We start from the raw sequence: 115343 nt of genomic DNA, 5'->3' as shown, positions 1-115343 counted from the left end.
ATCCGAAATTAGGAGGGAAATCATATGCCACGTGTAAAAGGCGGTACAGTTACTCGCAAACGTCGTAAAAAAGTTCTTAAATTAGCTAAAGGTTATTTCGGTTCAAAACATACATTATACAAAGTTGCTAACCAACAAGTAATGAAATCATTAATGTATGCTTACCGCGATCGTCGTCAGAAAAAGCGCGACTTCCGCAAACTTTGGGTTACTCGTATTAACGCAGCAGCACGCATGAACGGTCTTTCTTACAGCCGTTTAATGCATGGTTTAAAGCTTGCTGGCATCGAAGTAAACCGCAAAATGCTTTCTGAATTAGCAATTGCTGACGAAAAGGCATTTGCTGAATTAGCATCTGTTGCAAAACAAAACTTAAGCAAGTAATAAGAATAGCGGTAGGTGCTTAACTAATGAGGAACGCAGATAATAATGCAGCCTCAAGTCGTTGGTACCTGGAGCTAGATATAAATGAAAAGCCATTCTCAAAAGTTTTGAGGATGGCTTTTCATTTAGGAACAATTTAATAAAAATGGACCACTTATTTAACCATTTTAATAGTAGAATTTTATCGCAGATTAACGGGCAGTAAGACCCCCACTTCAAGGATTCGCGTATGCAAAGAAGAGTAAGTGGGGGATCAACTGCCCGTAAATGCCCGTAAAATGAACACAGACTAAAAGCGCCACATCGTGTGGCAACGTCTGCGTGACCCACTTCCTGTGGGCCGCAACTAACCATCAGTGGGGGACGAAGGCCGACTAAGAACGCCACGTCCTGTGGCAACGTCGGCACTAGCACGTCCTGTGCGTCGAAAAACCCCCACTAATGGAAGTTTCACTTTATAGAGTGATAGAATATTTTCACAGAGGTGACATGGTGCTAAAATTAATTATTTCCAGTTTTATTATAATGAATCTCGTTGGACTTTATATAATGAAAGTAGATAAGAAAAAGGCTAAATTGAACCAATATCGTATAAGTGAAGGGACTCTATGGCTTGTTGCTTTCTTATTTGGAGCGGTCGGAATGACGCTTGGAATGAAATTATTTAGGCATAAAACAAAGCATTTCCAGTTTAAATATGGACTTCCATTCTTATCAATTGTAGAAATAGGTCTCTTCCTATATCTCATCAATCTTTTGTCATAACGATCTTGTCCTCTAAATAAGCTGTAAGAGACAACATGGAAATCAGCAAATAGAGGGTGAGAAAATGAATGATCAGTTATCATTATTGTTTGTGATGGTTGAAACAGCTGGCATTTTAGCTCCGATCGCCTTTATATTATTTCATATCCTTAGACAGTTTTTATTTATTCCAGTGCCACTTGTTTGTCTTACAGGGGGAATATTGTTTGGGAGTATTTTTGGAAGTATATTTTCCATTATTGGCTTAATGTTGAGCAGTATCCTCTTTTATTTTCTCATTAGCCGAATGCCAAAAACTCATGCGAAACTTACGAAATTGAAAAAACGGTGGTTTGGTGAGTATCGTAATTTGAGCGTAGGCCAGGTTGCGGTCTTAAGGCTTATTCCATTTATTCATTACCACTTATTAAACTTCTGTTTAATTGAGCGAAATAGAAGCTTCCATGTTTATCTGAAAAATTCGTGGTTAACAAATTTTCCATTAGCCATTTTCTATACAGTGTTTGGTGAATTTATTAGTCGCTTTACTCCATCTATGATTCTCCTTATTTTATTTTCTTTAGGAATTCTTGTATTTATATTAAGAGAAAAAGTCACCATCATTAAGTGGAAAGAATTTTTTAAAACAGCATAAGTTAAAAGTTAAGGGGCATCTCTTAAGTCGACTTTTCGGCTTAGAGACACCCCTTCTTGCGTTTTAGCAGTTTATTCTATTTGATTAGGCTATGTTAAACTTCTCTGTTGATTTCCGCTACAGGCACTCGCTTTCCGCGGGCGGTCCGGAAGCCTCCTCGTAGCTATCGCTCCTGCGGGGTCTCCCTTTGACTCGCATCTCCCGCAGGAGTCTCGCGCCTTCCGCTCCAATCAACAACAAAATTGCTTTTTCAACACTGAGCTTTAATACAGCCTTTGACTAATGACTCTCAATTATGTTCACTAAAAGGTGTTTCAGGCTTCTTACTCTTTTCCATGAACTCTTTAATCGGGCTTTTCCAGTCAATTTTAGCATTTGGATAATTTTCAACTATTTTTCTTTCTATAAATTGTAAATCTTCGCGTACCATCCCTTTTAAAGCAGCAACTCTATGAGGCCAAATAAATATTGAAATCACTTCGAAAGCGTTTTCGGTTGTTCCTAAATATTTTTCCCCTTCAAATAGGACGCCTTTATAGGTGATCAGAAAATTTTTACGTACATTGTCTTGATCATCTAAAAAAAAGTACCGTTTTTGCTCATGCGCAAGTTCTAGCTTGCGTTTCGGGTTTAAAATGTATTTAATGATGCTATATATAAGAAAAATAATGAGTGCAAATAGCAGGAGACGTATCAGCCACACCATAACAAGACCCTCCAAAGTATTTTCTAATCATTACGAATAACTCAACAAAAAGTTTCAACTTTTTTTCTTTTTGATATAATTTTTTATGGCGAGTAGAAAAATTTAAGTTAATAACTGGACTAAAGTGGTGTGAAGTTAATAAAAATTAGGATGGTGTTTTAATGGATTATCAAAAATTATTTGCTATGCAAAAGGGCCTAGACGAGCATATAGAAGCGAAGCATCAATTACATAATGAAGATCTATTTGAACGAAAAGTGCTTGCTTTACTAGTAGAATTAGGGGAATTGGCGAATGAAACCAGGTGTTTTAAATTTTGGAGCTTAAAGCCTTCTTCCCCACAGGAAATAATATTAGAGGAATTTGTTGATGGTATTCATTTTATTCTTTCCATTGGGCTAGTGTGCGGCTTTGACAAAGAGGATAATTTTAAGGGGGAAGTAGCAGGAAAAGGTAGCATAAATGATCAGTTTTTATTTGTATATGATCTTATTAGTGTATTCAAACATAGCAAATCATTGGAAGATTATAAAAAACTTTTTCAAGCATATATTCATTTGGGTGATCTACTAGGAATTAATGCAGAAGCAATGGAAAAGGCATATATTGATAAAAATGAAGTTAATTATGAGAGGCAGAAGCAAGGATATTAAAACTGTACTTTAAAATAGATTGAACCTCCTTCGGGTTTTTATTGAAAAAGAAGTAGAATTGTTTCTTTCTAAAAAATATAAAATTATTCTCTACCACAGTTATTGTTAGCTGTGGTAGTTTTTGTATTGGCTATTATATTATTTTTAAAATCATCTGCCCTATTAATAAACAAAGAATTGTAATTAATAAGGTTTTTGCTATTTTCAAAGATAATTTTGGCAAAACAATTAGACCGATTTGAGAACCAATAATAGAGCCGAAAGCCATTGCGATGGCATAGGGCCATTGTAAAAAGCCTGTTTGGTAATAGATGATAAAACCTCCTGTACAACTTCCGAAAATTAAAACTCTTGTCAATTGAACAGCTTTTATATAAGTGTGGTGTTTTTTTATATAATATAGTATTCCAAATGTTGATGACCCAGGACCAAACCCTCCATCATAGCAAGCAATAAAAAAGGGTAAAAGTAATTGCCAAATTTTATTAGACGGCACTTTTTCCTTTGTTTGTAAGGTTTCTAGCCACTTTTTATTTTTAACCGTAACAACCAATGCAATAAAAAGAAAAATGAATGCAATGATATTCATATTTTGTTCGGATATATTTGCTGTAAATAATGCTCCTGCTGTTCCTCCTATACATGCTACAAATAAGTTTTTCATGATATCTATTGCACTAAGGTGCTTATTAAATACGAGATAGAATACACTTGAAAATGCAGCAATCCCTGACGAAAATTTATTTGTGGCTATGCTTGTTTGAATTGGAATACCAACAAACATCATTGCAGGCAGCGTAATGAGACCTCCTCCACCAGCTAGAGTACCTACAAAGGATGATACGATTCCAATTAATATTAAAATCAGCAAATGATATTTTAAGAACTCTATCTTTGGAAAAAAACTAACATAACTTAGAAATATTCCAACTGAAAGAAGGAATAAAATAATCGATTTCTTTTTCATAAAATAGCTCCTTTTTAATTGTTAATAAAAGGATATATAATGATTATTGATAAATCTAATATATGTTTTTGTTCGAAACATAAAAATAATTTATGAATGAGGTGGTATTTTGAATCTCCATGCATTACGAATTTTTACAAAAGTAGCCTCTATGAAAAGTGTTACAAAGGCAGCTGAAGCCATTTCAATAAGCCAGCCTGCTGTAACGATTCAAATAAAAAACTTAGAAAAGGAAATAGGGTTAAAACTAATGAAAACAGAAGGGAGAGGGATAAAGCTAACTAATGAAGGAGAGTATCTACTTGGGAGAGCAGAACAATTATTTGAGATGGAAAAATATATCGAAAAGAAGCTTGTTCATCTTAGAAATGGAGAATTAGCAGAATTAAAAATCTCCTCTACGAATGTCCCAGCAAATTTTTTATTACCAACTTGGTTAGGTAGATTCAAAAAAGAGTTTCCATTAATAAACGTAAATCTGTTTAGTGGTAATTCAGATTCAGTAATAGAACAGCTGCTTCACTATAGGGCAGATATTGCCTTCGTTGTGAAGGAGGAGTGGATCGAACCAGAAGTAAACAAATTCCATCTATTGGACATAGATTATTGGTTTATTGTCCCTCATGGGCATAAATATGATGGGAAAGAGGTACTATTAAAGGATTTAATGGCAGAACCGTTTATATTTAGAGAAGAAGGAAGTTCTACAAGAGAATTGCTATTCTCTTTATGCAGGGTTCATCGAGTACCTGTTCCTAATATCGGATTACAATTTCATGGTTTGAATGAATCGCTGCGTTCCGTTATGGCCGGATATGGAGTAATGATTGCTCCTTCATTAGGGGTTGAAGAATATGTAAAACGTAAGGAAGTCGGCAGAGTTAAGGTAAAAGGAGTTGAAATAAGCCGGCCTGTATTTCTTTGCAGCAGAAAAAGTGATGCTAGTATTTCAAATAATGTTAAGAAATTTACTGAGTTTGTGAAAAATATTTATCTATTAGAAGGAAGCCAGTTTTAATCAGCTAATAATTGCTCTTTTATAAGTACAAAATAAAAAAGCAAATTTTCAACTTGAAATTTTTTTTTGAATAAATAGGAAATTTAAGTTTAAGACTTATGTATAATATCGCATAAGAAAAGCTCAGTTTTTCTAATAATTCTTTATATTCATGATTGTCTTTTGTATAATAAAATTGAAAATATATTAAGGGAGTCGAAATAATGACAAAACTAGATGCAACATTAACGATGCTTAAGGAATTAACCGATGCAAAAGGGATTCCTGGCAATGAGCGCGAACCGCGTGAAGTGATGAAAAAATACATAAGTGAATATGCTGATGAAGTAACAACAGATGGTCTTGGAAGTTTAATCGCGAAAAAGGTTGGGAAGGAAGGCGGCCCGAAAATTATGGTTGCCGGTCACTTAGACGAAGTTGGCTTCATGGTTACAAATATTGATGAAAAAGGTTTTCTTCGTTTTCAAACGGTTGGTGGCTGGTGGTCTCAAGTAATGCTTGCCCAACGTGTAACGATTGTGACAAGTAAAGGGGATATCACAGGAGTTATCGGATCAAAGCCCCCTCATATTCTTTCACCAGAAGCGCGTAAAAAGCCCGTTGAAATTAAGGAAATGTTCATTGATATCGGTGCTTCTAGCCGTGAAGAAGCGCAAGGCTGGGGAGTAAAACCAGGTGATATGGTTGTTCCATACTTCGAATTTACAGTAATGAATAATGAAAAGATGCTGCTGGCAAAAGCATGGGATAACCGTATAGGCTGTGCGATCGCCATTGATGTATTAAAGGCTTTAAAAGGCACTGACCATCCGAATGTTGTTTATGGAGTTGGAACAGTGCAAGAGGAAGTCGGACTACGTGGTGCTCGTACATCTGCTCAAAAAATAGAGCCAGATATTGCATTTGGTGTTGATGTAGGAATTGCTGGAGATACACCAGGAGTTACGGAAAAAGAAGCACTAAGTAAAATGGGAAAAGGTCCACAAATTATTCTCTATGATGCATCAATGGTTTCTCATAAAGGTTTGCGCGACTTTGTAACAGAAACGGCAGATGAATTAAATATACCTTATCAATTTGATGCGGTTCCTGGTGGTGGTACAGATTCAGGTGCAATTCATTTAACACATAACGGTGTACCTGCGCTGTCTATCACAATCGCAACTCGTTATATTCATTCTCATGCTGCCATGCTTCATCGAGATGATTATGAGAATGCAGTTAAGCTTATTGCGGAAGTTATCAAGCGTTTGGATAGAGAAACAGTTAATAAGCTTACATTTCATTGATCATATTATTTAAGAAAGTTCATTTTCAAATTTTAATATAAAAATGCTAGTAAATGTAAAACTTAATAAAAAATACCGCTTGTTTATGAATAGCAAGCGGTATTTTTTATTAATGGGAATGTTTAATTATTAGCGCACTAAATAGCTGTAAAATTTCGATGAGCTTTTGCTTAAAAAATGGTTAAAAGCCTTTCGCTATTTTAATCCGCTCTCCAACGTTTGCAGCATTTCCTGCTGATCCTGTTCAGAGGAATTTTTCCAGATTACTTCAAACAATACCCCTAAACCAGGTAGCATTTTTTCTTCCCCGTTTTGAATAGCATCAACAATTGTATCCTTCAGTTCATCCTTTGTATTGCCGGAAACATTGTGTATAATTGCATTTCGTAAGTTTAAGTTCATTTCTTGCCCTCCTTAAAATGATTCAATTCGTTATTATGTTTTCTATTTTTGGATTTATTATGTATTTGAAATGGGCTATAATAAGAAAATTGATATAAAAGCTGAAGGGATTTGTCAGTCGTGGGGCAGGGTCCAGCGTGCAGACAATTCTCTACCATAAAATTTACATTTACATTTTATTATAAATAGAAGGAGTGAGAGTGTGAAATATATTCACTCTGCTAGTAACCCACAAGTGAAGCAATGGAGAAAACTTTTAACAAAAAAGGAACGCGACAAGACAGGTACCTATTTAGTTGAAGGATTTCATCTTGTCGAAGAGGCATTATCAAGTGAGCAAATGATCGAAATCATTGTAGGAGAAAATACTGGCCTTCCCCCTTCCTGGGATTATGGGGATATACCAGTTACAATGGTAACGAACGAAATTATTCAAAGCCTATCAGATACAGAAACTCCCCAAGGGGTTATTGGTGTATGCCGCCAACAGACATTTGATGCTGCTAATGTAGAAGGACATCGTTTCTTGCTGATCGATGCAGTACAGGACCCTGGCAACTTAGGTACAATGATTCGGACTGCAGACGCAGCTGGAGTTGATGCAGTCATAGTCGGGGAAGGAAGCGTTGATATTTTCAATCCAAAGGTGCTCCGCTCTGCCCAAGGCAGCCATTTTCACCTTCCTATTATTAGAGGGGAATTGGCTGAATGGATTCAAAAGCTTAAAGAAAAGAATATCCCTGTGTATGGCACTGCTTTAGAAAACGCAAAAGTATATACGGAGATACAAAGCTCAGAAACATTTGCTTTAATTGTTGGCAATGAAGGAAGCGGTGTAAGGAAGTCTGTATTAGCGGAAACAACAGAAAATCTGTACATCCCCATTTACGGAAAAAGTGAATCATTGAATGTCGCGATTGCGACTGGAATTTTGCTATATTCCTTAAGAAAGTAAAAATGGGCGATTATTTTTGTGAAACCGTTTGAAACAATGTGAAGAATATACTATAATTAACAGCAAAATTATATGTAATAAAACAATGACGGAGAAAAGTAGCTTGCAAGGAACTTTTCAGGGAGAGAATGCCTTAGACTGAGAGCATTTTCATGGGATTGCAAATGAACATTCACCTCCAGAGTTGACATCGGGACCATTGATTTGCTTATTTTAGTTAGATATTATCTAGGCTTATCATTGTAAAGATGTACCGGCTTAAGCCGTTATCTTAATGAAGCGAATACATAAAGCTGTCTATATATGCTTTTTGTGTTAAAAAGGGTGGTACCGCGAATCCAAAACCTCGTCCCTTTATAGGGATTAGGTTTTTTATTTTGCAAAAAAACAGGAATTGAAGGAGGATTTTTAAGATGCAAGAGCGTTTAAAAGAATTGCAAATTGAAGCGTTGGAAAAAATTAACCAAGCATCTGATCTAAAAGAATTGAACGATATTCGTGTATCGTACTTAGGGAAAAAAGGACCGATTACGGAAGTTTTAAAAGGGATGGGTAAATTATCTGCTGAGGAGCGCCCAAAAATGGGAGCACTTGCAAATGAAGTTAGAGATGCTATTGCTGCAGGCATTGAAGAGAAACAAAAGCATTTAGAAGAAGCCGCTGTTCAAGCAAAACTTGCGCTTGAGAAAATCGATATTACTTTACCAGGGCGTTCAGTTAAAACTGGAAATCATCACCCGTTAACACGTATCGTCGAGGAAATTGAAGATCTATTCATTGGTATGGGCTATACAGTAGCTGAAGGTCCAGAAGTGGAAAAGGACTATTATAACTTTGAGGCATTAAATTTACCGAAAGATCACCCAGCTCGTGATATGCAGGATTCATTCTATATTACTGATGAGATTCTTCTTCGTACTCAAACCTCTCCTGTACAAGCGAGAACAATGGAGAAGCATAAAGGGAAAGGGCCAGTTAAAATTATTTGCCCTGGTAAAGTATTCCGTCGTGATAATGATGATGCAACCCATTCACATCAGTTTATGCAAATTGAGGGACTTGTAGTAGATGAAAACATTCGTATGAGTGATCTAAAAGGAACATTAGAAGTGTTTGCCAAGAAATTATTTGGGGAAGATCGAGAAATTCGTTTGCGCCCAAGCTTTTTTCCATTCACTGAACCCTCAGTTGAGGTCGATGTATCCTGCTTTAAATGTGGTGGAAAAGGCTGTAATATATGCAAAAAAACTGGCTGGATCGAAATTCTAGGAGCAGGAATGGTTCATCCAAATGTATTAGAAATGTCAGGCTTCGATTCAAAGAAATACTCAGGCTTTGCTTTCGGAATGGGAGTTGAACGGATTGCCATGCTGAAATACGGTATAGATGATATTCGTCACTTCTATACAAATGATGTACGTTTCTTAAAACAATTTTCTATTCAAGAATAAGAAGCTAGACAAAAGAACAAAAAGGAGGACTATAAATGTTTGTATCATATAAATGGCTGCAGGATTATGTAGATTTATCAGGCATTACTCCCACTGAGCTTGCAGAAAAAATTACGAAGAGCGGGATTGAAGTTGAAGGCGTAGAAGTACTAAATGAAGGTATTCGTGGTGTTGTTGTTGGGCATGTCCTGGAAAGAGAACAACATCCGAATGCGGATAAATTAAATAAATGCTTAGTGGATATCGGCGAGGGTGAACCTGTTCAAATTATTTGTGGTGCCGCGAATGTTGATAAAGGTCAAAAAGTTGCAGTTGCTACTGTAGGAGCGGTTCTTCCAGGTAACTTCAAGATCAAAAAGGCGAAGCTGCGCGGAGAAGAATCAAATGGCATGATTTGCTCTCTTCAAGAGCTTGGAATAGAAAGCAAGCTTATAGCTAAGGAGTATTCTGAAGGAATTTATGTTTTCCATCAAGATGCTGAAGTAGGGACAGATGCGATCGATCTTTTACATCGCGATGACCAAGTTTTAGAATTAGGCTTAACACCTAATCGTTCTGATTGCTTAAGTATGCTTGGAGTTGCTTATGAAGTCGCTGCTGTTTTAGGAAGAGAAGTTAAGCTTCCAGAAACAGAGTTTGCTGAGTCTAATGAAAAAGCTTCTGATTACATTCGTGTTGATATAGAAGCAACAGAAGATAACCCTTTATACATTGCAAAAATGATTAAAAATGTAAAAATTATGCCATCACCTTTATGGATGCAAGGCCGTTTAATGGCATCAGGCATTCGTCCGCATAATAATGTGGTGGATATTACGAACTATATTTTGCTCGAATACGGTCAGCCGCTTCATGCATTTGACTATGACCGTCTAGGTTCAAAGCAAATTCTTGTTCGCCGTGCAAAAGATGGAGAAATCATCCAAACATTAGATGAAGCGAAAAGGGAATTAACTTCAGATCATCTTCTCATAACAAATGGCCAAGAACCAGTTGCACTTGCTGGTGTAATGGGAGGTTTGGATTCTGAGGTACAATCTGATACCAAAACAGTTCTTCTAGAATCAGCTTATTTTAAAGGTGCAACAGTTAGAAAAGCGTCTAAAGATCATAATCTACGCAGTGAGGCAAGTGCGCGTTTTGAAAAAGGAGTAGATCCAAATAGAGTAAGAGCGGCAGCTGAAAGGGCTGCGCATCTATTGGCAAAATATGCTGATGGAGAAGTATTAGCAGGCTCTGTTGAAGCAAATACGCTTAAAGTAGAACCTACTGTTGTCTCTGTTACATTAGAGAAAATTAATCGCGTGCTTGGATTAGAATTAGAAATCAAGGAAGTTGTTGATATTTTTTCACGCCTTCAATTTGAAACAAGTACAGATAACAATACAATTATTGTCACTGTGCCTACCCGCCGTGGCGATATTACAATTGAAGAGGATTTAATCGAAGAAGTAGCAAGGCTTTTTGGCTATGATAATTTAAAATCAACTCTGCCAATTGGTTCAGCAACTCCAGGACATCTGACTGCTTATCAAAATAAGCGCCGCATTGTCCGCAGATTCCTTGAAGGAGCAGGATTAAATCAAGCGATTACGTATTCCCTTACAAGCGGATTAAAAGCAACTCAATTTGCATTAGAAAATCGTGAACCAATTCGCTTAGCTATGCCAATGAGTGAGGACCATAGCACACTTAGATTAAGTATTGTTCCCCAGCTTTTAAGTGTCTTAAAATATAATTCTGCCCGCCAAAATGAAAATTTAGCCATGTATGAAATTGGGGATGTATTCCTTTCACAAGGAACAGATGAATTACCTGAACAACACGAGCATCTTGGAGGTGCTATTACAGGCTTATGGCACAGCCAACCTTGGCAGGGTGAGAAGAAACCTGTTGATTTCTTTGTAGTTAAAGGAATCCTTGAAGGTTTATTTGCTAAGCTAGGTCTAGAAAAAGCAATTGAATTCCGTCAAGCTGAAAAAGAGGGCATGCATCCTGGAAGAACAGCTGAAATTTATTTATCAGGTTCATCTATAGGTTTTGTTGGTCAAACACACCCAACAGTTGAAAAGGAATATGATTTAAAAGAAACATATGTGTTTGAACTTTCATTGAAAGCTATTTTAGAAGCTGAAGTTGAACCACTTCATTATCAATCTATACCACGCTACCCTTCAATTACTCGTGACATTGCACTTGTTGTTGATAAGGATAAAGCAGCAGGGGAGTTAGAAAGCATCATTATTGATGCAGGCGGGGCATTATTAAAAGAAGTTCATGTCTTTGATCTTTACGAAGGTGATCGTATGGAAGCAGGCAAGAAGTCAATCGCCTTCTCTCTTAAATATTTCGATCCAGAACGAACTTTAACGGATGAAGAAGTTGTGAAAGCTCATGATAAAGTTTTACATGCAGTAAAGGTAAAAGCAGGAGCGGTATTAAGAGGATAAAAATAAACTGTCTCTCAGTTAATCTTTGACTGAGAGACAGTTTATTTTATATATGAGACAAACGGTAATGATCAACCCGAATGACTCCAGTACCATCCTGTTTTAGAGTAACAGGAATCATTTACTATCTGAGGATACCTCTTGTGAAAAAGTATCATTTAATGTTGGATATTAAATCTTTTTCTCTTCAAGCTCTTTTTTTCCTTCAGAATCGTCAATGTCATCCATTATACCCTTAGTAGAGTTTTTGAACTCTTTCAATGATTGCCCCATTGCACGCCCGATTTCAGGAAGCTTTTTAGGACCAAAAATAATAAGCGCAAGAACGAGTATGATGATTAAACCTGGTATTCCAATGTTTGAAAACATGAATATCACATCCTATTTCTTAAGATAATATTGCACCAAATTCTTCCTTCTTTTTACACTTAACACATTTTTCACTTTGATCTACTAGTGTTTGATAATTATTATTACATATCTTGCATGTTTTTATTAGAAGAGAATGAGCCACTTCAGTTGCAGACATAATTCTTTCTTGAATCGTTATAGCTTTTTCAGGACATATATCTTGGCAAAGCATACAGCCTGAACACTTTTGAGCTGAAATTGTAAAACTTGTATCGTTTATTTGAAAACAATTTTTTTTGCAGAGCTTTTGGCATGCTTTACAAAGAGTGCATTTACTCAAATTTACTGACACTTCTATAAATTGATGTTTTGGGTATAATTTTGCTATATCTAGCTCTTCATGATTAAAACGCCATTTAGCAGGTGTCATTTGCTTCAAAGTTGATTGAGCTTCATTTTTCCAAAATGAAAATATTTCTCTCCGTGTAAAGGACTCTTCTTTTAGTTCTATTTTTTTCAAGTGAATAGAGAAGGGAGCTTCGTTAAGCTTTTCTAGCATCTCATTTGTTTTTGATATCGTTTGTTGCCAATTTTCATCGAGTTTCTCTTGTTCACCAATAATCGCCGTAATTCCTTTTTTATAATATCCAAGCAGTTCTCTTAAAGCAGGAGGATGTTCGTCTGTCACAACTAATTGATTTTGAAAAACCGTTCTTTTTGGAAAAAATCCTTCAATTGCTTGAACAGGGCACTCAGCTATACAATATCCACATTCCGTACATTTTTCATTATCAATATACGGATTCCCATCAATGAAAGTAATTGCCTCATCGGAACAGACATCCAAACATCTAGAACAGGAGGAGTAAGGACTTTGATGGCGTGTACATGATTGTAAAATTTTGAATTCATAATCTAGACTTTCCATCCATTTGTTTAATAATCCCATCAAAGCCACTCCTTTTTAATTGAAGGCTATGTTAAACTTCCCTGTTGATTTCCGCTGCAGGCACTTAGCGATCGCGGGCGGTCGGAAGCCTCCTCGTCGAAGAGAGCTCCTGCGGGGTCTCCCTTTGACTCGCTTCTCCCGCAGGACGTTGAATAATCATCCCCGAATAAACTCCGCACGAAGGAAATGCGAATGCATTTTCAAGGATCTCGCGCCTTCCGCTCCAATCAACAACAAAATAGCATTATCAACACTGAGCTTTAACATAGCCTGAATAAAATATTAGCATGTAGTCTTTTCTATGAACCTAGTACATAAAATACATATCTGCTTAAGCCTTCTGCGAATCCAATTACGATTAATGCGACAAACGCAACTGTAATTGTAGTTTTCTTAACTGGTGATAGAGCCATATAACCTAATAAAACGATTCCAATGACTTCGATCACCCACCTGATTGCGATTGTTCCTTGATAAGGTTCAAGGGAAGATGTAGCTGCTGTAGCAGCCATTATATTTACATCTGTCATAGCAGCAGGGAATAGTGCAACACCTAAAAGCTGGATGGCAATTCCAAATAAAGCAGTAAAAAAAGATAGTTTTAAAAGAGTCTTTGCATTGTCATCCATATTTTTTGCCCGAAGAGCAGGTACTGTAAAGCTAGCAATAAGTACTGCTCCTAAAACAAGGGCTGTTCCATAAAAGGAAGTGAATGTGTTGATGGAGTTCCAGCCACTTATTAGAGAATTTGAATAAATTGAAGCCATGCAGTAAATATCAACAAATCCAATAATGGCCGTTACAAGCAACAATATCGGGTTTATTTTTTTTTGTAGGATAGCCAAGCCAGCGGTTATACAAGCAGCTGCAATAAATAAACCTGTTACAACAATTTCACGGCTCATCCATGAAGAGCCGATATTTCTAATTGTGTTGAATGCATTACTTGGTGCACCTAGGTGCCAAAATGAAGCACCAAGACCAATTAATGAAAGGACTGCAATAATGATGAGAGGAGTTTTCAAAATCGTAAATGTAGTCTCATCACCACTTTTGCTAATATTTCGCTGATACAACCATAGCATGAACATACCGCCAATTGCAGTCTGTACACAAATTGAAAAGATTAATAATGCCCACTCATGCATGGGATTTCCCTCCTTATTAAAATTGACTAATTTTCTTGCATGTGGGGGAGGAGTCCCCCACATAATATTGATTACATATGAATGACAATGTTCGGCTGTGTTATGGAAGCACTTGGCATTCCTTTCACCTCGTTGATCGTTCCATATTTAGCTCGGAGTTCGTCAATTGGACCAAATTCAATTGCTCTCATAATACAAGAGCTTACACATACAGGATCCTCACCTTTTTCACGTAAATCAAGACAAGTATCACATTTCGTCATTTTTCCAAGTTCTTCAGAAAACTGTGGTGCGCCATATGGGCAATTCCATTCACAATATTTACACCCGACACATTTATCGTGATCAATGACCACTACACCATCTTCTGCACGTTTATGAATGGCAGTAGTTGGACAGTTTTTTACACATTTCGGATCTTTACAATGGTTACAAGAGATTGATAGATGGTAAATAGATGGTTTTGGAAAACTGCCTTCTTCAAAATCATAGACCCTTCTAAAATTTCTTCCTACTTCTAAATCATTTTTGTCTTTGCATGCAATTGTACATGTTTTACAGCCAATACATTTGGCAACATCTATATAAAAACCCATTTGAACCATAATCTACGCCCTCCTTTTATTTAAATTTAATTATGCGTTGTTCCCAATTCACATCTTCTTCGAGTGGTTCACCGTTCCATTTTTCTACATTACAACGTGCAGTATTGTAGCCAGAAGTACCGAGACCAGTTGGGATATAACCAACAAGCATATTATCAGCACCGGCTTTATCGACTCCAGTCTTTTCATCAATATCTACCCATGCTCCATGAGGAAGGCCAATCGTTCCTGGCATAATTGTTTCAACAACTTTAGCAGGGCGTAATGCCTTTCCATGTTCATTCGACATTAACACTGTATCGCCATCTTTAATTCCTAGTTCCTTTGCATCTTTCCCGCTTATAAATACAGGATTAGGCCACGCTTCACGTAATTGAGGTACATTATCAAATGTACTATGGGAGCGTCTTAAATAATGTGGATTAAAGACTTGGAATGGGTATTTTCCTTTTTTCTTTGTATTCCAGTCTTCGAAAGTAGACTCATAGCCTTCTGCTTTTGGAACATATTTTGGAATTGGCGGTATTTCAGTAAACGCAGTTTTTGATGCTTCATTCAGTGCCTTACAATAAATTTCGAATTTCCCACTTTCACTTGATACCGGATTTGCTTCTGGATTATCGATAAAATCTTTATAAGCAATGAAGCTGAAATTATCGCCTTTCTTTCTAGGCACTTGATAAATTCCTTTATCGACAAATTCTTTAAGAGGAATTCGTCCTTGTTGTGGAGTTCCTTCAACACCCCATTCCTCAATATCTTTTGCTGTAATTGTACATAAAGGTTCATAATCAACCCCATTTTCTTTTACAACCGTACTGCCAGCCAATTTATTAAAATACTGCTGTTTCTCAGAAATCGGGTAATACTTTTCAGGGTCTTCACCAAGCTTCTTCAATAGTTCTTTCCCAATTTGCTGGTCTGATTTTGATTCGTATAAAGGTTCAACAATTTTTGACCAATTAATTAATATTTCTCTGTTTCCACCCTTAACTGATCCTTCAGTTTCCCACTGAGTAGCAACAGGGAGTACGATATCGGAGTATTTCGCATTTGTCGTTAAAGCGTAAGCATTTGTCACGACAAATTCTACTTTACGGTGAGCTTCAATCCCTCTTGGGATATTACTCCGAGTTTGGAGATGAGCACTATAGTTATGATAAATGAATTGAATATTCACCTTTCTTTCTCCTTCACCCTTTTGGAGAAACTTTCCATTCAAAATGGCGTCCCAAATTTCATTTTCATTAATGACGTTCGTCACAGGATTTTCTATTGAAGGGAGTCCACTGCCGCCACCTTTTAATAGCTTTGGACCCATGTTCCCTGCATATTCCCAACAGCTCACACCTGTCATATTGCCAGAGCTTCCCATATGACCTGTCATCATTCCAAGCGTAGAGAATGCTTGAACCCAGCCTTCACCGTGATTAATACGAGCAGGAGCCCAGCCGGTTAATAGTGCTACTCTTTCTGTACCACCGATTTCGCGTGCAAGAGATCGGATTTTGCTCGGTTCTATACCACAAATTTCCGAAGCCCATTCTGGTGTTTTAGGCTGTCCATCATACGTACCTAATAAGTAATCTTTAAAGTTATCTTTTGGATCTGCACCTTCAGGCATATGATCTTTATCAAAGCCAATCGTATATTTATTTAAGAAATCCCATTTTACTAATGGGTTTGTAACTGGGTTGTCTTCATCGAGCAGTGTATACATGATTCCTAAAGCAAGCGCATCGTCTGTGCCAGGACGAATAGGCACCCAATCAGCATCAAATACGCTAGCTGAATCAGTATAAAGTGGGTCAATCGTAATAAAGCGAGCTCCAGCTTTTTTTGCTTGTAAATAGTTATAAGTGACACTGCCCATTGTGCTCCATGCAGGATTCGCTCCCCAAAGAACGATTAATTGTGAGTTTCTTAAATCTAAGCGGTCATTAATTCCGTTTACATATAAGCCCTCGCCAACACCAAGCATGTCATATGTGTAAAGCCATGCACCCCAAGAAATCGTTCCATCACTTGTGGTGTAGCCACCTTGAGTCGCCATGACCGTTCTGATATCATCACTGTCATCACTTGATACATAAATGGATTCATTTCCGTATTTGTTTTTAATTCTCTTCGTTTCTGAAGCAATATGATCGAGTGCCTCATCCCATGAAATACGAACCCATTCATCTTTCCCACGTAGCTCTTTGTTTCCTCCACCAGGCTCCCAATGCTTTCTTTTCATTGGATATTTCAAACGGTCAGCATTAAAAACTTGATGACGTTGGGAACGTCCTCGTAAGCAACCGCGCTGTTGAGGAAAGTCAGGGCTGTCTTCATGTGTATCATCTGTTTTTTGACGAATGACAACACCGTCTTTAACAAGTACTTTATTAAGACAGCGGCTTCCACAGTTATGCCAGCAAGCTGCCGTTTTCCAAATGCCTTCACCACCTGCTGCTTCTGTTCCAATATTGGTTTCGGCTTTAGCAATTAGTCCACGTCCAACTGGAATCGCAGTTGTTGCCGCTATGGCAGATGTCCATCCAATAAATGATCTACGAGATATTTTAAAGTCGTTTATTTTCTTTATTAAATCAAACATTCTACTTGCCCCCTCTTTATAAATTCTATATTTAATAGTTTTTTGAGTACCATTGAATCAATAAGTAAGTAGTGATGAAGAAGCTTAGCTAAACCGGAAAAGAACTGTGTATTTGCATCTTTTTTAACTGATTTGCAAAATTCCGGTGTGAACTTAAGTAAATGATCGTTCAAAAAAGCTTGCTGATCCTGCAGTAATTGTTTTAAGAGCTTAAAATCGTTTTGCTCTATTCCTTCTATTTCTTGAATACATAGTTCATTAAGTTTAAATATAAAATCGAGCTCTATTCCTATATGGTCATCTGCTTCAATATTAAAATCTGAAACTGCCATTCCGTATTTATCGTAAAATCTTCGAACATTCATCGTTGTTCCTTGAAATAGAAGCTTGTCTTTTCTCACATAAGACGATTCCCATGGTGGTGATTTTAGTGTAAATGGACCGATGAACATTCTTGTGTAGTCCCAATGTAATTCATCAAAATGATGTCCAATATGAACGACATCGTGAGTAGCTAGATAGGCTTTGATGTCTTCAATTCCTTCTTGGATCCCAGCAGAATCCTCTTTAAATGGAAAAAAATCAATCATGTTTTTCTGAACAAATTGCTTTAAATATTCCTTTGAAGGCTCTTCTATAAAAAATCTTCGGAGAATGTCGTAAGCATATTGTCTGGCATAAAATAGGTGACCTAATTCAGATAAAGTCAATTTCTCAATCATGAATATCCCTCCTTTTAATTAACTAACATCTTCTAACTGAAATAATGCTGGTGTAGTCCAATCAATACTCACTTCCTTAATCAATCTTTCCATGTTCTCAAATTCAACAATGCAAGATACAACAGCAATTTCGACATTCATATCGTGTAATAGATTAATAGCTTCTACTGGAAATTGAATGAAATCATATTGTTGATTTATTTCGTATGGAATGTTGTTTTCCTCAAGTTTGAAAAGGGCTTTTCGCTTTTCCTTTCCAAAAATTTTGGCAGTTTTAAAGAAATAATCTCGATTAGAAAAAGAGTATGTTTTCTCCAGTTTCTGGTCATAGTTTTGTTGATAGATCTGGCCTGTGAACTTATTTTCTAGTGAGCAGTAATGAACACCAAGCTTTAAGTTTTGCTCGATAGCAAACTCTATTAGCTTCAGGCAATCCTCCTCACTTTTAGCGATGGCTAAACCGCCAGCGTACCAATAGTTGTAATACATTTCATAAGGTGGATTTTTTAGTTCAAATCCCCGTTCAATAAAGGGTTTGGGATTTTTTAATGGAAAACAGAATTCCAATAAATTAATCCCGAAAATATCTAATTTATCTAACTCAATGAGAAGTTCTTTCATTTCCTCTAATGTCCCAGGAATGACTGGCATTTCTACAAGAACATTTGGAATATAGCTTTTTGCTAGTTTAATTTTTCTTAAAATGTGCTTACGTTTTTGTGAAGAATCATCCATCTTTATACTGAATCGAATTTCCTTTAATCCAGCCTCCATCAATTTTTTCAGAATATCATCAGTTAAAAGATCACCAGCAGTATATAAACGAGTGAACGATTCTGGTGAATTTTTTTTAGCAAATTGGAAGAAGTGTATCGTCTCATCTGGAAATAAAAGAGGTTCACCACCAGTTAAGGCAATATGCTTTAGCTTGTACCCGTTATTGATTAATGAGGCTAGTTCTTCCGTTGCTTCTCTTTGATTCTCTAAATAATGCGTAAAGTTATCTTGATTTTCATTGAAGCAAAAATAGCAATTTCGATGGCATTTCATTGAGAGAAAGGTCGTATAGCTTTCTGAACCTGTTTGACATGCTTCACAAGCACTTGAAAAACGATTTATATAGATGCTTTTATTGTTATTACGAAAATGAGCTCCGCTATTCTTTAATTTAGTCAGCAGCTTTGTTTTTTCAATGCTGTTTTGTGCATGCTCTAAGGGAAGCCCAAATGCCTTAATATTTACTAATGTGTTGCTCTCAATATTTGTGAATAACTGAGCATATCTTAAAAAAAATTGATTCCTAATAACGTATAAACTATCCTTTGTGATTTTCTTTATCATTTCCTCACTTCCTTTTGAAAAATAATAGTTGTTGAAAACTATTCCTTATGAAGTTACAACTTATTTTAGAAGGATGAACAAGCGCATTGAAATGAAGACAGCGCACTTTTTTTGTGAAGTAATTCACAAAATGTTGCTATCTTTATTATAGAAAAACTATTTTAAAGATGATATATTCCTGATGTACAAAAATGATCGTCTATTTTTGTACAGAAGAACAACGAGTTTTTTACGGTCTTGTGACATCCGTTGAAGCTAGTAAGAGAATAATATAGTATTTAATAGGAAGTTATTTTTTTACGAAGGTAAAGAAAGGAATGGAGATTAGTGGAGAGAAGCCTCTTTGTCCCAGATTATCTACATCATTTGCTTGAGGGGTTGGAAAATGGACTGCAAGGAATTTGTGATAAATTAGCTAATTTACTATCATTCCCTGTCATTGCGATTGATCCATTATATATTCTTCTATCATCTTCACATCCTGAAAATAATATATTAGTTGAGTACTTAGATGATATAGAGATAGAGGAAGCTAATATATACAAATGCCAATTGACATTTAACAACGATACGTTACTAGGAATAGGTTCCGCAATAATAGTGGATGGAAAATTAAAAGGTTACTTAATTATTTCTTGCGGTGAAATAGCAGATGATGAGTTATTACAATTAAACTCAATTATTTCATATGCTTCATTACTATGCTCATTAGAGATTCGAAAGAAATTCCAAATAAAACAAGAGCGCCAGCATTTTAAAGAAGCATTTATATATGATCTGCTATATGGAAATATAAAGAAGAAAGATGAAATTATCTCTTACGGTCAGTTTTGGGGCTGGGATTTTAACCTCCCGCATACCGTGATTGTCTTTTCGTTGAGGGATTTTGAGTACTATTCTGAGGATCAGCATTTTATTGGAATTATATTTTATGCAATTGAAAAATTGTTGATTGAAAGAAATTTGAAGCCGATAGCAATGAAAAAGCGCGGTGAAGTAATTGTGGTTTATCCGTTACATGAAAGTGAGCAAGTAAAGAAGCGAGCAGAAATAAATACATTTGTTCAACATATAATAAATCAAGTTGAGAAAGCTAATTTATCATCAAGAATTATTACTGGTGTTGGCAGGGCATGTGCAAATCCAGAAATGATTTTTCGAAGCTATCAAGAAGCTAAGGTAGCATTTGAGCTTGGCCAATTATTAGATATCACTACTCCATATTTTAATGATTTAGGTCTTGAACGCATTTTATATAAACATGATCTCCAAGATCTGAAAGAATATTATTTTCATATTCTCGGTGATATTGAAGAGAACGACTCCCTTCATGGCGGGGAGCTCATGCGTACACTGGAAAAATTTTCTGCAAATCAATATGACTTAACAAAAACATCTGATGCCATGTTTCTTCATCGTAATACTTTACGCTATCGTATAAAAAAAATTGAAGAGATATTAGATAAAAAGCTAGATGATATGAATGTAAAACTAAACATCACTGCAGCATTAAAGATTAGACAACTTAGAAAGTTTTAAGGACTTATTTACTACTTATGCAAATGTAGGTGTTAGAAATGGAAATCTATCGTAATGCATGTCCCCGAAATTGCTTCGCATCATGCAGCATGCTTTCATATGTAAATAATGGGGAGATTATTAAAGTTTCTGGAGATCCGAAGCATGGGTTTAATCAGGGGAGATTATGTGCAAAAGGCTATGCATTTACCCAATATGTATATAATCCATATCGTTTAAAATATCCTATTATGCAGTCACCGAGAGGATCTGGAAATTGGAAAAGGATTACTTGGGATAAGGCATATTCAATCATAATCGATAAAATTTTAGAATTGAATGTAAGATACGGTTCCAACCTTGCTTGTGGCTATAATAAATTTTCTGGGAATCTCGGACTTCTTCATTATGCCGTCGAAGGAATGTTTAATAGTTTTGGACCTCATACGAAACCCGTTGGGAATCCTTGTTTAATCTCTGGAGAGCAAGCTATAAAATCTTCATTCGGACAAACTGTTAGCTTAATGCCAGAAAAAATGGTAGATGCAAATTTAATTGTTATTTGGGGAGCAAATCCAGCTGTAACGAATGTTCATCAAATGAAGTTTATATTCAAAGCTCGGCAAAAAGGTGCAAAGCTAGTCGTTATTGATCCAATTTTTACGCAAACTGCCGCTAAAGCAGATATTTATATTCAAGTAAACCCAGGCACAGATGGTCTGCTCGCACATGCGATCGCTAAAATATTAATAGATTCATCTTTATATGATCAGGAATTTATAGATAATCAAACGACAAACTGGATTGAATATCGTCAATACGTAAGTACCGAAGTGAATATTACTGAAGTTAGTCAAGAAACTGGCGTATCCATTGAAGGAATAAATGAGCTTGCTCATTTATATTCATTATCCAAACCCTGTGCTACATGGATTGGCTTTGGTATTCAACGGAATAAAAATGGCAGGGAAAATATTAGTGCTATAAACACATTGGCAGCATTAGCAGGTACGCTTCAAAAGGGAAAAGGAGGCGTATATTATGCACATAATGGTTTAGAGGATTTTCCTGCTAACTTATTGAATCATCAAGGTCCAAAACATTCTAATATAAACACTTCAAGGGAAATTAATATAAATAAATTTGCTGAAGAAGCAATAAAACTATCTGAGCCACCACTTAAGTTTTTATGGATTGCTTCAAGAAATCCACTTTCACAGGATCATGATTTTAAAAAATGGGAATTACTTTTCCATGAGCTTGAATTAATTGTGACGGTTGATTTGTTTATGACGAGGACCGCAGAATTATCTGATATAGTTTTACCAGCAACGACCCATTTTGAAGACCCAGATTTAATTATTAGCTATTGGCATCAGTGGCTTTCTTATAATGAACAAGCAATTCCTGCATATTTTGAATCGAAGAGTGATTTGCAAATTGCGAGGGATTTAACAAAAAAATTAAATGAGTGTTCGCCGAATTTTTCAAATTTCCCTCATGAATTGGAGCCAATTGATTGGATTGAACGAGAGATAACTCCATCAATAAAGGAGCTTTATTCTTTAAAAAGCTATAAACAGCTTCTTGATGGACCGCATTTAAGAAATGAGGAGAAGCATAGCGAAGGATCATCTTCAATGAATTTTCATTTTGTTATTCCAAATAAAATTGCTTCGAGCTCTGAAGCTTCTACTAATGTGATTGAAGATCAGGATAGTAATCCTTTCAAGTTAATAACACCACAGTCATTATTAAGAATTCATTCACAATATGGAACATTATCGTGGCTATCATCAGAAAAAGATGAAGCGATTGTAGAACTGTCTGAGTATGCTGCAGAAAAATATTGGATATCAGAAGGGGAAAAGGTTGAGGTTTATAATCAAAATGGAAGAATAGCTGCTACAGCGAAAATAAACCGGTATCTACCGAAAAAGGTTATTTTAGTTAATCAAGTTGGAAAAAATCCAATCAATCAGGTTATTGTGCATGAAGAGAATTCAAATATTGGAAAATCAAGTGCAAATTTTTATGATAGTAGCGTAAATATTCGGAAATGGCGTGACTGAAATGGTTAAACAGATGGGCTTTGTTTTTAATATTGATCTTTGCATTGGATGTAAAGCTTGTGAAATCGCTTGTAGAAATGAAAATCAAACTGTCAGTGCAGTAAAATGGCGCAAAGTTTCAAAGTTAACAGATGACACTTATCTTTCCATTTCGTGTAATCATTGCAGCAGTCCTGAATGCTTTCGGGTTTGTCCAGAGAATGCATTTACGAAAAGAGGAGATGGGATTGTACAAATAAATTCCAACTTATGTACAGGCTGTGGTTTATGTATTTCGGCTTGTCCATTTGGTGTACCACAGTACGATCCAGAATTGCACAAGGTTAGCAAATGTCAAATGTGTTATCCTCGTCAAGATAAAGGCTTCCTTCCTGCTTGTATAGAGGCATGTTCAACAGGCGCGATAGGTATGGAAAATTTAGATAACTTCTGCAGCAGAGAAGCAGTAAGTACTATACCTGGTTTTCCAGATTCCCGATTAACAAACCCTTCAATTGTCTTTTATCCTGCAAAAAAGAGAAAAAGATATTTCTTGAATTAAAAAATGCGACTATTTGTCGCATTTTTTTTGAACAGTTTTATTTTAGATATTTTTTCATATATATTTGTTTTGCCTTTTCTGTATTAGCAAAATGCAGCTTCGTAAATGCAGGAAGAACATCTATTCCTTTTTCATATATGAGACGGGCTGCATTTTCATCGACTTTTGGCCCTGCCCCTTTCGTAATGGTAAATCCGACTTCCTTGCTTAATTGATCAAAATGGCGAACGAAGGCATATCTTGCAAGAATGGAGGCTGCTGCAACAGCTAGGTGAATGCCTTCAGCTTTTGTACTGAAAAAAACATTCTTTTTATGTACAATTTTTTCATTTTTTAAATATTGATAATAAACTTCCTCTTTTGCAAATTGATCAATTAATATCGCTTCTGGGAGCTCTGGAGCAATTTTATTCAGTACATGCCCAATGGCTTTATTGTGTAGCAGAGATTTCATCTTACCCTGAGACATCCCTGATTTTTGCAGCAAATTATATTTCTCATTATGTAATGTTAATAGGCTATAAGGGACAATATCCTTAATTTGTTTGGCAATACTTATGATTTTTTCATCATTTAAATCTTTCGAATCTTTAACACCTAATTCCTTTAATAATGGGATTTGTTCCTTTTTTACATAAGCTGCAACAACTGTGATTGGACCGAAATAGTCGCCAGTACCTACTTCATCTGACCCAATAACAGATCGAGAAGAAATATGTTCTGGTAAATGTCCAAGGTTTTTCTTTTCCTTTTTTGAGGAGGAAACATGGCTATTTTCACCCCATTTGGCGGATTCCTCTATGCTGCCACTTCCCTGAAATAAGACTTTTCCAGACTTATAAGCGGTAATGGAACAGCAGGGGGTTTTAGCTGCAAAAATTCCGCCAGGGGGGACTTTATCTGTGAGATAGGATTGATAATATACTTTCATCTCATTTATTTCATTTATTTTCTTAATAATTACAACATTACTCATAGAATCTTCTCCTTATCGTGAAATGATCACATATTCTGTGCGTTTCTGACATGCTCCTACTTTCCACGATTTTATATTTCGTGTTATGATATGGATTAGGATTCAAAAGGATGGAGGCATTCATATTGTCAGATTTACAGAAAAGCCGTACAAGTGTAGATATATATGGACAGCAATATATTATTATTGGTACTGAGAGCAGTAGTCATATACGATTTGTAGCCTCTATGGTTGATGATAAAATGCGAGAAATCAGTTCTAAGAATCCTTATCTAGACAGCAGTAAGTTAGCCGTATTAACTGCAGTCAATGCCGTTAATGACTATATTAAGATGAAAGACCGATTAGAGCAGCTTGAAAATGAATTAAAAAGGGAAAAGGACTGAATAAGTCATGCTAGATCTTGCAATAGTCATCATTTTAATTATAGGTTTTATCGTTGGTTTAAAAAGAGGCTTTATTCTTCAATTAATCCATTTAACCGGCTTCATCATTGCATTTATTGTTGCGAATATGTATTATGAAAAGCTTGCCCCTAAGCTAACATTATGGGTACCTTACCCAAGCTTTGGCGACGATTCAACAATTCAAATGTTCTTTGATCATGCCAATTTGGAAGATGCCTATTATCGCGCCATTGCTTTTGTCGTGATTTTTTTTGCTGTCAAAATCGTTCTGCATCTAATTGGAAGCATGCTTGATTTTGTTTCGAGTCTGCCAATTTTAAGGACGTTGAATATTTGGGCAGGTGGAATATTAGGATTTGTAGAAATATATCTTATCATGTTTATTTTATTATACATAGCTGCCCTAGTGCCAGTGGATTCCATTCAAAATGCCTTGAATGATTCTTTTATGGCAAAAGGTATTGTGAAAAATACTCCAATATTCTCACAGCAAATAAAAGAGATGTGGATCGAATATATGGCATCGTAACTTCTCTAAGTTAGAGAAGTTTTCTTTTTAATAGGAAGCAGTGAAGAAAAATATAATTTAGGATATACCCTTAACATCCAAAAGATATTATTTAACTTTAAAGGAAACAATAAATAGATCAATTAACTTGACCAAAAAAAGCAGGTGTTCAGATGTCTGTAAATAAAAAAGATGTGGTTCGGCTACTAGAAACGATTGCAATCTATATGGAGCTAAAAGGGGAAAACACCTTTAAAATAGCAGCATTTCGAAAAGCGGCAGCAGCCCTTGAATCGATTGATCTTAGCATAACAGAAATAGATGATTTCACTAAGCTTCCTGGTATTGGAAAGGGAACCTCAAGCGTCATTGAGGAGTATATAAAGGAAAGCAGTTCAACAGTATTAAATGAACTGAAAGCAGAAGTCCCGAAAGGATTAATCCCTCTTCTACAATTACCTGGCCTTGGCGGCAAAAAAATTGCCAAGCTTTATAAAGAGCTTAGGATTGAAAATGCTGCTGATTTAGAAGAATCCTGTCTAAATGGTAAAGTTCAATCACTTCCTGGATTCGGAAAAAAAACAGAAGAAAAAATCCTAGACGCACTAAAAAATGCAGGTTCAAGACCAGAACGTCTTCCACTTGCTTATATGCTGCCTATTGCTGAAAGTATTGAATCTTATTTAGGCAAGATCATTGAAATCAACAGGTTTTCAAGAGCTGGAAGCTTAAGAAGGGTGCGCGAAACAATTAAGGATTTAGATTTTATCATTGCGACGGAAGAGCTTTCTTTAGTAAAAGAAAAACTACTAGCATTCCCAGGAATAAAGGAGATCATAGCTGCTGGTGACACAAAAGTTTCCGTTATTCTTGAATACAGCTATGATTTATCCGTCGATTTTCGTCTTGTAAAACCCCATGAATTTGCAACTACTCTACACCATTTTACTGGATCGAAGGATCATAATGTAAGAATGCGCCAGCTTGCTAAAGAACGCGGGGAAAAAATTAGTGAATATGGAGTCGAAAATAACGAAACGGGTGAGATTACCACTTTTACGAGTGAAGAAGAATTTTATGCTTATTTTGGACTTCCGTTGTTCCCGCCGGAAATAAGGGAGGATGGGAAGGAAGTAGATGAATATACAACTGATATGGAGCTAATCTCTCTTGCAGATATTAAGGGAGATTTACATATGCATACTTCATGGAGCGATGGGGCCTTCTCAATAGAAGAAATGGTTGAAGCCTGTCGTGAACGCGGTTATAAATATTTAGCCATAACCGACCACTCCCAATATTTGAAAGTAGCGAATGGTCTTACCCCTGAAAGATTAAGGCAGCAAAAAGAAGAAATAAAGCGTTTAAATGAACGATACTCAGATATTATAATACTCTCAGGAGTTGAAATGGATATACTTCCAGATGGTACATTAGATTATGATGATGAATTGCTTGCTGAAATGGACATTGTCATTGCCTCAATTCATTCATCATTTACACAGCCAAAAGAAAAGATCATGCAGCGGTTGAAAACAGCCTTGAAAAATCCTCATGTTGACATTATCGCTCATCCGACGGGTAGACTAATTGGTCGTAGGGATGGGTATGAAGTAGACATGGATATGTTAATTGAGCTGGCAAAAGAAACGAACACTGTCCTTGAGCTTAATGCAAATCCGAATCGACTTGATCTAGCTCCACAGTATATTCGCCAAGCACAGGACGCAGGTGTGAAAATTGTCATTAACACAGATGCTCATAAAATTGATACACTTAATCATATGTCTATTGGTGTTTCAACAGCCAGAAAAGGATGGATAAAGAAAAGTACTGTCCTTAATGCTTTAAATACAGATGAACTGATTACATTTTTGTCCAATAAGCAAAAATGATCAGAATTGGAGGTCATACCCTCATGCAGGAACGAATACTAAAAGTATTAGAATTTAATAAAGTGAAAGAGCAATTACTCGAGCATGTTTCTTCTACCTTAGGAAAAAGGAAAGCGGAAAATTTAATGCCATCTGTGAATGTTGAAGAGGTTTTACAGTGGCAGGAGGAAACGGATGAAGCGGTTAAAGTTCTTAGAATAAAAGGGAATGTTCCACTTGGCGGCATCTATGATATTCGTCCACATGTTAAAAGATCAGTCATTGGTGGAACGCTAAGCCCTCAGGAGCTAATTCAAGTAGCAAGCACAATCCATGCGAGTAGACAAATCAAAAGATTCATCGAGGAATTTGTAGAAGAGAGAGATGAATTACCTAGTTTAATAAGCTATGTAGATCGGATTATTGTTTTAGCAGATTTAGAATCGTCTATTAAAAATGCGATTGATGATAATGGAGAAGTCCTTGATAGTGCAAGCGACACGCTCCGATCACTTAGAAATCAATTGCGGACAAAAGAGGCACGGGTTAGAGAACGACTCGAAAGCATGATTCGTTCATCAAATGCCCAGAAAATGCTGTCAGATGCCATTATTACCATTCGAAATGATCGCTTCGTTATCCCTGTAAAACAAGAATATAAAGGGCATTACGGCGGAATTATTCATGATCAAAGCTCTTCAGGTCAAACATTATTTATTGAACCTCAATCGATTGTCCAATTAAATAATGAGCTCCAAGAAATTCGTGTGAAAGAAATACAGGAAGTAGAACGAATCTTGATCGAGCTTACAAGTAAAGTTGCTGAGGAATATGAAGAGCTAGAAGTAATAGTCGAAGTACTTGCAGAAATTGATTTTATGTTTGCTAAAGCACGTTATAGTAAGAGAATTAAGGCTTCGAAGCCAGAAGTGAATAATGAAGGAAGAATCGCTTTATTTAAGGCACGCCATCCGCTTATCAATGAGGATATTGTGGTAGCCAATGATATTACGTTAGGAAAAGACTATTCTACGATTGTCATTACGGGTCCTAATACTGGAGGGAAAACCGTAACATTAAAAACGGTAGGTTTATGTACATTAATGGCTCAGGCTGGGCTGCAAATCCCAGCATTGGATGGATCAGAAATTGCTGTTTTTGGAGCTGTTTATGCTGATATCGGTGATGAGCAATCGATTGAACAAAGTCTTAGTACTTTTTCATCACATATGGTGAATATTGTAGATATTTTAAACAAAGTTAATTTCGATAGCCTTGTTCTTTTTGATGAGCTAGGTGCAGGAACAGATCCCCAAGAAGGCGCTGCACTTGCGATTTCGATTTTAGATGAAGTTTATAAACGCGGAGCAAGAGTCATTGCTACTACTCATTATCCAGAACTAAAAGCGTATGGGTATAATCGAGAAGGAGTCATTAATGCAAGTGTAGAATTTAATATTGATACATTAAGTCCTACTTATAAACTTCTCATAGGTGTTCCAGGACGAAGCAATGCATTTGAGATATCAAAGAGGCTTGGTCTGCAAGATGATGTTATCAATACTGCCCGGTCCTATATTAGTGCTGACAGTAATCAAGTTGAGAATATGATTGCCTCATTGGAAGAGAGTAAAAGATTGGCAGAGGCTGAACGGGAAGAAGCAAATGAATTATTAAAAGGTGCTGAAAAACTTCATAAAGATTTGCAAAAGCAAATGGTTGAATTTTACGAGCAAAAAGATGCGCTTCATGAAAAAGCTGCAGAAAAGGCAGAAGCGATTGTTGAGCAAGCTAAGGCAGATGCGGAAAAAATCATACGTGATTTAAGACAAATGCGAATAGAAAAAGCAGCAGAAATAAAAGAGCATGAATTAATTGAAGCGAAAAAGCGTTTAGATGAAGCTGCCCCAAAAATTAAAAAGTCAAAGAAACCAATCACCAGGAAGGAAGAGCGTGTATTAAAACCTGGTGATGAAGTAAAAGTATTAAGCTTTGATCAAAAGGGTCATCTGATCGAAAAAACCTCTGATAATGAATGGCATGTTCAAATAGGTATCTTGAAGATGAAAGTATCGGAAAAGGATCTGGAATTTATTAAAAGCCCCAAGCCTGTTGAAACAAGACCGATGGCAACTGTGAAAGGTAAGGACTTCCATGTGAATCTAGAATTGGATCTACGCGGAGAAAGATATGAAAATGCCTTGCTTCGCGTTGAAAAATACATCGATGATGCACTACTTGCAGCATATCCGCGTGTATCAATTATTCACGGTAAAGGAACTGGTGCATTAAGACAAGGGGTTCAGGAATATTTACGTAATCATCGGTCCGTGAAAAAAATCCGTTTTGGAGAAGCGGGTGAAGGTGGATCAGGTGTTACAATCGTTGAGTTTAAATAACGTGCGGGGAGAAATGACATGAATCAATTTTGGGAAAATGAATTTGTAAGAACTGCTGGGTATTACAGTGTAGTAATCCTTTGTATGATTGTTTTTCTAGCCGTTTTTGAGCTTGTCACGAAATATAGGAACTGGGATGAAATCAAAAAAGGAAATGTAGCGGTAGCTATGGCAACTGGGGGAAAGATTTTCGGGATTGCCAATATTTTCAGACATTCCATTATGCATAATGATACATTGTTAACGATGATAAGCTGGGGCGTTTTTGGCTTCATCCTATTACTTATTGGCTATTTTATTTTTGAATTTCTTACGCCAAAATTCAAAATAGATGAGGAAATTGAAAATAATAATAAAGCAGTTGGATTGATATCCATGATTATTTCTATTGGTTTGTCATTTGTTATCGGGGCAGGGCTATCTTAAGGAGCGAAAAAAAGTGGATAAATTAGCAAAAATATTATTTGTTCTCTGTGGTTTATTTATCTTAATAGGCAGCATATATCTATTATTCATTGTTTAATGTTTTATCAATATAATTTCGAAAAAAATCGCCATGACACAATGGCGATTTTTTTTGGCTAATAAGAAAGTTTAAGTTTATTAACGTACTAAAGTAAAGTGTGAGTTCAATTAAATATCTGCTAATAAGATCGCATAAGAAAAACTAAGGCGTTCGCCAAAAAGGACTTGCGAACGCCAAGTTTTTCTAAGCTAACAGGAAAATTTAAGTTATTAACCTACTAAAGTTAAGTGTGTTTTCAATTAAATATCTGCTAATAAGATCGCATAAGAAAAACTAAGGCATTCGCAAAAATGACTTTGCGAACGCCAAGTTTTTCTAATTAAGTGTGAAAAGTCTTATTCTAATTGTCACGTAAACTTCATTATATTATAATAGGAATGAACAGTTTGAATGTTCTAAAAACTTAATTTTTAGAAGGAGGGAATAAAAATTGAATAATAAGCCTTGGCTTCAAACATATCCGGATGAAATCCCCTCAACTTTGACATATACAAGCCAGCCGGTACAAGATTACCTGAGGATGGCAGCAAAAGAAAATCCTAATCGAATTTCTATTCATTTTATGGGTAAGGAATTTACCTATCAACATATTTATGAATCATCAATCAAACTGGCAGGATATCTTCAGGAATTAGGAATAAAAAAAGGTGACAGAGTTGCCATTATGCTGCCTAACATCCCTCAGGCTGTTATTAGTTATTATGGGATTTTAATGGCGGGAGGGATCGTTGTACAAACAAATCCATTGTATATGGAACGAGAACTTGAATACCAGATGAAGGATTCTGGAGCAAGAGCGATCATTACGATGGATATATTATTCCCAAGAGTAACAAAGGTGATGCCAAAGACGGATTTACAGAATGTAATTGTAACCGCTATCAAAGACTTTCTTCCTTTTCCGAAAAATCTCGTATACCCTTTTATTCAAAAGAAGCAATATGGAATTGTTGTCAATGTAAAGCATGAAGGCAACAACCATTTGCTGACTGAAATATTAAAGCTGCCAACTCGAGCGTTAAAGGAATATGAAATCGATTTTGAAGAAGATTTAGCATTATTGCAGTATACAGGCGGAACAACAGGCTTCCCGAAAGGGGTTATGTTAACACATCGAAACCTCGTTGCAAATGCGTCCATGTGCAAGGCATGGTTATATAAATGTAAGCCAGGTCAAGAGGTTGTACTAGGCATATTGCCATTCTTCCATGTATATGGAATGACAACTGTATTAATTTTAGCAGTTATGGAAGCACATAAAATGGTACTTCTGCCAAAGTTCGATGTAGAAACAACACTTAAGACCATTCAAAAACAAAAACCAACATTATTCCCGGGAGCTCCAACAATTTATATAGGATTATTAAACCATCCGGATTTAAAGAAATACGACCTCTCTTCTATTGATTCATGTATAAGTGGCTCTGCAGCACTTCCTGTCGAAGTTCAGCAAAAGTTCGAGGAAGTAACAGGTGGAAAACTTGTGGAAGGATATGGATTAACAGAATCATCACCTGTGACACATGCGAACTTCCTATGGGATCGTCCACGTGTAAAAGGAAGTATTGGTGTACCATGGCCAGATACCGATTCAGCAATTCTTTCATTGGAAACTGGTGAGCATCTTCCACCTGGTGAGGTTGGAGAAATTGCTGTAAAGGGTCCACAAGTGATGAAGGGATATTGGAATCGTCCTGAGGAAACGGCTGAAACATTAAAAGATGGCTGGCTATTAACAGGCGATCTTGGCTATATGGATGAAAATGGCTACTTCTATGTTGTCGATCGGAAGAAGGATATGATTATTGCAGGGGGATATAATATTTACCCACGTGAAATTGAAGAAGTGCTTTATGAACATCCAAATGTACAGGAAGTTGTAGCAGCTGGAATTCCTGATCCGTATCGCGGTGAAACAGTTAAAGCCTATATCGTATTAAAAGAGGGTACAACAACAAGTCAAGAAGAATTAAATGAATTTGCACGGAAGCATCTAGCTGCCTACAAAGTTCCAAGACTTTATGAATTCCGTGATGAACTTCCGAAGACAGCTGTAGGTAAGATTTTGAGAAGAGCTTTAATAGATGAAGAAAAAAAGAAAGCGAATGATCATATAGAAAAGCAGGCTTAATTAAAGACCGAGCTCATTCGGTTCTTTATTTTTGAATATTTAAGCTTGTCTATTCTTTTCGGAAATGTCATAATTAAGCAAACAAAAGACAAGCATTTTGTTGACACAGAAAAATTGTAATTCTATTATAAAAATATGAATGATTATTCATTCATTATTTAGGTTCAAAAAAATATTTGACATTCATAAAAGTATAAAGCTTTAAAAAAATAGCAGGAATTTCTTGAGAGGAGGTAAAGCTTGAAAAAGAACAGACCTAAATACCGTCAAATTATTGATGCTGCCGTTATTGCCATTGCAGAAAATGGCTACCACCATGCGCAAGTTGCAAAAATTGCAAAGCATGCAGGAGTAGCTGATGGCACTATTTATTTATATTTTAAGAATAAAGAAGATATACTTATCTCTCTCTTTCAAGAAAAAATGGGTAGTTTTGTTGAAAAAATAGAAGAAAAAATTGAAGGAAAAGAAACAGCAGCGGAGAAATTATTAATGATGATTGAAACGCATTTTAATATGCTTTCAGAAGATAGGCATCTAGCCATTGTAACGCAGTTAGAGTTAAGACAGTCAAATAAAGATCTTCGCCATAAAATTAATGAAGTTCTAAAGGGATATTTATCATTAGTGGAAAAGATTTTAAAGGACGGAAAAGAAAGTGGAGAGTTTTCACCTACTCTCGATATTCGATTGGCGAGACAAATGATTTTTGGTACGATGGATGAGACAGTTACTACATGGGTTATGAACGATCAAAAATATGATTTAACCGCATTAGCAGAATCTGTACATCAATTACTTCTTAATGGTTGTACAGCACGATCATAATCTGTTAGAAAAGGGGATGGAGTATGGAATTATTAAAATGGTCATTCCAAGATATGGTGGCTACCATTACGATTGAGCGTCCACCGGCAAATGCTCTTTCATCAGGATTATTAAAGGAACTATCTTTGGTATTAGATGAAATTCAATCAAATGATGAAATAAGAGTCATCTTAATTCATGGGGAAGGCAGATTTTTTTCAGCAGGTGCCGACATAAAAGAATTCACTACAATAGATAATGGAGAAGACTTTACTAAACTAGCAACTTTTGGACAAGAGCTTTTTGAAAGAATGGAGACTTTCCCTAAGCCAATCATTGCTGCCATTCATGGGGCTGCACTTGGTGGGGGCTTAGAGCTTGCGATGGGATGTCATATTAGATTAGTAGCTGAAAATGCTAAGCTTGGTTTACCTGAGCTTCAGCTTGGATTAATTCCTGGGTTTGCCGGAACACAGCGTCTTCCTCGTTTTGTAGGTTCGGCGAAAGCAGCTGAAATGTTATTTACAAGTGATCCGATAACAGGATTGGAAGCCGTTCAATTTGGGCTTGCAAACAAGGCATATCCAGAGAATGAGCTAATGGAAAATGCTTACCGAATGGCAAAGAAAATAGCAAAGAAGAGTCCAGTTTCTATTAAAGCTGCTATCGAGCTATTGAACTATGCAAAAACCGACAAGTATTACGATGGGGTTAAAAGGGAAGCAAAGCTATTCGGTGATGTGTTTGTTTCTGAAGATGGTAAAGAAGGAATTACGGCATTTATTGAAAAGAGAGAGCCAAATTTTACAGGAAAGTAGAAATTTCATTATTTTTAGATAACAATTAGACTAGCAATCAATTATAATAGAATTATACGAGGCAGCTCTTTAGCATCGTATAACAAAAATTATCTTAATCTTTCGAAGTGATAAAATGTTTTGTTTGTAATTACGCTTTTATTATCTAGCTACAGTGCCTAGGGACTCGAGGTCATAAGCCAATCCGACAAGAAGGTTAAAGAGCAACCTTCTCGCCGGCTCGTCTTATGCTTGGCGCCCCTGAGCGAGGCACTTACGCTTTTATTATTAGGAGGGAAATCATGAACATCTATGTTTTAATGAAAAGAACCTTTGATACTGAAGAAAAAATTACTATTTCTAGTGGCCAAATAAACGAAGATGGGGCAGAATTTATCATTAATCCTTATGATGAATATGCGATAGAAGAAGCAATCCAAGTTCGTGATGAAAATGGCGGAGAGGTTGTTGTTATCTCTGTCGGAAATGAAGAAACTGAAAAACAGTTGCGTACGGCTCTAGCTATGGGAGCAGATAAAGCTGTTTTGATCAATACTGAAGATGATCTAGACTATGGGGACCAATTTACAACAGCAAAAATATTATCTGAATATTTAAAGGATAAGGAAGCAGATTTGATTATTGCAGGAAATGTTGCTATTGATGGCGGCTCAGGTCAAGTTGGACCACGTGTTGCGGAATTGCTTAATATTCCATATGTAACAACGATTACTAAGCTTGAAATTGCAGGAAGCAATGTAACAGTTGTTCGTGACGTTGAAGGAGATTCTGAAGTAATTGAAACATCCCTTCCTCTTTTAGTAACTGCACAGCAAGGATTGAACGAGCCTCGTTACCCTTCATTACCAGGAATCATGAAGGCAAAGAAAAAACCTCTTGATGAGCTTGAGCTAGATGATCTTGATCTGGATGAAGACGATGTAGAGGCTAAAACAAAAACGATTGAAATTTACCTTCCTCCTAAAAAGGAAGCGGGTAAAGTTCTTGAAGGTGATTTATCAGATCAAGTAAAAGAACTTGTAAATCTACTGCACACTGAAGCAAAAGTAGTCTGAATAAAAATTTAAATATAAAAATTAGTACTAAAACAATAATTTAGATTAGGTAGGGCTATTGTTGGAATAGGTAATTTTGTTATTCTCTATTACTTTTAATTCAACTTTTGGCGTCTAACCTCTCGAAAAACGCAGGAGGTAAATCATAATGACTAGAAAAGTGTTAGTGTTAGGTGAAGTCCGTGATGGATCATTGCGTAATGTTTCCTTCGAAGCAATTGCTGCAGCAAAAACAACTGCTGAAGGCGGAGAAGTTGTCGGAGTTTTAATCGGTAATTCTGTAAACGCTTTAAGTGGAGAATTGATCCAATTTGGTGCTGACCGTGTAGTTACAATAGAGGATGAAAAATTAAAACAATATACTCCAGATGGTTACTCTCAAGCAATTATGGCTGTAATTGATGCTGAAAAACCAGAAGGTCTTATCTTTGGTCATACAGCATTAGGAAAGGACCTTGCCCCTAAAATTGCAGCAAAATTAAACTCTGGATTAATTTCAGATGTGACTGCTTTAGAAGTAGCAGGAGGAAACTTAGTTTTCACACGTCCTATTTATTCTGGAAAAGCATTCGAAAAGAAAATTGTTACCGATGGTTTAATTTTTGCAACTATTCGTCCGAATAATATTAGTCCTTTAGAAAAGGGTGAATCAAGAACTGGTGAGGTATCTTCTTTATCAGTTGATATTAAAGATCTTCGTACAATCATTAAAGAGGTAGTTCGCAAGGCAAGTGAGGGTGTGGATCTATCTGAAGCGAAGGTTATAGTAGCTGGAGGACGCGGGGTTAAGAGTGAAGAAGGCTTTTCTCCATTACAGGAACTTGCAAAAGTTCTTAACGGAGCTGTTGGAGCTTCCCGCGGCGCTTGTGATGCAGACTATTGTGATTACTCATTACAAATCGGTCAGACAGGGAAGGTAGTTACTCCTGATCTATATATTGCTTGCGGTATTTCAGGTGCAATTCAACACCTTGCAGGCATGTCAAACTCCAAAGTAATTGTTGCTATTAACAAGGATCCTGAAGCAAATATCTTTAAAGTGGCAGATTACGGAATCGTTGGAGACTTGTTTGAAGTTGTCCCAATGCTTACTGAAGAGTTTAGAAAATTATTAGTTAATGCATAGAAAAGCGGAAGCGCCTTGAAAGGGGAACATCAACTAAATACCGCCACGTCCTGTCGCATTGTCGACACTAGTACATCCTGTACGTCGGGGGTAGGCGCTCCTCCTAAAAGCTCCACTTTTAGTCGTGCGATGCATATGCTGCCGAAGCATTCCTTGTGGAGCTAGGCATTCCTCTAACTCGCGAAAAGATTTTTATATTGTGAAATGACGGGCGGTATTGATTCCGCTCGTTTTTATGTCATACAGTCTTTTCTACATATACGAATAGTAATACTGAATAAGGGAAAATTACGTATCGAAGCAAAATGTTAGCATCAGTAAATAATCAATGTTATACTGTCGGTAGTATATAAGTTGAATATTAGGAGGCATTTATTATGGCAATTACAAACGTTACAGATCAAAGCTTCGCTACTGAAACTGGTTCAGGAGTCGTTCTTGCAGACTTTTGGGCTCCATGGTGCGGACCGTGTAAAATGATCGCTCCAGTTTTAGAAGAGCTTGACTCTGAAATAGGAGATAAAGTAAAAATCGTAAAGATTGATGTAGATGAAAACCAAGAAACAGCAGGTAAGTTTGGTGTTATGAGTATCCCGACTTTACTCGTTTTTAAAGACGGTGAAGTTGTAGATAAAGTTGTCGGCTTCCAACCGAAAGAAGCTCTTGCAGAACTTCTTTCTAAACATGCATAATAAATAAGATTAAATGTAAATTAAACCCCCGGCTTCTCCATTGAAGTCCGGGGGTTTTGCTAAGGAAAGAGCATTTCTAATTTGGAAGTGAAAATATGAATGAAATGATTAAAAACAAACTAATGCTTTTACCTGATCAGCCTGGCTGTTATTTAATGAAGGATCGCCAAGGAACAATTATCTATGTAGGGAAAGCAAAAATATTAAAAAATCGTGTTAGATCGTATTTTACTGGCTCGCATGACGGGAAAACCCAAAGGCTTGTAAATGAGATCGAAGACTTTGAATATATTGTAACATCCTCTAATATGGAAGCATTAATCCTTGAGATGAACTTAATCAAAAAGTATGATCCGAAATATAATGTAATGCTCAAGGATGATAAGACCTATCCGTTTATTAAATTAACTGCTGAGAAACACCCCCGCCTCATTACAACTAGAAAGGTAAAAAAAGATAAGGGGAAATATTTTGGTCCATATCCAAACGTATCAGCTGCTAATGAAACAAAAAAACTCCTGGATAAAATTTATCCATTAAGAAAATGTACAACACTTCCCGATCGTGTTTGCCTTTATTATCATCTAGGACAATGTCTTGCACCATGTGTAAAGGAAGTCGGCGAGCAAGAATATAAGAAAATGACAGATGAAATTACCCGTTTTTTAAATGGCGGCTATAAAGAAATAAAAAAGGATCTCACAGAGAAAATGATAGCTGCAGCTGACGAGCTAGACTTTGAAAGGGCAAAGGAGTTCCGAGACAAAATCGTTCATATTGAGGCCACAATGGAAAAACAAAAAATAACGACGACAGACTTAACTGATCGTGATGTATTTGGTTTCGCAGTGGACAAAGGCTGGATGTGTGTACAGGTATTCTTTATTAGACAAGGAAAGTTAATCGAACGAGATGTTTCGATGTTTCCACTTTATCAAGAGCCTGAAGAAGAAATATTAACTTATCTGGGGCAATTTTATTTAAAAGCAAATCACTTTAAACCGAATGAAATATTGCTTCCTGATTCAGTGAATGCTGAAATGGCTGAAGAGCTCATAGGAGTTAAAGTTTTTAAACCACAGCGTGGACAGAAAAAAGATTTAGTTAAACTTGCATGCAAAAATGCGAAAATTGCCCTTCAAGAAAAATTCTCTCTCATTGAAAGAGACGAGGAAAGAACCATTAAAGCCGTTGAAAATTTAGGTGATCAGCTAGGGATTTATACCCCTCACCGAATCGAGGCTTTCGACAACTCCAATATTCAAGGAACAGATCCGGTTTCTGCAATGGTTGTCTTTATTGATGGGAAGCCAGAGAAGAGAGAGTACCGTAAGTATAAAATAAAATCTGTTCAAGGCCCGGATGATTATGATTCAATGCGGGAGGTTGTTCGCCGAAGATATTCTCGGGTTTTGAAGGAAAATCTTCCTCTGCCAGACTTAATTATCATTGATGGAGGAAAAGGTCATGTAGAAACGGTTAGAGATGTACTGGAAAATGAGCTCGGCCTTGATATACCTATTTCCGGTCTTGTAAAGGATGATAAACATAGAACTTCACAGCTTTTGTATGGAAATCCATTAGAAATTGTACAACTTGGAAGAAATAGCCAAGAGTTTTATTTGCTACAAAGAATTCAAGATGAGGTTCACCGTTTTGCGATTACATTTCATAGACAGCTAAGAGGAAAAAATGCCTTTCAATCTGTGCTTGATGATATCCAAGGAATAGGTGAAAAACGAAAGAAGCAGTTGTTAAAAACCTTTGGATCCATAAAGAAAATGAAAGCTGCATCACTAGAAGAATTAAGAGAAATTGGTCTTCCAGCGAATGTAGCGGAGGATTTAATTAAAAAATTACAGGAATAATATTGTTTGAAAAAAATGAATGTGCTATAATAACTGAAAATTAAATATTACTTTATCACATTAAAGCGAATTCAAAAAGAGAGTTAATTCTTAATTTTTGAAATGTCTCTTATAGTGAAGATAGAGGTGCGAACTTCAATAGTAAATGCTTGGAGAAGAATGGGCTTCAATGAAAAGCTTTGAAAGGGAATGTTTGCCGAAGTGGAGAAAGTCTCATCACTTTCTTTGCTGGTTTTGTATTGAATAAATGCAAGATTGTCAAGACAAATTCGTCTTGGAGAGCTATCACACTGTGAATAATCGTATTTTTTATACGCTTATAATCACAGCAATGGGATAGAATCTCATTGCTTTTTTTTATGCCATTATCCAAAACAAATCAAGGACGTAGGCATATTTTCTAAAGCAATTGTAGTCAAGACGGTCAAAACAAACTACTCGAATTAATAGAAAGAGGGGTAACCGTGGGACTAATTGTATTGAAGTTTGGTGGGACATCTGTTGCGAATGTGGAGAGAATAAGAAATGTAGCTAATAGAATAATTGAAGAAAAGAACAGAGGAAATGATTGTATAGTTGTTGTTTCTGCTATGGGGAAATCAACTGATGAGCTAGTCAGCTTAGCAAAGGAAATTTCCCCCAACCCAAATAAAAGAGAAATGGACATGCTCTTAACTACTGGAGAACAGATAACGATTGCATTATTAGCTATGGCTCTATCTGAACAGGGTTATCCAGCGGTTTCTTTAACAGGTTGGCAAGCAGGAATAAAAACTGAATCAGTTCATGGAAATGCCAGAATTATTGATATTGATACAGAAAGGTTAGAAAGTGAACTAAGCCAAGGCTTGATTGTCATTGTCGCTGGTTTTCAAGGGCTTACGAAGGAAGGGGCAATTTCTACATTAGGACGTGGAGGATCTGATACAACAGCTGTGGCCCTAGCTGCAGTTCTGAGAGCAGATAAATGTGATATTTATACAGATGTAACAGGAGTATTTACAACAGATCCTCGCTATATAACAGATGCTAGGAAGCTTTTAGACGTATCATACGATGAAATGCTGGAGCTTGCACATTTAGGTGCAAGTGTTTTGCATCCAAGAGCGGTTGAGTTTGCAAAAAACTATAATATCCCATTAGAGGTCCGTTCTAGCAGTGAGAGGGAAGCAGGAACGATCATCGAGGAGGAAGTCAATATGGAGCAAAATTTAGTTGTACGTGGAATCGCATTTGAAAGTGAAATAACGAGAGTAACCGTTTTAGGTTTGTCTAATTCCTTGTCATCACTATCTGTTATTTTCTCTGAATTAGCCAAGAATCATATTAATGTCGATATTATTATTCAAAGTACGATAGCTGATCAATCAACAAATCTTTCATTTTCGATTAAAAATGAAGATCTGAATGAGACGCTTCAGGTATTAGAAAATTGTAAACAAAGAATAAACTATCATCAAATTGAATCTGAGCAGGGCCTAGCGAAAGTTTCTATTGTTGGTTCAGGGATGATCTCCAACCCAGGGGTGGCAGCAAAAATGTTTGAAGTACTATCGACAGGCAATATTCCAATTAAAATGGTTAGTACTTCAGAAATAAAGGTTTCAACTGTCATTGAGCAAGAAAAAATGCTTCAGTCTGTTCAGTTGCTGCACAACGCTTTCAATTTATCTGGTATACCTGTAGAATCCTAATTTAAAAAGAAAAAGGCTTTCTACAGAAAGCCTTTTTCCAGTATTTTCATGATCGATTCAGAGTGTCTTTTTTATCCCATTTTACCGTGAAGTGCACTTTTCCCTTTTTTTTGTGGGGTTGTTCATATGCTTCACAAATTACTTCTTTCTGCATTTCTATTTGTTGTGCTATAAACCCAGCTTCCAGCTGAAATGTGCACTGATCATTTTTTTGCAGTCTGTCATTTATTAAGGAACTGAATAGCATAAATTCCATTTCGTTTTTTGATTCTTTTATTATACTAAGGTTTCCCCAGGCGGCCTGTTGAAAAAATTCGATCATTTGGGATATAGATTCCATGGGGTATTGGCGAGCAAGTCTTTTTCCTGCCCAATACAAAATGTCAGGTGCATCATTACCTAATATTTCGTTTAGTAGAACTTCTCGAATAAGTTCATAACCGAATACAGGAATGGTTTCAGATTTTTTTTCGTCATGTCTTAATTCTGCAGCTGTTTCACTCAAGCTAGATTCCTCTCTTTCTATTATTCTTCTATTATATACAATGTGGAACTAATTTAGACATGTAAACTTGAAAAAAGGCTATTTTTGTGACTAGAAAAAAATACTATTTCGAAATAAATAGAGATTTGTATTAATTATAGAAAAAACAAGGTCATCCATGCCATTTTTATAATATCAATATATTTCAAAAATTTTTTCATTTGAACAATTTATGTAATCGTTTCCTTGACGCTCTAAGATGTTGAGAGTAAAATGGACATGTCACATAATTGTAAGAAAATGATATGCCATTTTCGAGTTGATGTTTAAGGAAAAACACGACTTTTATACATAATGTTTAAAAGTGAAACCTTGAGCATCTTGTAAAAATTTAGGGGGGTAAATCATGGCGGGTAATCGAGAATTTTTTTATCGCAGATTGCATTCATTACTTGGTGTAATACCTGTAGGTTTGTTTATAGTACAGCACCTTGTAATCAATCATTTTGCAACAGGGGGAGAGGAGTCGTTTAATAAGGCTGCAGGTTTTATGGAAAATCTGCCATTCAGAACTTTCTTGGAAGTTTTTATTATATTCTTGCCTTTATTATTTCATGCCATCTATGGACTTTATATTGCCTTTACTGCTAAAAACAATGTAAGTAGATTTGGATTTTTCCGAAATTGGATGTTTATGCTCCAACGTATTACTGGTGTTATTACGCTTATATTTGTTTCATGGCATGTATGGCAAACTCGAATACAAGCTGCACTCGGTGAGGAAGTTAACTTCGACATGATGGCGAGCATTCTTTCAAATCCGTTTATGTTCTGGTTTTATATAGCTGGTGTTATTTCTACCATTTTCCACTTCTCTAACGGTTTATGGTCTTTCTGTGTCAGCTGGGGAATCACACTCTCACCTCGTTCACAGGTAATATCAACATATGTAACGATTGCTATCTTTATTGCGCTATCTATTGTAGGTATTCGTGCAATTACAGCATTTATTTAATATTATATTAAAAATTTGTTCGGGTTTAAAAGTTGTACTTTAGGTTTACTAAGTATTAGGGAGTGAATCACAATGGCTAAAGGTAAGGTAATTATTGTCGGCGGTGGTTTAGCCGGCTTAATGGCAACAATTAAAGTTGCAGAATCAGGGACTCCGGTTGAGTTATTCTCTTTAGTTCCGGTTAAACGTTCTCACTCTGTTTGTGCTCAAGGTGGTATTAACGGAGCTGTAAATACAAAAGGAGAAGGGGATTCTCCATATATCCATTTCGACGATACCATTTATGGTGGAGACTTTTTAGCAAACCAGCCTCCTGTTAAAGCAATGGCTGAGGCTGCACCAGGGATCATTCATTTATTAGACCGTATGGGCGTTATGTTTAATCGTACACCTGAAGGATTGTTAGATTTCCGACGCTTTGGAGGAACTCAGCATCATAGAACAGCATTTGCTGGTGCAACTACTGGTCAGCAGCTTCTTTATGCTTTGGATGAGCAGGTTCGTCGTTTCGAGGTTGCTGGTTTAGTGACGAAGTATGAAGGATGGGAATTTTTAGGTGCTGTCATTGATGATGAGGGGATTTGTCGTGGTGTAGTAACGCAAAACTTAACCTCTTCTGAAATTAAATCCTTCTCTGCTGATGCAGTTATTATGGCAACTGGCGGACCTGGAATTATTTTTGGAAAATCAACAAACTCTGTTATTAATACTGGTTCAGCAGCTTCCATTGTTTATCAGCAAGGTGCATATTATGCAAATGGAGAATTTATCCAAATTCACCCGACAGCTATTCCAGGGGATGATAAGCTTCGTCTTATGAGTGAATCAGCACGTGGTGAAGGTGGTCGTGTTTGGACATATAAAGATGGTAAGCCTTGGTATTTCTTAGAGGAGAAATATCCTGCATATGGAAATCTTGTTCCAAGGGATATTGCTACTCGAGAAATTTTTGATGTGTGTGTAAATCAAAAATTAGGAATTAACGGAGAAAACATGGTATACCTTGATCTTTCTCATAAAGATCCTCATGAGCTAGATGTTAAGCTTGGTGGAATCATTGAAATATATGAGAAGTTCATGGGTGATGATCCACGTAAAGTTCCTATGAAAATCTTCCCTGCTGTTCACTATTCAATGGGCGGACTTTGGGTTGATTATGATCAAATGACTAATATTCCAGGCTTATTTGCAGCAGGAGAGTGTGATTATTCTCAGCATGGTGCAAATCGCCTTGGTGCTAACTCATTATTATCTGCCATTTATGGCGGGATGGTTGCAGGTCCTAAGGTTCTTGAATATATTGAGGGTCTTAAAAAGCGTTCGGATGATGTATCTTCTTCCATATTTGAAGGCTATGTGAAGCAAGAAGAAGAAAAATGGAAGAACATCATGTCTTTGGATGGTACGGAGAATGCATATGTCATCCATAAAGAGCTTGGCGAATGGATGACAGATAATGTAACAGTTGTTCGACATAATGACAGACTATTAAAGACAGATGAAAAAATTGTTGAACTTTTAGAACGCTATAAAAACATTAATATTAATGACACGGCAAAATGGAGCAACCAGGGTGCGACATTTACTCGTCAATTACAAAATATGCTTCAATTAGCACGTGTTATCACAATTGGTGCATACAACCGTAATGAAAGCCGTGGTGCACACTACAAGCCGGAATTCCCAGATCGTAATGACGAGGAATTCTTAAAAACAACAATGGCTAAGTTTGTGGATTCCAATTCAGCGCCAGAATTCCATTATGAAGATGTCGATGTATCATTAATTAAACCACGTAAACGTGACTATACAAAAAAACACTAATAGAAAGGGAGAGTAAATGATGAGTGACAAAAAATCAGTTCGCTTTATAATAACTCGTCAAGACAATCCTGATTCTGCCCCTTATCAGGAAGAGTTCGAGATTGCTTATCGTCCGAACATGAATGTGATCTCGGCATTAATGGAAATTCGCCGTAACCCAGTGAATGCTAAAGGTGAAAAAACAACTCCAGTTGCGTGGGATATGAACTGTCTTGAGGAAGTTTGTGGTGCATGCTCAATGATTATTAATGGCAAGCCAAGACAGTCTTGTTCGGCGCTTGTTGATCAGCTAGAGCAGCCAATTCGCTTGGATGCTATGCGTACTTTCCCTGTAGTACGCGACTTACAGGTTGATAGAAGTCGTATGTTTGATTCCTTGAAAAAGGTAAAAGCTTGGATTCCAATTGATGGGACGTATGATCTTGGACCAGGACCACGTATGCCTGAACCAAAGCGTCAATGGGCTTATGAATTGTCAAAATGTATGACATGTGGTGTTTGCTTAGAAGCATGTCCAAATGTAAATAGCAAAACGAACTTTATGGGACCAGCTGTCTTTAACCAAGTGCGATTATTTAATGCGCATCCTACTGGTGAAATGAATAAAGCTGAGCGCTTAAATGCCTTTATGGAGGATGGTGGAATGACAGGCTGTGGTAACTCACAAAACTGTGTTCAATCATGTCCGAAAGGAATTCCGATTACAACTTCAATTGCTGCAGTAAACCGTGCAGCTACATTACAGTCCTTTAAAAACTTCTTTGGAAGTGACAACGTATAATCTTAAACCCCTTTTTCCTTATTTGGAAGAAGGGGTTTTTTAATATAAAAAGTGAATATCTTTTCAAACTATTCGAAATAAATTAGAATAAAAAGAGTGAATGTTCATTCATTTTTACAATAATTTAGTGGAGGTAGGAAAATGTCGAAAATTAATTATATTCCAGATATTGAAGCATGGGAAAGAGAATTTCATTTTTACTATTCTATTAAGGTGCGTTTTTCCGAAACAGATATGTTTGGACATGTAAATAATACTGTCCCTTTCACATATTTTGAGTTAGCTAGAATTAAGTATTTTAAGCATAAAGGATTTATGCAGGACTGGATAAAACCAGAAAATGAAACTATTCCTGTTGTTGCCGATCTCCAATGCGATTTTTTGCAGCAAGTTTTTTTTGATGAAAATATTACTGTTTATGTGAAAGCCAATTCAATTGGGAGATCGTCTGTTGATTTACACTATATGGGAAAAAAAGAAGATGGAACGATATGTTTTACAGGTAGAGGAGCGATAGTTCAAATTTCTAAAAAAACGGGGAAAGGGGTACCTTGGTCTGATGAAATGAAAGCTCTCCTTCAAAATGATGAAAATGCTTGTACTAAATGATAAGTGAATCCAATCGAATAATAAAAATAATGTTCTCCTTGATGGAAATGCTGTCACTTCAAGTGTTGAGTTTACATATTATATGGTGACTAAATTTATACCCATCCCGCGGTTCATAGCTGGCGAAAGGCAAGGAGGGTTACAATACTTGAAGGAGAACGAATTTACTCACAAGCCGTTACTCACCAAACGAGAAAGAGAAGTATTCGAACTGTTAGTACAAGATAAAACAACAAGAGAAATCGCTGGTGAATTGTTTATAAGCGAAAAAACGGTTCGGAATCATATTTCGAATGCCATGCAAAAGCTTGGTGTTAAGGGGCGATCACAAGCTGTTGTAGAGCTCCTTCGAATGGGAGAGCTAGAACTGTAATTAAGACCGGCCATCCATTTTTGGATGCCGGTTTAAATTATTTTAGGATAATACGAAAAGCAATGAATATTAGTGTATCTTATGTTTAATTTAGCACAAATAAAGCCAAGATCCTGCCCTACATAATTCTATCTTGAAATTTAGTCGAAAAAAGGTGAAAATAAATGCAATAGGGATGATACATAATATCTGCAAAAAAGTAATATAGGAGTTGTCTTAAATGGATCTTGATGAAGTGAAAATAAATGAAGATATCGACTATGTAGCAGTTATAGAAAAAGAATTGCGTTATATTTCAGGCATTATTAAGCAAAAGGGTCGTGAGATATTAAGCAATTACAAGATTACTCCTCCACAATTCATTGCCCTTCAATGGCTATTTGAAGAAGGGGATATGACAATCGGGGAATTGTCCAATAAAATGTATCTTGCCTTTAGTACTACGACCGATCTAGTTGATCGAATGGAGAAAAATAATCTTGTTAAACGGGTGAAGGATCCAAATGATCGTAGGGTTGTTCGTATCCATCTTTTAGAAGAAGGAGAGCGAATAATTGAGGAGTGCATTAAAAAGCGGCAATTATATTTAAAAGAAGTACTCATTCATTTTTCAGATGAGGATGTTGAGTTACTCAAAAATAATTTGACAAGATTGCATCAAGATATGCGTAAAGAATGAGGCGGTATGTTTGGATAGACCAATTGGTATTATTGATTCTGGTGTAGGTGGTTTGACTGTAGTAAAAGAAGTAATGCGTCAACTGCCAAATGAAGAAATCATTTATTTAGGAGACACAGCACGGTGTCCATATGGCCCAAGGCCAGGAGATGAGGTAAAAGAATTTACCTGGGAAATATCTAATTTTCTATTAACCAAGGAAATAAAAATGCTCATTATTGCTTGCAATACTGCTACAGCTGTTGCTTTGGATGAAATCCGAGGCCATCTCCCTATTCCAGTTCTTGGAGTAATCACACCTGGTGCTAGAGCAGCGATTAAAAAAACAAATAATCATACAATCGGTGTTATCGGAACAATAGGGACGATAAAAAGTGGAGCCTATGAGAAGGCCCTTAAGCAAATTAATAGCCGTGTCAAAGTCCATAGTCTTGCTTGTCCCAGATTTGTCCCACTTGTTGAAAGCGGAGAGTATGAGGGATCATTAGCTGCAAGAATTGTAAAAGAAACATTAAACCCTTTCAAAAATAATGGGATGGATACACTTATTTTAGGCTGTACGCATTATCCTCTTTTAGAGCCTCTCGTCAAAAAGGTAGTAGGTGATCGGGTAAACATCATAAGCTCTGGAGATGAAACTGCACGGGAGGCAAGTACTATTCTCTATCATCAGGGTATGTTAAATAGTAGCCATTCGATACCAAACCATCAATTTTTTACTACTGGATCAAAGGATATTTTTTCAACTATCGCTACCAAGTGGCTAAATATCCCAATTAATAATGTAAAGAAAATAACGATTTAAAAGCCTTCGGATTTCGAAGGTTTTTTTAGCTAATAGGAAAGATTAAGTTTATTAACGTACTAAAGTAAAGTGTGTGTTCAATTTAATATCTGCTAATAAGATCGCATAAGATAAACTAAGGCATTCACCAAAAAGGACTTGGTGAACGCCATGTTTTTCTTATAAGAAAAAACTTTTTCTAGTTCATTGCATCCATGTTAAAATAAAGGAAACTTTATTGAATTAGGTGATGTAATTTGTTATTAGAAGCAGAAAAAATTTTAAAGCAATATTTTGGTTACTCTTCATTTCGTTCTGGCCAAAAGGAAATCATCCAAAATCTATTAAAAAATAAAAATACTCTTGGCATCCTTCCAACCGGAGGCGGAAAATCCCTCTGTTTTCAGATTCCTGCACTAATGCTCCCTGGAACAACAATCATAATATCCCCTTTAATTTCTCTCATGAAAGATCAAGTTGATGCTTTACTAACTGCCGACATACCAGCCACTTATATTAACAGTTCCCTTAATCAAAAAGAATATAAGGAAAGGATGTTGGGAATTCGCTCTGGTAAATTCAAACTTGTTTATGCTGCTCCTGAACGCTTTGAATCAGAAGGCTTTTTAGAAATGTTGAATTCTTTATCGATAGCTATGATCGTGTTCGATGAAGCCCATTGTATATCTCAATGGGGCCATGATTTCAGACCAAGCTATCGTTCAATTATTCAAAAACTTAGTAAGATACATTCTAGCCCAACAATAGCCGCACTAACTGCAACAGCTACAAAGGATGTCGCAGATGATATAAGAAACCTCTTAAGTATTCAATATTCAGATTGCTTTATTACCGGTTTTGCAAGAGAGAATCTTGCTTTTCATGTGATGAAGGGTGTGAATAAAAGAGACTTTATTATGCAATATATTAAAAATCACCCACAAGAATCAGGGATTATTTATACATCAAGTAGGAAAGAAGCAGACCAGCTATACAATTATTTAATTGAGAATCAGCAATCTGTTGCTAAATATCATGCTGGTATGGGTGAAGAAGCAAGGAAAAATGCTCAAAATCAATTTGTTTATGATGAAGCAGATATTATGATTGCAACAAATGCATTTGGTATGGGGATTGATAAGTCGAATGTCCGCTTTGTCATTCATTACAATCTTCCACGCAATATTGAAGCATATTATCAAGAGGCAGGCCGTGCAGGCAGAGATGGGGAGGAAAGCTCATGCTATTTATTATTTTCCCCACAGGATATCCAGCTTCAAAAATTTTTAATTGAGGAATCGAATCTCGATTTTCAAAAGAGGGAGCAAGAATACAATAAATTAAAGCAAATGATTCACTATTGCCATACTGAAAAATGTCTGCAATCGTATATCATTGAATATTTTGATGCTAACGGTGTACAGGATGACTGTGGAAAATGCAGTAATTGCTTGGACAAGCGTGAGCAAATCGAGATAACAGAAGAGGCACTTATGATTTTTTCTTGTATAAAAAGAATGGGAGAAAGATTTGGTATCACGTTAACTGCACAGGTATTAAAAGGATCTCAAAATAAAAGGATACGTGAATTTAAATTTGAAAAGCTGTCAACGTACGGTTTGCTTAAACGATATAAAGAAAAAGAGATTATAGATATCATTAATTATTTGCTTGCAGAAGGATTTCTATCATTAACGGATAGTAAATATCCAATTGTTAAACTGACTGAAAATGCTTTACCAGTCTTAAAGAAACAAGAGCAAATTTATATGAAAATGACCATACATTCATCTGCTATTGAAAGGGAAGAAAATAGCGATCTATTTACTATTCTTCGATCACTAAGAAAAAAATTAGCAGATAAAGATAAAGTACCACCATATGTTGTCTTTGCTGATACAGCATTGAAAGAAATGAGCAGGTATTATCCCGTTGATCAAGCATCAATGCTAAGAATTAAAGGAGTGGGTCAAGTAAAATATGATAAATACGGTGAACTTTTTATTGAAGAAATAAAGAAGTTTATTAGCGATCATAATATCCAAATAGAATCAGTGCCGGAAATAGAAGAACCGGAAGAGAATGAAAAAACAAATGATATTCCAAGCTATTTAATAACCTATAATCATTATATTAACGGTCAATCATTGAAGGAAATTGCAAAAGAGCGCAATTTTTCACCTGTTACCATTCAGGATCATATTATCCGTGCTGTTAAAGAAGGAAATAAAATTCATTGGGAAGAAATTTTTGATGAGCAAACAGAAAAGATCATTTTAGAAGCTGTAAACAGAGTGGGGAACGAAAAGTTGAAGCCTATTAAGGATGAAATCGATCCTGAGATAGATTATTTCACGATCAAAGCAGTGCTAGCAAAAAATGAGCTCGTTTAGAAGAAGGCTCAAAAGCAATGGTATTAGCCATATTTTTAGGTAAGCTAGCCTAATAAAAAAACTAATTTTTTTTTCTCCGAGACGGTCTAAATTACAAACATGCTCGTATACATGTAGTACAAACTGTCTTGGAGGGATTATATGTCTATAAATAAGAAAACAACCATAGTGTCTGCCGTCCTTGTTTCATCAGTACTATTATCTGGATGTGGATTGTTTGGCCCTGGCGGAAAGGAAAAAATCGATCCGCCTCAAACAGTATCCTATACAGAAGATGAAAAATCTGTTAACGAGGAATCAACAGAAACGGAAACGACTGGTCAGGAGGAAGCGGAGGTTACTGATACGGTTCAAACAGAGCTTTATTTAGTTAGTAAAGATGGGTTAGTAGTTCCTCAAACATTAGCTCTTCCGAAAACAGAATCAGTTGCCAAGCAAGCGCTAGAATATCTTGTTAAGGATGGTCCTGTCACAGGAATGCTGCCAAATGATTTTGAGGCTGTCCTACCAGCAGATACGACATTATCTGTGGATATTAAAGACAAAGTTGCAATGGTGAATTTTTCCAAGGAATTTAAGGATTACCAAGCAGAAGAGGAAATGAGGATTCTACAATCTGTGACTTGGACATTAACACAATTTGATTCGGTAGATAAAGTGAAATTTCAAATGAACGGTCATGATCTTAAGGAAATGCCTGTTAAGGGATCGCCTATTGGGGAAGGCTATAGCAGGGCGAATGGAATAAACCTTGATACAACAGACGTGGTTGATATTCTTAATACGAAACCAGTAACGGTCTACTATATTGGTGGCAATGAAGATGACTATTACTATGTTCCTGTGACAAAACGTGTTTCTAATAAAGAGTCTAATAACTTGCAGGCAGCAGTTAACGAGCTTGTGAAGGGGCCAAGTTATGATACAAATCTAGATAGCGATTTCCTAGCGGATGTTAGGCTCTTAGAAGATCCAAAGGTCGATGAAAATGGCAAAGTTACTTTAAATTTTAATGAAGCGATTTATAGCAGCAGCTCCGAAGAGAAGATTATTTCTAAACATCTATTAAATGCTCTTGTACTCTCACTTACTGAGCAAAAAGGAATTGAAAGTGTCGCTATAACAGTCGTTGGCAAGGCAGAGCTTGTAGACGAAACAGGTAGAAATCTGTCGGAACCAGTTACACGACCTGAAAAAGTAAACACAGGTAGTTTTTAAAAAAAGTTTTTTGATATACTATATAGTGACAATGGAAAGAGGAGGCAAATCATGCCGCCTCTTTCCGTTGTCATTGGCTTTTTAAAGTATAAGTATAGCTTTTTTTGAGTTAGAGATATGTCTAGCTCCAGCGCCTACGCCTACCCCCGACGTACAGGATGTACTAGTGTCGACAATGCGACAGGACAAGGAAAGCTTCGTCAGCAACACATCGCACGACCAAAAGAGAAGCTTTTGGGAGGACGTCGCGGTATTGTCGACCTCGAGGTCATAAGCCAGTCCGCCAAGAAGGTTAAAGAACAACCTTCTCGACGGCCCGTCTTATGCTTGTCGGACTTGCACAGGACGTGCTGACGTCGATGTTCGCCACAGGACGTGGCGGTCTTTAGTCGACGTCCCTTTGCAAAGGCGCTTACGCTTTTCTATGAAGATAGGAGGAATCTTTTTATGCGTGTTGACGGAAGAGAGCAATTACAATTAAGACCTATACATATTGAAACCAATTATTTAAAGCATCCTGAAGGCTCCGTATTAATAAGTGTTGGAGATACAAAGGTGATTTGTACTGCGAGCATAGATGAACGAGTGCCACCTTTTATGCGAGGAGAAGGGAAGGGATGGATTACTGCTGAATATTCCATGCTGCCTAGAGCAACAGAGCAAAGAAATATTCGAGAAGCAGCCAAAGGAAAGATATCAGGAAGGACGATGGAAATTCAGCGTTTAATTGGCCGTGCTCTACGTGCAGTCGTTGATCTTGAAGCAATTGGTGAAAGGACAATCTGGCTTGATTGTGATGTTATCCAAGCTGACGGGGGCACTAGAACAGCGTCAATAACAGGTGCATTTGTTGCTATGGCAATTGCATTAGATAAGATCAGCAAAAGTAAAAAGCTAGCAAGCTATCCCATCAAGGATTTTTTAGCAGCAACAAGTGTTGGGATTTTAGAAAATAAGGAAGTAGTTGTTGATTTAAATTATGTTGAAGATTCTAAAGCATTAGTAGACATGAATGTTGTTATGATAGGCGATGGGGAATTTGTCGAATTACAGGGAACAGGGGAAGAAGCTACTTTTTCCTACAATGAGCTTCAAGAATTATTAAGATCTGCACAAGAGGGACTTGCGGCCATATTCGAAATGCAAAAAGAAGCTCTTGGCGAAGAGATCACAAACAAAATAAATACTAGGAAAAAATAAGCGGAGAGGAAGGCTTAGAATGCAGGAAGTAATCATTGCCACAAAAAATGCTGGGAAAGCAAAAGAGTTTGAGGACATGTTCCGACCATTAGGCTATAAGGTCAAAACATTATTAGATTTCCCTGAATTGCATGATGTTGATGAAACAGGGAATACGTTTGAGGAAAATGCCATTTTAAAAGCAGAAACGATCTCGAAGGCTTTGGATAAAATCGTCATTGCCGATGATTCTGGACTAGCAATCGATGCGCTTAATGGACGGCCAGGTATTTTTTCAGCAAGGTATGCAGGAGAAGAAAAAAGTGACGAAGCCAATATGGTTAAGGTGCTGGGAGAATTGCAAAATGTTGCTGATGACGATCGCCAAGCAAGATTTTACTGTGCATTAGCGGTTGCAGCGCCTGGTCTTGAAACCTTCACTGTCACTGGGACATGTGAAGGGATGATTTTACGGGAAAAAAGAGGAACATTTGGTTTCGGCTACGATCCTATTTTTTATGTTATCGAAAAAGATAAAGCGATGGCAGAGCTAATTCCTGAAGAAAAAGCACATATTAGTCACCGCGCTCATGCTCTACGAAAGTTAGAAAGTCAGCTTCCAATCCTCTTTTCAGAGGGAAAATAAGTATGAAAATCTTAATTGTAAGCGACAGTCATAGACTAAGCGGGGATTTAACTTCGATTAAGGAAAAGCATGCTATGGAAGTTGATCTTATGATTCATTGTGGGGATTCAGAGCTAGCAGCTAATGATCCGTGCTTAAATGGATTTGCAGTTGTTCGTGGAAATTGTGATTTTGATAAAAATTTTCCAGAGGATCATGTAGAAAATATTGGAGATTATAGAGTGTTAGTTACTCATGGTCACCTCTATTCCGTGAAATCGACATTAATGAACTTAAGCTATCGGGCAAAGGAACTCGATGCCAGTATTGTTTGTTTCGGCCATTCACATTATCTTGGTGCAGAAATGATCGATAACATATTATTCATCAATCCTGGGAGCATTAAACAGCCAAGAGGGAGAACAGAAAAGACATATGTTATTTTGGAAATAGAAAGTGCTGAGGTCAATCTCCGTGTATTTGAATTAGAGAAAGGAGAAATTAGTGAATTAACTCAGAAATTTTCACTTCCAAAAAAAGAGTAAACGGCATATACTTATTGAGGGAAGCAATAAAGCTTCCCTCAGAAAATATTTTATATTTTATGTTGACTTTTGATTATTAGTCTAATATAATAAAACTTGTCCTTGAAAGTGACATCACAGTTTTTAAAGCATTTAAAATTTAAAAATTTATTAATGTCCCAGTAGCTCAGCTGGATAGAGCAACGGCCTTCTAAGCCGTCGGTCGGGAGTTCGAATCTCTCCTGGGACGCCATTAACACATCAAATTGTTACATATCTACCAACATCTACTCACCTTTATGGTGAGTTTTTTTATTTTCAAGGCTTTGTTCATGATTATTGTTTAACATGGCTATTCCCCAAAATTACACTTTAACTGTAGAATTTGATTCAAAATTTCCTATGTTCACAAAAAAATATAAAAAAATATTAAAGGCTTCAGATCTTTAATATATCAACAATGAAAGCGGATACAATAAATCTGATTTGTTGAAATTATCAAATAATTCACAAATAAGGTGTTGACGGTTTAATAAAATGGGCGTAAGATAGTCCTCAATATAAGAAAACAAAAAATTCAAAAATATAATAAACAGTTCCTTTTGGTTAGCGAACTCTTATAATAAGTAGTTTTTTTTAACCTAAAAATTCAGTCGTTTAAAGCGGTAATAAAATAAGGAATATTGAAAAAGCAAAGAAGAGGATAAGTAGCTTATGCATAGGAATTTACAGAGAGCCGGCGGCTGCTGAAAGCCGGTAATTCCTTCATAAAGTGAACTCACCTCAGAGCATCAGCTTGAAAGATTCTTTTAGTAGAGTTGGTCGGGTGTTACCACCCGTTATCAAAACGAACAGCATTTCAGCTGTTCATAAGTGCACGTTAATAGCGTGAATTTAGGGTGGTACCGTGGAACAGGTTTTAAAGCCTTTTCATCCCTTTACCTAGTATAAGTAGGTGTATGAGGGATGAAAGGGCTTTTTATTTTGAATTAAAAAAAGGAACAAAGAGGAGGTTAAATTAGAATGTTGCAGGAAGCTGCCTTTACAGAAACAAAGGCTGAGACAGAAATGGTCACAGGTGCTGATCTGTTATTAGAAGCATTGGAGAAGGAAAAGGTTGAAGTGATTTTTGGATATCCAGGAGGAGCAGTCTTACCGATTTATGACAAATTATATCATTCAAAAATTCTCCACGTTTTACCTAGACATGAACAGGGGGGAATTCACGCAGCTGAGGGGTATGCAAGGATTTCAGGAAAGCCGGGAGTTGTCATCGCTACATCAGGTCCTGGAGCTACTAACATTGTCACAGGACTTACAGATGCCATGATGGACTCGTTACCGCTTGTCGTTTTCACTGGTCAGGTGGCAACTAGTGTAATTGGATCAGATGCTTTTCAAGAAGCAGATATTCTTGGGATTACAACCCCTATAACAAAATATAACTATCAAGTTCGTAACATTGAAGATATTCCAAGGATTGTTAAAGAGGCATTTTATATAGCATCAAGCGGAAGACCTGGACCAGTCCTGATCGATATACCAAAAGACATTGCAGCTTCTGTATCAAAACCTCCAATAGAGCAAGAAATAAACTTACCTGGATATCAGCCGACACTTCATCCTAACTATTTACAAATTCGTAAATTAACAGAAGCGGTTAGCGGGGCTAAAAAGCCAGTAATACTGGCTGGAGCAGGCGTCCTACATGCAAAAGCATCAGATGAATTAAAGAAATATGCAGAGCAACAACAAATTCCAGTTATTCATACATTGCTAGGATTAGGTGGATTTCCAGCAAATCACAAACTATTTGTTGGGTTAGCAGGAATGCATGGCTGTTACGCATCAAATATGGGATTAAGTGAATGTGATTTATTAATCAATATTGGGGCACGATTTGATGATCGACTGACAGGAAATTTACAGCATTTCGCTCCAAATGCAACAGTTGCCCATATTGATATTGATCCAGCAGAAATTGGAAAAAATGTACCAACAGCCATTCCAATTGTAGCGGATGCAAAAGAAGCATTAAAGCAGTTAGTTCAGCAAAATGGCAAGCCGCCTGCCGATAAAGAATGGCATGAACAAATTCAAAAATGGCAGGAGGAATACCCCTATTATTATGGCGAGTCAAGCGAAGGTTCTATAAAACCTCAAAAGACAATGGAAATGCTTTTCAAGAAAACGGAAGGTAAAGCTATTGTGGTAACAGATGTTGGTCAGCACCAAATGTGGGCTGCACAATATTATCGTTTCAATCAAGCAGATAGATGGGTGACTTCAGGAGGATTAGGAACGATGGGATTTGGCCTCCCAGCCAGTATCGGAGCTCAGTTTGCTGATCCAGATGCATGTGTGGTTGCCGTTCTAGGAGATGCTGGCTTCCAAATGTCGACTCAAGAGCTTGCAGTTATTAGGGAGTTTAACCTCCCGATTAAGATTTGCATTTTTAATAATCACTCTTTAGGAATGGTCCGCCAGTGGCAAGAGATTTTTTATGAATCACGTTTTTCTCATAGTAAAATCTCCGTGCAGCCTTCCTTTGTGAAACTAGCTGAAGCCTATGAAATAAAAGGTTATGTCATCAGTTCAGTGGAACAGGCAGAGGAAATATTAAACGAGGTTCTAAATAATCGTGAGCCAGTTCTGCTAGATTTTAGAATTGATCCAAATGAAAATGTATATCCAATGATCGCACCAGGAAAAGGATTGCATGAAATGGTAGGTGCTAAGCCTTGAAAAGAACGATTAGTATGACAGTATTAAATCGCCCTGGGGTATTAAATAGAATTACTAATTTATTTTCCAAGCGAAATTATAATATTGAAAGTATTTCTGTTGGGCTAACTGAACATGAAGGGGTATCTAGAATTACATGTGTGATACATGTAGATAGTGATCGAGAAACAGAACAAATTACAAAACAGCTAAATAAGCAAATTGATGTCTTAAAAGTAATAGATATTACTGACCAAGCAATTGTTGCAAGAGAACTAGCTTTAATTAAAGTTCTTTCAACCCCACAAATAAGAAATGAAATTTATTCTTTAATTGAACCATTTCGAGCAAATGTCATTGATGTGGGGAAGGAAAGCCTTGTTATTCAAATAACTGGAGAATCAGAAAAAATCGAGGCATTCATTGAGCTTATCAAGCCATACGGAATAAAAGAACTCGCCAGAACAGGAACGACTGCTTTCCCACGAGGAACCCAGCCTTCATTAAGCCAAACTAAAGCATATTCAATTGTTTGACCAAGCAAAAACGTCGATATAGTTATTAAAAATAAAAAAACTATTTAGCAAAGAAAGGGAGAAGAAAAATGGCAAAAATGTATTATAACGGAGATGCAAACGCAGCGTATTTAAACGGAAAGAAAGTAGCGGTAATCGGCTATGGATCACAAGGTCATGCACACGCACTAAATATGAGGGATAGCGGTGTCGATGTTATCATTGGTCTCAGGAAAGGTAAATCATGGGATAAGGCAGTAGAAGACGGATTCCAAGTATACTCTGTAGGAGAAGCGACAGCTCAAGCTGATGTCGTGATGATTCTCTTGCCAGATGAGCTTCAGACAAAGGTTTATAAAGAAGAAATTGAACCGAATTTAACGAATCAAGCGCTTATGTTTGCTCACGGTTTTAATGTTCACTTTAACCAAATTGTACCTCTAAAGGAAAGTGATGTGCTTCTTGTTGCTCCAAAAGGGCCAGGTCACCTTGTTAGAAGAACTTATGAGCAGGATGCTGGTGTTCCAGCATTATTCGCCATCTATCAGGATGTAACAGGTGAGGCGAAAGAGCTTGCTTTAGCTTATGCAAAAGCAATTGGTGCACTTAGAGCAGGTGCGTTAGAAACTACATTTAAAGAGGAAACAGAAACAGATTTATTTGGAGAGCAAGCTGTTCTATGTGGAGGCTTAACATCTCTTGTCAAAGCTGGATTTGAAACACTAGTCGAGGCGGGTTATCAGCCGGAACTAGCCTATTTCGAAACATTGCATGAATTAAAGCTGATTGTGGATTTAATGTATGAAGGCGGAATGGAAGGCATGCGCTATTCGATTTCTGATACTGCTCAGTGGGGAGACTTTGTCAGCGGCCCACGAGTAGTTGATGAAAGAGTAAAAGAAGAAATGAAAGCCATTCTAAAAGATATTCAGGAAGGAAAATTTGCCAAGGGATGGATCTTAGAGAATCAAGCCAATCGCCCGGTCTTTAATGCTATTAATGCTCGCGAAAAGGAACATCTTATCGAGCAGGTAGGAAGAGAATTAAGAAAAATGATGCCATTTGTCAATAAAGATAAAAAGAAAGAAGTTGTTGCAAGTGCCAAACATTAAAATATTCGATACAACCTTGAGAGATGGAGAGCAATCAGCCGGTGTCAATCTTAATCTTTCAGAAAAAATAGAAATCGCAAGACAGCTGGAAAGATTGAATGTGGATATCATTGAAGCGGGATTTCCAGCAGCATCTAAAGGAGACTTTATATCGGTTCAAAAAATTGCACAAATGGTTAAAAATTGCTCAGTTACTGGCCTTGCCCGCGGTGTAATTTCCGATATTAATGCCGCATGGGAAGCACTTAAAAACGGAGAAGAACCTAGGCTCCATACGTTCATTGCTACATCACCGATACACCGTCAATATAAATTGAAAATGTCGAAAGAGGAAGTAATTGAAACCGCTGTTCAAACTGTAAAATACGCAGCAAGTAAATTTCCGATTGTTCAATGGTCCGCAGAGGATGCATCAAGAACAGAGCTTCCTTATTTAGCTGAAATAGTAGAGAAAGTGATTCAAGCAGGAGCTAGAGTCATTAATATACCGGATACAGTAGGATACGGAACACCAGAAGAATACGGAAAGATTTTTAAGTATTTAAGAGAACATGTTTCTTCTATAGATATGGTGTCATTATCTACACATTGTCATGATGATCTAGGTATGGCGATTGCCAATTCATTAGCAGCAGTGGAGAATGGGGCTACTCAAGTGGAGGGAACAATAAATGGAATTGGCGAGAGAGCAGGGAATGCCGCTCTTGAGGAAATTGCTGTTGCCTTGCATATAAGAAAAGATTTTTATACGGCTTCAACTCGTCTAAATCTGAAAGAAGTTAGCCGAACAAGCAGTCTTGTCAGCAAGCTTACAGGAATGATCGTCCCAGCCAATAAAGCCGTTGTTGGGAGAAATGCCTATGCACATGAATCTGGTATCCATCAGGACGGTGTTTTAAAGGAGAAAACAACCTATGAAATTATTTCTCCAGAATTAGTAGGATTCCAGTCAAATTCTTTAGTATTAGGTAAACATTCGGGAAGACATGCATTTAAAAATCGCTTAAATGAACTTGGGCTGAATGTGCCCGATGATGATATTAAGGAGTTATTTACAGCTTTTAAAGATTTAGCTGATCGTAAAAAAGAAATGACAGATGATGATTTAGTAGCACTCGTATTAGAAGAAAAGCTATCAAAAGAAGAGCGTTTCTATGAATTAATTCAAATTCAAATTCAATACGGAACGAAACAAGTACCAACTGCTACAGTCACATTGTCTGGTGCACAAAAAGAGGTTATCCAAGAAGCGGGAACTGGTGCAGGAAGTATTGAGGCGCTATATAATACGCTTGAAAAGTGCATGGCTGGTCCAATTAATCTATTAGATTATCGAATTCAGTCAGTAGGTGCTGGCAGGGACGCACTTGCGCAGGTTTATGTAAAACTTAAGTATTTGGATTTTGAAACGAGTGGACGCGGCTTGGCGCAAGATGTGCTGGAGGCGTCAGCGAAAGCATATTTAAATGCAGTGAATAGAGTTATTTATATGAAGGGTAAAAGTCCAGAGTTAAGTGTAACTCAGTAAAACTTAACAGTCATTATCAAACAACGGGGGGATAAAAATGAAAAAGCGTATCGCAGTATTACCAGGAGATGGGATCGGCAAAGAGGTTGTAAAAGGAGCGATTGAAATTTTACAGGCTGTTGCAGAGCGTTTCGGTCACCAGTTTTATTTTCAATACGGAAAAATCGGTGGAGAAGCAATTGATGCGGTTGGAACCCCACTGCCCGATGAAACTGTTGAGCTATGTAAACAAAGCGATGCGGTTTTACTAGGTGCAGTTGGCGGATATAAATGGGAGCGTCAGCCTGTCCACCTTCGTCCTGAGCGTGGCTTATTAAAAATTCGTAAAGATTTAAATCTCTTTGCTAACTTGAGGCCAACAAATTACTATCCAAGTTTGGCTGAATCTTCACCGCTTAGAAATGAAGTAATTGAAGGTGTAGATATGGTAATGGTTAGGGAATTGACAGGTGGCTTATACTTCGGAAAACCAAGTGAACGAACAAAGAAAAATGGTGAAGATGCAGTTGTAGATACTTTATTTTATCAAAGAAAGGAAATGCAAAGAGTTATTAAGCTTGCGTTTGAGCTTGCAAAAACAAGAAAAGGAAAAGTAACTTCTGTTGATAAAGCCAATGTTTTAGAATCTAGTCGAATGTGGAGAGAAGTGGCAGAAGAAGTAGGGAAGGAATATCCTGAAGTCGTTCTAGAGCATATGTTAGTGGATAATGCTGCGATGCAAATGATTAAAAAACCGAAACAATTCGATGTTGTTGTAACAGAAAATATGTTTGGAGATATTTTAAGTGATGAGGCTTCTGTACTAACAGGATCATTAGGAATGCTGCCTTCAGCAAGCCTTTCACAAAATGGGCCATATTTATACGAGCCAATTCATGGCTCTGCTCCAGACATCGAAGGCAAAAATATTGCAAATCCTATTGCGATGATGCTTTCTGCAGCAATGATGCTTCGTCTATCTTTTGGAATGAACGAAGAAGCTGAAGCGGTTGAACAGGCTGTTAATCAGGTTCTAGATGCAGGATATCGGACACCGGACATTATGTCATTTGCAAAGAAAAAAGTCTCAACCACTGAAATGGTAGAAGAAGTTAAAGCCACACTACTTGACAATGCAGCAATTTTGAACATCATGAGTGCTTATGCATAGAAAAGCGTAAGCGCCTTGGTCAGGGGCGACAAGCATAAGGCGAGCCAGCGAGAAGGTTGTTCTTTAACCTTCTTGATGGATTGACTTATGACCTCGAGCCCCTAGGCGCTGGAGCTAGACAAATAGAAAAGCGTAAGCGCCTTCGGAACAATCAAAGAGCCGATTGTTCCTGCGAAGATGATTCTAAGGAGCCTTCCTTAGTGCTCAGGGGCGACAAGCATAAGGCGGGATGACGAGAAGGTTGTTCTTTAACCTTCTTGGCAGACTGGCTTATGACCTCGAGCCTCTAGGCGCTAGCCGACTGAACCGCCACGTCATGTGGCAAAGTAGGCACTAGTACGTCGTGTACGTCGAAGCTAGACAAATAGAAAAGCATAAGTGCCTGGGGGCTTAAAAATAGAAAATGGAAAGTGACACGGCCAGCTTTGGTCGTGTTTCTTTTAAAAGGAGAAGGAATAGTATGGGAAAATCTATTATTGATAAAATATGGGAAAAGCATGTCGTTCATCAGGAGGAAGGGAAACCTGATTTATTGTATATTGATCTTCATTTAGTCCATGAGGTTACTTCTCCACAAGCATTTTCAGGCTTAAGAATGAAAAATAGAAAGGTAAGAAAACCAGATAAAACTTTTGCTACTGTCGACCATAATATCCCAACAGATAATCGATATGAGATTAATGATGCTGTCGCATTAAATCAAATGACAACTTTAGAAAAGAATTGCTCAGAGTTTGGTATTCAATTAGCTGGTATTGATAGCCCAGATCAAGGAATTGTCCATGTCATTGGACCTGAGCAAGGCTTGACACAGCCAGGCATGACGATTGTTTGTGGAGATAGCCATACTTCTACCCATGGTGCTTTTGGATCTATAGCTTTTGGCATTGGGACAAGCGAAGTTGAACATGTATTAGCAACCCAGACCATATGGAGAGTAAAGCCTAAAACATTAAAGCTTGAAATTAATGGCAGCCTTAGAAAAGGTGTAACAGCAAAAGATGTCATTCTTTATATACTAGCAAAATATGGGATAGATTTTGGTACAGGTCATGTCATTGAATACTGTGGTGATACTATTAGAAGGATGTCAATGGAAGAACGAATGACGATCTGCAATATGTCTATTGAAGGAGGGGCCCGTGCAGGCCTTGTTAGTCCAGATGAAACAACTTTCTCCTATATAAAAGGAAGAAGATATGCTCCCAAGGATGAGGGTTTCTATGTGGCAGTAAAAAAATGGCAAGAGCTTGTATCAGATGATGATGCTTCCTATGATAGGGTAATTACTATTGATGCCAATAATATTGCCCCAATGGTAAGCTGGGGAACAAATCCATCAATGACGGGAAAAATAAATGAAAGAATTCCAACAATCAATGATTGCACTTCGGAATTAGAAAAAAAATCCCTTGAAAGGGCTTTAGCCTATATGGGATTGCAGGAAGGGCAAAAAATTGAGGATATTAAGATTCAGCATGTTTTTATTGGATCATGTACAAATTCTAGAATTGAAGATTTGCGACAGGCTGCAAGTATTGCAAGAGGAAATAAAGTTCATCCAACTGTAAGGGCGCTAGTTGTACCTGGCTCACAAGCCGTGAAGAAACTCGCAGAATCAGAAGGGTTGGATGTCATTTTTAAGCAGGCAGGCTTTGAATGGCGCGATTCAGGCTGCAGTATGTGCTTAAGTATGAACAATGATATTGTCCCAAGTGGAGAACATTGTGCATCAACTTCTAACCGTAATTTTGAAGGCCGCCAAGGGTCTGGTGCAAGAACACACTTAGTTAGTCCAGCCATGGCTGCAGCAGCAGCAGTTTATGGCCGGTTTGTAGATGTTGGGGCCATGAGTGCTGCTGAAACAGTTTAAGAAAAGAAGAAAATGCGATATTGTTGCTAATCGAAATAGGAGGAATTGTATATGAGTGGCTTTAAAGTTTTAGAGGGGAAAGCAGTAGCTATTGACAGGGCAAACATAGATACTGATCAGATTATTCCTAAGCAATTTTTAAAAAGAATAGAAAAAACAGGCTTTGGTCAATTCTTATTCTATGATTGGCGTTTTATGAAAAATGGAGAACCTAATCCTGACTTTGAGTTGAATCAGGTTCAGAATCAAAAAGCCTCCATATTAATTGCCAATGAGAATTTTGGATGCGGTTCTTCAAGGGAACATGCGCCATGGGCTTTGTTGGATTATGGATTTAAAGTGGTAATAGCACCTTCTTTTGCAGATATTTTTCATCAAAACTGTCTAAAGAACGGCATGCTCCCAATTAAATTACAAACTGAAGAGGTAAATTATTTATTAGCAAAAGCAAAAGATCAACCATATCAATTAAAAGTGGATTTAGAAAATGAAACAATTGCAGATAATAATGGCTTCTCAACGACTTTTCCAATTAATAGTTATTGGAAGAAAATGCTTTTAAATGGTTGGGATGAAATTGAGATTACTCTTCAATTAGAAGAGAAAATTTCGGAGTTTGAAAAATTAGGAGATGTAGTTTCATAAATTATAAAAACTTGGCGATGGCCAAGTCCTTTCGGCGAATGCTTAGTTATTCTGATGAGATCTTTTTTGCAGATACTATATTAAAATACAAATTCACTTTTGTACGTAAAAAAATTTAATCATATCAATTAGCCAAAAAGATTTGCAGATTGCACTGTGAATCTTTTTGTTTTTTCGAAAATCCCGTGCTAAACTACATAAAAAAGTATTTTAACTTAATCAGTAAAAAGGTTTGCAAGATAAGCTCAAAAATACATTAGAGGCGTGACAATTATGAAAAAACGTGATCGGAAAAAACTAAATGATAAAATTATTCTTTTTCCCGATCTAGAAAAAAGGCTTATGGAAAAAGGGTTAGAATGTCTTCAACAAAAAAAATTTCGGGAAGCTATTGAATATCTTGAAGGAGCTATGGCATTAGAGCATAACGATAATGAAATCCATATTGGTCTTGTTCTTGCTTATTTTGAAGCCGGCCGTCTTTCAGAAGCAAAAGAGTTAGCAAATAGCATGCTCCAAAAGGGGCTAGGAGACTATATTCAAATTATTGATCTATATTTAATGATTCTTGTACAATTACATCAATATGATGAAATTGTTGCTACGATTGAAATATTAATAGAAGAAAAAGAAATACCGCATGACAAGCTTGAACAATTTACACGATTGCTTGAATTCAGCAAAAGGATGATAGATTCAAATCAAGAGATAGGATTAACTGAAGGTCCTGCTGATGAACATGAACCTAATCATCAGGAGCTAAACCTTATATCAATTAATGATCAACAAGAGCAGATCATGCTCGCAGCCCAGCTTGCTGAACGAAATATAAGGCCTTTTATAGATGAAATTAAATCATATCTTCAATTAAAAGAAGGGCAACCATTCTTCAAAACCATGCTTTTAAATGTTTTAACTGAACATGAATATGAAAAGGAAGTTATTGTAGAAAAGCTTGACAGGAAACAAGCATTTAAACCGGCCAATCTGCTTGGAGTTCATGAGCAGACACAGATGAAAAGATTGTTTCATGTCGTAGCAAATCAACTTGAACATGAAGACCCGATCCTTTATGAACATATCAAAAGTTTAATAGCTCGACATAATCTCATTATTTACCCATTTCAGCTAGAACCTTTTATGGATGAAGTTTGGGGGGCAGCCTACCATTCTCTTGCGGCAGAGTATCTTGGTTTATCGCAATCACTGGAAGAGCTCTCACAGCTCTATCATGTCAAGGAAGAAGAATTGATAAGAGCAGGATTAATTTTAATGAAAATAGAAGAAATTTCATCCGCCAATTTATAGGTTCTTTGTTGAAAGCTCGGGTTCGTATGTTATAATATAATGGTTGTATATGTAAATGGTATTTATTGTGTAAAAAAAAGGTAACGCTTGGAAATCAAGCTGTATCAATACCAATTCGTTACGAATGAAATGCTAATAGATTTGTTGGAGGGAAATAATCATATGTCTGCAAAATTTGAAAAGCTTGAAGGGAACCTTGGAGTTCTTACAATTGAAGTAGATGCAGAGAAAGTAACTGAAGGATTAGACGCTGCATTTAAAAAAGTAGTAAAACAAATTAATGTACCTGGATTCCGTAAAGGAAAAATGCCTCGTGGAATGTTTGAAAAACGTTTCGGCGTAGAGTCACTTTACCAAGATGCAGTTGATTTCCTGCTTCCTAACGCATACGCAGATGCAATTGAAGAAACTGGAATTGAGCCAGTAGATCGCCCTGAAATCGATGTAGAGCAAATTGAAAAGGGCAAAAGCTTTATTTTCACTGCAAAAGTTACTTTAAAGCCTGAAGTAAAACTTGGCGATTACAAAGGTATTGAAGTGGAAAAATTCAATACAGAAGTAACTGAGGAAGATGTTAATAATGAATTAAAGTCTATGCAAGAAAAACAGGCTGAGCTTGTTGTAAAAGAAGAAGGAAAAGCTGAAAATGGCGATACTGTTGTAATCGACTTTGAAGGATTTGTTGACGGTGAAGCTTTTGAAGGCGGCAAAGCTGAAAACTTCTCTCTTGAACTTGGTTCTGGACAATTCATTCCGGGATTTGAAGATCAATTGGTAGGTACAGCTTCTGGCGAATCTAAAGATGTGGAAGTTACATTCCCTGAAGAATATCATGCTGCTGAATTAGCTGGTAAGCCTGCTGTATTCAAAGTGACTGTACATGAAATCAAAACAAAGGAACTTCCTGAACTAAATGACGAGTTTGCAAAAGATGTAGACGAGGAAGTTGAATCTTTAGAAGCACTTAAAGAAAAAGTAAAAACACGCCTAGCTGACAGCAAAAAGCATGAGGCTGAGCATGTTGTACAAGATACAGTTGTAGAACAAGCTACAAAAAATGCAGAAATTGATCTACCATCAGTCATGATTGATTCAGAAGTTGATCGTATGGTAAAAGAATTTGAACAGCGTCTTCAAATGCAAGGAATGAACCTTGATCTATACTTCCAATTCTCAGGTCAAGATCAAAATGCATTACGTGAGCAAATGAAAGAAGAAGCTGAAAAACGCGTTCGTGTAAACTTAACATTAGAAGCAATTGCAAAAGCTGAAAAGATTGAAGCAACTGATGAGGATGTAAATGCTGAGCTTACAAAAATGTCTGAAATGTATAACATGACAGTTGAAAGCATTCAAAAAGCACTTGGCAGCTTAGAAGGTGTTAAAGCAGACCTTCAAATTAAAAAAGCAGTTGATTTCCTTGTAGAAAACAGCAAAACTGTTGAAAAATAATTGAAATACTGACAAAATACACCAAGTTAGACAATAAGAAAACATAATGAACAAGGCGCGATATGATCGTGCCTTGTTTTATACAATATACATACATAAATTCAAGTTTTAGGCTATGTTAAAGCATGCTATTGTGTTGTTGATTGGAGCGGAAAGCGAGTGCCTGCTGCGGAAATCAACAGGGAAGATTAACGAAGCCAAGATTTAATTAACAAGGAATACATATTTAGAATTTTCATTTGATTAGGAATTAATTTTAATCTCTAATTTCCAAATATCACCGAAATTTAATAAATAAAATACATATGAAGTTTTTGGATAAATTAATTCGACTTAATTTGAATAATAATGGTTAAGCTTAGCTTATTGGGAAAATTTTTAGCTGCGTATTAATTGTGAATCCACAATGTAAACAGGTATTACATAATGATCATGTTTATAAGAGTTTTTATTTCCTGTCCATAGTATAAATGTGTTACAATGCAATACATAACAAATAAGAAGACATGAGATAGACATTTTTCTAATATGAGAAATGTATAATTTTCTTGACCATAATAAAGCTAAAAAACCAATTGAGTTTGCATATGATTCACAGTATATATTTAATGATTTGAAGTTTTTCAAGGGGTGAAGGAATTGTTTAAATTTAATGATGAAAAAGGGCAATTAAAGTGTTCTTTCTGTGGGAAAACACAGGATCAAGTGCGCAAACTAGTTGCTGGTCCTGGCGTATATATATGTGATGAATGTATTGAATTATGCACTGAAATTGTAGAAGAGGAGCTGGGCACGGAAGAAGAAGTTGAGTTCAAAGATGTGCCGAAGCCTTCCGAAATTCGTGATATTCTCGATGAATACGTTATCGGCCAAGAACAGGCTAAAAAATCTTTATCTGTAGCTGTTTACAATCATTACAAGCGTATTAATTCTAATAGTAAAATCGACGATGTCGAGCTATCCAAAAGTAATATCGCCATGATTGGACCTACAGGAAGCGGAAAAACATTACTTGCACAAACACTTGCACGTATTTTAAATGTACCGTTTGCCATTGCAGATGCAACTTCATTAACTGAAGCTGGATATGTTGGTGAGGATGTTGAGAATATACTTTTAAAGCTTATTCAGTCTGCTGATTATGATGTAGAAAAAGCGGAAAAAGGCATTATCTATATTGATGAAATCGATAAAGTTGCACGCAAATCAGAAAATCCTTCTATCACAAGAGATGTGTCTGGTGAAGGGGTTCAGCAAGCTTTGTTAAAAATTTTAGAGGGCACAGTTGCCAGCGTCCCACCTCAAGGTGGACGTAAGCACCCACACCAAGAATTTATTCAAATTGATACAACCAATATCTTATTTATTTGTGGTGGTGCATTTGATGGCATTGAGCAAATAATTAAACGCCGTCTTGGTCAAAAAGTAATTGGCTTTGGCTCTGATCCGAAACAAAATGAAGTGGAGCAAAAAGATCTATTATCAAAGGTCCTTCCTGAGGATTTATTAAAATTTGGATTAATACCTGAATTCATCGGGCGTTTGCCGGTTATTTCCAGTCTGACTCCGCTTGATGAGGAAGCATTGATTGAAATTCTTACAAAACCTAAAAATGCGTTAGTTAAACAATATCAAAAGATGCTTGAACTTGATGATGTTGAGCTTGAATTTGACGAAGCTGCATTAGTAGAAATTGCGAAAAGAGCAATTGAACGTAAAACAGGAGCGCGTGGCTTACGTTCAATTATTGAAGGAATCATGCTTGACGTAATGTTTGAGCTCCCATCTCGTGATGATATTAAAAAATGTATCATTACAAAAGAAACAGTCATTGATAATTCGTCTCCTAAGCTAATTCTAGAGGATGGGACAATCGTTGACGAAGAACGAAAAACATCAGCATAAATAACAAAGCCAAACCAATTTCGGTTTGGCTTTTGTTATACGTAAAGAAAGTATAAATTGCCAGCGCAGAAGATGATCCGAAGTAGTTGCTAATTTTAGGAATAAAGTACAACGAACAGGACAAGGAAGGCTTCGATAGCGATTAACATCGCACGAAGGAAAAGCGATAGCTTTTACGAGGGTGTCCTAGTCGGGCGAATGCCACAGGATAAGGAAAGCTTCGTCAGAGATACATCGCACGACCAAAAGAGAAGCTTTTGGGAGGACGTAGCATGTATGCGATAAGTGCAACTACGCCTCTGTCTTCGCCTTTCCAAGGCTCGCCAATCGGTGAGTTTTCTTTATGTGGACGTTGCCACAGGTCGTGGCGTTCTTTATCCGCGTTCCTTCTCGAGCCAGGTGCTTCCGTTTCTCCATCTTTTTACATTAAAAACTTGTTTATTCCAACTCAGTGAGGGAGATACTAGCATATATCAGCGAGAACTATTATGCAGGAGGGAAACGTATGAGTTGGACGGGGATCGCCTTATTTATTCAACTGTTTTTTGGAATTGTGATTGGTCTATATTTCTGGAATTTGCTTAAAAATCAGAGAACACAAAAAGTGTCTATCGATCGAGAATCGAAAAAAGAAATGGACCAATTGAAAAAAATGAGATCCATCTCTTTAACTGAGCCTTTAGCAGAAAAAGTTCGTCCATCTAGCTTTGCAGACATAGTCGGTCAAGAAGATGGAATTAAATCGTTAAAAGCTGCTTTATGCAGTCCAAATCCTCAGCATGTTATCATTTATGGTCCACCAGGGGTTGGAAAAACTGCTGCTGCAAGACTTGTTTTAGAAGAAGCGAAAAAAACGGCAAAATCTCCATTTAAGCCTTCATCGGTGTTTATCGAATTGGATGCAACAACTGCCCGCTTTGATGAAAGAGGAATTGCCGACCCTTTAATAGGCTCAGTCCATGATCCAATATACCAGGGTGCTGGAGCTATGGGACAAGCGGGAATCCCTCAGCCTAAACAAGGGGCTGTAACAAACGCTCATGGTGGTGTTTTGTTTATTGATGAGATTGGAGAGCTGCATCCAATCCAAATGAACAAATTATTAAAAGTATTAGAAGATCGAAAAGTATTTCTTGAAAGTGCTTATTACAATGAGGAAAATACCCAAATTCCTAGTCATATACATGATATTTTTAAAAATGGCCTCCCGGCTGATTTTAGACTAATAGGGGCAACGACAAGAACACCGAATGAAATTCCGCCTGCTATTCGCTCGAGATGCATGGAAGTTTTTTTTAGAGAATTGACGGAAGAAGAAATAGTGGAAGTCGGAAGAAAAGCGGCAGAAAAGGTTAATCTCTCAATTAGTGATAATGGATTAATCATATTGTCTTCCTATGCACGAAATGGCCGTGAAGCGGTTAATATGATTCAAATTGCTGCAGGATTAGCTATTACAGAGGATAGAAGTTACATAAAAGATGAAGAGATAGAATGGGTTATTCAATCTAGCCAGCTTACACCAAGAATGGAAAGAAAAATTAATTCAAAATCAGAGGTTGGGTTAGTGAATGGTCTAGCTGTTTACGGTCCAAATACAGGTGCTCTCCTTGATATAGAGGTAACCGTTATTCCAGCAAGAGAAAAGGGCAGCATTAATATTACCGGAATTGTAGAAGAAGAAAGTATTGGAGGCCAAGGTAAATCGATACGTAGAAAGAGCATGGCAAGAGGATCAATTGAAAATGTCATTACAGTCCTTCGTTCAATGGGAGTTCCAGCAGATGACTATGATATTCATGTGAATTTTCCAGGAGGGATTCCGATAGATGGACCTTCTGCAGGGATAGCAATGGCAAGTGGTATATACTCAGCCATCTATAAATACCCAATTGATCATACAGTTGCAATGACTGGAGAAATTAGTATCCATGGGTATGTAAAACCAGTTGGAGGAATCTATCCTAAAGTGAAGGCAGCGAAAAAAGCTGGAGCAAAAACCGTCATAATTCCAAAAGAAAATATGCAATCTATACTGAAAGATATAACTGGAATTAACATAATCCCTGTAAGCCATTTAAATGAAGTTTTTGACATTGCATTAATTAAGAACTTCCATCGGGAACAATCCATCACGGCTTCAATCGAATTGGCAAAAAAAGAAAGCATTTAGGGTGGCTTAACTTCGGCTTATAGATTTGTATTCTAAGCCGGAGTTTTATTTATGTACAATAAGGCTTTCGCTTTTCTTATTGTCTAGCTCCGGCGTCTAGCACCTCGAGGTCATAAGTCAGTCCATCAAGAAGGTTAAACAGCAACCTTCTCGCTGGTCTGTCTTATGCTTGTCGGTGCTGATCAAGACGCCTCCGCTTTTCGTATTAGACAGTGTCACATAAATAAGTTAGAATTGTACAAAGAAAATATTAGCAAAATTATCACAGGAAGTGGCGTTCTGAATGTGATAAGTTCAACTTACAAAAAGTGTTGGATTTGGACCCCTCACTGATTGATGTTTTACATTATGCTAATAATGATATGTAATATGGAGGTGCTTTTGGTTTGGCGAAAAAGAAAGAAATCATCGTCCCCCTCCTGCCGCTTCGGGGTTTACTTGTTTATCCGACAATGGTTCTTCACTTAGATGTGGGCCGAGAAAAGTCGGTAGAGGCTCTCGAAAAAGCGATGGTAGATGACCATTTAATTTTCCTAACTACGCAAAAAGAAATATCTATAGATGAACCAGCAGAAGAGGATCTATACAAAATAGGAACATTAACGCGTGTTAAACAAATGCTCAAGCTACCGAATGGGACAATTCGGGTATTAGTAGAGGGGCTAAAAAGAGCGCAAATTATTGATTTTAAAGATGAAGCAAGCCACTTTGCTGTAAGTATAGAAGTATTTGATGAAAAGCTAACAAAGGATGTCGAGGATCAAGCATTAATGCGCACGATGCTAGAGTACTTTGAACAATACATAAAGGTGTCAAAAAAAGTATCAGCAGAAACATATTCAGCTGTTGCAGATATTGAAGAACCTGGCCGAATGGCAGATATTATTTCATCTCATTTACCTTTGAAGCTTAAGGAAAAGCAGGATATTTTAGAAACATTTCATGTAAAAGACCGTATGAATCGTGTTATTGAAATCATTCATAACGAAAGAGAAGTATTAAATTTAGAAAAGAAAATTGGCCAGCGTGTTAAGAAATCGATGGAGCGTACGCAAAAGGAATATTATTTGCGCGAACAAATGAAAGCCATTCAGAAAGAACTTGGAGAGAAGGAAGGCAAAACAGGTGAAATCGCTGACCTTACCGAAAAGATTGAAAAGGCTGGTATGCCTGAACATGTCCAATTGACTGCATTGAAGGAACTTGAAAGATACGAAAAAATCCCTTCAAGCTCAGCAGAAAGCGGGGTCATTCGTAATTATATTGAGTGGCTCATTTCCTTACCATGGAATAAGGCGACAGAAGATGATATAGACATTCATAAAGCAGATCGCATTTTAAACAATGATCATTATGGTCTTGAAAACGTAAAAGAGCGTGTTCTTGAATATTTAGCAGTTCAGAAGCTAACCAATTCTCTAAAAGGACCGATTCTCTGTCTAGCAGGACCACCAGGCGTAGGAAAAACAAGCTTAGCTCGTTCTATTGCTACATCACTTAACAGAAATTTCGTCCGTATTTCCCTAGGTGGAGTTCGTGATGAATCGGAAATTCGCGGTCACAGAAGAACGTATGTGGGTGCAATGCCTGGCCGAATTATTCAAGGAATGAAGAAAGCTGGAACAATAAATCCAGTGTTTTTGCTAGATGAAATTGATAAGATGTCGAGTGATTTTCGCGGCGACCCATCTTCAGCGATGCTAGAAGTCTTGGACCCTGAACAAAATCATAACTTTAGCGATCATTATATTGAAGAAACCTATGATCTTTCTAAAGTAATGTTTATTGCAACAGCAAATGACTTATCAACGATCCCAGGACCGCTTCGTGACCGGATGGAGATTATTACAATCGCAGGCTATACAGAGCTAGAAAAGGTTCATATCGCTAAGGACCACCTATTACCAAAGCAAATTAAAGAGCATGGTTTGACGAAATCTCAGCTTCAAATTCGTGATGAGGCATTTCAAAAGGTTGTTCGATTTTATACAAGGGAAGCTGGAGTTCGTGGTCTAGAACGCCAACTAGCAACCATTTGCCGTAAAACAGCGAAAATAATTGTTGCTGGCGACAAGAAAAAAGTCATCATTTCCGAGAAGAATATTGAGGATTTTTTAGGCAAGCCGAAGTTTCGTTATGGGCAAGCTGAGCTTGAAGATCAAATTGGTGTTGCAACTGGTCTTGCTTACACGACAGTTGGTGGGGATACACTTCAAATTGAAGTTTCCCTTTCACCAGGAAAAGGAAAGCTTGTGCTCACAGGGAAGCTTGGTGATGTCATGAAAGAATCTGCTCAAGCTGCATTTAGCTATGTCAGGTCAAAAGCAGTTGAACTCGGAATTGAAGAAGGTTTCCATGAAAAATATGATATTCATATTCATGTGCCAGAAGGAGCAGTACCTAAAGATGGTCCGTCGGCAGGTATTACGATGGCAACTGCACTTGTATCAGCACTTTCAGGAAATCCGATTCGGAAAGAGGTTGGAATGACAGGAGAAATTACATTACGAGGACGAGTTCTGCCAATTGGTGGGGTGAAAGAAAAAACATTAAGTGCCCATCGAGCAGGATTAACAAAAATTATTCTTCCAAAGGATAATGAGAAGGACATTGATGATATTCCTGAAAGTGTACGAGACGATCTTGATTTTGTCCTAGTCTCTCATGTAGATGAAGTATTAAAGCATGCATTGTCAGGCGGTGTCCAAGAGTGAAAGTGAATTCAGCGGAAATCGTTATTAGTGCGGTAAAGCCTGATCAATATCCTGATCAGACTTTGCCTGAGTTTGCATTAGCAGGAAGATCCAATGTTGGAAAATCCTCTTTTATCAACAAAATGTTAAATCGAAAAAGCTTAGCAAGAACATCATCGAAACCAGGAAAAACGCAAACATTGAACTTTTTCATCATTAATGAAATTTTACATTTTGTCGATGTTCCCGGCTATGGCTATGCAAAAGTTTCAAAAAAGGAACGTGAAGCATGGGGCAAAATGATCGAAACGTATTTAACGTCTAGAGAGCAGCTAAAGGCTGTCGTTTTAATCGTTGATTTGCGGCATCCCCCAACACAGGATGATACAATGATGTATGGTTTTTTAAAGCATTATGAAATTCCGTGCATCATCATCGCGACGAAGGCTGATAAAATTCCTAAGTCGAAGTGGCAAAAGCATATTAAAATCACAAAAGAAACACTAGATCTTGATCCGAATGATCATCTCATTCTTTTTTCATCTGAAACAGGGCATGGAAAAGATGAGGCATGGTCTGTGATTGAAAGCTATATGTAGGTAATTAAAGATTCAGTTTATGAATAGAAAAGACAGGGAAAGATAATAATCCCTGTCTTTTCTATTTCTTTTTAATAAAGAGAAAATAGGCTCCAGCAAGTATGAATATTGCAGGCCAAAATTTCCAAGCGTTTGAAACGCCGCTTTCTAATAAGCCTAACCAGATTGCGATACGATCGTAAAACAATAGTAAGGATGCAAGGATCAAAAAAAGAATGCCTTGAAATAATCCTGTTCTTGTCTTTTGATACTGGAGTAAAAAGCCAAGAGCGATGATTAAAATAAAAATACCTATATTATCAGGCCATATTTCCAGTCGATTAACAATATGAAAATGCAAACCAAAGCCAGTTAAGATGACCCCAGGAAGAATGGCATGATAATCCTTTGCGCCATAGCCTTGAAATAAAAAGGCAATACCAATAATGATTAAAAGGCTTGGCCAAGTGAAATAAGGCTGCAAAACAGTAATATTTGACTGTTGAAGAAAGAAATATGCTCCAAAGCCAATAAGGATAATTCCTGGAAAAATTCGCTGATTTTTCATATTTACACACCGCTTCCAATAAGGTTCACTTGAATCTATTAGTTATTTTTGGTACTGTACATAAGGGAGTATTTTGTCGAAAATAAAAAGGGTACAAAACTTATAGCAATTGAACACAATGAATATTTTATCATATGAGTTCGATTTCTGTTCACATTTTCGCATAAAATAGAAAGTTAAAAGTGCTACAATTAGAATAGGATTGTGCCATTTATTTGGGGGTGTCAATTTAAATGCATATATTGGTTGTCGGTCTAAATTATAAAACAGCCCCTGTCGAAATTCGAGAACGATTGACGTTTAACCCTTCTCAACTCACAGATGCTATAAATACATTAAAGAATAAAAAAAGCATTTTAGAGAATGTTATTCTGTCTACATGTAATCGTACTGAAATTTATGCGGTTGTTGATCAGCTTCATACAGGCCGTTACTATATAAAAGAATTTTTGTCAGAGTGGTTTCAAATAGAAAAAGATGAGTTTTCTCCTTATTTGTTTATTTATGAGCAAGATGGGGCAATTGATCATTTATTTAATGTTGTTTGTGGTTTAAATTCCATGATTCTTGGTGAAACCCAGATTTTAGGACAAGTTCGTTCAGGCTTTCTGCAAGCACAGGCTGAACATACAACTGGAACCGTTTTCAATCATTTATTTAAGCAAGCCATTACACTGGCTAAAAGAGCCCATTCAGAAACTGAAATAGGTGCTAATGCTGTTTCTGTAAGCTATGCAGCAGTAGAGTTAGCCAAAAAGATATTTGGTTCCATAGAGAATAAACATGTTCTTATTTTAGGTGCTGGAAAAATGGGAGAGCTTGCTATTCAAAATCTTCATGCAAATGGTGCTAGCAAAGTAACCGTCATTAATCGTACTTATGAAAAAGCACATGATTTAGCAGAGCGATACGCTGGAAGCGCAAAGACTCTTCAAGAGCTTCAATGCTCGCTAATCGAGGCTGACATTCTTATTAGTTCAACAGGAGCTAAAGAATTTGTTATTACGAAAGATATGATGGTAAATGTTGAAAAAATGAGAAAAGGAAAGCCGCTATTCATGGTAGACATCGCTGTACCACGGGACTTAGATCCGATGCTCGCAGATTTAGATAGTGTTTTCCTATATGATATTGATGATTTAGAAGGAATTGTTGAAGCAAACTTGCAGGAACGCAAAAAGGCTGCAGAAGTGATCGAGCTAATGATTGAAAAGGAAATTGTTGATTTTAAACAATGGCTGAATATGCTTGGTGTCGTTCCAGTAATATCTGCTTTACGTGAAAAAGCACTTGCCATTCAGATTGAAACGATGACAAGTATAGAAAGAAAACTTCCAAATTTAACGGAACGTGATAAAAAAGTGCTTAATAAGCACACAAAAAGTATTATTAATCAGCTGTTAAAGGATCCTATTCTACAGGCAAAAGAAATGGCCGGAGGAAAAGACGCTGATGAGGCATTAGAATTATTTATAAAAATCTTTAATATAGAAGAACTTGTTTCTGAGCGAAAGAATGCTGTAGCTGCTGATTCACAACGAATTGTCGCTCAAATGTCACAGGCTTCCCTTCAACCATAAGAGGAGTTCTGACTATGTTTGACATCTATATGACACGACTGCATGAAGTTACAGTTGTTCTGTATGCCTTAAGTGTCCTATTATATTTTATTGATTTTCTAACGTCTAACCGGAAGGCAAACCGAATTGCCTTCTGGTTACTTGCATTTGTATGGGTTTTACAAACAATGTTTCTTGTTCTTTATATGGTAAAAACAGGGAGATTTCCTGTGCTTACAATATTTGAAGGGTTATATTTTTATGCATGGGTGCTTATTACTTTATCATTAGTGATAAACCGTGTGCTTCGGGTAGATTTTATTGTCTTTTTTACAAATGTGCTTGGCTTCATTATTATGGCGATCCATACCTTCGCACCTATTCAGTATGAGTCCCATGTTATGGCACAAAAGCTCATTTCAGAACTGCTGCTTATACATATTACAGTAGCCATTCTATCTTACGGGGCTTTTTCTCTATCATTTGTAGTTTCAGTATTATATTTAATCCAATATGACTTATTAAAAAGGAAAAAATGGGGAACTCGTTTATTGCGTCTTTCTGATTTATCTAAGCTAGAAAACATTTCTTATGTTCTAAATGTAATAGGTGTTCCCTTGCTAATTATTAGCTTAATCCTTGGTACACAATGGGCTTATATAAAGGTTCCAAATATGATTTGGTACGATCCAAAGGTTCTAGGCTCTTTCGTTGTTCTTGTTGTATACGGCATTTTCCTCTATTTAAAAATAGGAAAAGGTTTAGCAGGTAAACGATTAGCTTTATGGAATATTGCATCCTTTTTAATTGTCTTAATTAATTTCTTTCTTTTTGGAAAACTATCATCTTTCCACTTTTGGTATTCTTAAAGCAGCAATTGTATTTTGAATGTGATTGTAGAAAAGGGTGCTAGAACCCACTGATTGATGATTTTATATCTGTCACTGTCGCCAAGATCATGGCTTATGTGAAAAATTAGGAGGCTATCATGAGAAAAATTATTGTTGGTTCGCGCAGAAGTAAACTTGCATTAACACAAACAAATTGGGTTATTGATCAATTAAAAGCTATAGATCCTTCCTTTGATTTCGAGGTAAAGGAAATCGTTACAAAAGGTGATCAGATATTGGATGTTACGCTATCTAAGGTTGGTGGAAAGGGATTGTTTGTAAAGGAAATCGAACAGGCAATGCTTGATAAAGAAATTGATATGGCTGTCCATAGTATGAAGGACATGCCGGCTATGCTTCCAGAAGGACTAGTTATCGGCTGTATTCCTGAAAGAGAAGACCATAGAGATGCACTCATTTCTAAAGGGCATATTCGTTTTTCAGAGCTTAAGCCTGGATCTGTTATTGGAACAAGCAGCTTACGAAGAGCGGCTCAAATATTAGCACGCCGTCCAGACTTAGAGATTAAATGGATTAGAGGAAATATTGATACAAGACTAGCGAAACTAGAAACCGATGAATATGATGCAATCATTTTAGCTGCCGCTGGTTTAAAAAGATTGGGTTGGGCTACAGATGTAGTAACAGAGTTTTTAGATCCAGATATTTGCTTACCTGCAATTGGTCAAGGGGCACTATCAATCGAGTGCCGAGGAAATGACGGAGAGCTTCTAGAATTATTAAATAAATTCTCATGCAAACAAACAGATGCTACTGTAAGGGCTGAACGGTCATTCCTTCATGAAATGGAAGGAGGCTGCCAAGTACCTATTGCAGGGTTTGCAGAGATCAATAAGCAAGATGAAATTGTTTTAACATGCTTAGTCGGATCCCCTGATGGCAAAATTATTTATTCAGAACAAGTAAAAGGTAGCAATCCTGAAGAGCTTGGAAAAGAAGCTGCTAATTTGTTAATTCAGCAAGGTGCAAAAAAATTAATTGATCAAGTAAAAAAGGAGCTTGATGGCGAATGACCCGTCAGACCCTCCCTCTACAAGGAAAAACAGTATTAGTACCGAGAGGGAAGGAACAGGCAAAATCCTTTTCTGATCTTGTTAATAGCTATGGCGGAATACCAGTTGAAATCCCACTCATAGCCTTCAAACCTTTAAAGGAAACAAAGGAAATTGTTGAGAGATTAAACCAGTTGCATTTGTATGATTGGATTATTTTTACAAGTGATATAACTGTAGAAACATTCCTTGAGTTTAGTGATCATATTCGAAAAAGCAAGCTGCCGAGAATTGCAGCGATTGGCAGGAAGACGGCAGGCTGCTTAACGCAAGCAGGTTTTAACGTAGATTTTATACCAAACGAATATGTTGCTGAAGGCTTCGTTAAAGAGTTTTTGTCACTTATTGAACCAGGAATAAAGATATTGATCCCTAAAGGGAATCTAGCTCGAGATTATATATGTACTACTTTAACGGAAAAGGGCGCTTTTGTTGATGAAATAATCATATATGAGACTTTTTTTCCTGAGGAAAGCAGAGAGCAATTAATTGAAAGAATTTCAGCTAATAATCTGGATATCTTGCCATTTACAAGTCCATCAACAGTTGATCATTTTATGAAGGTTATTAGGGAAAATAACCTTGTACAAAAGCTTGATGAATGTATTATTAGCTGTATTGGTCCAGTAACAAAAGCAAGAATTGAATCGTATGGGTTCAAAATTCATTGTGAACCACGAATTTATACGGTCGATCATATGATAAAAAGCATTATTGAGTATTTAATAGTGGAAGATAAATAACCAAAGGAGTGAATCCAATATGAATATCCAATTTACGCGTCATAGAAGACTTCGTCAAAGTGAGAACATGAGAGCATTAGTCCGTGAAAATCATTTAAGCATAGATGATTTCATTTACCCAATTTTTGTTGCTGAGGGCCATAATATTAAAAGAGAAATATCCTCTATGCCTGGAATCTATAATTTATCATTGGATCATCTTGAAGAGGAAATGGATGAGGTTGTTTCATTAGGCATTAAATCTGTGCTTCTTTTCGGAATTCCACTTGAAAAGGACGAATGTGGACAGCAAGCTTATCATGACCATGGAATTGTACAGGAAGCTACGCGCCTTATTAAAGATAAGTATCCTGAAATAATTGTTATTGCTGATACTTGTCTCTGTGAATACACAAGTCATGGCCATTGTGGTTTAATCGAAAATGGACAGGTGTTAAATGATCCTTCCCTTAAATTATTGGTACAGACTGCTGTTAGCCAAGCAAAAGCAGGTGCAGATATTATTGCTCCTTCTAATATGATGGATGGATTCGTTGCCGCCATTCGTGCAGGACTTGATGAGGCGGGCTTTGAAAATGTACCGATTATGTCCTATGCGGTGAAATATTCTTCAGCCTTCTATGGTCCATTCCGGGATGCTGCTGATAGTACTCCGCAATTTGGAGATAGAAAAGCTTATCAAATGGATCCTGCAAACCGGATGGAAGCATTACGGGAAGCAGAGTCTGATTTAATAGAGGGTGCAGACTTTATCATTGTTAAGCCTGGAATGCCTTATCTTGATATCGTTCGCGATGTGAAAAATAATATAAATCTGCCGCTTGTTATTTATAATGTGAGTGGAGAATATTCAATGGTAAAAGCAGCTGCAGAGAACGGTTGGATCGATGAAGAAAGAATTGTAATGGAAATGTTGACTGGAATGAAACGAGCAGGCTGTGACTTAATCATTACATATCATGCAAAAGATGCAGCTAGATGGATAAAAAAGTAAAATAAAAGGAAAAGAGGGATGAAGATGCGCTCATATGAGAAATCTATTCAAGCTTTTAAAGAAGCTGGTACGTTAATGCCTGGAGGAGTGAACTCACCAGTTCGAGCATTTAAATCGGTAAAAATGAATCCAATTTTTATGGAAAGAGGAAAAGGCTCGAAAATTTACGATATTGATGGAAATGAATATATTGATTATGTTTTGTCATGGGGCCCATTAATCTTGGGACATTCCAATGATCGTGTTGTTGAGTCCATCAAGAAGGTTGCTGAAATGGGGACTAGCTTCGGCGCCCCAACTGTAACAGAAAATGAATTGGCTAAGCTTGTAATAGAAAGAGTCCCATCCATTGAAATCATTCGTATGGTGTCATCTGGAACAGAAGCAACAATGAGTGCTTTACGACTTGCCCGCGGTTATACTGGAAGGAATAAAATTTTGAAATTTGAAGGCTGTTATCACGGTCATGGCGATTCTCTGCTTATTAAGGCAGGATCAGGTGTTGCGACTCTCGGACTTCCAGATAGCCCTGGAGTGCCAGAAAGTGTAGCTAAAAATACGATTACAGTTCCTTATAATGATCTTGAAAGTGTTAAATATGCCTTTGAGCACTTTGGAGAAGATATTGCATGTATTATTGCAGAGCCAGTTGCAGGTAACATGGGTGTTGTCCCACCACAGCCAGGTTTCTTAGAAGGTTTGAGAGAGATTACAACTCAATATGGAGCGCTGTTAATTTTTGATGAAGTAATGACAGGCTTCCGTGTTGGATATCATTGTGCACAAGGGTATTTTAATGTCACACCAGATATTACTTGTTTAGGAAAAGTAATAGGCGGGGGACTTCCGGTTGGAGCATACGGCGGTAAAGCTGAAATTATGGAACAAATTGCACCGAGCGGGCCAATTTATCAGGCAGGAACGCTATCAGGGAATCCATTAGCGATGACTGCAGGCTATGAAACATTAAGCCAATTAACACCAGATTCATATAAGGAATTCCAGCGTAAAGGGGATATGTTAGAGGTAGGTATTACTGCAGCTGCCAAAAAGTATGATATTCCTCTTACATTTAACCGTGCTGGGTCTATGATTGGATTCTTCTTCACAAATGAAGATGTTATTAATTTTGAAACAGCTAAGACGTCAAACTTAGATTATTTTGCTTCTTATTATCGTGAAATGGCAAATCAAGGTGTATTTCTTCCACCTTCTCAATTTGAAGGCCTATTCCTATCAACTGCTCATAGTGATGAGGATATTGAAAAAACACTACAAGCAGTAGATATTGCTTTTTCAAAGCTTAAAGGATAATGAACAGACACTCATCTTTTTAGATGGGTGTTTTTTTTTATGGCGTGCTTGCTTTTTCAATCATAAAAAAATAATCCTTCTCATAAAGTGTAAATGACATAGTGATTTAACGTGAAGGTTACGAAAGGAGGAGTCGCTTTGTCTCAAGGAAACCAATCGTGTTTACGATTTTCTTTAGAAGAGTCCGTCTGGTTTCAAAAAGGACAGGAAGTAGATGATTTAATTACGATTTCCCTAGACCCAGATATTCTCATACAGGAAAATGATCAATATGTAACGATCCAAGGTGCTCTCCAGCTATCAGGCGAGTATAAGCGGTATTACACTGGGGCAGTTGAAAATGAGGAAATATTTAAAGCCCCAAAATTTATCCAATACGTTGAAGAAAGAGAAGAGGGAGTTTGCGAATTTACACATTACTTCCCAGTGGATATTACGATTCCGAATAATAGGATCCAAAACATTCAAGAAATTGATGTTATTGTTGAATCATTTGATTATGTATTTCCTGAGAGAAGCTGCATGAAATTAACAGCCAATTTAACTATTTCTGGCCTTTATGGTGATCAGCAGAGTTCCCCATCATTTGAAAAGGAAGAAGAATTTGAGACGATAAATCGATCTTCTGTCGCTGTTTCAGAAGTAGATCCAGGAACTATGGAAAGACCTTCTAAAGAAATAGTAGAAGAGGAGCTGCCTGAAGAAAAAGAAGATATTTATATTCCATTTGAAGCTGAAGCTAGAAAGCAACCAGAATTAGTCGAGAAAGAGAAAAGGGATTTAAGTGAGATAAAAGTAGAGATTTTAGATGAGATACGAGAAGAGATAATAGAAGAGGTAAAAGTGAGAGTAGAGCCAGAGGTCTCCTTCACTGCCCAAAGAAGTAAAAAATCAACACCAACTGCTGAAGAAATTTATAAAATGCCAGAAACTGAGGACATTCCTGAACAGGAAGTAGAGGCATTAGAGGATGCAGCTGAACAAGATGAAGAATGGGTAGAAGAAGAATTTTTTGAGCAAGAGGAACAAATGGCAGCAGCAGAAAAAGAAGAGGCAGCCCCGAAAAAAAAGAAAATGTTCTCCAAAAAGAAAAGCATGACATTAACGGAGTTTTTTGCGCGGAAGACGGAAGATAATATCGCAAAGTTAAAAGTATGTATCGTTCAGAATGGAGATACAGTCGATACGATTGCCGAAAGATACGATATTACTGTTCAAAGACTACTTAGTGTGAATCATATAGAAATAAATCAAGATATATATGAAGGGCAAGTTCTCTATATTCCAGTTACCGTAGCCCATCAAAAATGATAAAGTGAAACTTCCATCAGTGGGGGTTTTTTCATCCCCCACTGATGGTTAGTTGCGGCCCACAGGAAGTGGGTCACGCAGACGTTGCCACACGATGTGGCGCTTTTAGTCTGTGTTCATTTTATCGGCCTTTACGGGCAGTTGATCCCCCACTTAGGTTTCTTTGATTCTCTCGCAACCTTGTGGGGGTCTTACTGCTCGTTAATCTGCGATAAAAACAGGCTGGGCAGGGAAACATTAACCTGTCCGGCCATTTTGTTTCTACTTTTTGAAATGTCTAGCCTGACCAAGGTGCTTCCGCTTTTCTATGAAAGTGAGTGATTCTTATGTATGAAAAGAATCGATTAAATAGGGTATATCCGATTTTAAAACAATATGCCCTTGAACCACATTTTGTTGAAGAATATGGCTTAGTTCAAAAAATCTATACAAATAAAGGTATATTTGCCATGAAAAAAATCAACCCCAAGCATGGCGGTGATTTTATTCGGCATGTTCAAGATTTATATCAAAAAGGCTATAACCGTATCGTGCCGATTTTCCCAACTGTTGATGGTCGATATGCTGTTTTGCATGAAAATGAAATGTATTACCTCATGCCATGGCTAGCAAATGAAGAAAAAGAAAACCGATATGAGCGCCACCATCAGCTCTTTCGTGAGTTAGCCAGACTTCATTCCTTATCTTCAAAGGAAATAACAATCAAAAAAGAAGAGAGAACGGAGCATTATGAAAAAACATTGCAGGAATGGGAAAAGGAACTGGAATTTTTAGAAGGATTTTTGGAGACCTGTGAGCAAAGGGAATATATGTCTCCCTTTGAATTATCGTATATACTTTCTTATCATGATATCTATCAGGCTTTAAATTTCTCGATAAAAAAATTAAAAGATTGGTATGAGAAGACGAAGGACAGTGAAAAGGCGCGTATTGTAACGGTTCACGGAAAAATCTCAACTGAACATTTTTTATATAATGAAAAGGGTTATGGTTATTTCTCAAATTTTGAACGAGCCAAACAAGGCTCGCCGATTCATGATATATTACCATTCCTTTCACGAACATTGAAATCCTATCCAAAAAGATCAGAAGAATGTATTGAATGGATTTATACGTATCTGAAATTTTCCCCATTTAAAGAGGATGAATTCCTCCTATTTCAAAGCTATTTTGCCCATCCAGGAGCTGTTATGCGTTCTGCAGAAAGGTATTTTAAAAACCGTTATGGGAATGGAGAAAGGAAATCGACGTTACATTTTCAGAAGCAATATTGGCTCCTTAAAAATACTGAATACGTTTTGATGCGAATGGAAGAAATAGAGCGGCAAAAAGCAGAAGCAAAGGCAGCTGCCCAACCAAAAGAAGAAGTCCAACCAAAAGAAGAAGCCCAAAATTAAATAGAATTTTGGGCTTTTATAGCCATTCAAAACGAAAGGCTACCGCAATTAATATCAGAATAGCAAGAAACAAAACATCAAATGTTGTTGGAAAAATAATCACTCTTATTCCTTGAAAACAGCAAAATGGAATAATAAATTGCGAGCATCCCCCCCTAATTGTTCTTAGCCACGGTGGCAAACCATAAGGATTATACTTTCTTCTCATTGGAACATGCCCTCTTTCGAAATTTTTCTCAAATTATTCTATGTAGGACAACCTTTATTAGTGCCTACCATACAATATATAATCCAAATTACATTGTAAATTTACTGATAGCTCTTTGAATAAAATTAAATAAAATATGGAACACTGCTAATTATCGTTGTATAAAATGAAAATAAAAAAGGAATAATGATTGACGACAGTCCTAATTTATAGGTAATATATTGATAATAAAAATAATCAGCGAGGATAGGGAATAGTACAATGGCTATTTGCTTTTAGAGAGGAAAACCATTAGCTGAAAGGTTTTCTAAGTAGAACCGTTGGAAGGTCGCCCTTGAGCTTCTTTCGCGAAAGATTGCAAAATCGTGTAGTGAAAGACGGGAAATCCGTTATCTATTTAAGAGTCAAACAGGAATGACGTTTTTTAGAGCTAGACAACTGTCTAGATTCTGCTCTTCTTTCTGTTTGAAAAAAAGGTGGTACCGCGAAGCATACTCCATTCGTCCTTTTATGGCGAATGGAGTTTTTTATTTGTAAAGGGGATGAAATGTGATGGAAACGAAGGAAATAACAATGCCTACAAAGTATGATCCACAATCAATTGAACAAGGACGTTATGAATGGTGGCTAAAGGGTAAGTTTTTTGAGGCGAAGGATGATCAGAATAAACAGCCTTATACAATCGTTATCCCACCGCCGAATGTTACGGGAAGGCTTCATCTTGGTCATGCATGGGATACAACCCTACAGGATATTTTAACGCGTATGAAGCGTATGCAAGGCTATGATGTACTATGGCTGCCAGGAATGGACCATGCTGGAATTGCTACCCAAGCAAAGGTAGAGGAAAAGCTCCGCAGTGAAGGAAAATCGCGCTATGATTTAGGCCGTGAGAAATTTGTTGAGGAAACTTGGAAATGGAAAGAGGAATATGCAAGTCATATTCGTGAGCAATGGTCTAAGATTGGACTTGGTCTTGATTATAGCCGTGAGCGCTTTACGCTAGATGAAGGATTATCAAAAGCTGTTCGCGAAGTATTTGTTTCTCTTTACAAGAAGGGTCTAATTTACCGAGGCGAATATATTATTAACTGGGATCCGTCTACGAAGACAGCTCTTTCTGATATTGAGGTTATTCATAAAGATGTACAGGGTGCATTTTATCATATGAAATATCCTCTTACAGATGGCTCCGGACATATTGAAATTGCAACAACTCGCCCAGAAACAATGCTTGGAGATACTGCTGTAGCTGTTCATCCGGAAGATGACCGCTATAAGCACTTAATTGGAAAAACAGTTACTCTTCCAATTGTGGGCCGCGAGATTCCAATTGTCGGCGATGATTATGTTGATATGGAATTCGGTTCAGGTGCGGTAAAAATTACGCCAGCACATGACCCAAATGACTTTGAAATTGGTAATCGTCATAATCTTGAACGTGTTCTTGTCATGAACGAAGACGGTACCATGAATAATAAAGCTGATAAATACACTGGATTAGATCGCTTCGAATGCCGTAAGCAAATCGTTAAGGATTTACAAGATCAAGGTATTTTATTCAAAATTGAAGAGCATATGCATTCAGTTGGACATTCTGAGAGAAGCGGAGCAGTGGTAGAGCCGTATCTTTCAACACAATGGTTCGTTAAAATGCAGCCGCTTGCTGATAAAGCGATTGAGCTCCAATCAAAAGAAGAAAAAGTAAACTTTGTTCCAGAACGATTTGAAAATACTTACATGCGTTGGATGGAAAATATTCGTGATTGGTGTATTTCACGCCAGCTTTGGTGGGGACATCGTATTCCAGCTTGGTATCATAAAGAGACTGGAGAGGTATATGTAGCTCATGAAGCACCAGAAGATATCGAGAACTGGGAACAGGACAAAGACGTTTTAGATACATGGTTTAGTTCTGCGTTATGGCCGTTCTCAACAATGGGCTGGCCAGATACTGAATCTGCGGACTTTAAACGATATTACCCAACAGATTGCCTCGTAACAGGCTATGATATCATTTTCTTCTGGGTATCTCGTATGATTTTCCAAGGTTTAGAATTTACGGATCAAAGACCATTTAAAGATGTTTTAATTCACGGTCTTGTTCGTGATGCTGAGGGCAGAAAGATGAGTAAATCCCTTGGCAACGGTGTTGATCCAATGGATGTAGTAGATAAGTACGGTGCAGACTCACTGCGCTACTTCCTATCAACAGGAAGCTCACCAGGGCATGACTTGCGTTTTAGCATCGACAAAGTGGAGGCAACATGGAACTTTGCGAACAAAATTTGGAATGCTTCTCGTTTCGCATTAATGAATATGGATGGATTAACATTCGAAGAGATCGACTTAACAGGCGAAAAATCTGTTGCGGATAAATGGATCTTAACTCGTTTAAATGAAACCATTGAAACAGTTACAAGATTATCCGACCGATACGAATTCGGAGAAGTTGGCCGTGTACTATATAATTTTATTTGGGATGATTTCTGTGATTGGTATATCGAAATGGCGAAGCTTCCATTATATGGAGATGATGAAGCGGCTAAGAAAACAACCCGTTCAATTCTGGCTTACGTATTAGACAATACGATGCGATTATTGCATCCATTCATGCCATTTATTACAGAGGAGATTTGGCAAAACCTTCCTCATTCTGGCGAGTCTATTACCATTGCCGAATGGCCGAAAGCTCAAGCAGAATTTACTGATCAGCAAGCCTCCAATGAGATGAAGCTCTTAGTTGAAATCATTCGCTCAGTACGTAATAGCCGAGCAGAAGTAAATACTCCGATGAGCAAGAAAATAAAGATGATCTTGAAGGCAAAAGATCAGGATGTTTTATCAACATTAGAGAAAAACCTTAAGTTTATTGAACGCTTCTGTAACCCAGAAGAATTAACGGCTGCGCTGGATCCGGAAACACCTGAAAAAGCAATGACATCCATTGTTACAGGTGTGGAGATCATCCTTCCATTAGAAGGGCTCATCAATATAGAAGAAGAGGTTGCCCGTCTGCAGAAGGAATGGGAAAAGCTTAATAATGAAGTTGAACGGGTTCAAAAGAAGCTGAGCAATGAAGGCTTTATTAAGAAAGCTCCTGAAAAAGTGATTGAGGAAGAGAAGGAAAAAGAAAAAGATTACAGCGAGAAGAGAGCGGCTGTTGAAGCTCGGATTAAAGAATTAAAAGGTGAATAAGCACTTTGAAAAAGTTAGAAGACGAATCCAGTTCTTTGGATTCGTCTTCCTCATGCTTTAAAAGAATCATTATTAGTAGCTGATAAATGGCGTAAACTGACCGATATATTGTAAATAGGCGACTGATATAATCGAATACTGAGCGAAATGACGATAATACCGTTCATATTTTTGCTTTAAACAGTATCAAAAGTAAAAAAATACATATTCATGTTTTTTTCGATAGGGGGCAGTTATTGTGTTTACTACATATGAAGAGGCTGTTTCATGGATTCACTCAAGGTTAAGGCTTGGAGTAAAACCAGGACTTAAAAGAATGGAATGGATGATGGAAAAGCTAGATCATCCAGAAAGAAGGATTAAATCTATTCATATTGGTGGTACAAATGGGAAGGGCTCAACAGTTACATATCTACGCTCGATTCTTCAGGAGGCTGGTTATGTAGTGGGGACGTTCACATCCCCATATTTTGAACAGTTTAATGAAAGAATATCCTTAAATGGAATGCCAATTAGCGACGAGGAGATTGTTCGATTAGCTAACGACATCTACCCACTATCTTTAGAATTGGAAGAAAGCGAATTCGGAGGACCGACCGAATTTGAAATTATTACGGCAATGGCTCTTCAATATTTTGGGCGCGTGAACCCTGTTGACATTGCCCTTTTTGAAGTGGGACTTGGCGGCAGATTTGATTCAACGAATATTATATTACCGATATTATCTATCATTACTAGCATTGGCCTAGACCATACAGGCATCTTAGGAGAAACCCATACTGACATTGCTTTTGAAAAAGCGGGGATCATTAAGCCGGGTGTTAGTATCGTTACAGCTGTTAAACAAGGGGATGCACTACAAATTATAAAAAATATAGCAATTGAAAAGAAAGCGACTATGTATTCCCTTGGCAGCCAATTCTTGATTAATGAACATGTATCAAGAGATACGGGTGAGGGATTTACGCAGCAAACCCCTTTTAGGAAATGGGAGAATCTCGAAATTTCAATGTTTGGAAAGCATCAGACTGAAAATGCATCATTATCCGTTATGGCTATTGAGATTTTAAACAAGTACTATTCTTTTTTAATAGAGGACGAGCATGTATATTCAGGTCTTAAAAAGGCATATTGGCCTGGCAGATTTGAAGTCGTGTCAAATACCCCTTTAGTCATAATTGATGGTGCCCATAATGAGGAAGGAATAGAGGCATTAGTCAGTGAGCTTGAAAAACGCTATCCTGATAATAAAAAGAACATTATTTTTACAGCTTTATCGGACAAAAAATTAGATAATATGATCAATAAATTAGATGCTATAGCTGATAAAATAACTTTTGTTGAATTTAATTATCCGAGAGCAGCACGAGCTGAGAATCTATTTGATCTGAGTAGGAATAAAAATAAGCAATATAATAAAAATTGGGCAATGACACTTGAAGAAAACATTCGTACCGTAAAGGCTGATGAAGTTCTAATCGTGACTGGATCCCTATACTTTTTATCTGAAGTTAAACCTTATATATCGAAATATTTAGAAAAATGATATGTGACATTAAATAGAAAATTTGATAAGATGTTAATGTTACTAATGACCTAGAAAGATCATTGGAGGGGGGAGAATAAATGGTTAGCTCTAATAAGAAAAAATTAATTTGGGCTTTATGGCTATTAGTTTTCCCAACTGGTTTATGGCTAACTTATCGGATGTATCCTCCTCAAATCTCTTTTGATATTGTAGACATTCTATTATTTTTATGTCTAGCATTCTTTGTAGCGGCAACTCCAATGGTCATTAATGGTGCTCCGATCTTTTTGTTACAATGGGTTTCTTGGGCCGTTTTTTTAACTTTTGGCTTGTTTATAGAGCTTGTAATTGCTCAATTGACGTTAGCTGTGCTCTTTATAAGAATACGACTATCAAAGGAACAATTTTATAGGATTCCTCTCAACTCCATTATGTTTTTTCTCGTATCTTTACTGAGTGGTGGGATCTTTTATTATATTGTAGGGGATACCGGTGCTAGTTTTTACGAAGAAGGACTATCACTTTGGCTATATGTCATTTATCCCGTTCTCTCTTATTTTTTTAATCATTTATTCATAGCGGTGATTAACTATAGTATATATAAAGGAAAAAGAGAAGTTTTTGGTAAAGACTTTGTTTGGGAGACAATCACAACTTTTATGTCATTACCGATTGGTTTAGTCCTTTATATTCTACATAAGGAAGTTGGATTTTTAGCAGTCATCTTTGTTAGTGTCCCATTTGCTAGTCTGTCTATCACACTAAATCTTTATTCTGCTAGTAAAAATATTAATGAGCTTCTACAAAAAGCAACAGATATCGGTCATCAACTTGCTGAAAGACTTAATATGGATGAAGTATTAGATTTATTTATTCAGAAGTTGACTGAAATGCTCCCTGTTGATTATGCATATATTCTTGACATTGTTGATAATGAAGAGCTTCATCTCATTCGCCAAGTTGAAAAAGGAGAAAGAAAATCCTTCAACATACAGCCGCTCAAAAAGAGTGAAGGTATCAGCGGTCAAGTATGGGAGCAGAAAAAATCAGCATTATACAGCTCAGAAAAAGAATGGAAACATATTGTGAAAGGGTATATGCCTGAGAATGTGGAAAGCGTATTAAGTGTCCCTATTGTTCGCAATAGCCAAGTAACAGGAGTTCTTTTGCTTGCTTCAACTCAAAAAAGATCATATAAAAAATCTCAGCTAATGATTGTCGATATTCTTTGCTCTCACTTTGCTATTGCGATCGAGAATGCAAGAAATTACGAAAAAACAAAAGCCTTGAGTGAACGCTGCGCGCTAACGAGCCTTTACAATTATCGTTATTTCGAAAATGTATTATTCAGCGAATTTGAGAGCTTGAAAAATCAAGAAAAAGAATCATTATCATTAATAATTCTTGATATTGACCATTTCAAATCCATTAATGACACCTATGGTCATCAAAGCGGAAATGAAATCCTTCGTCAACTTGCAACTGAACTAATGAGTATAATAGATCATACTGGAACGGTTGCTCGTTACGGCGGTGAAGAATTTGTCATCCTTCTTCCGAATATTGAAAAGGAAGAAGCCCTTACAACCGCCGAATTAATAAGAAGATTAATTGCTAACCACCTATTCACTCTCGACCAGCATATTGGGCCGAAGGAACTAACTCGGCAAGTTCAAATCACTGTATCTATCGGCGTAGCCACAGCTCTGCAGGATGCAGACAATCCTCTTACACTCATACGTCATGCTGACAGGGCTTTATATGTTGGTGCGAAAAGAGCAGGAAGGAATCGAGTGGCGGAGTATGTGAAATAAAAAAGCAGCAGAACTTTAGTTCTAGCTGCTTTTTTAATAGCTATTAATTATACTCAACATCAATATTGAGTGAGTCAGGATCCCATTTGTCGTTGTTTGATGAACAAGAATTTCCAGGAAGAGGATAAGGTATCAACGTTGAGTCTTGTATTTTGAAAGTTTGCCCAGTTACACAAATATTTCCTGAACTTCCATTCTTTCTTACGTCGAGAAAATAGGCATTTCCGTTAATCTTTAAAGTAACATTTCCATTAAGAACCAAACCTTTAGCAAAATAAGCATCACCGTTGATGACTAATTCTTTACTATTTCCGTTCATGTCAATTCTCTCTTTAAAATAAACTGAACCATCGTAATACTTATTATATATTTTGTTATTAACTATGTATTTGAAATGATTAGAATCAGGAGGATGAGAAGGAGCTGGATCGTTTATCTCATTACCTTTATTCATTGTAATAGTACCAGTTAATTCCTTTTTTTGTTTTTCAAACTCTCCTATACTCGTGAATGTAAATTCCAATGTATTTAAGGTCTTAGCACATGCTGTTTCAGACGGTGAATTAGTAACGTATAATTGATACTTTTCATTTTCAATCGGAAAGATAGATTCATAATTAATTTTAACTTCTTGGTAATTTAAAAGATTGCTACAAAATTGCTCATTAAAATAGTCTATTATTTCCTGTTGTGTAGGCTCATCCTTACTTTTATTGTTTTTTGAATATTTTTTTACCCAGTCTATAGTTTCTGTGTCTGCGTCAGAATAGGCCTCTTTTGCTAGTTTTTTAAACAAAGTATAATAATGGGTTATCCCCATTTCTGCAATATCCGTTGAAACATTTGTTTTTTCAGTACTATTAAATTGTAAGCGAGAGTTTACAGTAGAACTCATAATAACAAGAGAAAATACTGAAATTAAAGTAATGATTAGTAATACTACTATTAAGGATGACCCTTTCTCATTCTTCATAAATTCACTCCTAATACTTATTAATCATTGTATCAATGTTATATTTCTGACCTTTTTTATTTGAGAGTGTTATTTTTAGATAAAGTGGTTCCCATGTTGTGATATTTTCGTATTTATCCTCATCTTCACATTTTTTCTTGTTCATGCCCGTTATCTCTTCTTTACAAGCTAAAAATTCTTCTATTTTAATATTTTGATCTGTTAGAGCGATAAGTGGTTCACTATCATTTTTACCAATAAAAACTGTTTCTTTATCTTCATTGTATTTTAATATAAATTCAGAGTTTGCTAGATAGTATTTTTTTATAGTAGTAATAATTATATTTGCTTCCTGACTTAAATTGTTTTTTTCGGTTAAACCAGTATAATTTTTGTTTACACTAATAAAAACACCATATATAGACCCAAAAATAATGAATGAAATTGTCAAAGTCGCTAGTACTTCGATTAAGGTTAACCCTTTTTCAGAAAAAATTTTCACATCTTTCACCTGCTTATATATGTATAGGTTTTAGCTTCATTTTTATTATTTTTGGGGTCACTTACCATTATTTTGACTTGTATTAATTTTTCATATCCTTCTTTAAATTCTAGACTTATCTTAAAACTAGACTGTATATCTTGATTTAATAATGTGCTAAATTCATCCATTTCATTAGTAATAATACTTGATTTACCACTATTAACGTCCTCTAAAACACTTTGTGGTAAATAAAGTGTGTTTTTTTTCTCATTTTCTTGCAATATATTTAATACCATTTGAGCAGTATTTACAGCAGATAATTTATCATCATTTTTTTTTATGAATACTGCTGATTGGGAGAAGAAACTAAAAAAAGAGACTAATATGATGGAGAGTATTAACATTGATAGCAGCACTTCTAATAACGTAATCCCTTTTTGGTTCATCTTCTTTTCCTCCATACTGAAGTTTAAACAAACAATCTTCTCAATCGCTTTTATTTATTATACAATATGAATCAATCAATATAAGTCATAATAGGACTTTTTTAGTAGTTTTTGAAAAATTGTAACAAATTTCCTGCGGTTTTTATAGTAGATTCGGATTATACTTTCATGAGGGGGGATAGAGTGGTAGCCTTTATTTTGGCAATAGCCTCATTGATTATTCTTATTCCAATAATGTTTTTGTTACCGATTGGGTATTCAATTAAAGAGAAATTAGGTTTAATTGGTATTGCATTTCTTTTTGCCAATGTAGGGCTTATGGCCAATACTCAATTCCAACTTTTTCAATCAGTGCTGATTATAATATTGCTGATCATTTTAACTACATTTATTTTAGAGAAGAAATTTGCGAAGAGTTTGTCTTCCCAGTCAAATATCAGATTAAAAGAAAAGAAACCAAACATCCAAGAACATGAAAATTTATATATGGAAAAAGTGGATTCAAAGCCACAATTAGAACTAGAATCGATTACATCTGCCAATGATTTAAATGCAACAGAACAAATAGAAAACCCTCTTGAAGAAGATCATATTCTCAAAAACGTAGACGATGAATCTGAAAAGCAAAAGGACATTCAGATTCTGGAAGATAATTTTAAGAAATTTGAAACAGAATTAAGTCATTATGAAAAAAAAGATGATTTACTAGATATGGAAGAAGATATCTCATTCCTAACGAATCGAGCGATTAAATTCGATAACCATGACTCTATCGATGTAAAATTTGAATATGATGAGAATGAGTTTGCAACCGTTAATATGTCTGAAATTGAAAAATTAATAGAAACAAATGACATTGACTTTAAAGAAAATCTTGAACTTGTTCAACATCGAATTGATGTCGAAATGGAAGAAATAGAGGAAATTGAACTTACTCGAGCAAGTAATACTGAACAAAAAGAGAATAGAGAATCTATTTCAAATGATGAGATTGAAATTGAAGAACTAGTTTTTCATAAATAAAGTTTCATGTAAGTATAAAGGAGAGTCCGCATGTGAGAAATATGCTAGGAGTTAAACTATTTATCATTCTATTTCTATGCACTTTTTTTATCTTTTCCTTCTCACATTTTGGTGCCTCAGCATTTCATTCGATTTTGAATAATACAAACACCTTTGCCGAAGGAACGACGGCTGGTATTGTAGATGTTTCAGGGAAAACTGAAACAGAAGCGATGCAACTAGTGGACGAACAATTGACCCGTTGGTTAGAAGAAATGAATATACATATTAGATATAAAGAGAAAAAAATATTACTAAATAATTCTCATTTTCGGTTTAACATTGTTGATTCAGTGAAGTCTGTAAATAATGGACAGAAAAATATGCTGCTTGTTGATTTTGAAAATAATACATTAGAGAATGAAATCCTTGATTCATTCCCATCATTAAATAGTGATATGATTGACTTTGATAAGCTAATGTCAGACTTATTAAAGAGTGCCAAGATATTAGAATCCGAAAATTTAGAATTTAGTCTAGAGAACTATTTAATGGGTGCAAACAAAAATCAGAATGCTGTTATTAATGAATCTAGTATAGAATTCAAGGATACAGACGCTGACATGAGGCGGATAATAGAAAAGCTATCAACTATCGAAATTCAACCAAATTCTCAATTTTCTCTTTTAAAATTCCTTGAAGAGAATGGATTGGAAAAGGAATCTCCAATTGCTATTAATAAATTAGCTACGGCAATTTATCAATTAATTTTACCAACTAATTTTCCAATAATTGAAAGATATATTAGCAATGATAAACCTGAATATGCACAATTAGGATTTGAAGCAAAGGTTGATGCCGAAAAAAGCATGGATTTGATTTTTGCTAATCCAAATGATAATGGTTATGTCATTGACCTTCTGTTGCGTGAGAATACATTAACTTTATCGCTAAAAGGGACGACCTTTTTGAATAAATATGTTATTACGAAACAGGATGAACAGACCTTTAAACCGAAAACAATCAAGCATTATAGCCCACTATTGAACCCGAATGAAAAAAAAGTTAAAACCGAAGGAAAAGAAGGGTTAATAATTAAAGTTTTCCGTGAAGTTTATGATGAAAACGGTGCGTTTTTAAGTAGAGAAGAAATCTCAGAGGATTATTATCCGCCAATTCATCGTATTGAAGTGTACGGGCTAATTAATAAAGAAAAAAATAATAATGAATTACAAGAAGAGTCTCCTTCGGAAGAAAATGTTAACACTACCGAGAGTCAAAATGATGATGTAAAATCTGCATCTCCAGAAAACACTGATGATTCATCTGGAACGATCGAAAATACAAATGATCTTTGGGGGAAACCAAAGGAACAAATGAAATAATCACCAATAAAGCAGGGATGATGTATGAAACAAATCCGAAAACGGCTTGGGGATCTACTTATTGATGCTGGTCTATTAACTGAAGATCAGCTACACACTACATTAAAGGAAAAAAGTGAAGGACAAAGACTCGGTGATGCTTTACTGCAAAGGGGATATATTACAGAGCAACAGCTTATTGAAGTACTTGAATTTCAGCTTGGAATTCCTCATATTAGTTTATATCGATATCCATTTGACACAAAACTATTTAGTATTATTTCAAAGGAAACAGCAAAACGGCAGCTTTTAATTCCTCTAAAAAAAGAAGGGGACAAGCTTTATGTCGCTATGGCAGACCCGATGGACTTCTTTTCTATCGATGATTTGCGATTATCAACAGGTTTCCAAATTGAGACGGCGATTGCAACGAAAGATGATATTTTAAGAGCAATTAATAAATACTATGACATTGATGAAGGCTTTGAAGAATTAATAAGTGATAATCCTCAAACTGAAAGTCACCAAGAAGAAAAAATTACGGATCAAGACTCTCCTATTGTGCGATTAGTAAATCAAATAATTTCAAATGCAGTTTCGATGAAAGCAAGTGATATTCATATCGATCATCAAGAAACGAAGGTAATTGTTCGATACCGAATAGATGGAGTATTAAGAGTAGAACGAGTTCTTCCAAAGCATATGCAGGGTGTTTTAACAGCAAGAATAAAAATAATGGCCAATTTAGATATTACAGAACACCGTATTCCTCAGGATGGCAGAATAAAGGTAAATCTCGATTTCCATCCAGTAGATTTACGTGTATCTACTTTGCCGACAGTTTTTGGTGAAAAAATAGTTTTGCGGATCCTTGATTTAGGCAGTTCATTAAATGATATAAATAAACTTGGCTTTAATAAATTAAATTTAAAACGGTTCATAGAAATGATTGAAAAGCCAACTGGGATTGTTCTGATAACAGGTCCTACTGGCTCAGGAAAATCCTCTACTTTATATGCAGCATTAAATAAATTGAATAGTGAAGAGGTTAATATTATTACAATTGAAGACCCTGTTGAGTACCAATTGGAAGGAATCAATCAAATTCAAGTAAACACGAATATTGGTATGACTTTCGCTACAGGTCTTCGTTCCATTCTCCGCCAAGATCCGAATATTATTATGGTCGGAGAAATTAGGGATAAGGAAACAGTTGAAGTTGCGATTCGTGCTTCGTTAACAGGACATCTTGTACTTAGTACTTTGCATACAAATGATTCGATTGGGACGATTACTAGATTAATGGATATGGGAGTAGAGCCATTTTTAGTTGCCTCATCACTAAGCGGAATTATTGCCCAGAGGCTTGTAAGAAGGGTATGCCGAGATTGTGCAGAGGAGCATGTACCTTCTAAACGGGAAATTGAAATTTTTGCAAGAAGAGGTATGAATATAGAAAAAGTAATTCGTGGACGGGGATGTTCCTCTTGTAGTATGACAGGCTATAAAGGACGAATTGCTATACATGAAGTGCTAGTAATAAATGATGAAATAAGACGCACGATTATGAATGGAGAATCTATTGCAAGATTAAGAGAATTAGCTATTAAACATAAAACGATTTTTCTTGTAGATGATGGCTTATTAAAAGTAAAACAAGGTTTAACAACGACAGAAGAAGTATTGAGAGTAGCAACACTCGAATAGGGGTGCAAATAGTGAAAGATAAAATAGAATATTTATTACGCGCCGCATTTGAATTAAAAGCTTCAGATCTTCATTTAACGGTAGGCGTTCAACCTATTATGCGGATCAATGGCGAATTGAAAAAATATGGAAAAGAGATCCTGAAGCCCGATGAGACAGAAGGAATGGCAAAAGCGGTTATACCGGATCGTATGTGGACTCATTTTAAGGATAAGGGAGAATTAGATTTTTCATATGGCATCCCAGGTGTTTCTCGGTTTCGTGTAAATACATATCATCAACGTTCTTGTATTTCTCTGGCGATAAGGGTGGTTCCTACGAAAATTCCATCCATTGATGAGTTGGAATTGCCCAATGTATTACGGAAGATTTCAGAAAAACCACAGGGCCTTGTCCTTGTGACAGGCCCAACTGGAAGCGGCAAATCAACAACCCTTGCTTCTATGATTCAGTACATGAATAATACGATGCGAAAACATATTATTACCCTTGAAGATCCAATTGAGTATCTCCATAAACATGGGAATTCAATTATTGATCAGCGAGAAGTAGGATTTGATACGATGAATTTTGCCAATGGCCTAAGAGCGGCATTACGGCAGGACCCTGACATAATCCTTGTCGGGGAAATGCGAGATTTGGAAACGATACAAACAGCGATTACGGCAGCTGAGACGGGGCATTTAGTGTTAGGAACCCTGCATACATCAAGTGCTCCAGCAACGATTAATCGAATAATTGATGTCTTTCCACCGTCCCAGCAGCCTCAAATTAGAATTCAACTGGCTTCTGTTTTAGTAGCGGTCATATCCCAACGGCTTTTTCGCCGAGAAGATAAGCAAGGGCGGAAAGCAGCAACTGAAATATTAATGAATAATGCGGCGGTTGGCAATCTTATTCGCAATGAAAAGATCCATCAAATCATAAGCATTATGCAAACGTCTCGTGCTCAAGGAATGCATACACTTGAGAGTAGTATTAATGATCTCGTCCATGCAGGCATTATTTCCAAAGAAGCTGCAGAACCCTTTTTACAGGAGATTATCATTTAATATGGCACGATTTAAATACTCAGGAAGAGACCGTAAAGGAAAAAAAGAGGGTGTCATTCAAGCTAATTCAAAAAGGGAGGCAATGCTTAAGCTGAAGGAGGAAGATATTCGGGTACTTGAAATTGCCCAAATTCCTGAATCCTTCTTGACAAAAGATATTTCAATTGGCAATCCTGTTAAACTTCAGCATTTTGTTATTTTCCTAAGACAGTTTTCAACTTTATTAAAAGCGGGTGTATCTGTAGTTAATTCTACGAGAATACTTGCTGAACAAACGGAGAGTAAACCATTAAAGAAAGTTCTGCTTGATATCGAACAAGACCTGCGTGAGGGGATTCCGTTATCAGATTCTGCCGCAAAAAATAATAAAATATTCACACCCATATTTATCAACATGGTTAGAGCAGGTGAAGCGGGTGGGAATATGGATGAAACACTGGAAAGGCTTGCTGATCATTTTGAAAAGCAGCATAACACGAAGCAAAAAATTATTTCAGCACTTGCCTATCCAGTTGTTGTTGGTATCATAGCAATTGCGGTTGTTATTTTCTTATTAGTAGCAGTTGTTCCAACATTTGTGGCCATGTTTGAAGATTTTGGCGGTGAACTGCCTGCCATTACCCGTTTTGTTTTAAGCTCAAGCGAATTTATGCAGGCCTATTGGTGGTTAATTCTAATGATGATTCTTGCATTTGGTATGACAATTGCTATCCTAAGAAAGAACCTGCGTACGAAATACTATTTGGACTTACTCATTCTACGCATTCCTGTGTTTGGAAAGATGCTGCAAAAGGCTGTATTAGCGAGGATGACAAGGACCATGAGCTCATTATTTACTAGCTCAGTCCCTATTTTACAAGCAATGTCGATCGTTGAAAAAATCGTCGAAAATGAAGTGATGGCACGAGTCATTCGCCAATCAAGAAATTCACTTGAAAAAGGGCAATCATTGACAGAACCAATGAAAAAGCATTGGGCCTTTCCACCGCTAGTGACACAAATGATCGCGATTGGTGAGGAAACAGGTGTGCTCGACGCTATGCTCGGCAAAGTAGCTGATTTCTATGAAAAAGAAGTTGAAAACAGTACAGATAGAATCAAATCTCTAATCGAACCACTTATGATTGTCGTACTTGCAGGCATAGTTGGAACAATTGTCACGTCGATTATGGTCCCGATGTTTGAAATATTTAATCAAGTAGGATAATCATTTGCAAAATATTAACAAAATTTACTAGTTTTATAGTAATTTGATAGTATAATTATAAATAGGACTTATATCACAGAAAATGAGAGGAAGGTTAGTATGTTAAAGAAAATTGGACAAAGATTAAAAGATCAAAGAGGGTTGACACTTATTGAATTACTAGCGGTTGTAGTTATTTTAGGGATTATTGCGGCGATTGCAGTACCTAGTATAGGAAATATAATTGCAAAGTCGAAATATGATGCTGCAAAAGCTGATGCCCTTCAAGTGTTAAATGCGGCTAAATTATACTCGGCTTCCTATGAGGTCGATGGTAATACCTCACTTGATGAAGATAATGAAAAATTCAAAGAATTTATAAATGAGGTAGAAAATCTAGTATCTTATACTGTAGAGTTTGAAAATGGTACACCAAGTATTGATGCAACAGCAAAAGAAGGTATTACTGCTAAAGGTCAAACTTCCCCTGCAAAATTTGAAGGAACAATTTCTGAAGTAAATAGTTATGATTATAGTGATAAAAACGAATAATTAAAGATTTCATAAACGTATATTTATTGGAGTGTTAGCCTATGTATTTTATACTAATCTATATATTGATAATTGGTCTAATACTCGGCTCCTTCTACAACGTTGTTGGCCTGCGAGTACCACAAAAAAAGTCAATCGTCACACCGCGCTCAGCCTGTCCAAGTTGCCAGCATAAGCTTACAGCATTCGAGCTGATTCCAGTATTTTCATTCGTGATTCAGGGAGGGAAATGCCGCCAGTGTAAGGCGCGCATTTCTCCTCTTTATCCAATTGTTGAACTTATGACAGGGCTTTTGTTTGCAGCAGCTCCACTTATAATAGGTTGGACTAGTGAGCTATTTGTCGCGTGGACGCTAATCTCATTATTTATGATTATTTTCGTTTCTGATGTCACTTATATGATTATCCCTGATAAAGTGCTGGTTTTTTTTATGGGGATTTTTTTGTTGGAACGAATCTTCATTCCACTTGAACCATGGTGGGATTCCCTTTTAGGAGCAGCTGCTGGATTTCTACTTCTTCTGCTTATTGCGATCATTAGCAAAGGAGGAATGGGGGGCGGAGATATTAAGCTGTTTGCTGTTCTTGGATTTGTCCTAGGGTTTAAACTAGTTCTGCTATCTTTTTTTATCGCAACCTTATATGGTTCTCTTTTTGGTGTTATTGGATTAATAACAGGAAAACTAAAAAGGAAAAACCCGATTCCCTTTGGTCCTTTTATTGCTGCAGGAACTTTGACAGCTTATTTTTACGGTGATTTGATCATCCAATTTTATTTAGTGCTTTATTAGCAACAGGATTTTAACTAAGGAGTTTTTCATATGGCTCTTTCCCTTTTTTCGCGTAAAAACCGTACGGTAAATATTATTATCAATGACTATTCCATTCGTTTTGTCGAATTGAAGCAAGCAAAGCCGCCTACTATTCTTCGATGGGGAGAGCGGTTTATTCCGTTAGGCATCATTAGAGACGGGAAGATTATTGAACATGAAACTTTAGCAATGATTCTAGAAGAATGTATTGTAGATTGGAAGATTCAAAAGCGATTTGTTCGTTTTATTGTGCCAGATTCTTATGTCATCATTCGAAAAGTCGAGATTCCAGCAGATGTGAAGGATGACGAAATCAATGGCTATTTATATTTAGAACTTGGTACAAGAATCCATCTTCCATTCGATGAGCCTGTCTTTGATACGTATACAGTTTCAAAAGGGAAAGAAAAGAGTGAAGTTCTCGTTTTTGCCAGCAATGAAGAAAATGTTTTAGAATACTCCAATTTGCTGTCTGGTGTTAAACTCATACCTGATGCGGCAGATATTTCTTCGCTTTCACTTTATCGGCTTTACCATCAATTAGGCTTACAGGATAAGGCTGAAAGATTACTAATGGTTCAATTTGATACGAACGTAGTAAACATCTGTATCTTTGAAAATCATCTTCCTTTTTTTATGCACCATTTATTAATAGATTTTGATGAAGATAAGTGGAATGTTAATATGAATAAGGCTGGAAAGCAGAACCTCCAATATAGCGGGGAAACAAATGATCTGCTGTTACAATTGGAGGATATTTATAAGGAAATAAGAAAATTCATGGATTTCTATCGTTATTCAATTAATCAAGGAAATCAGCAAGTCTCAAAAATATTACTAAATGGGGATCATCCGCTTCTTGACCTAATAAAAAAAGAAATGGAGAAGAGATTTGATGTCCCCCTTCAAACTTTAAATATAAATTCAATAACTTCAGCAACAGAAGATAGTCTTCCGAGGACGCATTATCTAGCTCTGGGGCTTGCATTAAAAGAGGTGTAATTATGCTCGTTGAGATTAACCTATTACCGAAAAAGGAATCGAGAAATACAGCTCTTTTTGTGCTAGTCGGAGTTTTAATATTTTTCTTTTTAGTAGGCATATTCATTACAATGTGGGTAGGCCAATCATATAAAGCAAAAATAAAAACAGTTGAACAGCAAATCTCAACAACTCAGCAATTAATTGAGATTGATGAGAAAAAGATGACTGATGCGGAATCAGCAAATTCGCTAGAAGAACTAGAAAAGGCAGTGGAATGGGCCAAGGAGTACCCGATTAAGACAGTTCCTTTGTTAAGGAAATTTACAGAGTTGTTGCCTGAACGAGGTTTTATTCAATCTATTCAATATGAAGAAACAGGCAATATTCAGTTGCTTGTTCAGTTTGACACAAAACGTGAAGCATCCTACTATTTAAAATCTATGCTTGATACAGATTGGATCGAGGATGTAAGGTTAATTACTTTAACTGCGAATGAACCAACTGAAGAAGAGACAGAACAAACGGCGAGAACGGACCATGAGGAACAGTATATTCCACGTTATCTTGCGGATTATGAAATAATTCTAAATAGATCCGTGATAAAAGCAGATGTGCAAGCGGAAAATCAAGGAAGGAATGAATCATGACCCTTCAATTTCCAAAAAAAGAGAAGCAAATTGGTATCTTAGTAGTAATTGTATTAATCATGTTTTTTACTGGAGTCTACTTTTTCTATATTCAGCCATTGAAAACAGCATTATCTACGAAAGAAAGTGAATTGCGTTCTACTGAGAAGCTGTTTGAAGCTGTTGAAAGCCATATACCTGATGATCCACAGTCTGATACTTTTACAAGCACAGAATCGCTGCAAAAACAGATTCCCGTTAAGCCTTTAGTCGAACAATTATTACTTGATATAGAAAAAGCAGAGGTTGTTTCAGATAGTTTAGTACTGGAGATGGAGTTTTCTGATGGAGATATTATTGAATCAGAAAATACAAATACAGCTAATGAAGAAATAAATACTGATAAAACGGAGGCTGAACAAGTAGACGATAAAAAATCAAATATTCCAATGCCTTCGGGAATGAAGAAAACAACTGCTGTATTAACTGTTCAATCTCCGAGCTATTTTGAACTTGAAAAATTTATCGAAACACTTGAATCTCAGGAGCGTATCATTCTAGTCGAAAAATTAGAAATTACCGGACTTGAAGAGGTTATTTCTACGGATCAAGATAAAGAATTGATTACTTCTCAAATCACGATTGCAACATTTTATATGCCAAATCTAGCTGATTTAATTGATCAACTTCCAAAAATGGAAGTTCCGAAGCCAAGCGGCAAAAAAAATCCGTTTAGTATTTCGGAAGATATTTCAAATGAATTTGAGAAAGAAAAAGATGATTCTCTTGAAAAATTTGACGAAAATCCAAGGTAACAAGACGACAAAAGTCTTGTTATTTTTTTTTGTTGATATGATAGGATGAAACAAAATTAGCCATTTACATGGAGGGAGGACGAATGGTGAACAGGCCGGATAAAGAGAGAACAATTACGATAAAAATTAATGGAAATCAGCGTTCATATGAAGAAAATAAGATTCCGGAGAATAAATTAAATCAAGAGGATTTAGAGAATGATAGATTGATAGTAGACGAAGATCAAAAGGTTAATTTCGATTATTTTTCTTCAAATGAAGCAGCAGCAACTAAAGAAACAACTGACGATGACAATTTTGATTGGATCCTACCTGAAGATACATTTGAACAACCGGACTTAGTAGAATATAAAATAGCAACGCAATCGAAAAAGTCTAATAAGAAAGGTTTAAGTGCTTTCGGAAGTAGTCTGAAAAAGAATAACCGCAATGGTTTACTTACTTCTGTTTTTATTACTGTTTTTTTTGCCATTCTGTTAGGTACAAGCTTCGGCATTATTATGTTGAAATTAGTCAAAACTGAAAACACGACGGAAACCGAACTTCCAGTTATTGCTGAACCGGCCCCAGAAGAAAAAGAAGAAGGCTCAGAGACCGTATTCATTAAACCACTTTCGACATTTGTCATTCAAGGAGGCGTGTTCTCTACTGTAGAATCAGCAAAACAAGTTCAAGAGGATTATATTCAAAAAGGAATTCCTTCTCAGATCATTGAGATGAATGAGCAAGCCGTTCTTTATTTAAGTGTGGCTAATAGTATCGAGGACGCTAAAGAGTTGGGTCAACAATTAAAGGGAAAGGACATTGAGGTTTTTGCTAAACCAGTTACATTCGAAGAGAAGTCAATAAATGGTCTTCTTCCTGAAGAAAAAAAGTTTATAGAAGCTGCACCGTTCATTTTTGAGATAATGACAGCAGGAGCGACTGAAGCTGCAGTAGACAATAGTATATCAGAAGAAACTTTAAATAATATCGAAAAGCAAGCTGCGATTTTAAAAGCTATTAAAACGGATCAATTCAAGGACGAAGGAATCATTTCACTAAAAAGTGAATTGGACCTTGCCTATGCACAGTTAAAAGCTTATAGTGAGTCAAATGACTCTAATGTGTTAACAAAACTCCAACAGCATTTATTAAGAGTTCTTTCCACCTTCCAGTCTATCTCATAAATCTGCATAACTCATTCTAAATATTGACATTATCCACTCTAAATCGAATATTTTCTAGGAAATAATGCATATTATTGGAGTCTGTTGCAATTATTTTTCGACAGGCTCCTTTATATGCATTATTTCTTAAAACTTTTTCAAAAGGAAAAAGTAAAATTTACGATATTTGTCGGGTTAAAAATTGTTTGTCCAATTGATTTTTGGTACGATGATAATGTATCTCCCAAATTGATACGAATATAAGGTCAGGTGATAATATGCAAAACCTCATTTTAGCCTCTTCTTCTCCACGACGAAAAGAACTTCTTGAAAATCTTCATATAACATTTGAAGTATCCAGCAGTGATGTTGATGAAAACTTTGATCCCGAATTAACCCCGGGAGAAATTGTCATGGAGCTTAGCAGCAGAAAAGCAAAAGCGGTAAGTATGCAACACCCTAATTCATTTGTAATTGGTGCTGATACAATCGTTGTTTTAGATGAGATTGTTTTAGGAAAACCAAAGGACAGAGCAGATGCATATTCAATGATTAAAAATTTGTCTGGGAAAGAGCATTCTGTTTATACGGGGGTTACGATAGTTGCTCCTGAAAATGAAATAAAATTCTATGTAAAATCAGACGTGGTGTTTTGGGAGCTTTCGGATGAAGAAATAAATGCTTACATTGACACCGGTGAACCGTTTGATAAAGCGGGGGCATATGGGATTCAAGGCTTCGGCAGCATGCTAGTCAAAAAAATTGACGGTGACTATTTCTCTGTTATGGGCCTCCCTATTTCAAAAACAGTTCGAGAATTAAGAAATGCAGGGTATGTGATGCCATTTTCTAAATAAATATTTTTTCATCTAAACTCCCTTACATCTGTATAATAAGGGAGGAATTATTACATGCAAACTCAATCCTTATTAATTAAGGATTTTCCACAGGATGAACGTCCAAGGGAGCGATTTATTCAAAATGGACCACAAAGTTTATCTACTCATGAACTTGTAGCCATTCTACTTCGAACAGGGACAAAGGATGAATCAGTTCTTCAATTGTCTAATCGGCTTTTAACGCATTTTGAAGGGTTAAGATTATTAAAGGATGCATCATTAGATGAAATCACATCCATAAAAGGCATTGGAACCGCAAAAGCCATTCAGCTGTTAGCTGCAGTAGAAATTGGCAGAAGAATATCAAATTTATCATTTGACGATCGATATACGATTCGCTCTCCAGAGGATGGAGCGAAATATGTGATGAATGATATGAGATTTCTGTCGCAGGAGCATTTTGTATGCCTTTATCTTAATACAAAAAATCAAGTACTGCACAAGCAGACTATCTTTATCGGCAGCTTAAATGCCTCAATTGTACACCCAAGAGAGGTGTTTAAAGAAGCTTTCAGGCGTTCGGCTGCTTCTATCATTTGTGCACATAATCATCCGAGCGGTGACCCAACTCCGAGCAGAGAGGATATCGAGGTGACAAAGCGTCTATCTGAATGTGGAAAAATAATTGGAATTGACGTGCTCGATCATCTTATTATTGGGGAAAATAAATTTGTGAGTTTAAAGGAAAAAGGGTATTTATAACACTATGTTTTTAGTTGACGATAAGCTATAATATTATTTATGCTTTTTTACGTCAATATGAAATTTATCACGATTTGACCATAGTTTTATTACAAAACAAAGCATTTGAAATTTGTATAAATTTTTTGAAGCTAGAGAATGCTTTAGCTCCAATTTATTTTTTGCATTTCGTATCAGAAAGGGAGATACAACCATGTTAGGAACAAAGGATCTTGGAATTGATTTAGGAACTGCTAATACACTTGTTTATGTAAAAGGGAAAGGAATCGTTGTTAGAGAGCCTTCAGTTGTTGCATTACAAACAGACACAAAAAACATAGTAGCTGTTGGGAATGATGCAAAAAATATGATCGGCCGAACACCTGGAAATATTGTTGCCCTGCGTCCTATGAAGGATGGGGTTATTGCCGATTATGAGACAACAGCTGTGATGATGAAATATTATATTAAGCAAGCAGTTAAGAACAAAGGTTTATTCTCAGGAAAGCCTTATGTGATGGTGTGTGTTCCTTCAGGCATTACGGCTGTGGAACAACGTGCGGTAATTGATGCTACTCGCCAAGCAGGAGCGAGAGATGCTTACCCGATTGAAGAGCCATTTGCAGCTGCAATTGGAGCAAATCTGCCTGTATGGGAGCCGACGGGAAGTATGGTTGTTGACATTGGCGGCGGAACAACAGAAGTGGCGATTATTTCACTTGGAGGTATCGTTACAAGCCAATCAGTACGAGTTGCAGGAAATAACATGGATGACGCCATTATCAATTTTATTCGTAAAAGCTATAATCTTTTAATTGGGGATCGTACAGCTGAAACAATTAAGGTTGAAATAGGCTCAGCTGGTGATCCAGAGGGAATTGAAAACTTTGAAATTCGCGGAAGGGATCTTTTGACAGGACTTCCCAAGACAATTGAAATTACTGCTGAAGAAATTTGTAAAGCATTGCATGATACAGTTTATGCCATTGTTGATGCTGTGAAGGTAACGCTTGAAAAAACGCCGCCTGAGCTTGCAGCAGATATTATGGATCGTGGAATTGTGTTGACGGGTGGAGGCGCTTTACTTCGGAATTTGGACAAGGTTATTAGTGAAGAAACGAAAATGCCAGTTCTAATTGCTGAAAATCCACTAGATTGTGTTGCGATCGGTACAGGAAAAGCGCTCGATCATATCGATTTATTTAAAAATAAATCGAAGGATTTTCGTTAATATTAATCAGAATAAAATCTTTTATATTATTTAAGCCCACTCACAACTTAATAATGTGATTGGGCTCCACCTATGTATTGACTTTTAATATAGAGGTTATGTTTTGGGAATGAGGTTATTATAAATGAAAATGGCATATTCGCCACTTACCTCGTCATCAAACTTCTCACCTCTAATCTCTAGAAATGAGGTGTAAGGAATGCCACAGTTTTTTCTGAATAAACGCCTGATTATTTTGCTTGTTAGCATCATTATTCTCGTGGCATTGATTGGGTTTTCTTTAAAGGATCGTGATAAGTTAACCTGGCCAGAACAATTTGTTAAAGATACGATTGGCTTGGTGCAAACGGCAGTTTCAAGACCAACCCATTATGTTGCTGGTTTTTTTGACAATTTGAAAGACTTGCAGAATACATATACTGAAAATAAAGAGTTGAAAAAAAGAATAGATGAACTTGCTCGTCTCGAATCGGAAGTACAAATGCTGAAAAAGGACAATGCTGAGCTTCGTGAAATTCTTGATAAAAAAGAATCATTAAGTGATTTTGACCCTATACAAGCAACAGTAGTAGGAAGGAATCCAGATAAATGGAATGAACTGCTTACCATAAATAAGGGCTCAAAAGATGGAATCGAACAAGATATGCCTGTTTTAACGGCAAATGGCTTAATTGGAAAAATAAAGAACACCGAGCCTTTTACTTCTACTGTACAGCTATTGAGTTCAATGGATCCGACAAATCGTATTTCAGCTGAAGTTCAAGCTGATGGAGAAAGTTACTTTGGCTTAATTGAAGGATACGACAAAGAAAAGGGAGTTCTATTATTAAAAGGAATCCCATATGATGCGAAGATTAAGAAAGGTCAAAATGTTATCAGTTCTGGAATGGGTGGGGTGTTCCCGAAAAACCTTCCAATCGGAAAGGTCGTAGATGTTACACCAGCAGAGTATGGACTTACACAAACTGCATTCGTCAAGCCAGGTGCAAATTTTTATGATATTGAACATGTTATGGTTGTAAAAAGAAGTATGGTAAAGCCGGAACTAAAAAATATGATAGATGATGAGGAGGAGGAACTGTGAGAAAATTCCTTCTTCCTCTCTTATTATTATTCATCTTCATTTCGGAAAGTATATTTGTAGAACTCTTTCCTGTAGGTTTACTTGATGATGCCCGAATTATCGTCCCAAGATTTTTAATGATAACCTTATTATTTCTGACAATTTATGGTCCGAAAAAGTATGGAATTATTTATAGCTTCATTTTTGGTCTACTATTCGATATTGTTTACACCGAAATCATTGGGATCTATTTGTTTATTTTTCCTTTAGTATCTTATATCGTGTCAAAACTAATGAAAATTCTTCAAACAAATATAGTTATCGTATCACTTGTGACCATTTTGGGGGTTATCCTATTAGAAATGGGAGTATACGAGATGAACTTCTTAATACACCAGACAAGCATGGATTTTTCATCTTTTGTTTCACTTCGACTAATACCAACAGTCATATTTAATCTAGTCATTACGTGTATAGTCGCTTATCCACTCAAAAAGCATTTTGAAAACTTAGTAACAAGCCTAGATGTATAATTGGAATATGAAAAAGGACGTAAGGGGGACTGTTCTTTTTCATAAGCTCCACATGTCTATAAAAGGAATAATAATGAGCTAAAAAAGGATATTACATTGTTTCTGTCGAATTATATCTAATAGATTTTATTTTTACCCTTCAACTTAGCATTTCCTCTTTTGATTTTCTAAAAAAGAAGGTATGCTTGTTTTAGGGATAACTTGCGTTTATTTAAGTATAGGAATACTGAAAATATTCATAGTACATATTATTTTGAACTTAGGTTTGGAATAGAAAAGTAGTTGTTTAGCGCTTTTCTTACGAGGTGAACATCTTGACATGAAGAAAATTCAAAATGTAATGATTAAGGGAACAAAGGATGGGTTAATCCTTCAACTTGATGATTCTTGTTCCTATGAAGAATTGAAAAAGGAGCTTGATTATAAGCTTTCAGAGAGCTCTAGATCACGTGAAGACCATTTAATTACAGTAAAACTTCAGGTTGGTAACAGATATTTAACGAATGAACAAGTTGAGGAGCTAAAAGAATTAATTAGACAAAAGAAGAATCTTGCCGTTGATTCCATAAGCTCTAATGTGATAACAAAAGAAGAGGCAGCAAAATTAAAGGAAGATAAAGAGATTGTTTCAATTGCTAGAATTATTAGGTCTGGACAAGTTTTGCATGTTGCTGGCGATTTGCTTCTCGTCGGTGATGTTAATCCAGGAGGAACAGTCATTGCAGGTGGAAATATTTTTATTATGGGGGCTTTGAAAGGAATAGCTCATGCAGGCTTTTATGGAAATAAAGAAGCCGTTGTAGCTGCTTCAATCATGAAGCCTTCACAAATACGAATAGGTGATTGTATTACGAGAGCTCCTGACAATTATCTAGAAGAAGATAAAAGGGAAATGGAATGTGCTTACATAAATGATGAAAATCAAATAACGGTTGATAGATTGCAAGTGTTAATGCATGTAAGACCGAATATTACTAGATTGGAAGGAGGACAATAGGTATGGGAGTAGCAATTGTCATTACATCAGGTAAAGGTGGAGTCGGAAAGACAACGACCTCAGCGAATATTGGTACGTCTTTAGCTCTGCAAGGGAAAAGGGTTTGCCTCGTCGATACAGACATTGGCCTCCGAAATTTAGACGTTGTAATGGGACTTGAAAATCGTATTATCTATGATTTAGTTGATGTATTGGAAGGGCGTTGTAAAATCCATCAAGCACTTGTAAAAGATAAGCGCTTTGAGGATATGCTTTATTTACTGCCTGCTGCTCAAACGAGTGACAAGACGGCGGTAACTCCGGAGCAAATGAAAGAGCTCGTCAATGAATTGAAACAAGATTATGATTATGTTATCATCGATTGTCCTGCAGGAATTGAGCATGGATATAGAAATGCTGTTGCTGGAGCAGACAAGGCAATCGTTGTTACAACACCAGAAGTATCAGCTGTAAGAGATGCAGATCGAATTATTGGTTTACTTGAAAAAGAAGAAAATGTAGAGTCGCCAAAATTAGTGATAAATCGTATACGTAATCAATTGATGAAAAATGGAGATATGCTAGATGTCGATGAAATTGCAACACATCTTTCAATCGAATTGATTGGAATTGTTGCAGATGATGATGAAGTCATAAAAGCTTCTAATCATGGCGAACCGATTGCATTAAATCCAAACAGTAAAGCATCCATTGCTTATCGCAATATTGCCCGTCGTATTTTGGGAGAATCTATCCCTCTTCAGCCACTTGAGGACGAAACTTTAGGTGTTTTCTCGAAAATTAAAAAGTTTTTTGGCGTTAAATAAGCCAGGGAGTTGCTCCCTGGCTTTTTCCTGTCATACTCCCTTTGGACAACTCATAGACTTGTACAAAAGATTGTAAGGGAATGATGGGGAAGTATGAGATCACGAGCAGATGAAATTCGGAAACGAGTGGCGAATAGAAAAAGAGAACATGGAAGAACGACTAAGAATTTAAATAAACAAATGAAGTGGACGGAAGATGAAGAAAGATACGGCTTCGATAAAATATATTCATATGAAGGGAACACTGGTGAGAGAAATCATCCTCTATTTAAAAAAGAATATTTTTTATTTAAAATCCTACTCTCTGCTTGCTTATTTTTGATAGTGGCAATTATGTTTAAAAATAATGCAGAAGCATTTGAGCCTGCAAGAGATTTTGTGGAAAAATCGATGGAGGAAGATTTTCAATTTGTCACTGTTGCCAACTGGTATGAAGATCGTTTCGGAAAACCACTTGCATTATTGCCTTTCAAAGATGATAAAGAAGGCATGAAGGATTCATCACCAAACTCGGAGTATGCCTTGCCCGCATCAGCTAAAATTGTGGAGGATTTCCAAGAGAACGGACAAAGGATCACAATTGAAACGAGCAAAGATGCTGCGGTCGTGGCAATGAGTGAGGGGCTTGTCACATTCGCTGGGAAAAAAGAAGGATTTGGAAAAACAATTGTCATCAAGCATGCGGATAAAAGTGAATCATGGTATGGAAATTTAGATAATATCAATGTTAAATTTATGGATTATATAAAAAAAGGTACAGAGCTAGGATCGGCAACTGCACAGGAAGATGGGATGAATGGTTCTTTTTATTTTGCCATAAAAAAGGGTGATGACTTCATTGACCCTATACAGGTGATTCCATTTGAATAAATTAATAGGATTGATAAAATATATTCATATTCACCCTCTACTTTGGGTAGTGATTGGATTAGCTGTTTTAACCGCTCACTTTTTAGAGTTGTCTCTGCTTTTGCTGATCATTTTTGTTCATGAAATGGGGCATGCTGCAGCAGCGTCTTTTTTTTCGTGGCGGATAAAAAGAATATCTCTATTGCCATTTGGTGGAGTTGCAGAAGTGGATGAGCATGGGAATCGACCATTAAGCGAAGAGGTAATCGTCATCCTTTCTGGTCCTCTTCAGCATCTTTGGATGATAGGGCTGGCATTTATCCTATATCAATTTTCTTTCATTTCCGAAGGGCTATATCACTTATTTATTCAGTATAATTTGATGGTTTTGCTATTTAATCTGTTGCCTATTTGGCCTTTAGATGGAGGAAAATTAGTTTTTCTCTTTTTTTCACTCAAACATGCATTTCCAAATGCACATCGACAAGCGTTGCAAATTTCTATTGGCTGTATGGTTATTTTTGCTGTGATGATTTTATTATTATCACCGTTAAATTTAAATATTTGGGTTATAATCGCATTTTTGCTATTTTCGCTATACCATGAATGGAAGCAAAGCAGATATATTTTTATTCGTTTTCTTCTTGAACGATATTATGGGAAAAACAGTGATGTACGTAAATTAAAACCGCTAGTCGCAAATGATAATGAACTGGTTATTCACGTACTGGAGAAGTTTCAACGTGGCTATAAACACCCAATTATCATTGAAAAGGATGGAAAAGAAATAGGTTCTATGGATGAAAACGAGCTATTACATGCCTATTTTTCAGAAAAGAACGTTACTACTAGGATAGGCGATCTGATATTCGCATACTAATTATTTAAGTGAGGAATTCGTTTGTATACATTGATTATTGACCATTTAACAAGGGAAAAACGCTATGCATTACTAAAGAATAATGAAGTTGAAAAGCTTGTAATCAATCAGCCGAGGCATCAATCATCCGTAGGTAATATATATTTAGGGATTGTTGATAAGGTGCTTCCAGGAATGAACGCTGCTTTCGTCGACCTTGGAGAAGGTAAAAAGGGATATTTGCATAGGGACAAACTTGCTTCATTTGTTCAAGCAGATGACGAAAAAGGGTCTCAAAGTATTACGTCCTATGTCCACCAGGGAGAAAGGATGCTAGTTCAAGTAGAAAAAGATGCAGCAGGAACAAAGGGGCCTCGACTTACGGGCATAATAGAGTTCCAAGGTGAAAACATAATTTATATGCCACATGGAAAATATGTTGCCATTTCCAAAAAAATTGAAGATTATCGTTTGAGAACGGATTTGCGCACCCTAGGCAACGATCTAAAATTCCAAGAAGAGGGCTTTATTTTTCGGACATCTAGCAGTCAGGTGAAACAAGAAAAATTAATAGCAGAAATAGAAGACCTGCGGCAAGAATATAAGGAACTCCTTGCGAAAGCAAACACTTTTAAGAAGCCAAGAATCGTGCTAGAAAAAAATTCTTTTTTAGAAGAGGTCATGAAGGAAATAACAAGAATGGATATTGCTGAAATCATTGTCGATGACCAAGTCATCAAGCATGAAATTCAAAAAAATAGCCATCTAAAGGTCCAGCTTTACAACGGGAAGGAAAATATTTTTTCTGCCTTTCGGTTAGAACATGAATTTGAAAAGGCTTTAAAACGAATTGTTTGGTTAGAGAATGGAGCGTACCTTATTTTTGATGAAGCTGAAGCATTAACCGTCATTGATGTAAATACTGGGAAATTTTCCGGGAAAAATGACCTTCGAGAAACGATTATAAAAACAAATAAATGGGCTGCAATTGAGGCAGTAAGACAAATCCGTCTTCGTGATATCGGGGGCATGATTTTAATTGACTTTATTGATATGAAAGAGGAAAAGGATAAGCTTTGTATTCTAGAAATAATGAAAGCTGAATTAGAGAAGGATGAAAGACGAACGAATCTTGTTGGTTTTACTCCGCTAGGAATTCTCCAACTAACACGAAAAAAAACAAAGCCTGCTATTTCTGAGTCTCTTACAGTTAAGTGCCCATCCTGTGATGGTACAGGGCGAATATTAAGTCCAGAAACGGTTGCTTTTCGCCTGGAGCGTGAACTATGGGAGTATGGTGGAGCAGATCATGAGGCCGTCTTAATCGATACTTCTGAAGACGTGAAAATAGTCTTTTCAGGTGAGCAGAATAGCTATAAAAAGAGAATCGAAGAAATACTTGGACTCGAAATTATTTTTGTTGTAACACAGTCAGAAAAACCCTTTTATGAAATTCGTCAATTCGGAAAACCGGAAGAGTTAAAAAGAAAAGTATATTGACACTTTAAGCCCTTATATGATAGGATTTTAATGTTATGTTTGTAGCGCACCCGTGCTACAACCGCTCAGAACAGGTTTAAGCTTTTGCTCACATATGATTAGCTTTAGTGCCATTTGCTTGAGGTCCTATACTGAAAGCTTAGTACTTTAAGCTTTTCGAGTGAAACGCCTGATGATGGCGAGTCTTAGTCTAAGAGGAGGTGCAGTTCATGTACGCGATTATTGAAACTGGTGGTAAGCAAGTACGAGTAGAAGAAGGTCAAGCTATCTACATCGAAAAGCTAAATTCTGAAGCAGGCGAAACAGTTACTTTTGACAAAGTTCTTTTCGTAGGCGGAGATAGTGTAAAAGTAGGAAGCCCTGTAGTTGAAGGTGCTACTGTTACAGCTAAAGTTGAAAAGCAAGGTCGTGCAAAAAAGATCATTGTTTTCAAGTACAAATCAAAGAAAAACTATCGCAAAAAGCAAGGTCATCGTCAACCATACACTAAAGTTGTGATTGAAAAGATCAACGCTTAAGGCGAGAAAAATGATTAACATTGCGATTAATCGTAAAAGCTCTGGTATGATTCAATCATTTACAATTAGCGGCCATGCCTTCTTTGCTGAAAGAGGGAATGATATCGTCTGTGCAGGCGTATCAGCTGTATCGGTTGGTGCAATTAATGCGGTACATACCTTAACCGGAATTACCCCTGAAATTGAACAAAACGAAGACGGCTTTCTCCGTTGTGTTATTCCGGTCAATTTACCGGAAGAGACAAATGAGAAAATTCAACTTCTTTTAGAAGGAATGGTTGTCTCCTTACAAACGATTGAAGAGCAATACGGGCAGCATATAAAAATGACCTTCAAAAAGCAGGAGGTGGAATAAATGTTATTAAAATTAGATCTTCAATTATTCGCATCTAAAAAGGGAGTAGGTTCTACAAAGAACGGCCGTGACTCAATCTCTAAGCGTCTTGGCGCTAAGCGTGCAGACGGTCAATTCGTAACTGGCGGTTCAATTCTTTACCGTCAACGCGGAACAAGAATCTATCCTGGAGTGAATGTTGGTAAAGGTGGAGATGATACACTTTTCGCGAAAGTGGACGGTGTAGTTAAATTCGAGCGCCTTGGCCGTGATCGTAAGCAAGTTAGCGTATATCCTGTAGCTCAAGAAGCTTAAGCTTCTGGTGGAAACTCTAACCATTAAGGTTAGGGTTTTCTTTTTGGTTTTATATGTTGATAATTTAGTAATAATTGCTTACGGCTGCTTCGTTTTTTGATATACTAACAGCAAGCAGTCTTCTGACACTTAATCTACTGTGTAGGAGTGCATTTATGAGAACAGATTGGAATATGATCGAGGTGCTGCGCTATGCACGCCACGACTGGCTAAATAAAATCCAACTAATAAAAGGCAATCTAGCACTAAATAAAATAGACCGGGCAAAGGAAATTATCGATGAAATAGTTGTAGAGGCCCAGCAGGAAGCTAAGCTTTCTAATTTGAATATTCCTCAATTCGCCTCATTGCTTCTTACATATAATTGGGAAAATCATTTGTTTCAAGTAGAATATGATATATTGGAATGCTCAAAAATCGATCACTTGGACGATGATTTGCTCACAAATTGGACCGACACTTTTTTTGTCTGCCTGAACTCATCTATTAAGCGTTTCCACGAGAATCATTTATCAGTCACAATTGATCCTCAGATAGATGGAACCCGTTTCTTTTTTGATTTTAGAGGAATAATAACAGATAAGAAACAAATTGAGCTATTTTTGGAACAGAGTTCGTCTTTTCCTAAAATAGATGTTCATGCTTTCACAGAAAAAGAGCTTTCCCTGGAATTTTATATCCCTTCAAGAAATAATCCAAAGTCATTATAATTTTCGTATCTACATAGGTAAAACTAACAGTTCTTGCTGTCAGAAAGTAAGGACAGCTAAGACAGGAGGAATAATATGTTTGTCGATCAGGTAAAAATTTATGTTAAAGGTGGAGATGGCGGCAATGGGATGGTCGCTTTTCGCCGCGAAAAATATGTACCAATGGGCGGACCTGCAGGAGGAGACGGAGGAAAAGGCGCTGATGTAGTTTTCGAGGTCAATGAAGGCTTGCGTACTCTAATGGATTTCCGTTATCAACGCCATTTCAAGGCTACTCGTGGTGAACACGGTATGTCCAAAAATCAACATGGCCGAAACGCGAAGGACATGATTGTGAAGGTTCCACCTGGTACTGTTGTAACAGATGCTGAAACAAATGAAGTAATAGCTGACCTAACAGAACATGGGCAGAGGGCGATTATTGCAAAAGGTGGACGGGGCGGCAGAGGTAACACTCGATTTGCAACGCCATCAAATCCTGCTCCTGAATTATCAGAGCATGGAGAGCCTGGAATCGAGAGAGAAGTCGTTCTTGAATTAAAACTTTTAGCAGATGCAGGACTTGTAGGCTTCCCAAGTGTAGGGAAATCAACTCTTTTATCTGTTGTTTCTTCTGCTAGACCGAAAATTGCAGAATATCATTTTACAACAATTGCGCCTAATTTAGGGATGGTAGAAACAGAAGATGGACGCAGCTTTGTTTTAGCCGATCTTCCGGGTTTAATTGAAGGTGCACACTCTGGAGTAGGGCTTGGTCATCAGTTCTTGAGACATATTGAGCGTACACGGGTTATCGTACATGTCATTGATATGGCGGCAATCGAAGGTAGAGATCCTTATGAAGATTATTTAACAATTAATAAGGAATTAAGAGAATATAATTTACGCTTAACCGAAAGGCCTCAAATCATAGTGGCAAATAAAATGGAAATGCCTGGAGCAGAAGATAATCTTCAGAAATTTAGAGAGCAAATGAAAGAAGATTTTCCAATCTTCCCAATCTCCGCTATCACAAGACAAGGGTTAAGAGATTTATTATTTGCTATTGCTGATAAAATTGAAGAAACACCAGAATTCCCATTACATCAAGAAGAAGAAACGGGTGTCCACCGCGTCGTTTATAAACATGAAGCTGACCAAACCGAATTTGTTATCACAAGAGATTCTGCTGGCACATTTATCATTTCTGGTGATGCGATTGAGAAGCTCTTTAAAATGACTGACTTCTCCAGAGATGAATCTATCCGACGTTTTTCTAGACAGCTTCGCGGAATGGGTGTCGATGATGCTCTTCGTGAAAAAGGAGCGAAGGACGGGGATATAGTAAAGCTGCTTGAATATGAATTCGAGTTCATTGAATAATCTCTTAAGTTTAAATGGAGTGTAAATATGAGACATGAAAAATTCGATAAGAAATTTTTCTTAGTTCGGGAAGATGTTCTTCCTGAAGCAATGAAGAAAACATTAGATGCAAAAGAAATGATAGAAAGAGGAAAAGCAGAGTCTGTATGGGATGCTGTTCAAAAGGTTGATTTAAGTAGAAGTGCATTTTATAAATATCGAGATACAGTTTTTCCTTTTCATACTGTTGTCAAAGAAAAAATAATAACATTGTTTTTTTATTTAGAAGATCGCTCAGGTACCCTATCCCAATTATTGAGCGTGGTTGCTTCAGCAGGATGTAATATTCTTACCATTCATCAGACAATTCCTTTACAGGGAAGAGCCAATATTACGCTATCCCTTAATGTAACGAAAATGGAAATTGAAATCGAT

105 protein-coding genes, 1 tRNA gene, 1 riboswitch and 4 other annotated features (1 of these 111 running past the window's edge) are annotated in these 115343 nt (G+C 36.7%); of the genes, 89 read left to right on the top strand and 17 right to left on the bottom strand.

All coding sequences use genetic code 11. The features are described 5' to 3' along the window. The first annotated feature begins 24 nt into the window (after positions 1–24). From rplT to FSZ17_RS17330, 3 genes are all read left to right on the top strand, one after another. On the top strand, positions 25–384 hold the full coding sequence (rplT, locus tag FSZ17_RS17340; RefSeq protein WP_057771931.1) for a 50S ribosomal protein L20: 360 nt from the start codon (positions 25–27) through the stop codon (positions 382–384). Between the two features lie 489 nt (positions 385–873). Further along, positions 874–1149 carry a DUF1294 domain-containing protein gene (locus FSZ17_RS17335; protein ID WP_057771929.1) on the top strand — a complete coding sequence of 92 codons (276 nt, stop codon included), beginning with the start codon at positions 874–876 and terminating at the stop codon, positions 1147–1149. 64 nt (positions 1150–1213) lie between these two features. Then, positions 1214–1783: a TVP38/TMEM64 family protein gene (locus FSZ17_RS17330; protein WP_057771928.1), complete on the top strand. Its 570-nt coding sequence runs from the start codon at positions 1214–1216 to the stop codon at positions 1781–1783. A 289-nt stretch (positions 1784–2072) separates the two neighbouring features. Here the strand turns inward: FSZ17_RS17330 and FSZ17_RS17325 are convergent, their stop codons facing one another. After that, positions 2073–2489 carry a hypothetical protein gene (locus tag FSZ17_RS17325; protein WP_057771927.1) on the bottom strand — a complete coding sequence of 139 codons (417 nt, stop codon included), beginning with the start codon at positions 2487–2489 and terminating at the stop codon, positions 2073–2075. Positions 2490–2650: 161 nt separating this feature from the next. Here FSZ17_RS17325 and FSZ17_RS17320 point away from each other — a divergent pair, with 161 nt between their 5' ends. Then, positions 2651–3142, top strand: coding sequence for a dUTP diphosphatase (locus tag FSZ17_RS17320; RefSeq protein WP_057771926.1), 492 nt, complete (start codon positions 2651–2653; stop codon positions 3140–3142). Positions 3143–3275: 133 nt separating this feature from the next. Here the strand turns inward: FSZ17_RS17320 and FSZ17_RS17315 are convergent, their stop codons facing one another. After that, positions 3276–4109 (bottom strand): sulfite exporter TauE/SafE family protein, encoded by an 834-nt coding sequence (locus tag FSZ17_RS17315; protein ID WP_082625248.1) that lies wholly within the window; start codon positions 4107–4109, stop codon positions 3276–3278. A 109-nt stretch (positions 4110–4218) separates the two neighbouring features. Here FSZ17_RS17315 and FSZ17_RS17310 point away from each other — a divergent pair, with 109 nt between their 5' ends. Together FSZ17_RS17310 and FSZ17_RS17305 are read left to right on the top strand one after the other, a co-directional pair. Continuing rightward, positions 4219–5127 (top strand): LysR family transcriptional regulator, encoded by a 909-nt coding sequence (locus tag FSZ17_RS17310; RefSeq protein WP_057771925.1) that lies wholly within the window; start codon positions 4219–4221, stop codon positions 5125–5127. Between the two features lie 203 nt (positions 5128–5330). Continuing rightward, on the top strand, positions 5331–6416 hold the full coding sequence (locus tag FSZ17_RS17305; RefSeq protein ID WP_057771924.1) for a M42 family metallopeptidase: 1086 nt from the start codon (positions 5331–5333) through the stop codon (positions 6414–6416). A gap of 195 nt (positions 6417–6611) precedes the next feature. On the opposite strand, the gene sspI is transcribed toward FSZ17_RS17305, so the two are convergent. Then, complete coding sequence (gene sspI / locus FSZ17_RS17300; protein ID WP_057771922.1) at positions 6612–6818, bottom strand: small acid-soluble spore protein SspI; 207 nt, start codon at positions 6816–6818, stop codon at positions 6612–6614. 202 nt (positions 6819–7020) lie between these two features. Here sspI and FSZ17_RS17295 point away from each other — a divergent pair, with 202 nt between their 5' ends. The 3 genes from FSZ17_RS17295 to pheT all read left to right on the top strand — a co-directional run bounded on the left by FSZ17_RS17295 (position 7021) and on the right by pheT (position 11674). Next, positions 7021–7773, top strand: coding sequence for a TrmH family RNA methyltransferase (locus tag FSZ17_RS17295; RefSeq protein ID WP_057771920.1), 753 nt, complete (start codon positions 7021–7023; stop codon positions 7771–7773). A 76-nt stretch (positions 7774–7849) separates the two neighbouring features. Continuing rightward, positions 7850–8130: a binding site (T-box leader), on the top strand. Between the two features lie 56 nt (positions 8131–8186). Continuing rightward, positions 8187–9224, top strand: coding sequence for a phenylalanine--tRNA ligase subunit alpha (gene pheS, locus FSZ17_RS17290; RefSeq protein ID WP_057771918.1), 1038 nt, complete (start codon positions 8187–8189; stop codon positions 9222–9224). A 35-nt stretch (positions 9225–9259) separates the two neighbouring features. Further along, on the top strand, positions 9260–11674 hold the full coding sequence (gene pheT, locus FSZ17_RS17285; RefSeq protein ID WP_057771917.1) for a phenylalanine--tRNA ligase subunit beta: 2415 nt from the start codon (positions 9260–9262) through the stop codon (positions 11672–11674). A 171-nt stretch (positions 11675–11845) separates the two neighbouring features. On the opposite strand, the gene tatA is transcribed toward pheT, so the two are convergent. From tatA to FSZ17_RS17250, 7 genes are all read right to left on the bottom strand, one after another. Further along, positions 11846–12043 carry a twin-arginine translocase TatA/TatE family subunit gene (gene tatA / locus FSZ17_RS17280; protein WP_057771915.1) on the bottom strand — a complete coding sequence of 66 codons (198 nt, stop codon included), beginning with the start codon at positions 12041–12043 and terminating at the stop codon, positions 11846–11848. Positions 12044–12062: 19 nt separating this feature from the next. Next, positions 12063–12974: a 4Fe-4S binding protein gene (locus FSZ17_RS17275; protein ID WP_057771914.1), complete on the bottom strand. Its 912-nt coding sequence runs from the start codon at positions 12972–12974 to the stop codon at positions 12063–12065. Between the two features lie 299 nt (positions 12975–13273). Next, complete coding sequence (locus FSZ17_RS17270) at positions 13274–14122, bottom strand: dimethyl sulfoxide reductase anchor subunit family protein (RefSeq protein ID WP_057771911.1); 849 nt, start codon at positions 14120–14122, stop codon at positions 13274–13276. Between the two features lie 71 nt (positions 14123–14193). Then, positions 14194–14727, bottom strand: coding sequence for a DMSO/selenate family reductase complex B subunit (locus FSZ17_RS17265; RefSeq protein ID WP_057771909.1), 534 nt, complete (start codon positions 14725–14727; stop codon positions 14194–14196). Between the two features lie 16 nt (positions 14728–14743). Next, a complete protein-coding gene (locus FSZ17_RS17260; RefSeq protein ID WP_057771905.1) occupies positions 14744–17326 on the bottom strand; it encodes a molybdopterin-dependent oxidoreductase in 2583 nt (860 codons plus the stop codon). Continuing rightward, on the bottom strand, positions 17314–18048 hold the full coding sequence (locus FSZ17_RS17255) for a TorD/DmsD family molecular chaperone (RefSeq protein ID WP_057771903.1): 735 nt from the start codon (positions 18046–18048) through the stop codon (positions 17314–17316). Before FSZ17_RS17255 ends, FSZ17_RS17260 begins: the two co-directional genes overlap by 13 nt. 18 nt (positions 18049–18066) lie before the next feature. Further along, a complete protein-coding gene (locus tag FSZ17_RS17250) occupies positions 18067–19389 on the bottom strand; it encodes a radical SAM protein (RefSeq protein WP_057771902.1) in 1323 nt (440 codons plus the stop codon). 327 nt (positions 19390–19716) lie between these two features. Between FSZ17_RS17250 and FSZ17_RS17245 the strand changes: the two genes are divergently transcribed. Genes FSZ17_RS17245 through FSZ17_RS17235 form a run of 3 tightly spaced genes read left to right on the top strand, consistent with a single transcriptional unit; the run spans position 19717 to position 23520 of the window. After that, positions 19717–20928: a PucR family transcriptional regulator gene (locus FSZ17_RS17245; protein ID WP_057771900.1), complete on the top strand. Its 1212-nt coding sequence runs from the start codon at positions 19717–19719 to the stop codon at positions 20926–20928. A gap of 38 nt (positions 20929–20966) precedes the next feature. After that, positions 20967–22979, top strand: coding sequence for a molybdopterin-dependent oxidoreductase (locus FSZ17_RS17240; RefSeq protein WP_057771898.1), 2013 nt, complete (start codon positions 20967–20969; stop codon positions 22977–22979). Position 22980: 1 nt separating this feature from the next. Then, positions 22981–23520 (top strand): 4Fe-4S dicluster domain-containing protein, encoded by a 540-nt coding sequence (locus FSZ17_RS17235; RefSeq protein ID WP_057771896.1) that lies wholly within the window; start codon positions 22981–22983, stop codon positions 23518–23520. Positions 23521–23557: 37 nt separating this feature from the next. On the opposite strand, the gene rnhC is transcribed toward FSZ17_RS17235, so the two are convergent. After that, entirely contained in the window at positions 23558–24496 is a 939-nt protein-coding gene (gene rnhC, locus FSZ17_RS17230; protein ID WP_057771894.1) for a ribonuclease HIII, read from the bottom strand. A 125-nt stretch (positions 24497–24621) separates the two neighbouring features. Between rnhC and zapA the strand changes: the two genes are divergently transcribed. The 13 genes from zapA to FSZ17_RS17165 all read left to right on the top strand — a co-directional run bounded on the left by zapA (position 24622) and on the right by FSZ17_RS17165 (position 40401). Beyond that, entirely contained in the window at positions 24622–24882 is a 261-nt protein-coding gene (zapA, locus tag FSZ17_RS17225; RefSeq protein ID WP_057771892.1) for a cell division protein ZapA, read from the top strand. 7 nt (positions 24883–24889) lie between these two features. Then, the gene (locus FSZ17_RS17220; RefSeq protein WP_057771890.1) at positions 24890–25432 is read left to right on the top strand and encodes a CvpA family protein; all 543 of its coding nucleotides are present in this window, start codon (positions 24890–24892) and stop codon (positions 25430–25432) included. A 152-nt stretch (positions 25433–25584) separates the two neighbouring features. Then, complete coding sequence (gene polX / locus FSZ17_RS17215; protein WP_057771888.1) at positions 25585–27306, top strand: DNA polymerase/3'-5' exonuclease PolX; 1722 nt, start codon at positions 25585–25587, stop codon at positions 27304–27306. A gap of 23 nt (positions 27307–27329) precedes the next feature. After that, positions 27330–29684, top strand: a complete 2355-nt coding sequence (locus FSZ17_RS17210) for an endonuclease MutS2 (protein ID WP_057771886.1) — start codon at positions 27330–27332, stop codon at positions 29682–29684. 18 nt (positions 29685–29702) lie between these two features. Continuing rightward, positions 29703–30110 carry a DUF350 domain-containing protein gene (locus FSZ17_RS17205; RefSeq protein WP_057771884.1) on the top strand — a complete coding sequence of 136 codons (408 nt, stop codon included), beginning with the start codon at positions 29703–29705 and terminating at the stop codon, positions 30108–30110. 530 nt (positions 30111–30640) lie between these two features. Next, positions 30641–32341: an AMP-binding protein gene (locus FSZ17_RS17200; protein WP_057771882.1), complete on the top strand. Its 1701-nt coding sequence runs from the start codon at positions 30641–30643 to the stop codon at positions 32339–32341. A gap of 240 nt (positions 32342–32581) precedes the next feature. Further along, entirely contained in the window at positions 32582–33169 is a 588-nt protein-coding gene (locus FSZ17_RS17195) for a fatty acid metabolism transcriptional regulator FadR (protein WP_057771879.1), read from the top strand. A 23-nt stretch (positions 33170–33192) separates the two neighbouring features. Further along, a complete protein-coding gene (locus FSZ17_RS17190; protein ID WP_057771878.1) occupies positions 33193–33966 on the top strand; it encodes an enoyl-CoA hydratase in 774 nt (257 codons plus the stop codon). Positions 33967–34247: 281 nt separating this feature from the next. Next, complete coding sequence (locus FSZ17_RS17185) at positions 34248–35021, top strand: electron transfer flavoprotein subunit beta/FixA family protein (RefSeq protein ID WP_057771876.1); 774 nt, start codon at positions 34248–34250, stop codon at positions 35019–35021. Between the two features lie 148 nt (positions 35022–35169). Further along, positions 35170–36147 (top strand): electron transfer flavoprotein subunit alpha/FixB family protein, encoded by a 978-nt coding sequence (locus FSZ17_RS17180; protein WP_057771874.1) that lies wholly within the window; start codon positions 35170–35172, stop codon positions 36145–36147. A gap of 377 nt (positions 36148–36524) precedes the next feature. Further along, on the top strand, positions 36525–36839 hold the full coding sequence (trxA, locus tag FSZ17_RS17175; RefSeq protein ID WP_057771872.1) for a thioredoxin: 315 nt from the start codon (positions 36525–36527) through the stop codon (positions 36837–36839). A 95-nt stretch (positions 36840–36934) separates the two neighbouring features. Then, on the top strand, positions 36935–38707 hold the full coding sequence (uvrC, locus tag FSZ17_RS17170) for an excinuclease ABC subunit UvrC (protein ID WP_057771870.1): 1773 nt from the start codon (positions 36935–36937) through the stop codon (positions 38705–38707). 113 nt (positions 38708–38820) lie between these two features. Further along, positions 38821–39000, top strand: a riboswitch (Lysine riboswitch). Positions 39001–39171: 171 nt separating this feature from the next. Next, positions 39172–40401, top strand: a complete 1230-nt coding sequence (locus FSZ17_RS17165; protein ID WP_057771868.1) for an aspartate kinase — start codon at positions 39172–39174, stop codon at positions 40399–40401. 46 nt (positions 40402–40447) lie between these two features. Here FSZ17_RS17165 and FSZ17_RS17160 read toward each other — a convergent pair whose 3' ends face one another. Further along, positions 40448–40906, bottom strand: a complete 459-nt coding sequence (locus tag FSZ17_RS17160; RefSeq protein WP_057771866.1) for a YslB family protein — start codon at positions 40904–40906, stop codon at positions 40448–40450. A 385-nt stretch (positions 40907–41291) separates the two neighbouring features. Between FSZ17_RS17160 and FSZ17_RS17155 the strand changes: the two genes are divergently transcribed. The 26 genes from FSZ17_RS17155 to yihA all read left to right on the top strand — a co-directional run bounded on the left by FSZ17_RS17155 (position 41292) and on the right by yihA (position 72566). Continuing rightward, the gene (locus FSZ17_RS17155; RefSeq protein WP_057771864.1) at positions 41292–41900 is read left to right on the top strand and encodes a succinate dehydrogenase cytochrome b558 subunit; all 609 of its coding nucleotides are present in this window, start codon (positions 41292–41294) and stop codon (positions 41898–41900) included. A gap of 72 nt (positions 41901–41972) precedes the next feature. Then, positions 41973–43724, top strand: coding sequence for a succinate dehydrogenase flavoprotein subunit (gene sdhA / locus FSZ17_RS17150; RefSeq protein WP_057771862.1), 1752 nt, complete (start codon positions 41973–41975; stop codon positions 43722–43724). A 19-nt stretch (positions 43725–43743) separates the two neighbouring features. Next, positions 43744–44505, top strand: a complete 762-nt coding sequence (sdhB, locus tag FSZ17_RS17145; protein WP_057771861.1) for a succinate dehydrogenase iron-sulfur subunit — start codon at positions 43744–43746, stop codon at positions 44503–44505. 141 nt (positions 44506–44646) lie between these two features. Next, positions 44647–45114 carry an acyl-CoA thioesterase gene (locus FSZ17_RS17140; protein ID WP_057771858.1) on the top strand — a complete coding sequence of 156 codons (468 nt, stop codon included), beginning with the start codon at positions 44647–44649 and terminating at the stop codon, positions 45112–45114. Positions 45115–45262: 148 nt separating this feature from the next. Next, entirely contained in the window at positions 45263–45487 is a 225-nt protein-coding gene (locus FSZ17_RS17135; RefSeq protein ID WP_057771856.1) for a helix-turn-helix domain-containing protein, read from the top strand. A gap of 220 nt (positions 45488–45707) precedes the next feature. Continuing rightward, complete coding sequence (locus FSZ17_RS17130; protein ID WP_057771855.1) at positions 45708–46166, top strand: MarR family winged helix-turn-helix transcriptional regulator; 459 nt, start codon at positions 45708–45710, stop codon at positions 46164–46166. Between the two features lie 10 nt (positions 46167–46176). Then, positions 46177–46971, top strand: coding sequence for a glutamate racemase (racE, locus tag FSZ17_RS17125; protein ID WP_057771853.1), 795 nt, complete (start codon positions 46177–46179; stop codon positions 46969–46971). Between the two features lie 236 nt (positions 46972–47207). Next, positions 47208–49343: a DNA helicase RecQ gene (recQ, locus tag FSZ17_RS17120; RefSeq protein ID WP_057771850.1), complete on the top strand. Its 2136-nt coding sequence runs from the start codon at positions 47208–47210 to the stop codon at positions 49341–49343. 141 nt (positions 49344–49484) lie between these two features. Further along, complete coding sequence (locus FSZ17_RS17115; RefSeq protein ID WP_057771849.1) at positions 49485–50561, top strand: GerMN domain-containing protein; 1077 nt, start codon at positions 49485–49487, stop codon at positions 50559–50561. Between the two features lie 447 nt (positions 50562–51008). Beyond that, the gene (gene rph / locus FSZ17_RS17110) at positions 51009–51761 is read left to right on the top strand and encodes a ribonuclease PH (RefSeq protein ID WP_057771847.1); all 753 of its coding nucleotides are present in this window, start codon (positions 51009–51011) and stop codon (positions 51759–51761) included. Positions 51762–51780: 19 nt separating this feature from the next. Next, positions 51781–52386, top strand: a complete 606-nt coding sequence (locus tag FSZ17_RS17105) for an XTP/dITP diphosphatase (RefSeq protein WP_057771844.1) — start codon at positions 51781–51783, stop codon at positions 52384–52386. Between the two features lie 2 nt (positions 52387–52388). After that, positions 52389–52910, top strand: coding sequence for a metallophosphoesterase (locus FSZ17_RS17100; RefSeq protein ID WP_057771842.1), 522 nt, complete (start codon positions 52389–52391; stop codon positions 52908–52910). Between the two features lie 155 nt (positions 52911–53065). Continuing rightward, positions 53066–53142, top strand: a tRNA-Arg gene (locus FSZ17_RS17095). Positions 53143–53574: 432 nt separating this feature from the next. Continuing rightward, positions 53575–53830: a binding site (T-box leader), on the top strand. A gap of 82 nt (positions 53831–53912) precedes the next feature. Continuing rightward, complete coding sequence (gene ilvB / locus FSZ17_RS17090; RefSeq protein ID WP_057771840.1) at positions 53913–55634, top strand: acetolactate synthase large subunit; 1722 nt, start codon at positions 53913–53915, stop codon at positions 55632–55634. Beyond that, complete coding sequence (ilvN, locus tag FSZ17_RS17085) at positions 55631–56149, top strand: acetolactate synthase small subunit (RefSeq protein ID WP_057771838.1); 519 nt, start codon at positions 55631–55633, stop codon at positions 56147–56149. Before ilvB ends, ilvN begins: the two co-directional genes overlap by 4 nt. Positions 56150–56217: 68 nt before the next feature. Then, complete coding sequence (gene ilvC, locus FSZ17_RS17080) at positions 56218–57240, top strand: ketol-acid reductoisomerase (protein WP_057771836.1); 1023 nt, start codon at positions 56218–56220, stop codon at positions 57238–57240. Then, positions 57227–58768 carry a 2-isopropylmalate synthase gene (locus FSZ17_RS17075; RefSeq protein ID WP_057771834.1) on the top strand — a complete coding sequence of 514 codons (1542 nt, stop codon included), beginning with the start codon at positions 57227–57229 and terminating at the stop codon, positions 58766–58768. Before ilvC ends, FSZ17_RS17075 begins: the two co-directional genes overlap by 14 nt. A gap of 37 nt (positions 58769–58805) precedes the next feature. Continuing rightward, the gene (gene leuB / locus FSZ17_RS17070; RefSeq protein WP_057771832.1) at positions 58806–59918 is read left to right on the top strand and encodes a 3-isopropylmalate dehydrogenase; all 1113 of its coding nucleotides are present in this window, start codon (positions 58806–58808) and stop codon (positions 59916–59918) included. A 460-nt stretch (positions 59919–60378) separates the two neighbouring features. Then, positions 60379–61791, top strand: coding sequence for a 3-isopropylmalate dehydratase large subunit (gene leuC, locus FSZ17_RS17065; protein ID WP_057771830.1), 1413 nt, complete (start codon positions 60379–60381; stop codon positions 61789–61791). A gap of 51 nt (positions 61792–61842) precedes the next feature. Next, a complete protein-coding gene (leuD, locus tag FSZ17_RS17060) occupies positions 61843–62436 on the top strand; it encodes a 3-isopropylmalate dehydratase small subunit (RefSeq protein WP_057771828.1) in 594 nt (197 codons plus the stop codon). Positions 62437–62709: 273 nt separating this feature from the next. Continuing rightward, positions 62710–63744 carry a tetratricopeptide repeat protein gene (locus FSZ17_RS17055; RefSeq protein WP_057771827.1) on the top strand — a complete coding sequence of 345 codons (1035 nt, stop codon included), beginning with the start codon at positions 62710–62712 and terminating at the stop codon, positions 63742–63744. 162 nt (positions 63745–63906) lie between these two features. Beyond that, entirely contained in the window at positions 63907–65196 is a 1290-nt protein-coding gene (tig, locus tag FSZ17_RS17050) for a trigger factor (RefSeq protein WP_057771825.1), read from the top strand. Between the two features lie 639 nt (positions 65197–65835). After that, positions 65836–67101 (top strand): ATP-dependent protease ATP-binding subunit ClpX, encoded by a 1266-nt coding sequence (gene clpX, locus FSZ17_RS17045; RefSeq protein ID WP_057771823.1) that lies wholly within the window; start codon positions 65836–65838, stop codon positions 67099–67101. A gap of 505 nt (positions 67102–67606) precedes the next feature. Further along, positions 67607–69274: an ATP-dependent protease LonB gene (lonB, locus tag FSZ17_RS17040; RefSeq protein WP_057771821.1), complete on the top strand. Its 1668-nt coding sequence runs from the start codon at positions 67607–67609 to the stop codon at positions 69272–69274. A 386-nt stretch (positions 69275–69660) separates the two neighbouring features. Then, a complete protein-coding gene (lon, locus tag FSZ17_RS17035) occupies positions 69661–71988 on the top strand; it encodes an endopeptidase La (protein ID WP_057771819.1) in 2328 nt (775 codons plus the stop codon). Beyond that, a complete protein-coding gene (gene yihA / locus FSZ17_RS17030) occupies positions 71985–72566 on the top strand; it encodes a ribosome biogenesis GTP-binding protein YihA/YsxC (RefSeq protein WP_057771817.1) in 582 nt (193 codons plus the stop codon). Before lon ends, yihA begins: the two co-directional genes overlap by 4 nt. A 61-nt stretch (positions 72567–72627) precedes the next feature. On the opposite strand, the gene FSZ17_RS17025 is transcribed toward yihA, so the two are convergent. Further along, positions 72628–73113, bottom strand: coding sequence for a LiaI-LiaF-like domain-containing protein (locus FSZ17_RS17025; RefSeq protein ID WP_057771815.1), 486 nt, complete (start codon positions 73111–73113; stop codon positions 72628–72630). A gap of 233 nt (positions 73114–73346) precedes the next feature. On the opposite strand from FSZ17_RS17025, the gene hemA reads away from it, so the two are divergent. The 8 genes from hemA (at position 73347) to ysxE (ending at position 82394) form a co-directional block, all read left to right on the top strand. Continuing rightward, complete coding sequence (gene hemA / locus FSZ17_RS17020; RefSeq protein ID WP_057771813.1) at positions 73347–74693, top strand: glutamyl-tRNA reductase; 1347 nt, start codon at positions 73347–73349, stop codon at positions 74691–74693. A 14-nt stretch (positions 74694–74707) separates the two neighbouring features. Further along, the gene (locus FSZ17_RS17015; RefSeq protein WP_057771811.1) at positions 74708–75541 is read left to right on the top strand and encodes a cytochrome c biogenesis protein; all 834 of its coding nucleotides are present in this window, start codon (positions 74708–74710) and stop codon (positions 75539–75541) included. Between the two features lie 119 nt (positions 75542–75660). Then, complete coding sequence (gene hemC, locus FSZ17_RS17010) at positions 75661–76596, top strand: hydroxymethylbilane synthase (protein WP_057771809.1); 936 nt, start codon at positions 75661–75663, stop codon at positions 76594–76596. Beyond that, the gene (locus FSZ17_RS17005; RefSeq protein ID WP_057771807.1) at positions 76593–77378 is read left to right on the top strand and encodes a uroporphyrinogen-III synthase; all 786 of its coding nucleotides are present in this window, start codon (positions 76593–76595) and stop codon (positions 77376–77378) included. Before hemC ends, FSZ17_RS17005 begins: the two co-directional genes overlap by 4 nt. A gap of 19 nt (positions 77379–77397) precedes the next feature. Further along, positions 77398–78372, top strand: a complete 975-nt coding sequence (gene hemB / locus FSZ17_RS17000) for a porphobilinogen synthase (protein WP_057771804.1) — start codon at positions 77398–77400, stop codon at positions 78370–78372. Positions 78373–78396: 24 nt separating this feature from the next. Then, positions 78397–79686, top strand: coding sequence for a glutamate-1-semialdehyde 2,1-aminomutase (hemL, locus tag FSZ17_RS16995; protein WP_057771801.1), 1290 nt, complete (start codon positions 78397–78399; stop codon positions 79684–79686). A 138-nt stretch (positions 79687–79824) separates the two neighbouring features. After that, a complete protein-coding gene (spoVID, locus tag FSZ17_RS16990) occupies positions 79825–80997 on the top strand; it encodes a stage VI sporulation protein D (RefSeq protein WP_057771799.1) in 1173 nt (390 codons plus the stop codon). A gap of 326 nt (positions 80998–81323) precedes the next feature. Beyond that, positions 81324–82394, top strand: coding sequence for a spore coat protein YsxE (gene ysxE, locus FSZ17_RS16985; RefSeq protein WP_057771797.1), 1071 nt, complete (start codon positions 81324–81326; stop codon positions 82392–82394). A 16-nt stretch (positions 82395–82410) separates the two neighbouring features. On the opposite strand, the gene FSZ17_RS16980 is transcribed toward ysxE, so the two are convergent. Beyond that, a complete protein-coding gene (locus FSZ17_RS16980) occupies positions 82411–82602 on the bottom strand; it encodes a hypothetical protein (protein WP_057771795.1) in 192 nt (63 codons plus the stop codon). A 234-nt stretch (positions 82603–82836) separates the two neighbouring features. Then, positions 82837–83113 (top strand) — a binding site (T-box leader). A 41-nt stretch (positions 83114–83154) separates the two neighbouring features. Here FSZ17_RS16980 and FSZ17_RS16975 point away from each other — a divergent pair. From FSZ17_RS16975 to FSZ17_RS16965, 3 genes are all read left to right on the top strand, one after another. Then, the gene (locus tag FSZ17_RS16975) at positions 83155–85800 is read left to right on the top strand and encodes a valine--tRNA ligase (RefSeq protein WP_057771793.1); all 2646 of its coding nucleotides are present in this window, start codon (positions 83155–83157) and stop codon (positions 85798–85800) included. Between the two features lie 238 nt (positions 85801–86038). Beyond that, a complete protein-coding gene (locus tag FSZ17_RS16970) occupies positions 86039–87346 on the top strand; it encodes a bifunctional folylpolyglutamate synthase/dihydrofolate synthase (RefSeq protein ID WP_057771791.1) in 1308 nt (435 codons plus the stop codon). 80 nt (positions 87347–87426) lie between these two features. Next, positions 87427–89142 (top strand): sensor domain-containing diguanylate cyclase, encoded by a 1716-nt coding sequence (locus FSZ17_RS16965; RefSeq protein ID WP_082625247.1) that lies wholly within the window; start codon positions 87427–87429, stop codon positions 89140–89142. A 43-nt stretch (positions 89143–89185) separates the two neighbouring features. On the opposite strand, the gene FSZ17_RS16960 is transcribed toward FSZ17_RS16965, so the two are convergent. Genes FSZ17_RS16960 through FSZ17_RS16950 form a run of 3 tightly spaced genes read right to left on the bottom strand, consistent with a single transcriptional unit; the run spans position 89186 to position 91024 of the window. Further along, entirely contained in the window at positions 89186–90115 is a 930-nt protein-coding gene (locus tag FSZ17_RS16960; protein ID WP_057771783.1) for a hypothetical protein, read from the bottom strand. A 10-nt stretch (positions 90116–90125) separates the two neighbouring features. Next, the gene (locus tag FSZ17_RS16955) at positions 90126–90596 is read right to left on the bottom strand and encodes a PilW family protein (RefSeq protein WP_057771781.1); all 471 of its coding nucleotides are present in this window, start codon (positions 90594–90596) and stop codon (positions 90126–90128) included. A 5-nt stretch (positions 90597–90601) separates the two neighbouring features. After that, positions 90602–91024, bottom strand: a complete 423-nt coding sequence (locus FSZ17_RS16950; protein ID WP_057771780.1) for a type IV pilus modification PilV family protein — start codon at positions 91022–91024, stop codon at positions 90602–90604. A 183-nt stretch (positions 91025–91207) separates the two neighbouring features. On the opposite strand from FSZ17_RS16950, the gene FSZ17_RS16945 reads away from it, so the two are divergent. The 27 genes from FSZ17_RS16945 to FSZ17_RS16815 all read left to right on the top strand — a co-directional run. Further along, positions 91208–92047 (top strand): hypothetical protein, encoded by an 840-nt coding sequence (locus tag FSZ17_RS16945; protein WP_057771778.1) that lies wholly within the window; start codon positions 91208–91210, stop codon positions 92045–92047. Positions 92048–92088: 41 nt separating this feature from the next. Further along, on the top strand, positions 92089–93411 hold the full coding sequence (locus FSZ17_RS16940) for a G5 domain-containing protein (protein ID WP_228460360.1): 1323 nt from the start codon (positions 92089–92091) through the stop codon (positions 93409–93411). 24 nt (positions 93412–93435) lie between these two features. Further along, positions 93436–95097 (top strand): GspE/PulE family protein, encoded by a 1662-nt coding sequence (locus FSZ17_RS16935; protein WP_057771774.1) that lies wholly within the window; start codon positions 93436–93438, stop codon positions 95095–95097. An 11-nt stretch (positions 95098–95108) separates the two neighbouring features. After that, a complete protein-coding gene (locus tag FSZ17_RS16930; protein ID WP_057771772.1) occupies positions 95109–96149 on the top strand; it encodes a type IV pilus twitching motility protein PilT in 1041 nt (346 codons plus the stop codon). A gap of 1 nt (position 96150) precedes the next feature. After that, positions 96151–97356, top strand: a complete 1206-nt coding sequence (locus FSZ17_RS16925) for a type II secretion system F family protein (protein WP_057771770.1) — start codon at positions 96151–96153, stop codon at positions 97354–97356. Between the two features lie 99 nt (positions 97357–97455). After that, positions 97456–97887 (top strand): type IV pilin protein, encoded by a 432-nt coding sequence (locus tag FSZ17_RS16920; protein WP_057771768.1) that lies wholly within the window; start codon positions 97456–97458, stop codon positions 97885–97887. A 41-nt stretch (positions 97888–97928) separates the two neighbouring features. After that, positions 97929–98678, top strand: coding sequence for a prepilin peptidase (locus FSZ17_RS16915; protein ID WP_057771766.1), 750 nt, complete (start codon positions 97929–97931; stop codon positions 98676–98678). A gap of 30 nt (positions 98679–98708) precedes the next feature. Beyond that, on the top strand, positions 98709–99701 hold the full coding sequence (pilM, locus tag FSZ17_RS16910; RefSeq protein WP_057771764.1) for a type IV pilus biogenesis protein PilM: 993 nt from the start codon (positions 98709–98711) through the stop codon (positions 99699–99701). A gap of 2 nt (positions 99702–99703) precedes the next feature. Then, positions 99704–100330 carry a hypothetical protein gene (locus FSZ17_RS16905; protein WP_057771762.1) on the top strand — a complete coding sequence of 209 codons (627 nt, stop codon included), beginning with the start codon at positions 99704–99706 and terminating at the stop codon, positions 100328–100330. Next, the gene (locus FSZ17_RS16900) at positions 100327–101124 is read left to right on the top strand and encodes a hypothetical protein (protein ID WP_057771760.1); all 798 of its coding nucleotides are present in this window, start codon (positions 100327–100329) and stop codon (positions 101122–101124) included. Before FSZ17_RS16905 ends, FSZ17_RS16900 begins: the two co-directional genes overlap by 4 nt. 83 nt (positions 101125–101207) lie before the next feature. Continuing rightward, positions 101208–102293 carry an SPOR domain-containing protein gene (locus FSZ17_RS16895; RefSeq protein ID WP_057771758.1) on the top strand — a complete coding sequence of 362 codons (1086 nt, stop codon included), beginning with the start codon at positions 101208–101210 and terminating at the stop codon, positions 102291–102293. 257 nt (positions 102294–102550) lie between these two features. Next, the gene (locus FSZ17_RS16890) at positions 102551–103129 is read left to right on the top strand and encodes a Maf family protein (RefSeq protein ID WP_057771756.1); all 579 of its coding nucleotides are present in this window, start codon (positions 102551–102553) and stop codon (positions 103127–103129) included. 54 nt (positions 103130–103183) lie between these two features. Beyond that, on the top strand, positions 103184–103873 hold the full coding sequence (radC, locus tag FSZ17_RS16885; RefSeq protein ID WP_057771754.1) for a RadC family protein: 690 nt from the start codon (positions 103184–103186) through the stop codon (positions 103871–103873). Between the two features lie 193 nt (positions 103874–104066). After that, on the top strand, positions 104067–105083 hold the full coding sequence (locus FSZ17_RS16880; RefSeq protein ID WP_057771752.1) for a rod shape-determining protein: 1017 nt from the start codon (positions 104067–104069) through the stop codon (positions 105081–105083). A 199-nt stretch (positions 105084–105282) separates the two neighbouring features. Further along, complete coding sequence (gene mreC, locus FSZ17_RS16875) at positions 105283–106167, top strand: rod shape-determining protein MreC (RefSeq protein ID WP_057771750.1); 885 nt, start codon at positions 105283–105285, stop codon at positions 106165–106167. Next, entirely contained in the window at positions 106164–106679 is a 516-nt protein-coding gene (gene mreD / locus FSZ17_RS16870; RefSeq protein ID WP_057771747.1) for a rod shape-determining protein MreD, read from the top strand. Before mreC ends, mreD begins: the two co-directional genes overlap by 4 nt. 319 nt (positions 106680–106998) lie before the next feature. Continuing rightward, positions 106999–107676 (top strand): septum site-determining protein MinC, encoded by a 678-nt coding sequence (gene minC, locus FSZ17_RS16865; protein WP_057771745.1) that lies wholly within the window; start codon positions 106999–107001, stop codon positions 107674–107676. A 2-nt stretch (positions 107677–107678) separates the two neighbouring features. Continuing rightward, a complete protein-coding gene (gene minD, locus FSZ17_RS16860; protein WP_057771743.1) occupies positions 107679–108482 on the top strand; it encodes a septum site-determining protein MinD in 804 nt (267 codons plus the stop codon). Positions 108483–108575: 93 nt separating this feature from the next. Next, the gene (locus tag FSZ17_RS16855) at positions 108576–109352 is read left to right on the top strand and encodes a M23 family metallopeptidase (protein WP_057771741.1); all 777 of its coding nucleotides are present in this window, start codon (positions 108576–108578) and stop codon (positions 109350–109352) included. Next, positions 109345–110211 (top strand): M50 family metallopeptidase, encoded by an 867-nt coding sequence (locus tag FSZ17_RS16850; protein ID WP_057771739.1) that lies wholly within the window; start codon positions 109345–109347, stop codon positions 110209–110211. Before FSZ17_RS16855 ends, FSZ17_RS16850 begins: the two co-directional genes overlap by 8 nt. A gap of 21 nt (positions 110212–110232) precedes the next feature. After that, a complete protein-coding gene (locus tag FSZ17_RS16845; protein WP_057771738.1) occupies positions 110233–111690 on the top strand; it encodes an Rne/Rng family ribonuclease in 1458 nt (485 codons plus the stop codon). A gap of 49 nt (positions 111691–111739) precedes the next feature. Beyond that, positions 111740–111886: a sequence feature (ribosomal protein L21 leader region), on the top strand. Positions 111887–111899: 13 nt separating this feature from the next. Next, the gene (rplU, locus tag FSZ17_RS16840) at positions 111900–112208 is read left to right on the top strand and encodes a 50S ribosomal protein L21 (protein WP_057771736.1); all 309 of its coding nucleotides are present in this window, start codon (positions 111900–111902) and stop codon (positions 112206–112208) included. Positions 112209–112218: 10 nt separating this feature from the next. Then, complete coding sequence (locus FSZ17_RS16835; protein ID WP_057771734.1) at positions 112219–112563, top strand: ribosomal-processing cysteine protease Prp; 345 nt, start codon at positions 112219–112221, stop codon at positions 112561–112563. Continuing rightward, on the top strand, positions 112564–112857 hold the full coding sequence (gene rpmA, locus FSZ17_RS16830; RefSeq protein WP_057771732.1) for a 50S ribosomal protein L27: 294 nt from the start codon (positions 112564–112566) through the stop codon (positions 112855–112857). A gap of 155 nt (positions 112858–113012) precedes the next feature. After that, positions 113013–113567 (top strand): sporulation initiation phosphotransferase B, encoded by a 555-nt coding sequence (locus FSZ17_RS16825; RefSeq protein ID WP_057771730.1) that lies wholly within the window; start codon positions 113013–113015, stop codon positions 113565–113567. A 75-nt stretch (positions 113568–113642) separates the two neighbouring features. Beyond that, the gene (gene obgE, locus FSZ17_RS16820) at positions 113643–114929 is read left to right on the top strand and encodes a GTPase ObgE (protein WP_057771728.1); all 1287 of its coding nucleotides are present in this window, start codon (positions 113643–113645) and stop codon (positions 114927–114929) included. A gap of 27 nt (positions 114930–114956) precedes the next feature. Next, positions 114957–115343: the 5' portion of an ACT domain-containing protein gene (locus FSZ17_RS16815; RefSeq protein WP_057771725.1), read on the top strand. Its footprint extends 69 nt past the window's final position; the window shows 387 of its 456 coding nt (coding positions 1–387); its start codon is at positions 114957–114959; the stop codon falls past the right edge of the window.

It is taken from the genome of Cytobacillus dafuensis, from assembly GCF_007995155.1.
In the GTDB taxonomy this organism is placed as follows: domain Bacteria; phylum Bacillota; class Bacilli; order Bacillales; family Cytobacillaceae; genus Cytobacillus; species Cytobacillus dafuensis.
This window is presented reverse-complemented; position numbering and strand designations above follow the sequence as displayed.

What these genes read in the sequence shown, in the direction of transcription:
- obgE (WP_057771728.1), top strand. Translation starts at nt 113,643, where the DNA reads ATGTTTGTCGATCAGGTAAAAATTTATGTTAAAGGTGGAGATGGCGGC.
- FSZ17_RS17180 (WP_057771874.1), top strand. Translation starts at nt 35,170, where the DNA reads ATGACTAGAAAAGTGTTAGTGTTAGGTGAAGTCCGTGATGGATCATTG.
- tig (WP_057771825.1), top strand. Translation starts at nt 63,907, where the DNA reads ATGTCTGCAAAATTTGAAAAGCTTGAAGGGAACCTTGGAGTTCTTACA.
- FSZ17_RS17305 (WP_057771924.1), top strand. Translation starts at nt 5,331, where the DNA reads ATGACAAAACTAGATGCAACATTAACGATGCTTAAGGAATTAACCGAT.
- polX (WP_057771888.1), top strand. Translation starts at nt 25,585, where the DNA reads ATGTCTGTAAATAAAAAAGATGTGGTTCGGCTACTAGAAACGATTGCA.
- pilM (WP_057771764.1), top strand. Translation starts at nt 98,709, where the DNA reads ATGGCTCTTTCCCTTTTTTCGCGTAAAAACCGTACGGTAAATATTATT.
- rnhC (WP_057771894.1), bottom strand. Translation starts at nt 24,496, where the DNA reads ATGAGTAATGTTGTAATTATTAAGAAAATAAATGAAATAAATGAGATG.
- FSZ17_RS17005 (WP_057771807.1), top strand. Translation starts at nt 76,593, where the DNA reads ATGACCCGTCAGACCCTCCCTCTACAAGGAAAAACAGTATTAGTACCG.
- FSZ17_RS16905 (WP_057771762.1), top strand. Translation starts at nt 99,704, where the DNA reads ATGCTCGTTGAGATTAACCTATTACCGAAAAAGGAATCGAGAAATACA.
- FSZ17_RS16855 (WP_057771741.1), top strand. Translation starts at nt 108,576, where the DNA reads ATGAGATCACGAGCAGATGAAATTCGGAAACGAGTGGCGAATAGAAAA.
- FSZ17_RS16965 (WP_082625247.1), top strand. Translation starts at nt 87,427, where the DNA reads ATGGTTAGCTCTAATAAGAAAAAATTAATTTGGGCTTTATGGCTATTA.
- FSZ17_RS16835 (WP_057771734.1), top strand. Translation starts at nt 112,219, where the DNA reads ATGATTAACATTGCGATTAATCGTAAAAGCTCTGGTATGATTCAATCA.
- FSZ17_RS17275 (WP_057771914.1), bottom strand. Translation starts at nt 12,974, where the DNA reads ATGGGATTATTAAACAAATGGATGGAAAGTCTAGATTATGAATTCAAA.
- FSZ17_RS17270 (WP_057771911.1), bottom strand. Translation starts at nt 14,122, where the DNA reads ATGCATGAGTGGGCATTATTAATCTTTTCAATTTGTGTACAGACTGCA.
- FSZ17_RS17155 (WP_057771864.1), top strand. Translation starts at nt 41,292, where the DNA reads ATGGCGGGTAATCGAGAATTTTTTTATCGCAGATTGCATTCATTACTT.
- FSZ17_RS17250 (WP_057771902.1), bottom strand. Translation starts at nt 19,389, where the DNA reads ATGATAAAGAAAATCACAAAGGATAGTTTATACGTTATTAGGAATCAA.
- ysxE (WP_057771797.1), top strand. Translation starts at nt 81,324, where the DNA reads ATGTATGAAAAGAATCGATTAAATAGGGTATATCCGATTTTAAAACAA.
- FSZ17_RS17240 (WP_057771898.1), top strand. Translation starts at nt 20,967, where the DNA reads ATGGAAATCTATCGTAATGCATGTCCCCGAAATTGCTTCGCATCATGC.
- FSZ17_RS17315 (WP_082625248.1), bottom strand. Translation starts at nt 4,109, where the DNA reads ATGAAAAAGAAATCGATTATTTTATTCCTTCTTTCAGTTGGAATATTT.
- FSZ17_RS17140 (WP_057771858.1), top strand. Translation starts at nt 44,647, where the DNA reads ATGTCGAAAATTAATTATATTCCAGATATTGAAGCATGGGAAAGAGAA.
- uvrC (WP_057771870.1), top strand. Translation starts at nt 36,935, where the DNA reads ATGAATGAAATGATTAAAAACAAACTAATGCTTTTACCTGATCAGCCT.
- FSZ17_RS17260 (WP_057771905.1), bottom strand. Translation starts at nt 17,326, where the DNA reads ATGTTTGATTTAATAAAGAAAATAAACGACTTTAAAATATCTCGTAGA.
- FSZ17_RS17130 (WP_057771855.1), top strand. Translation starts at nt 45,708, where the DNA reads ATGGATCTTGATGAAGTGAAAATAAATGAAGATATCGACTATGTAGCA.
- FSZ17_RS17255 (WP_057771903.1), bottom strand. Translation starts at nt 18,048, where the DNA reads ATGATTGAGAAATTGACTTTATCTGAATTAGGTCACCTATTTTATGCC.
- FSZ17_RS17100 (WP_057771842.1), top strand. Translation starts at nt 52,389, where the DNA reads ATGAAAATCTTAATTGTAAGCGACAGTCATAGACTAAGCGGGGATTTA.
- rpmA (WP_057771732.1), top strand. Translation starts at nt 112,564, where the DNA reads ATGTTATTAAAATTAGATCTTCAATTATTCGCATCTAAAAAGGGAGTA.
- hemA (WP_057771813.1), top strand. Translation starts at nt 73,347, where the DNA reads ATGCATATATTGGTTGTCGGTCTAAATTATAAAACAGCCCCTGTCGAA.
- FSZ17_RS17220 (WP_057771890.1), top strand. Translation starts at nt 24,890, where the DNA reads ATGCTAGATCTTGCAATAGTCATCATTTTAATTATAGGTTTTATCGTT.
- FSZ17_RS16950 (WP_057771780.1), bottom strand. Translation starts at nt 91,024, where the DNA reads ATGAACCAAAAAGGGATTACGTTATTAGAAGTGCTGCTATCAATGTTA.
- sspI (WP_057771922.1), bottom strand. Translation starts at nt 6,818, where the DNA reads ATGAACTTAAACTTACGAAATGCAATTATACACAATGTTTCCGGCAAT.
- FSZ17_RS17335 (WP_057771929.1), top strand. Translation starts at nt 874, where the DNA reads ATGGTGCTAAAATTAATTATTTCCAGTTTTATTATAATGAATCTCGTT.
- leuD (WP_057771828.1), top strand. Translation starts at nt 61,843, where the DNA reads ATGAGTGGCTTTAAAGTTTTAGAGGGGAAAGCAGTAGCTATTGACAGG.
- FSZ17_RS16920 (WP_057771768.1), top strand. Translation starts at nt 97,456, where the DNA reads ATGTTAAAGAAAATTGGACAAAGATTAAAAGATCAAAGAGGGTTGACA.
- tatA (WP_057771915.1), bottom strand. Translation starts at nt 12,043, where the DNA reads ATGTTTTCAAACATTGGAATACCAGGTTTAATCATCATACTCGTTCTT.
- rph (WP_057771847.1), top strand. Translation starts at nt 51,009, where the DNA reads ATGCGTGTTGACGGAAGAGAGCAATTACAATTAAGACCTATACATATT.
- FSZ17_RS17015 (WP_057771811.1), top strand. Translation starts at nt 74,708, where the DNA reads ATGTTTGACATCTATATGACACGACTGCATGAAGTTACAGTTGTTCTG.
- FSZ17_RS17210 (WP_057771886.1), top strand. Translation starts at nt 27,330, where the DNA reads ATGCAGGAACGAATACTAAAAGTATTAGAATTTAATAAAGTGAAAGAG.
- trxA (WP_057771872.1), top strand. Translation starts at nt 36,525, where the DNA reads ATGGCAATTACAAACGTTACAGATCAAAGCTTCGCTACTGAAACTGGT.
- FSZ17_RS16935 (WP_057771774.1), top strand. Translation starts at nt 93,436, where the DNA reads ATGAAACAAATCCGAAAACGGCTTGGGGATCTACTTATTGATGCTGGT.
- leuB (WP_057771832.1), top strand. Translation starts at nt 58,806, where the DNA reads ATGAAAAAGCGTATCGCAGTATTACCAGGAGATGGGATCGGCAAAGAG.
- FSZ17_RS17025 (WP_057771815.1), bottom strand. Translation starts at nt 73,113, where the DNA reads ATGAAAAATCAGCGAATTTTTCCAGGAATTATCCTTATTGGCTTTGGA.
- FSZ17_RS16980 (WP_057771795.1), bottom strand. Translation starts at nt 82,602, where the DNA reads ATGAGAAGAAAGTATAATCCTTATGGTTTGCCACCGTGGCTAAGAACA.
- sdhA (WP_057771862.1), top strand. Translation starts at nt 41,973, where the DNA reads ATGGCTAAAGGTAAGGTAATTATTGTCGGCGGTGGTTTAGCCGGCTTA.
- FSZ17_RS16925 (WP_057771770.1), top strand. Translation starts at nt 96,151, where the DNA reads ATGGCACGATTTAAATACTCAGGAAGAGACCGTAAAGGAAAAAAAGAG.
- leuC (WP_057771830.1), top strand. Translation starts at nt 60,379, where the DNA reads ATGGGAAAATCTATTATTGATAAAATATGGGAAAAGCATGTCGTTCAT.
- minC (WP_057771745.1), top strand. Translation starts at nt 106,999, where the DNA reads ATGAAGAAAATTCAAAATGTAATGATTAAGGGAACAAAGGATGGGTTA.
- FSZ17_RS16880 (WP_057771752.1), top strand. Translation starts at nt 104,067, where the DNA reads ATGTTAGGAACAAAGGATCTTGGAATTGATTTAGGAACTGCTAATACA.
- ilvB (WP_057771840.1), top strand. Translation starts at nt 53,913, where the DNA reads ATGTTGCAGGAAGCTGCCTTTACAGAAACAAAGGCTGAGACAGAAATG.
- FSZ17_RS17205 (WP_057771884.1), top strand. Translation starts at nt 29,703, where the DNA reads ATGAATCAATTTTGGGAAAATGAATTTGTAAGAACTGCTGGGTATTAC.
- FSZ17_RS17320 (WP_057771926.1), top strand. Translation starts at nt 2,651, where the DNA reads ATGGATTATCAAAAATTATTTGCTATGCAAAAGGGCCTAGACGAGCAT.
- sdhB (WP_057771861.1), top strand. Translation starts at nt 43,744, where the DNA reads ATGAGTGACAAAAAATCAGTTCGCTTTATAATAACTCGTCAAGACAAT.
- lonB (WP_057771821.1), top strand. Translation starts at nt 67,607, where the DNA reads ATGAGTTGGACGGGGATCGCCTTATTTATTCAACTGTTTTTTGGAATT.
- FSZ17_RS17330 (WP_057771928.1), top strand. Translation starts at nt 1,214, where the DNA reads ATGAATGATCAGTTATCATTATTGTTTGTGATGGTTGAAACAGCTGGC.
- hemB (WP_057771804.1), top strand. Translation starts at nt 77,398, where the DNA reads ATGAATATCCAATTTACGCGTCATAGAAGACTTCGTCAAAGTGAGAAC.
- hemC (WP_057771809.1), top strand. Translation starts at nt 75,661, where the DNA reads ATGAGAAAAATTATTGTTGGTTCGCGCAGAAGTAAACTTGCATTAACA.
- hemL (WP_057771801.1), top strand. Translation starts at nt 78,397, where the DNA reads ATGCGCTCATATGAGAAATCTATTCAAGCTTTTAAAGAAGCTGGTACG.
- pheT (WP_057771917.1), top strand. Translation starts at nt 9,260, where the DNA reads ATGTTTGTATCATATAAATGGCTGCAGGATTATGTAGATTTATCAGGC.
- ilvC (WP_057771836.1), top strand. Translation starts at nt 56,218, where the DNA reads ATGGCAAAAATGTATTATAACGGAGATGCAAACGCAGCGTATTTAAAC.
- FSZ17_RS16900 (WP_057771760.1), top strand. Translation starts at nt 100,327, where the DNA reads ATGACCCTTCAATTTCCAAAAAAAGAGAAGCAAATTGGTATCTTAGTA.
- rplT (WP_057771931.1), top strand. Translation starts at nt 25, where the DNA reads ATGCCACGTGTAAAAGGCGGTACAGTTACTCGCAAACGTCGTAAAAAA.
- rplU (WP_057771736.1), top strand. Translation starts at nt 111,900, where the DNA reads ATGTACGCGATTATTGAAACTGGTGGTAAGCAAGTACGAGTAGAAGAA.
- FSZ17_RS17115 (WP_057771849.1), top strand. Translation starts at nt 49,485, where the DNA reads ATGTCTATAAATAAGAAAACAACCATAGTGTCTGCCGTCCTTGTTTCA.
- radC (WP_057771754.1), top strand. Translation starts at nt 103,184, where the DNA reads ATGCAAACTCAATCCTTATTAATTAAGGATTTTCCACAGGATGAACGT.
- minD (WP_057771743.1), top strand. Translation starts at nt 107,679, where the DNA reads ATGGGAGTAGCAATTGTCATTACATCAGGTAAAGGTGGAGTCGGAAAG.
- FSZ17_RS17235 (WP_057771896.1), top strand. Translation starts at nt 22,981, where the DNA reads ATGGTTAAACAGATGGGCTTTGTTTTTAATATTGATCTTTGCATTGGA.
- FSZ17_RS17105 (WP_057771844.1), top strand. Translation starts at nt 51,781, where the DNA reads ATGCAGGAAGTAATCATTGCCACAAAAAATGCTGGGAAAGCAAAAGAG.
- FSZ17_RS17055 (WP_057771827.1), top strand. Translation starts at nt 62,710, where the DNA reads ATGAAAAAACGTGATCGGAAAAAACTAAATGATAAAATTATTCTTTTT.
- FSZ17_RS16960 (WP_057771783.1), bottom strand. Translation starts at nt 90,115, where the DNA reads ATGAAGAATGAGAAAGGGTCATCCTTAATAGTAGTATTACTAATCATT.
- FSZ17_RS17265 (WP_057771909.1), bottom strand. Translation starts at nt 14,727, where the DNA reads ATGGTTCAAATGGGTTTTTATATAGATGTTGCCAAATGTATTGGCTGT.
- FSZ17_RS16825 (WP_057771730.1), top strand. Translation starts at nt 113,013, where the DNA reads ATGAGAACAGATTGGAATATGATCGAGGTGCTGCGCTATGCACGCCAC.
- FSZ17_RS17185 (WP_057771876.1), top strand. Translation starts at nt 34,248, where the DNA reads ATGAACATCTATGTTTTAATGAAAAGAACCTTTGATACTGAAGAAAAA.
- FSZ17_RS16895 (WP_057771758.1), top strand. Translation starts at nt 101,208, where the DNA reads ATGGTGAACAGGCCGGATAAAGAGAGAACAATTACGATAAAAATTAAT.
- FSZ17_RS17325 (WP_057771927.1), bottom strand. Translation starts at nt 2,489, where the DNA reads ATGGTGTGGCTGATACGTCTCCTGCTATTTGCACTCATTATTTTTCTT.
- FSZ17_RS17190 (WP_057771878.1), top strand. Translation starts at nt 33,193, where the DNA reads ATGGAATTATTAAAATGGTCATTCCAAGATATGGTGGCTACCATTACG.
- FSZ17_RS16890 (WP_057771756.1), top strand. Translation starts at nt 102,551, where the DNA reads ATGCAAAACCTCATTTTAGCCTCTTCTTCTCCACGACGAAAAGAACTT.
- FSZ17_RS16975 (WP_057771793.1), top strand. Translation starts at nt 83,155, where the DNA reads ATGGAAACGAAGGAAATAACAATGCCTACAAAGTATGATCCACAATCA.
- FSZ17_RS16940 (WP_228460360.1), top strand. Translation starts at nt 92,089, where the DNA reads ATGCTAGGAGTTAAACTATTTATCATTCTATTTCTATGCACTTTTTTT.
- pheS (WP_057771918.1), top strand. Translation starts at nt 8,187, where the DNA reads ATGCAAGAGCGTTTAAAAGAATTGCAAATTGAAGCGTTGGAAAAAATT.
- FSZ17_RS16915 (WP_057771766.1), top strand. Translation starts at nt 97,929, where the DNA reads ATGTATTTTATACTAATCTATATATTGATAATTGGTCTAATACTCGGC.
- mreC (WP_057771750.1), top strand. Translation starts at nt 105,283, where the DNA reads ATGCCACAGTTTTTTCTGAATAAACGCCTGATTATTTTGCTTGTTAGC.